Consider the following 115343-nt stretch of genomic DNA (forward strand, 5'->3'; position numbering starts at 1 on the left):
TCAAATTGGTTTTTTAGGTCTTCCTTCATAGGTACCTTCTCAGTATTTCCAAGACAAGTCTCGGCGGCTGGTATCGCCTGCATTCCTATGCAGGGAAACTCACGTACTTGGCATGGTCCGCCGTCCGATGCTACGGACGGCAAAAAACTCCCAAGGGAGCGCAAACTGCCCCTTGGGAGTTCCTGATGTTGTACTACTGGTAAAGGTTGATTTCCGAAATGGACCACCAATTAGAAGCGGCCGTATTAATTTTGATCGTTACATAGCGGCCGGTCTTGGTAATGAAGGTTTGGTCAATGGTAGGGCTTGTGTTGCTCCATACCGTTTTAACCGGGAACCCAAGGGTGGTCGGGTCGTCGGAAACATAGATGTAGTAGCCGCGCGGATAATTGGAATTTGTAGATTCCGTATTAAAGACGACACTGCTGACGGGCTTGGAGGAGCCCATGTCAATTCGGAAGTAATCGCCGTATTCCATAGATTTGCCGGTATTCCATTGTGTAGATATATTTCCGTCCACGGCCAAGCCCTCTGGATTGGAGGCTGATCTGGCGTTGGCCGTCACCGTCCATCCGGTTTTGGATATTTGGGAGGTATAGGCGTTAATTTCGGCAATCTCCCACCAAAAGGTGGAGGCTGTCGTAATGCGAAGGGTCACATATTTGCCGCTTGTTTCAGCAAAGCTGACATCTATGGTGGAGCCGGTATTGTTCGTAATGGTCTTAACCGGGTTGCCCAATATAGTCGGACTATCCGAAACGTAGATATTCACACCACGTGGGTAATTGTTGCTATCATTGCTGTTGAATTTGACCCGGGATACCTTCTCGGAGGTGGTGCCCAGGTACAGCTGGAATTGATCCCCTGCATCCATACCCTTACCGGAGAACCAAGCGGTAGCAGTATTTCCGTCGATTGCATTGGAAGCCGGACTCGTCGATTGGCTGGCGCTTGCCGTAGCCGAGTTGCGGACTAAAACTGTGGATGCAGGCACAAATTCGTAAGCTCCCCGGTCAATACCGAGACCTTGGGGTCTAGCATTGCCCCGGTTGTCCGTGGTTGGGGCTTTGGAAGCGGTGCCAACATCAATAGCCGGTGAATTAGACAGAAGGCGGAAATCTCCACCAGCCGCATTCACAAATTTGGGATCACCCGTCTGGTTATAATTCGGGGTTGGCAGGGTAGCGCCAACCGTACCGTTGAAGATGTTCCAATTAAAGCGGACATTCGTCACTGCGATAACTTTGAACGCATCGTTCCCATAGCTGCTGGACTTCGTTATATTGTTATAGATATAAAAATCATCGCCTGAATTCACAACGATCTCAGGATATCTTTCCAGGGCAGTCGTGCCGTCCGCATAATACTTGCCATTCTGTTGGAGACCGTTGGAGTAGGATGTATTATTAATTAAGTCTACAAAGCGGCTTGAGTAGACATTTAATCCGGCGCCCCCATTGTTATAGGAGACATTGTTGGAAAGCATTGTCCGCCCTAAATAAGCAGGCTTGCCATCAGAAGCATGTTTGTTGGAATCAATAATGATTCCATTCCCGTCCGAAATGTAATTTGCTAACGGCTTGGATGGGTTTGTAGCATGGTATTCGAGCTTTAGTTCTTGGTCCGCCCAGCCAATCTCGGATTTGTTATTGTAAGTAACATTATTTCTGATAAAGTTTTTGTAATTAACGGTACCGGTATCGGAATTATAGTTAGACTGCGACAATAAGCTGATGGCACTAGTTGCAAAAAAGCCTCTGCTCGATGTGTTGTATATAGTATTGTTGTCTATCGTTAAGTAATCCCCGGTAGTTGCTGCTACGCCGGGTCCCGGCATGTCATGGATCAAATTGTTGCGGATAGTGATATGATGCGGAATCTGGGTACTACCCTTAGTTTGTTCAATCGCGATGGCATTGTTGTTGATATATGCATAGCTGCCCCAAGTTATACAGCTGTTAGTGGGAGCACAGTTGGGATCATTTGTGTAGTTTTGCTTGCGGGCTTGCTCCTTATATTGGTTCTTCAGATTTTGGGACTCTGTAAGTGTAATATTTGCTACGTCCCCGTAAATTTCCAGGCCTTCTATCACAACATCAGAAACGGATTCGATACGGATGACTGACCAGGTATTATCTGCTTTTAGAGCCCGGAGTACGGGATAATGACCCGGGTAGGCCTTCAGTGTGATCCCCGATTTAGTGCCCGTAAATCTTGCTACATATTGGCCCGCTCCAGCAGGACGGTATGTACCGTTCATGACATAAATCGTGTCTCCAGAGCCTGCCGTGTTAATCGCTTTCTGGATGGTCTGGAATGCTTTCTGTGGTGACGAACCGTCATTGAGCGTATTCGTATCACTCCCGTTGGGACTCACATGATAGGTCGCTGCAGATGCTTCCACAACAGCGCAAACGCTTACAATGATACTCAGAAATAACACAGACCAAAAAATTTTGAGCATTTGGTGAATTCGTTCCATTAATTACTACCTCCATTCAAGTTGTGATCTTTCTCATTCTTACCGATCTACAATGTTGCTTGAATTGCTTTAATGTACCAGACACTTGTCCCACTCCTTTTTTTTTCAAGTGATACCGATTCATTCATGTAAGTATATTTATGTAAATACTTTCCCGCACTAAGACTTTTTTGTAATAAGGTAAAATACCCCTTACAAAATACGCTTTAGTATCCATATATACGAATTATTGTTAAGAGGAAAAAGCCTATGATAACTTCAAACCGAGCATCATAGGCCTTCTATTTAATTGTTGCTTTAATGGCGTGTTTCGTCGGCTTCCCTGCATACCTTGTAGTAGCAATACAGCAGCCATGCATGGGCGTGCGCGCAGAAGGCCTGGAATGGATCCTTAAGCCATCCCTTATATAAGCCCTCGCGGTTAAAAAGACTCGACTCCAGGACATCCGCAAAGGTCCAGTGTCCTAACCAATAGTCCGGATAATTCTCTGCGAACCGGTGGAAGCTCAGCTTCTTCAGCAGTTTAACCGCTTCCGCTTTGTCAAAGCTGGCAATCCCTATGATCAGGGGACCTTGATGGGAGAACCAAATACCTCCGTCCTCCGCGTTGCCGCTTCCCCATAATGGAACCTCCCTTGTACGGGCTCCGTGCTTCTCCATATCCAGAACTCTGGTCTTGATTTCATGGTAGAGCTGCTTCTTTCTCTCCAAAGGGAAGCTCTCCACCTGCAGCAGAAAAGGCTGGGGCTCGATGCAAAGTGTATCCATCCCAAATTTCAGCATCGGCTCGTCATCTTCGCATAAATAACAGCGAGGCGAGAACGTTCTCCCTTCCATATCAGCCATATAGGCAGCATAGATTTCGTCATAATATTCCCCTGCTTGTTCGATCAAATCTTCCAGAATAGAAGTTGGCCCGGCTAAGGCGGCATATTCTTTTAATTCTCTTATAAAGGCCGGAAGGACAGACAAAGCCATAGCCGTATTTAAGTGGGATTGTGCAAAACCGCTATAGATATTGGGAGAGTACGGATGAAAGAAGCTGTCACTCCAGTCTGAATTCAGCATTTTGATCAAGCCGTGCCTGCCCCGTCCTACTACATCCCGAAGATATATGAAATGCTTAACCAATAGGTTGATAACCGTTTCCGACCTTCCGTTTTCGACGGGGTAGTAGTAAACCCTCTCATCCAGGAAGGCATATTCACCCGTTATCCTCAAATATTCGGCAACTGCCATAAACATGTAAATCTGCTCGTCACTTTCCATATAAACACCGGGATCACTATACCCGAACCCGATATTTTGCCGCTTGATCTCCCCATCCGTTGATGAATGCATCATCGCATAGCGGATACTGGATTTCGCCAGCTTCGGATTCGTATACATGAGAGGCAAAGCATGCTGAAGATGGTCCCGATTGGAAGCATTCTCACCAAGATGATAAGCATAAACCGTGCCTTGGGGAATGTAGGTTTCTCTAAAGTATTGGCTGTAGGTTGCCATTGCTTCGAGTGTATATGCGTTCCATAACATCTCGCACCGTAGAACCGGATCTGACTCATCCTCCAAGCATGGAAGCGCTTGACGCCACAAGTGGGCATAGGCTCCTGTCAGCTCTCCTTGAAACTGGGACTTAGAATCGGTAAGCATATCTTCAATTTGTTCCTGGATGGATTCTTCCGCTCTATCAAAATTCCATCCAACGATGAATTGGATCGTTCTCTGCTCTCCCGGATTCAGAGTCGTTTCAAAATCTGCACACAGCAGATCGCCAAGGTCTGTTTTCCGTGCCGCAGTCCCGCTGACTACTTCAGAGGAGGATATGGCTTTTATGAATAATACCGGAGGTGCAATGTCATGTGTATAGCTCTCCCCGGTCCGCTCTGGAAAAAAAAGCAACTTCAGCGGCTCGCATGAAATATCCGCCTTCACGATTTGTTGTTCCTGATCCACATGAACACGGTTACGGTATTGCACCCTCCGTTCAGGAATGACGGCATCCTGATCATTCATCATCATGTAATGAGAAAGGATTTCTTCTGAATATTGAACCGTTAGAGGTGAAGCTCCGTTATTCTGAAGCGTGACTTGGATCAGGAAAGACGGATTTCCAGTATGAAGCTCCATTGAGGGCTTGGCCGAAATCAGCTTGGTTACGTCCAGATGTTCGGCTAATGTATATTGATAACACGCATAACCAACCCCAAAGCTTTGTTTCTTTATGATTTGGGCAAGATCATCCCCGCCAACCAGACAATAGCAACTAGTTTCCCTGGCGCTCATCTTATTCTCACCTTCAGAGATACGCACCGAACTTTGATTCCAGCCTTTATTATGGCCTGCATGATTCAGCCTTGCCCAACCCCGTTCGCCAGTAACCAGCTCGTAAGCCCCGCTTGCATGAGCAAATAATGTTGCGCGGTAATTTCCCAATAAAAATGTGGGATCATCAGGAAGTCCGGCATCGACCCCAGCCTTATCCTTGGCGTAAAAAGGATACCCGCCTGTGTATTGATAAACAGGGAATTGATTGTGGTCCCAATCCCAGTAACCGACTCTGCTCAAACCAAACACGACCCTTCATTCGAATATGATATGACAACTTGGAAGATGTTTCTCAGTCTAACATTATACGATTGTACGAACAAACGCAAGTGAGATTTAAACCCTGAAAAACAAAACATAATGTGCAAATTTTCTCGCTTTTATTCTTGACATTCTTCTAATTAAGTATAATATTACGATTGTACGTACAAACAAACAATTTAGGAGTGATGATCCTTGAAATACGTTCGGACAGTCCTTGGGGATGTGCCTGCACAGGAGCTCGGAGTGGTATATTCCCATGAACATTTGATTATCGAGGGCGGCTTGGGAGTGATGAAGAAGCCGGATTTACGCCTCAACAGCATTGAGCATGCCGTAAGAGAAGTTGAGGATTGCAAAGCTTACGGCGCCCGAACCTTTGTAGATTGTATGCCGCTGGACAGTGGGCGCAACCCTCAGGCTCTTGTCGAAATTGCCAACCGGACCGGAACGCATATTATCGCTGCAACCGGCTTCCACAAACCCATGTACTATGATGACCTCCACTGGATCTACCACTATTCCGTCGAACAGATTGCACAGTTGTTAATCGATGAATGCGAAATCGGAATGGACCGCCATAGTTATAATGGCCCCCTTGTTGAACGGAACCAAGCAAAGGCCGGTTTCATCAAAGGTGCATCTGATTATAACTTTATTTCTAAAGTCTCACAAAAGCTATTCGAGGCAGCCGCCATCGCCCACAAGGCTACAGGAATCCCTATCCTTACGCACACCGAACACGGTACTTGCGGTCTGGAACAAATCGAACTGCTGTCCAAGCTGGGCGTTTCTCCGGAGAACGTCATTATCTGCCACATGGATCGCAATCCTGATCTCTATCTGCATAAGGAGCTGGCATCTACAGGCTGCTACATGGAGTATGACAATGCATCACGTATCAAGTATCACCCGGACCAGAGCATCGTGCAGCTTATATTGGAAATGATTGATGCCGGTTATGGCAACCAACTGCTCCTTGGCACTGATTTTGCCTTGCGTTCCTATTGGAAGGCCTACGGCGGAGGGCCAGGTATGTCCTATTTACTACAATCCTTCGTACCACGCTTAATCCAGGAGGGCGCTCCGAAGGATACCATCGACCGGCTTCTTATGAGCAATCCTCAAAAAGCCTATTCCATCAGTAAGGAGACGTAAATCACATGGATAAGAAGGTAGTTTTCATTGTAGGTGGAACAAGCGGGATCGGACTCAGTACAGCGGAGCTTTTCGTCAAGCAAGGCAACATCGTCATTGCCACCGGCCGCAGTGGACCAAAGATGGAAGAAGCGCTTGTTTACCTGCGGCAATTTCAACAAGATGACAACCAGGTTCGCGTTGTTTCGGCCGATGCTGCCGATCGAAATGCCATGGAGGCTGTCTTCCAGGATATCGATAACCGTTACGGAAGGTTGGATGTACTTGTTCATGTTGCTGGTATCAGCGGACGTAAGTATGGTGACGGTGTACTGGATGAATGCACTGATGAAGGCTGGGAAGTGATCATGGCAAACAACCTGAAAAGTGTCTACCTCTCAAACCAGTTGGCTTTGCAGCGGATGAAGGCCCAGAACAGCGGCAATATTGTCAACATTTCTTCCATACTGGGATTAGTGGGAACAAGAGAACACTTCACCACCCACGCCTATGCTGCAAGCCGCGGTGCTGTCATTCAGCTTACCCGTTCTGCCGCTGTCTATTACTCCAAATATAATATCCGCATGAATGTGGTCTGTCCCGGACTTCTGGATACCCCCATGTCCCAACGGGCTGTAAAGGACGAAGTCATTCTCGATGCGCTGACCTATCTTCAGCCGCTGTCCCCTCATGTCGGATATCCGGAGGATGTGGCGGAAGCCGTTATCTTCCTGGCTTCGGATTCAGCCAAATTTATTACGGGAGTCGTCTTACCGGTAGATGGCGGTTGGACGGCCCAATAGGAGGCACTATGGAGAAAAAGAAACTTTCCATAGCCATTGGAGTCGATGTCGGAGGCACGAACCTGAAGGTGGCAGCCCTTCGGGAGGACGACCATATACTTTTCACTACAGAAGCACCAACCTTAGCCGCAGACGGGAAGGATGCGGTTCTCGATCGGATAAGCCTGCTGATACAGACCGCCGTAATGGCTGTTGCTGAGCCCCCCGTTGCCATTGGTCTCACGGTCCCCGGCGTCGTACAGCCAGACACTGGCATTGTAGAGTACCTGCCGAATTTCCCTGACCAATGGAAGCAGTTTCCTCTGAAACAACATATGGAGGCCCATTGGAATCTACCCGTCACTGTGTTGAATGATGCCCGGGCAGCCGCCTACTGTGAACTTCGATTAGGTGCAGGCCGTGGCTGGAAGCACTTTATCTATATAACCCTTGGTACGGGGGTCGGGGGAGCCGTAATTGCTGACGGAAATCTGTTGCTCGGCAGCCGGGGAGTAGCAGGTGAGGTCGGGCATCAGACGGTCATACCGGATGGAGTGCGCTGCGGGTGCGGAAGATCCGGTTGTTTGGAGACCGTTGCCAGCGGACCTGCCATTGCCTCCGCAGCCATCCGCTATTTGAAGCAAGGACTGCCTACCATGATGCATGAGCTAACCGCAGGCAATCTCAATCTGGTTACTCCACTATTGGTAAGCAAAGCAGCTGAACGAGGGGATTCAGCAGCCAATCTGATTCTCAAAGATACCGCCATGCATACGGCAGGAGCGATCTTGAATCTTGTGGCGGCACTGAATCCCGAGGCTGTTGTTATAGGAGGTGGCGTAGCGGCTTCGGAGCTTTTGATCCGGTATATCCGCGAATCCGTTGAAGAGCGGCAAACCCTCTTCCCCTCCCATCTGGGAGACATCACCATTGTGAGAGCCCAATTCGAGCATATGGCTGGAGCAGCAGGCGCCGCCTCGTGGGCTCTAAACCAAGTGCTTTCACAAAAAATAAGATGAGAAAGAAGGAATTATAGTGGAAACTCATACCCATAACGAATTGGAAACCGATTATATCTCGGGAGTCCGTAAAATAGTCGACCGTATCGAGAAGGAACAGATGCCTGCAATCCTGAAAGCAGCCGATATTTGCGTCAACAGCATTGCAAATCGCAATGTCGTTCATTTGTTCGGAAGCGGGCACTCCCGCATGGCAGTTGAGGAAATGTATCCGCGCTATGGAAGTTTCCCCGGCTTTCATCCGATGGTCGAGCTAAGCCTAACGAACCACCATCAAGTGGTAGGGAGCAACGGTCAGCGCCAAGCCATGTATTTGGAGAACGTTGAGGGATTCGGCAAAGTAATCGCCGAAAATTTTCATTATGGCAAACATGACAGCATGATGTTGTTTTCCCATAGTGGAACCAGCAACGTGGTCATCGATTTAGCCTTTGAGATGAAGAGCCGTGACATTCCAGTGATTGCCGTCACTTCTGTCGGCCACAGCCAGCTAAGCGATTCCAAACACAGCTCCGGCAAGAAGCTGTACGAATTGGCTGACATCGTTATTGATAACGGTGCAGTACCCGGCGATGCCATGGTCAAGGTGGAAAATCTTAATACTCCTGTTGGCCCCGGTTCTACCATCGGCAACACTCTCATTGTCAATTTAATCAAGTGTGAGGTTGCCCGCAGACTTACTGCAATGGGGTTACCTCCTAAAGTGCTTACCAGCGCCATATTTGTCGGGAAAGAGGAATCCGCAAAGCTGTTCCATGATTCGTACGAGGAGTATTGGTCTTCTACGAGATATCTGTGATAAGCTAGTTTTAAAAACGGTTGGGGTGCAAAATGAAGGAACGGATCAATCGCGATATACCAGTCCCACTCTACTATCAGATCTCGAATCTACTGGAAGAACGAATTCTGGAGGGAATAGCAAAGCCCGGTGATTACTTCGGCACGGAGCAGGAGTTTCAGGAGCTCTTCGAAGTAAGCCGGGCAACGATACGCAAAGCCTTGGAGCGTCTGGAGACGGACGAGCTTATATACAGAATTACCGGCAAAGGCATTTTTGTGGCTCCACGCAAGTTAAAGGTTGAGCTCCCTCAGCTCCTTAGCTTCACAGAGGAAATGAAGCTGAAGGGAATGACACCCGGCACTGTCCTGGTCGGTGCTGATTGGGTGGAGCCTCCCTCCACTGCAATACAGGAGCTTTGTCTGTCTCCCGGATCACAAGCACTGGTTATCCGGCGGGTTCGCTCAGGAGATGGGATCCCTATAGTGTACTCCGAGTGCTACCTGTCTCCTGAAAGTGGACTGACTCCTGATGAGGACTACTCCGGCTCCTTATACAACCTTTTGGAGAGCCGGACCGGACGCAGCGTGGATATCGCACGGCACAGGATCGAAGCAACCCTTGCCGCGGGCAGCGTTGCCGAACATCTTGCCACTCCGGTAGGGTTTCCCCTGATAAAATTTGGGCGCGTAGCCTTTGACACTAATGGGGCCCCCCTCTTATACGAAATCGGTTATTGCAGAGGGGATCATTACTCCTACGAAATTATGCTGAAACGAAATAAAGAAAGTCCTTAGAAAAGGAGATGAGCCATTTGAATAGAAAGGTTTCAAATGTGGATGTGCTCGTTCTGGGCGGTGGAGCTGCAGGTTTCGCTGCCGCACTTGCCGCCAGACGGAATGGATGTTCGGTTACGCTGATCGAATCACAGAACTGTATTGGTGGTTCAAGGACCGCTACCGGTGTGGATACCTTTTACGGTTTTTATACGCCTGGTGACTCACCGCGACGGATTGTCGGAGGTATCCCTTGGGAGGTTGCGAACCGGCTGGTGGAAGTGAACGGATGCTTCGAACGACCGAACACCTACGGAGCCGGTACCGGCATCACCTATGATGTAGAGAAACTCAAGGTTATTTATGAGTCCATGTTGATTGAAGCAGGCGTAACCCTCCTCTATCATACTTATGCCAGTGTAGTGGAGATGGAGGATGGGACGATCAAAGGTGTTGCTATAGCCAATAAAGGCGGACTCACTACCATTTACGCCAAATATTATATCGACGCCACAGGCGACGGCGATATTGCGGCGCGTGCGGGTGCTCCCTTCGAGCTTGGGAGTCCTGAAGAGCTCCAATCCTTGACAACCATCTTCTTCATGGCTAATGTCGATGTGGACAAAGCTAAAATGACAAGCCATAAGGCACTTGCAAAGCTTATGAAAGAAGCCAATCAAAGCGGTCAATACAACCTCCCCCGTGAGGATGGTTCGTGGCATGCGACTCCGAATCCGGGTGTTATTCAAACCAACATGGTTCGTGTGACAGGAGTGGATGCTACGGACCCGTTTGCCCTGACTATGGCAGAGATCGAAGGCCGGAAGCAAACCCAGGAATACGTTCGTTTCCTCAATAATTGTGTACCCGGCTACGAGAATGCATTTCTTGTCTCCACCAGTCAACATATTGGAGTAAGGGAAACACGCCGTATACGTGGTGCATATACCTTAACGGAAGAAGATGTGGTCCAAGGGGCTAAATTTGACGACGCCATTGCATGCTGCGGTGCTCCTGTTGAGGATCATTATGCAGGTAGCGGTACCCGTTGGGCTTATGTACAAGGTGACGGCGTATACCATATCCCTTTCCGCTCCCTGGTCCCTCAGAAAGTAAGCAATCTTCTTGTAGCGGGAAGATGTCTCTCCGCTACGCACGGCGCGCAAGCCTCCGCACGCAACTCCGCCCAATGTATGGCCATGGGCCAAGCGGTCGGAACTGCTTCAGCGCTTGCCTGCAAAACAAACTCCAATATAAGTGAATTGGACATCTTCCAATTGAAAAACTTGCTCCTGGAGCAAGGTGTGATTCTATAAAAAGCAATGGGGATGTCCCAAAAATGGATTTCCCATGAATGAGATAGTCCTGCTTTTCGGAAAAACCTAAAAAAGACAGCAGAGCAGCGATTCTCCCATTACTGGAGAATCGCTGCTCTGCATTTTCGGTCATTGGTGACTTGCTTCTAAATCTTACCTTAACTCATTTGTAATTTTATAATAGTTGCATCATTAGGAAGCAAAGTGCCTGTATAAGCGCCCTGTTCTTTTTTAAGAATCCCACCGTATAACGTCTCAATTATGGTCCATCCTTCATTAACCTTTAAGCTTAATCCCTTAGGTTCCGGTGTATAGTTAATCAGCACGACAATTGCTGAATGCTCGTCCTGTAAATGCTCCGTAATGCCCACATTAGGTTCATCTACTGAGATGATCCGGCGGCTTCTAAGCTCACCCGAGATGGCTTCATATACTTTCCAGTAAGGATGCTCCTCAGGTTTATAGCTTGTTCCGGGTTGTTGTGTCATCGACATTTCAACAGGGAGGGCACAGAAATAGACCGTACCTTGTCCGTAAGATGCTTTGGTTAACACTGGATTTCCATCTGGCTCTGCGGCCAGTACCTCTGCGCGGTCATTACGGAACTCTAGCTTAAATGTACCGGGTAGCTTTAATTCGGTAGCACCGTCAACGCCACCAAGAATGGCAACTGCCCCGCTCTCTCTGCGACTGCGATTCTGGACCGTAAGTCCGGTAACCTCTGCGAAATTGAGCATGTACCCGTCATTTGAAGAGAGATACAGTGTTGCACCCTCGTAAACCTTGCGGAGCAACTGCTCCCAACGCTGCTTACCAACCCCAAGAACCCCCGTTACACATGGTAACATATAGAAGCTCGCATCCGGTAAAGTTTGCTCCTCATAGCGGAATTCAATATCAAAGCCGGCTTGCTTCGACAGCATAAAAGCACCAAGAGCAGTAGCCCAGTGATCCTGCTGGCTGTTAAGAATACACACACCTTCAACAGATCTTGCCGGCAGCTTGTCGAAAGGGAGCTCTTGAATAATGTTCTTTATTCTTCCCAGCTCGCGAAGCACCGGTTTGACTCGGCCTTCTTCGGTCATAAGCCCCAACTCGCCTTCACAGGCTACCCAGTCATAGGGTGCATGATTCAGCTTGGTTTGATCATTTGCACACCACCAAAGTAAGCCATCAAGTCCATGTGCCCACTGAGATAACATGCTTGTCCTTGCAAATGCTGCGCCTACCTCTTCACTGCAAACCATCGGTCCCATCGTGCCCATTTCCTCTGCAAAACACGGCTTTTCACCAATCTGTCCATAAAAAAGACTTTCAACGGTAGCATGAATGGTGGGACGAATCGTCGTCAGCGGATCAAAATCCATATATTCTGTCCAGAATGGATAGGGATGTGTGGTCAAAATGTCTGTAAGTTCACCTTGATCCTGCATCGTCCAAATCCCTGTTGGAGACAGACTATGCATGCCTGAGATTATCGGTCTGCTGGCATCACTGGCTTTAATTGCATCCCCTATTGCTGCTGTCCACACAAATGCATCTTCTCTGCTATTCACTTCCCCCATTACATTGCATTCATTTCCTAAATCCCAGGCAATAATAGCTTCAGAGGACTTCATTTCCTTAATGAAGTACTTAACAAACCTAATTTGCCAACGGATGGAATCATGATCGGTGAGGATGGGTTTGCCGCGCAGCGCAGGAGGCACGAAAAGGCGCCCGCTCATCCATCCGGTAATTAACCCTACAATAATCTTCAAGCCGTACTTATCGGCAATTTCTGTAAACTCCTGAAATCGGGCCATCATCAGTTTGGACATACCGGCACGGCCTGCCTCATCAGCAGGAAGTCTCTCTTCCCCAAACCGATAGCCGAACTGTTGGCCCATCCCTGTATACATATTTTCAATCGGCTGAAAATCCGGCCATAGCGGAAAAGCACGAATGACCTCAATTCCCGCCTCAGACAGTCTTTTCAAATCCAGATCAACCTGCTCCGGCCGCCAATCCGACCACATCGCCGTACCCGCATGCGAAGCCCAGTAGTTGCAGCCTACGAAAAACTTGCTCGAAAGTTGTAATAATTCATTCTGCCCCATTTATATATCGCCACCTATTTCCGTATTTGAGATGATAAAAGTACACTCTCAGCTTACAAAAGATAGGGTTTCTGTTCTATAATGATGTTATTAAATAATATAACGATTCTACTTTTTTATATAAAAGGAGATCCACTTATGAAGCCCTATTTTGAACAAAATAAGAATCAAAGCGGCAGTCAGGATATTGACCGACCTTACTATGTAGGACTTCAAGCTACGGATCAAGAAGGGTACCATATTCCTCCCCACTGGCATTATCATATGGAGATTATACATATGGCTTATGGCAGCGCAGAGGTGAGAATAGGAAGCAATGCCTATGAAGCTAAGCAGGGAGATTTGATCCTAATTCAACCGTGTGAGGTTCATACCGTTACTATCCCGACCCATACCCCTTCACTTCATTACGTGATTGGCTTTAACCCTGAACTGCTGCGCCCCATGCCGCAGTTGGCATTCAATATTGGGTATATGCTTCCATACGCAGCATCCTTTACAGCTGGGCAGAAGTTAATCTCATCCGAATTAAAAGTTACAGAAATGCTTCATTCCCTTATTGAAGAAATGTATACCGAATATCAGACTAAGGCTCCCGGGTTCGAGTTGGCTGTCACTGCAAATATTTATAGGCTGATCGTATGGCTTCTACGTCAACAGCAGAATACACTAGAGGCTGAAACACTTTCAGTGGAAGATTCCGGGATCCTTGAGAAGTTCCATAAAACATTGATTTATCTAAATGAAAACTGTCATGAAGAGATTTCTGCAGCAGAGGTCGCCAAACTCAGTATGATGAGCTACAGCAGATTTGCAAGCCTATTCAAACGTTTGATGAATACTTCATTAACTCCATATGTAATGTTTCTCCGCATAAGAAAAGCCGAGCAACTGCTGCTCGACTCTTCAAAAAGTATAACCGAAATTGCAATAGAGACAGGTTTTAACTCCTCAAGCTACTTTATAAAGCATTTTAAACGCGCCAAAGGCATCTCACCAAGACAATATCGTAAAAACTTACTTCTTCCACCATCCTAATGAACTTACATGGAGCTATATTTTTTTAAAGCTTTGTAATAATTCGACAGGTTATTGAATCCACTTTCCAAAGCAATCTCAGTGATCGGCTTATTCGTTGTGTTCAGCATTTCCATAGCATGGTTTACTCTCAGACGAATCAGGTATTCTTTAAAAGAAAGCCCTAACGTTTTACTGAAGAAGGTGGAGAAGTAACTAATGCTCATGCATGCTTTGGAGGCAGCTTCCGCCAGGCGAAGGTCGCGGATATAGTTAGCGTTTATAAATTCAATCGTTGAGTTTAACCTCTCTAATTGACCTTGCTTAATGTGCAGATCTTCAATAGCCTTGCTCTCATCCTGAAAGGATCTGACCAGAATACTAATTAATTGAAGCAGCTTGGCCTTAAGCATCAGACGGTAACCGCTCTGTTTGTTCTCATACTCCTCCGTTATTTCCAGCAATAAATTAAAAATTGCAATTGTACCAGAATGACCACGAGGGAGTTTATTGCTGAAATTAGTGCTATTCTCTGAGAATATGGATAGATACTGATAATCAAACATATTATTTTCTCCAGACCAAATCAGCGAGGGAGAAAAAACAATAACAGGCTGGATCATATTTTCAGGGGGAAACACTTCCCAATAGTGAGGCTCCATGGAGTTGAACAGAATGACGTCCCCAGATTCCATCATATGTTTCTTACCATTTACTACATAACAACCCCGGCCTTGTTTTACATACGAAATTTCGATGCATTCATGATAATGGTATGTTGGCGTTTCAGACTGAAACGGCTCTATGACAGAATGTTCAATTTTAAAAGGGAATGTTGCATCCAATTTGATATGTTCCTTAATGATCCGCATAATTCACCCTGCTTATAAGTCATTTAACTAAAGATAAACAAATGATAGCATACATCAAATAATTTGACATGAATATCAAAGAAAAGTTGAAGCTTGAACCCATACTGCTTGGTATATTGGGTCTATTAGCAACCCGTTTACACGGGTACCAAGAGGAGAATGATGGATGCGTTGTAAATCAGATATGGAGTTTTCTAATTATGCTTCTTGGAGTAACGACAAATTGATCCTAGACAATGGGATCGTGAGACGGGTTATCAGCCTTCCTTCTCCGCAAGGGAAGTTTGTAACGACTTCTTACCAGCCAGTAAAAGGAGAGTTTCAGTTTTTTCTTGGCTCCAATACGGATTTCCAGTTTGAAGTGAGTGGCGTAGTCTATTCAGGAGATAATGATTGGACTTTTCTTGAGATTACTTCTATTCAGGATGATTTCGAGGGAGATGGTGCGGCAGTTAGTTTGATAAGCTCCGATCAAAAGCTTCAAATTACTTTAAAATTCCTAATGTATCCCCATTTGCCGGTTATTCGTAAAAGTCTTGTGGTAAAAAACCGATCTAATGATGATATAACGCTGGAATCAGTGGATGTTGAAAAATTCAACACTATTGACTATTTCCCTTCTACGTTCAGCTGGATTTACAGTGATTACGGGCGTCGAAAATGTATTGGACCCTATGAAGGCAACAGGCAAGACAGCCTAATTGTGGTTCACAATCCAGACTGGGAATCAGGTATCGTTCTCGGTAATGAAGCATCGGGCGTCATGAAACGAAGCTCGGTATTTTGGCAGGCCCCTGAAATAACCTGTGGATTGACCCATAAGAATGCAGAGTTCCCTTTTAGAATGTGGATTCAACCGGATGAGCATTTTGAAACACCACAGGTTTTTACCATGGTGTACAACAACGAAAAGTCCCCAGATACCATTCTGAACACGGCAGTTCCAGATTTTGTTCGGAAACATATGGGGATACGCTTGTCAGAGATGGATTATAAACCGACATTTGTCTACAACACTTGGAATCCATTCTTGGACGATATTAATGAGCAACTTATTCTAGAGCTCGCTGATGCCGCCGCTGCCGCCGGGATCAAAGAGTTTATCATTGATGATGGGTGGCAGGATGTTTGGGGGGACTGGAAAATCAATACCACTAAATTCCCGAGAGGATTGAAGCCTGTCTTTGATTATATCAAATCCTTAGGCATGATCCCCGGTTTGTGGGTAAGCGTAGGCAGCGCCTCATCAAAAAGCAAAGTGTTTCAAGAACATCCTGATTGGTTTGTAAAGGACAAGCATGGCGATTATGCAAACCTTCATATTGATGATGATGTTATGGATATACGTTCTGCCTGTTTCTCTACAGAGTGGAAAAACCATATTAAAGCTATTTTGCTTGACCTAGTCCTAGAACACGGATTGGAATATTTGAAGCTTGATTTCGCCGTGGTTACCAGCCCCTATCGATTCAATTCGGAAGACGCCGGCTGCTACGCTGCCAACCACACCGGGCATCGGGATCGACTGGAATCGTTGTATGTAAATTACGAACATATGTGGGAGCTCTTTGACGACCTTCATAAGGCCAAACCTAATTTGTTCATCGACTGTACATTCGAGACAATGGGCGGATTGCAGCTTATTGACTACGCGATGTTGAAACATGCAGAGGGTAGCTGGCTATCCAATTTTGAGGGCAATCTCGGTGAGAAAACAGACCTGCGAATTCGGAATATGGCATGGTGGCGATCTCCGGCTATGCCCGCAACTGCTTTGGTGATTGGAAATCCAGAGATGCAGGATGAAGGCTGGGAAATGCACATTAAATCCATTGCCGGAGCTTTACCTATCATGCTGGGCGACCCAAGAAAATTGTCTGATACGGATCTGAAAACATATCGGTTTTATTCGGATTGGCTCCAATCCATGGAAAACCAGTACGGTGTGATGAATTACAGACAGGATTTGCCCGGGTTTGGGGAGCCGATGGAAGGTAGCTGGGATGGTTTTCAACGAATAAATACGGAGACACAAAGCGGCGGCATCATTGGAGTATTTCGACATGGAGCAATCGAAACCACTAGAACCATTACAGTTCACTATCTACAACCGCTCAAAACCTATGCGGTTAAATCTATGCACAATCAGATTATCGTTACTCTAACAGGTGATGAATTACGAACCAAAGGATTTGAACTGGCTCTGAATGAGGCTTATTCAGGAGAACTCTTTGAAATCGCTGAAATAAAGGGATGAGGTGAATGAAATGGAAACTTTACTAAGCTTCATAGCCGCTACCCTAACAACCGTTTCGTTCATTCCTCAAGCGATCAAGGTCATACGAACCCGTAATACAAAGGGTATTTCTTTCGGCATGTATCTAATATTAACCGCAGGGCAGCTTTTGTGGAGTGTCTATGGAATTATCACTAATCAAATGGCTATTGTAATTGCCAATCTGATTACATTTGCCTTAGCCATTATTATTTTGATATATACGTATAATGATCTTAAACAAAACAGAACTTAAGAAGTTACTGTTCCAGTGGGACGGCCCCACTGTATTTGAGTCGGATTGACTTGTGCACTTGGTGTGGACGCTCCGCGAACGGACCGTTGCTCCAATCGCTGTGCTCTCCAGATTTTATTTATTTCCCTAAGCGGTAAAAATTCGGAGAGCAAGGCGACCGCTACCGCTTTTCCGCAATCAGTCCGTCCTCTCCGCTGTTTATGCGAAAAAAGTTTCTCTAATTCTTCTAAAATCAAAAATGGATCCGGAAGAAGACATTCCAAATCGCCAAAACGCTACTTGAGAATATTCCCTTCATATGGCTAGCCGGTAGACAACGTCCAGATTTCCGCACTCTTAATCGATTCCGTTTTCCTGCTTCGAGGTTGTTAAAAAGTGATTCTCGAAGTCGGGGGGCTTTCGCTTGCTCATAATCTGCTGAAGCAAGCAACCACGGATCAAAAACAAAACGAGCCAGTCTCCAATAACTCGGAGACTGGCTCGTTTTTTAGCTTTTAAGGCTTTGAAGAGCAAAAGGTGGCTATCTCATTCGTAAAATATAGCTACTTTTGAGACAGCCCCTGCCGTTTTATATATCATTTGCGGCGGTGCCTATTGTTGTACCAAATGAACCTCGACTCCGGCATCATGCAGCGGTTTAAGGGATTCTTCAGTAGCTTCAGAATCTGTGATCAGGATATCAATTTCATTGATTGCAAATGTCGTTAGTAATGAAATATGACCAAATTTGGCAGAGTCAAGCAGCATCACTTTACGCTGAGCGGATTTTGCCATAGAGAGCTTCACTTGTCGTTCCAGGGGATTGGGGTCCGTGAAGCCTTGTAACGGTGTGAATCCACTGGCAGAGAAAAAAGCATATTGCGCATGAATTTGGGAAAAGAACCGTTCCGCAACTTCTCCTACGAACGTATTCGACATTTCTCTCAGGATACCACCACAGCCCAAAACAGTGCTGGTAGAAACAATGCTTTTAAGAGACGCTAGTGTATTCAATCCATTCGTAGCAACGGTTAAATTATATAAATGGGGAAGGTAATCCGCCATGGCGGTTACCGTTGTCCCTCCTTCCATAATGATTACTCCGTTGTCTTTTACAAAATGCGAAACGGCATAACCGGCCAGTAATTCCTTGATCGCCTGCCGTGAAGTTTTTTTCTCTTCAAAGGCTGGTTCATTCTGTCTGGATGAAGCAACTGAAACCGCTCCCCCATGCGTTCGCTGAAGATATCCTTCTTCCTCCAGCTGCTTTAAGTCTCGACGCACAGTCATTTCAGAAACGTTCAATATCTCGCTGAGCACCGGTATGGAACAGCTGCCTTTTTTTGATATATAATTTATCAACGCATGCCTTCGTTCCAACGGTAACATGATTAACACTCCATTCTCAGGTAAGGCTCATACAAAAATATAACATAAGGTGGCTGAAAGCGGCAATTCATTCAAAACTCTAATAGAACAAGCTAGCCACTTATTGTTTCACGAAAACCGGTTCTCCGTTCTTTTCCATGACCCGTATGCTAAAGCCATCTTTCTGAATAGATTCATAATCATGTCCCGCGTCAGAAGGCCAGCACGCTCCCACCACGAGACTTGAAGACCCTGTATTTACAAGTCGATGGGCGATATGCCCCGCGATAAAATGTAAGCTTCCTGGGAACACCTTCTCCACCCGGCAAACCCTGGCTTCGTCCATAAGTAGGAGGAGGCCTTCTCCGGAAATTCCCCAGTAATACTCGGCGCGGTTCCGTTTCTGGTGAAAATGTCCCTTAGTCATAAAATATTCATCCCCTACCTTACCCGGATGTACATGACTTACCCCAAAGAACAGCCCCCCTTCCACCTCGCCGCACGAATCGTGCATTTCCACCTCATACACATGTTGATCTGGGTTCATCCTTAAACGTTCTTCTTCATTTAAAAATACATTGGACAAATCACCAAGGGACCGTCTAGATCGGGATACATGATCACCCGTCAGTTTGCCTTGGAGAGAATCAAATAAGGCCGTTTTTTGCAGCATGCTATTAATCTCCTTTAGAACGAATGATAGATTATGGCGTAAAATGCTTCCATACTACAGCTGCTAACTGAGGGTTGGAAACCCATAGAAACCGATCGGGATCCTGCTCAAACTGCCGATAAATAGAAATGCCTTTCTGAATGCCCAGCTTCTCATAATCTTCGGGTCGCTTAATCATAAGATCCCGATAGTCGTAGCTGGCATTCTGTGACCAGATCAGTTCATTAGTAGAATTCAAGAGCGGATACCAAGCAAGCCCTTGGTGTTCACGCACCTTCTGATACTCAAACCCGTATTCGCGGTCACACCATGCGCCGAACGTTAATGGCACCTCTGGATTACCACTGATAGTAGCATGTGCCCAATTCGGGGGAACAACAACCACTTCGCCGGGTTCGGCGACTACGGCAAAGCAGCGGCCCGGATCATCTTCTGCCTTCTCTTGCATATAGATGATCGCGCGTCCGGACCAAATTTCATAAAGCTCCGGCGGTGACCATCCACTGTGCACTGAAACTTTGTGTACATGACCTTGGCTGCGGATGGGCTCATCGCCCAGTCTGCCGGAAGCATAAGTAACAGCACCAAACAAAAGCATCCGGCGTTCCAATTCCGTTTTATGCTCTTTCTTGCCAACGTCCATAGCAATGGCGTATACAGTCTCAGGCCCGCTGCATTCCGGGTTTTGCAAGCTGCTTCTAATCTGCTCCAATGAACGGCATTCTACTTCCGGTCCAAATACATCGCCGCCATACCGAAAACCAAGCGGATTATTCAGCGGTTGAATATCAAAACCAGGATCAAACATAGTCAATGTCTATTCCCTCCTCTATTAAATGGGACAGTCCCAGAAGCACCGAACTATCTGGGTTTTCCGCTACAATAAACCGTACTTTCCCCCATGGCGTCCATGCCTGCTCATGCACCCGCCGGACCAGTTCAGGCAATACAATATCCTTCGCCTTCATTAGTCCCCCACTGAGAATCACCACATCTGGGTCATATGCGTGCACCAAATTGACAATTCCGCTACTCCAATGTTTGTATAGATGCTGCATGGCCGAAAGGGCGAGCATATCTCCTGATTGACTGGCGTCAATGACTTGGCGATAACCGATGTTACTTTCAATGGCTAAGAGGCTGTTTGCATATCCCTGCTGATTCTTAAGCCAGCCTTGAAGTGACCAGTGACTGGCCTCCGCCTCTAAACAACCCACACCGCCGCAACTGCAACGCGACCCATTGACATCCGTCACAAAGTGTCCCCCAAGAATGCCTGCCTGGAAATGCCTTCCGCGGATGATCTTTCCGTTCATTAGGGCTGCTGTGCCAATACCGGTTCCGAATATCATCAATACCGCATTGCTTTCGCCATGTGCGGTTCCGTAAACGGTTTCGCCTAGTAGGGCGGCTCTTGCATCGTTCTCCATAACGATAGGCAGACCAAAGGCTTCTTCCACCCAAGCACCAAACGCGAACCCAACGGCATCCGCGTACTTTTCATTGATCGAAAGCAATGAAAGATGCTGCGGATCAACCAATCCCGGAAGTCCAATGCCGACACCCGAGCAATTCCCAAGTGCCAGCCCCTCCTGTTCAAGCAGGTCCATAACTGCAGCTTGCACATCAGGAAGTCGGGGAATTATACCGGCTCCCGAATGGGCGGGAAGTAAGGTCTGGTTCAACACTTTCCCTTGTCGAATTAATCCAATCTTTATATTTGTACCCCCAAAGTCCAGTGCAATCGCAGCCTTGTTAAGGTTAATTTCTGACATAGGCTTTGACGGTCGCATGCCGCTCTCCTTCACTGGATAACCCAGGCTTTATGGTATACCTGCCTACAGAGGCCGGGATGATGAAGGTCTCAGCGTATCTAATGGTGAAAGGTTCAAATTCTCCTGTGGGGCTCTCAACAATCGCCTCGGCTCCTTCCACAAGATTCAGCATATGGAAGCAGTCTTCCGTGGTATGCTCTACGGGGCCTGTAAACCAATGTCTGCGTGTCTCGATGAACTCCAATGGATGGAGCCCCGTCCGTTCTTCTGTCCAAGTCTCATTCTCTGTTAAGGTATCCATCTGGGAAACCAGATTTTCATCGATCCATGGAGTCGTGCGTTCCCAGGCGATATTATTCTTACCATGTTCCAGATGCACCGGGCGTGGTTTTCCGTCCAGCCCCAGCCGGTCCCAGTCCCAAAGCTTGAAGGTGAAAATATAAGGCGTCGCACTGATCTCGAGCACCATGGCATCCGATCCCGAACAATGTATCGTACCGGCAGGAATTAGGAAATGATCATGTTTGCGGGCGGGATATACATTTATATATTTCTCTGCGGGAAAAGTATACTTTTCTTCCTGAGCCCGCCTCAAATCGGCAATCATTGCATCTTGGTCAATGCCCTCTTTTAAGCCCAAGTATACTTCTGCGCCTGGCTTTGCATCTAGAATGTAATAGCTTTCGTCTTGTGTGTAAGGCATTCCAAACTGTTCCCGGATATAATCCGTCGTTGGATGAACCTGAAGACTCAAATTTTGTCCGCCGATCGTATCAAGAAAGTCAAAGCGGATTGGGAATTCCGCCCCGAACCGCGCATACACCCTCTCTCCAAGCAGCGCCTTAGACTCGAAGAAAACCAAATTTATGGCCGGTGTATCAATCTTGGCCTTTCCAAAGTCCAGATGAAGACTGTTCTCTTCTGGAACGCCATCAAAACCCCAGGCATAGGGATGCTCCTTCGGCTCTAGCTCGATTTGAGATTCAAGCCATTGTCCGCCCCATACTCCGGGATCAAAGTAAGGCACCATGCGGAATGGTCTGCGTACAGTCTGGCGGAGTCCGTCAAAATAGGCCCTGGAGCTTATTAGCTTAGGTTCATTCGGAATAATGGTATCCAGATAGAAGTGAAAGCGGTCAGCCTGCTTCCGTTTCAATCGATCCGCAGCTCGCCATTCAATGAAATATCCGCGTTTATATTTGCGAAGAATGTCCTCTTCCTGATTATCCGCCAGCCAGTTGCCAAATTCTTTGGAACGGAAGCGCAACTGTGCCTCCCATCGGGTCATATCCGCGTAAATAACAATGTCTCCATCAGCAATAAGAGAAGCTCCCGTACCGATCACGATAACAATACTTTCATTACTCTGTTTAACCTCATCCTGAAGAACTTCCAGCTTCTCTGAGTTGTAAAAGTCCTGTATATGGAAAGGAGCCATATAACCGAACACCCGGTCATCTGTTAAATACCGGTCGATCATATTGGATACATCTTCTTTGTCTTTCGCCGCCCGTTCGGCGTGAACGATGGCTGCGCTTCCCAACCGGGATAGTCCGCTCAGAATCTCCTTCTGTCGCACACCTGGATAACATTCAATAACAATAACAGTCTTCTCTCTGTCTGACTGTCTTGCGACCAATGCATCGGCGATCTCTTGATATCCCACCCAAACCTCTTGCTCCCAACCGGATACGGGAATTGAAGGATACTTGTCGTAAAGCTTTGTCATGTTTATTTCCCCCCTGGGAGACGGCTGCTATGAATGATATCCGTCATTCCTCTATGCCATTCGATATCACGCCACATCCCCTTAAATTGAGGTCCACAAAAGTTACTTGTGGCTATAGCAAACCATCTTCCCTTGCTCGCTGCTCGTTTGACCCCAAGTTCGCATAACTCCATAATCCAGTCCCAGTTTAAAAGAGGCCAGTCCTTATAATCCACGATTCCCCAGCACTCGGTGGTCACAAGCGGCTTGCCAGACAGCTCTGACCAACGTGCAGCAGCATCGATCCCTTCATACATACGCTCTTGCCAGTATTCAGGCTTGCTACGGTATAACTTCTCTGCGTGAAGCACCATGTTGTCGTAACCCACGTATGAGAATCGTTCATATCCATAGCCTACTTTCTGATAGAACTCACTCCACTGAGCCATCCAGATATGAGGTTCAAGAATATCCATAAATGAAACATCCTGCTGATCTACTGTGTCAAATTCTGAACATACAGAAAAGCAATAGTCATATTGCGGGTACCGTGATTTTACTGTTTCAATGGATTTCTTCATAAAATCGGTAACCTCTGGTGTAGCCCGGAGTACCTCTTGCGTAGGGTCTTTCCCTAAGGATTGGGCTAGCCAAGGGCACCAGCTACTCATCGGAAATTCATTACACAAGTCTACATATAGGATGCTATCTTCCAAATTCTCTTCCTCGATCACATTTAGAACCGATATCCACATTTGTGCCAGATTATCCGCATTTTTTATATTCATCCGATGATTGTCTACGTCCTCACGGAACCATGTGGACAGCGCTACAAAAATCCCCTTATCCCGGCAGGCAGCAATAAAATTCACAAAATTCTCACGCAGGCTGCTGATCTTGGTAAGACTGGGAGCCCCCCAATCCTGTACACTCCATTCGGGCTTAAGTGTCCACTCCCTTTCTGGACCCACTGACATCAAATGGGGGTAGGCGTCAATTCGTACCGCATCGTAGCCCCGGTCTTTCAATTCGTCTAATATCTGGTTCCAATCCTCGTAACCTGCCCCAGGCCATTTTCGTTCAAGCCAAGAGAAATCCCACATTGTAATCGCTAAAGGATGCTCAAGCTTCATTCTCATTATTTCCGCTCCCTTATTCTGTAGAGATTATAATAAAATTTATTTAGTATTTCACAATATAATATAACATAAGTTATCATAAGTTAACAATTATTAATTAAATAAATAACAGATAACAACAAAATATAACATCCATCTCATAAAATACAGTAGAGACTTTCCTTTACACTTCATTAACTCCATATTCTCCACGATGACTTTATCCATTCCAGCACACCATTATTTTCTTAATCCTTAATAACGAGACAAAAGTGGAGGCACCATCGCCTCCACTTCCTACACCACATTATGGTTATCTAACATTGTAGAATTCGTGATACAGCTTCAAGAGCGTTGGCTTCGAGTAGAGCCCAAGCGGACAAGCTGTTCAAGCCAACCCTGCACTACCCCCTCGTCCGCATGGTCAATTCCGGGGAGTTCCTCTTGCTTCCCGATGCGGGCGGCCTTGTCCCGGCCCATATTGTGGTAAGGCATCAGGTTAATTTCATGCAGATTCGGGTACTTTCGATCCAGCTCCGCGATGGCACTCAGATGCTCCTCTCCGTCATTGACACCCGGAATAAGCGGACATCTCAGCAGCACAGAAGCCCCCTGTCGATAGAGATAATCCAGATTGGACAAGATCGGATCTTGGCTCACTCCAGTGAGCGTCCGGTGTTGTGCCGGATCCGACACCTTGTAATCGTACAAGAAAAGATCCACATAGGGCATGATGTCCGCAAAACGCTCCCGGGGCGCATAGCCGCTGGTATCCAGGCAGACATGAATGCCGTTCATCTTAGCTGTCCGGCAGAGCTCCAGCGTCCATTCGAAGGAGGACATGGGCTCGCCGCCCGACACGGTCAAACCTCCGCCGGACCTGTCGTAATAGGCGTGGTCAGCCATCACCTCTGCCATCACCTCCTCCACCGTCCGAAGAGTGCCGTAGATCTTGACGGCCTGACGCGGACATTGGTGTTCAGGGGAATCGAAGCCCGGGTGTCGGTCATGCCGGATCTGTTCCCCCTCCAGCTTTACCCCAAAGGGACACTGTGTCCCCTCGGCCAGACATTCCCGGCACTTGTCATAGTCGAACGACAGCTCCGAGTGGTAAGCCTGCGATTCGGGATTATGGCACCATAAGCAGCGCAACGGACAGCCCTTCACGAACACGGTGGTTCGGATCCCCGGGCCATCATGCAAGGCGAAGCGCTGGATATCGAATACTATGGCCTTCAAGCTCGTTCTGTCCGCCATTCTTAAGCCCTCCTTTCGTGCGTTCCCACCCATATATTGTTACCTCTATTGTAATTCACTCCTCCATTCGGGTCTTATGGTGAGACCGGAAGGATTACGCATCATTACGGCTGTAAACTTAGGTCAACTTATACTTTCTTATATTGCCAAAAAACCTCCTGAAGAACGGGAGGTCTCCACGAGGCTGAATAACTTATAACGTTTGCTTCCACTCTTCAAAACGCTGCTTAAACCGGTTCATCATCCACAGATTAATCTCCCACAAATCCCCCACCGGCTCCCGGGTGAACGGGATGCTATGCTGATAACCGGGAGGCCCGAACTCCGGTGTGAAGCTCACGACCGAAGCCCCGGCTTCCAAACGCAGCTTGCAGATGCGGATCCAATAATCCAGAAAGACCTCCACCTCTCGAGCATACTCGGGCGCCCGGGGGTCCGGCACCTGAGGTCCTTCCTCATAACCGACCCGTCCATGAATATGAACCGCACGGCTCATAGCCAGCTTCACATCCGCCTGCTCCGGATCCGGCAGACGCTCCATGACCACGCACCAATGGCTGAAATCCGCACCTACCTTCAGCTCGTGCAGCTGCCGAAGCACGGCAGCCGTCTGCCAAGGCGTAAAGAAGGCCCTCCCCCGGTGGGTCTCGTGGACAATCGGAATGCCGATTTCCGATTCCAGCTCTAACGCCGCCTCGAAGAAGCGGATCTGCTCCTCAAACGGCATATCGTCGGTAGCGCTGTGTGAATTAATAAGCACCGGCTCCAGCTTGGCTGCCCTGTAGACCTGCTCCCGGAAGGAGGATCGATGATCCCGCTCCCCCCTGGTCACCACCTGTGCGATATACTGCAGGTGGTGGATCCTAAGCTGCCGATGAAACAGCTTATCGTCCCCAGCCTCCCGTGGCGGCGTATATTCGACACCGCAGAACCCGGCGGCCTTGATTGCCTCAAGCCTATCCTGCCATTCTCCGTCCCATTCCCACAAGGACTTGTAGCACCTGAGCTCCAAGCCAGCGTCTCTATGCTTAGACATTGACGAAGTGGTTCCCGGCCAGATTCTCACCGCGTGCCAACCAAATCTTGAAAGGATCGCCGTTTACATCCAGGCTGGTGATCTTGATATCTGTAGAGAAATATCTCATGGTATAGCCGCATCGCCGGTATGGACTATTGTTTGCTTCCGCTCCGTGTATAATTCGGGAGTCATGCAGGGAGCATTGACCCGGCTCTAGTACAAAAGATACCGCTTGAGACTCATCCACATTTTTGATTTGACTCCCGAAGGTATGGACCTGACTGTCCACCGCCTCATATTCCGAGAAGCCGTTCTTGTGCGTTCCGGGAATAACTCGCATACACCCGTTCTCCTGATTGCTGCGGTCGAGAGCCAGCCAAACCGTAGTAATATAATCAAAATGGTCGGCCCGGCCCTTCCAGTAAGCGGAATCCTCATGCCAAGGTGTGGCGCGACCTACATAAGGGTCCTTGCAGATGAAGTGGCTGGAGAAAAGTCCGATGTTAGGTCCGATGAAGGGCTCCACCAGATCCAGCACTTCCTTGGATAGCAGAAACTCCAGCAGCCGTTCATCACGGAAGTGGGGGGTATCCAGCTCGTCGGACAGCTTCGAGCCCTTCGCTGCCAGCTGCTCTTCGAAGATTTGATTCAAGAGGCTCATTTTCTCCTGGGAGAACAGCTGTTGTTTCGGGAGAAAATAGCCATTCTCGTGATAAAACTTGACCTGACTCTCATTTGCTTGTACGCTCATTTACGTTTCCTCCCATGTTTGATGTGATATTTCTCACACCAATAGCGTACCATAGCCTTGCTGCTCACTACTTATGGTGCCTTTGGACAAATACAACTTATTTTCGGTTCAGCGAAAAATTCGCTGTCCTCTTGCAATAGGATCAACTAGAATAAAGGAGAGCGTAGAAATCAGCAGAGGAGCAAAGCAATGCAACCGAATCCGGAACGTCTGACAAACGATCAATTTTTCACCTTGGCAGGTAACATTCAGATTCTGAAGGACCGGCGGGATACTCCATATCCTCTTCACTGGCATGAATTCTTTGAGCTTACCATTGTCACAGCCGGTCATGGTTACAACAGAGTAAACGGGAAGCTTCTACCAATGGAAGCTGGTTCCGTATTTCTCCTGACCCCGGCGGATTTCCATGAAATTAAGCCTGTCAGCGGGCAAGGGATGGAGCTTTACAATATCATCTTCTCCGAAGCGGCCATTAGCAAGGAAGTACATGAAGCGCTCTTTGCCCATGTAACACTCCACCATGCCTGGTTTAATCCGGAAGAGACCCCGCGTCTCTTCGGTTATTCGGAGATCCTGTGGCAAGAGTCCCTTGAGAAATCTCTGTCTCAAGGCCTGGTTATGAAGAATCTACTAGAGCTGCTGCTTCTCACCCTCCTGCGCCAAACGAGTGCCCATCGAAGCACTCCGCCTGCGGAGTTGGCAGAGCCCTCGACGCAGCGAACCTCCGTTCAGCAAGCACTGGTCTATATCCACCACCATTACCGGGAGTCGATCACGCTGACGGATGCCGCAAAGCAGGCCCAGTTATCCCCCAACTACTTCAGCGAGGTGTTCCGCAAGATCGTCGGCATGCCGTTCCAATTGTATGTGCAGAGCCTCCGCCTGGAATTCGCCTATAATCTGCTTCAGGCGTCGGACCTCTCCGTCACCGAGGTGTGCTTCACTTCCGGCTTCAATACCTTGACCCACTTCGAGCGAGTCTTTAAGCAGCGGTACGGGCAGACACCCCGCACCACCAGCCGGAAGCGGGGCGCTTCGTAACTTTATTCTAACGACACATTACCCCAATGCGCTTTTCAAGCATCGTAAACTTCGCTCATTTGGATGTGGAATACGTAAGGATCTATATCTGCGTTATTTCTTTCGCGGTTCAATAATAGACGAAGAACCGTTATCTGAGTTTCATCAGGTAACGGTTCTTTTTCATAAACTGAGTTCAACTCAGAATTTTAAATCCCCTTGGTTCAATGGTGTGATCCCCATACTTGTAGGGTTTATCCCCGAAGTTGACCACAACCAGTTTGCCGGAGGAGAATTGGGAAAGCAGCCCGTCATAGCAGATTTGCTGAAGCCATGGGCATACCTTGTTATAGCTCTCGACGAAGGTTGTCTCGTATTTCTCCCATAGCTCTTGATCGATGCTCCAGATGGGGGCGGTGATCCGGATGATAGTACTATACTGAAAGCCTTTAGCCGTGCAAGGTCCGGCTAAGAATCTCAAGCTGTACTTCCCGCTTTAATTCCACGAAACGTGCGCTGAAGCCCCCAACCCTGACGAAGATATGGGAATATTTCTCCGGCTCTACCATGGCCTGCTCCAGTTCATTCCGGTTCACTACCGTAATCATGGCTTGGGTTCCGCCCTTCTGGAAGTAGGTATCCAGAAGGGTACGGACAATAGTGGCCCCTCCTTTGAATAAATCCGGGGAGAACTTCAGATTATGAACGGCCCCTGCATGGATCGAAGGTGTAAGCTTGGACATGGAATTCAGTGCTGCGGTAATGCCATTCTTGTCTCTTCCTCCTACAGGAGCGTTGCCGTTGCCCATAGGCTCCCTGGATTTTCTTCCATCGGCCGAGGCAGCTGTCCAACCGCCCATATCTGTATTGGCGCTATTATTAATAACCACGACAAGATAAGAAGCAAGGCCGACCCTGCTGCTCTGCGACCGGGCTGACAGACAAACGTGCTTGTGCACTTCTTCCGCCATACTGTCTGCCAAATGATCATCGTTGCCGTATTTCGCACAATTCAGGAGCTGAATCCGCTCCGCGTCATAACCTTGGAAATCGGCATCCAGCATCTGGACTAATTGAGGGAGAGTCCAACTTTGACGGTCATATACCATGGTCTTAATGGCTGTCAAGCTGTCCGCAGTGTTCATATTTCCATAGCTCTCCAGGGTTCCTCCCAAATACTTGATTCCACCGGAGAAAATGCCTTTATTACGCTCCACACAGGAATCATAGAGCATGCTCAGGTATAGGTACGGGCTGTTTTCTCCCGCAATTTTATATTCCAGTGCTTCCTGCTCCGCCATGGCGGCAACAAAGAAGTCCACTTGTTTCTTATATGCCTCCAGCAGCTCCTCGAAAGTTCGAAAGTCCTCTGCGTTGCCCAGCGCTAAGCCCATCCGCTCGCCGGAAATCGGATCCACCCCGTTGTGAAGGGTGATTTCCAGTGCCTTGAGAAGGTTGATCACACCGCTTGGTGTCCCATAGCTCCGGTGCTCCAGCACATACTCTCCGCAACCGTACGGCACATATTGCTCCGCCTCTTCACGGCTAACCCCGAAAGCCTCCTGAACGGAAGGAACATTTACTTCATCGTTATACAAAATCGGATAGGTTCGCCCTTCGCTCAGCACCTGTAAGCCCTTGTCGAACAAGCGGGAGTCCATACCCTCGTAGCACCTGAGGGACAACTGGGGTTCAATTTCCTTAACCAGTCGTGTAGCTTCGAGAGCCATCATGGCGAACCGATCCGCATTCTCCGGATTCCGTCTGCCGACACCGCCGATGATCACCCTACTGTCCCACGTAGTCACTCGGTCGGCAATAAGCTGCCAGAAGGAGCAAAGGAGCATCTGACCTTCCGCTTCATTCAATCTGCCGGAGTCCAGATCCTGATTGAGGAAATCACCCAGGTATACGTCCATACGGCCATAATTGCGAATGTCAGCAAGCAGGGAATACAGCCATATTAGCTGGATAGCCTCTCTCAGAGTAGAGGGACGGTTGTCCTGGATCGCCTTCAGCACCCTGATCATAGAGATCATACGCTCTTGCTCCCGTGGATCGAATTCTTGCTCGGTCATTCCCTGAAGCTCTACCGCATAATATTCGCAAGAATCCACCAGCAGGTCCAGGCAAATCAGCATGCCTTCATACAAGGAGGTTTCGCCGCCTGTTGCCTGTACCTTACGGATATTCTCCCGGATTTCTTCTTTCATGCCGGGAACCCCTAATTGCGCCAATTTTCCGAAATCCAGGTTGGCACCGCCCATCCGGTATAAGGGAAACGCTACGCCTGGCTCTTTATTGAACAAGTCATCATAGGGAAACAACTTTTTGAGCTCCGGGGAATAAGCCTGACGCACCTTCTCCGCGGTTTGCTCCTGCTCCCAGAATGCAAGCAGACCGGCTGCCTCTTGAGTCCCGATCTCCTCTAATTGAGAGGCATTGCGGAAATAGCCCAGACCAACTGCAACCTGCGGGGAGAAGCCGACCGCCCTGTATTCTTTTCGACCCGCAAACCAATCACCAGAACGCACCGGCTCGAATACGGCAGGGTATTGTGCCCTCAAACATAAAGCCTCCCGGATTGCGGCGGGTTGATGCTGATTTTCTTTATATACCTCGGTAAAATGGAGCTCTACCTGCAAATTATTGTCGATACCCATAATGTCACGGTCCCTTCACTTACTGGATATCTATATTGTACCGCCAAGTAGATGCAACGTCTTATGGTGAAGACGGATGGATTACGCTTCATTACGGTTCGGTAAGGGAGTCACACCTTCTGAGTACCGTACTAACGGCAAAAGAAAACGGTTGGACATGGGTACATTTCCCCTGCATTCAACCGTTTTCTTTCCTCTTCAAAAAGTATATAACTGAAATTGCAATTACAGCCCCTTCTCTACATTGCTACGAACGATAGCAAAGAACCAACTTTCCGGCAAAAGCTTTCTAAGGGGCAGTAGCCAATTCGCTGGAGAACCTACGGGGTAACGAAGCTTCTTCGAACCATCCGTTGCCGCCTTGTAGATGGCCTTAGCCACCACTTCAGGTGACTCCCCGTTGGTTCCAGAACTTTGAGTGTTATTGAAAACGGTCTTTAAGTAATGCTGATATTCCTCTAGATTCTCATCATTAATCATGTCTTGAGATCTGGAATAGAAGTCTGTTTTAATGACACCGGGTTCAACGATCTTTACTTTTATCCCCAGATTCCTGAGTTCATAATGAAGAGATTCCGAGAAGCCTTCGACTGCCCATTTCGAACTGTGGTACAAGCTGTATAACGGGAAAGTAACTTTACCCCCAATGGATGCCACATTAATGATCGTACCCCTTTTATTTTTTCGAAAATGAGGCAGCATCTGTGCGGTGACATTCATCAGCCCGAATACATTAGTATCAAACTGCCGGTGGATTTGCTCAGGCGTAAAGGCTTCAAAGATCCCAACTGATCCATATCCGGCGTTATTTATTAACACATCAATCTGACCAAAATGAACAATGGCTTCACGAATAGCTGCCTCTATACTGTTCGAATCCGTAACATCCAGCTGTAAAAGCTTAAGGTTAGCACCCGTTAGCACTTTTTCTTTGTCTGGTGTTCTCATGGTTGCCGCTACATTCCAGCCCTGCTGTAAAAATAGTTGCGCTGCTGCTCTGCCAATTCCTGATGATGCTCCGGTAATAAAAACGGTTTTATTCATAGTTAATTTCCCTCCAATATTTTTATAAGTTTAAACACACGAACCAATAGTGTAATAAAAATCGTTGTTACTAATGAACAACGATTCCTAGCAGTTAGTTTCAACTGTGTGTATTAAATTCTTTAACTGTTCTACTGCTGCATCCAAGGATAATGAGTAGTAACGCTGTGTTCCAATTTGTTTCACCGTTACGAATTCGCTATCACGGAGTACCTTTAGGTGATGGGAAATTGCCGGTCTAGACAGCACAGAATGCTCTGTAATTTCATTAACCGTCAACTCATCATGCTCCGCCAGCAAGAGGATAATGTCTTGTCTAGCTAGGTCACCCATCGCCTGAAATAGCGGAATACATGAACGGAATGACTCTATAGCCTTCTCTCCCATAGCTTTTGAACTCCTTATGTTTATGTGTTTAAACATAAAAAAACAAAATCATAAAAGAATGTCAACACTCAATTTGTTATACAAGAAGAAACGGCTTTGCCGTCCTTAATGGGAGCCTATGCTTCCGAAGCAGCGATACTCCGTATCGCTTTCAGGTATCCGTTTCTCGTAGAAATATAAGCAAAGTATACTGAAAACTTATACTTTCTTATATTTTAAAGCTAAAACGCCGCAATCTCATAGAAATTGCGGCGTTTTTTTAAAATAGAAACCGTGGTTATGGGAATATCACTTTAGCCTAAGAGTTTGGATTCAGCTTCTTGAACACTTTATAGCTTCGAGATGCACATTCAGAAATAGGAATCGGATGAAATCCATTGACTTCTGCATATAGCGTATCATTCAGAGGTGCAGTCCAAGAGCTTGGTATCGCTTCGGCTCCCAGCATAGCTCCCATAATAGAGCCGACTGTAGCGCCGTTGCAATCCGTATCCCATCCGCCGAGTACCGATGTTGTGACTGCTTTTTCAAAATCACCTTGACCGAAGATTATTGAAGCCGCGACTAAAGCCGCATTGTTGTTAGTATGAACCGGATTATAATGCTTGAAGGCTTCCCAAATCCGGTCAACCAGCTCCACTTGATCCTTTGTGCTGCGTGCAATTGCTACTGCTTCCCTTACATCCTTAGCCAATCTACTATTCGCAGGAATCTCGCTTAAGCCGATTTCTACGATACGCTCTGGATTACTCTCCGAGAATGCTGCAGCGATCATAGCCGCTATGAACATTTCTCCATATATACCGTTCTTGACATGGGAGAAGGAGGCATCCCGCCATGCCAGTTCAGCAGCCAGCTCCGGGTTCCCTGCTGCGCCGTATGCGAATCCATCTGCACGAATTTGGGCGCCAATCCATTCCCGATAAGGGTTCAAGTAGGTACGGACCCAATCCTTCTGCTCTTGCCAGTCTGTATTCCGTTTCTTCTGCAAGAAATTCTGTTCATGTGATGTTATTTGGGCAAAGTTTAAGTAGGCCTGTGTCTCCGCTGTACAAACCTGATAATAAGGCAAAATCCTGTGCCATAACATACCAACATCCCATGAATCCCAATCTAGTCCCTTTTCTTCCAGCATAATAAGACCCAGAACCGTGTACCGAATATCATCGTCGCTCTCCATATAGCTGATATTTTCACGAAGGCTTTTAGGGGTCCACTTCGCGATTTCCAGGCCAACTTCCTTTTGGGCACGGGATTGTGCAGGCACATAAGTCGTAATAGGCCATGCATCTGCACCTTGGAACCAAAGCAGAACATTTTTCCAGCCTGGATTACCGAAGTCACCCATCATATATTCGGGCTGCTCAAGAGGTTTGCCAAGAGCACACCCCACACTGCGCCCAAGCCATGCTCCATAGAACTTGTCCTGCCAAGCGGCCTCGGAATGTTTCGTATGCAGCACTCTTGGACCTTCTGGACGCTCCTTGCGAATGTCCTTTAGCTCTGATGGTTCCGTAAACGGGAAATCCGATTGAATCGGCAGTTGCATCAATTCCTCATATATTGCCATCAACTTTAGACGCTCGTTGCCTGCCGCCTCAATTTTTTCTTCGAATCCCTCAGTATTGCAACCTTCTTCATTTCGCTGAATAACCTCTAGTTTCAGCAAATTATACAAACTATCCCATCCTGCCATGATCTGCACCTCAACCTTGTTTTTTTATATTTATTATAGAACTAAGGTTGGTTGTCAGGCTTCTCAAATCCCTTTGAATATTCTCAAATATTGCGAAAAGTTTGATATTGCTGACGGTATTCAATGGGAGTCACCCCTATGACAGACCCAAATAAGCGGTAGAATGTCGAAACGCTTTGAAACCCGCTTGAGAAGCATACCTCCGTGATATCCAGGTTGGTATCAAGGAGTAAACGCTTGGACTCGTTCAATCGGAGCTGCAGGAGGCAATCCTTGAAATGGCGCCCGGTTGCTTCTAGAAATACATGACTGGCACGTGAGGAGCTTACTCCCAGATATTTGGCGACATCCTGAAGGGATAAGGGCTCCATATAATGTTCCTTGATGTAATCCATCAGTTTCCGGTAATCCCTGATGGTACGTGTCAGCTTTTGCCAATCCTTCTGTTGCAACTGAATCGAACGGTTCCGAAGCAGCAGGGTACAAATCTGCAGCATTGCGGCTTTTACCATACTGGAGTACCCCTCTTGTTTATTGAAAAGCTCGGATTGTACCCGTTCAATAAGCTGCCTCAGCTCTGCGGCTATGGGCTCACTAGATGGAATTCGGTTCTGATAAAGTCCGTTAGAATAACAGAAGGGAATTAAGAGCCTTTCGTCCTCCATAAGCAGCAATCCGGAATCGAAATACAGAAAGATGTAAGTACTAGGGTCGTCTTCATCCGACGAGGCAATATGCATCTCTGAATGGTTAACTATGAATACATCCCCAACCTGAACCGGGTACGTTTTTTCTCCGAAATGAAACCATCCCTTTCCAGAAATGCAACAGCCTATCTCTAGACTGGAATGATAATGCAATGGCTGTATGAATGTGTGGGGTGACCAAATAAAAGCATTCACGGGTATTTCATGCTCATACTGTATGTTCAATTGCTCTCCTTCAGTCATGCGCTACCCCTCCTATATCCATTAATCATAGAGTAGCATACTCCTGAGCATAACCATATCGTGTAAAAGGTTAAGCATTTTCTTCATGTTCAATCCTCCTACCGTTCGGTATATTGTTCCCATATATGAATAGAGAGGAATGGAATGTTGTGGTTTGGACACAGAACAGTAATCCTTTGAACTATTTATGGCTATCCTCTGTAGTAGCCATGTTGCCTTTAGCTTTCTTTACTTGGGCTCTGATCGTCAAGAAGTTTCCTTCCTGGAAAGCAGGGCTTTATACGTTGTTTATCGTTATTGCCTTGGCATTAGCGGTTAATGGAATGCCTGCCTCAAAGGTGGTTATGGCTTCCGCAAGCGGCGCGATTTACGGACTTTTTCCAATCATGTGGATCGTGCTGCCTTCAGTCTTTTTGTATAAATTAACCGTCGCTTCCGGGCAGTTTAATACGATTAGGCACTCGATATCCTTACTGACAGAGGACCCGAGGCTTCAGGCACTGCTAGTTGCTTTCGCCTTCGGTAGTTTTCTTGAAGGAGCAGCAGGATTTGGGACTCCAGTGGCTATAGGTGCCTCCATATTGGTGGGCCTTGGCTTTCGTCCCCTCCAAGCGGCGATAGCTTGTCTGATTGCTAATGTAGCATCCGTTGCCTATGGCGGCTTAGGTGTACCTGTCATAGCACTAGAAGGCACGACAGGTATTTCCGCAACAACTATTGCGGGAACTATAGCTTGGCTGCTGCCCGTTGTTTCACTGGTTGTCCCTTATTATATGGTCGTTCTACTCTCAGGTTTCAAAAAAGCTAATGAAATCTTGCCTGCCATCCTGGTGGTAACACTATCCTACACCGCCACACAGACTTTAACGGCAATGTATATGGGACCTCAGCTTCCCGATATTCTGGCAGCATTTGCTGCTGCAATCTGCTTGACGATCTTTATACGACTGAACAGAAAGAGCTCCCGATATGCTTCTCTATATGGGGTTGAGAGTGCTGCCTCTGTGGAAGACTTAGCAGACCGTCCGTCGGCTCCGCAGATTATAAAAGCGTGGTCTCCCTATCTGCTGATGACATTTTTCGTCTTAATTTGGGGTATACCGACTATTAAGGAAGCACTTATTGGTGCTTATTCGGGTACAAACCCATTACTGAATGCACTGAATACAGTTGGGGCATTTTTCAGCTTCAAAATTCACGTACCCTTCTTGCACGAGCAAATCATGAGCCAAGGCAAGCTATTACCGATTTGGTGGAAATTGGAGCTTCTCGGAGCGGGTGGAACGGCAATTCTTTTAACGGCTTTACTAACCAAGTGGATCTTTGGCATGTCCTGGATGATGTGGTTGAAAACCGGCCGTCAGACCCTCTACGAGCTGCGATATACCATTTTGGCTATTGTAACGATCAGCGCTTTTTCCTATTTGGCCAATTATTCAGGTATGATCCATTCCATCGGCAGTTTGTTAGCACAAAGCAGAGAATTCTTTCCAGCGGTATCTCCTCTTATCGGCTGGGTCGGAGTGTTTATAACCGGATCGGATACATCCGCCAATGTCCTGTTTGGCCAGCTTCAGGCGATCACCGCTACAGGAGTGGGCATGGATCCTTCCCTTGCATTAGCGGCCAATACCGTTGGAGGAGGAACAGCTAAAATGCTTTCTCCCCAATCCATTGCTCTTGCAGTTGCGGCTGTCGGGCTTAGCGGGAAGGAGTCGGAACTGCTGAAGAAAGCTTTTAAACACAGTCTGTTCCTGCTCGCTTTGGTTTCAGTATTAACTTGGGTGTATTCATGGTAATGAACAACCTGCAAAAAACTCTTATTGCAGGAAAGCTAGCACAACTCTAGGATGATAAAAGGGTCTATTAAATAAGGAGTTGATTGTGATCAATAAGTTTAATGCTAGCTTTGAAGATTGTTATGTTGTGTTGGAAGGCCAGTATCTGAAAATAGGAAACCAATCCCTCGAAAGAGTCTGGAATATCACGGAAGGTATTCCCACCGTGGTTTCTCTGAAAAATAAGGTAACGAACAAAGAATGGCTGACAACAGAGGATACCCACGATTGGTTATCAAATGTTAATCAGAAATATGCATTCTTTAACTCTTCCTTTATCAATGGGGACAAGCTAAGCCTAAGTGTTGAAGCCGATACAGATGATGATTGTGGTGTTGCGAAGAAACATCTTAAAGTACAGGTAAGTATTGAATATTCCGAATGCATAATTAAATGGATACACATAGTTTATCCAGGATCACCGATATTAAGATCATTTATTAACGTAACGCTCAAGGAGGGTGTAATCCTACCTGAACGCATAGAGCAAACAGAGGACGTCCCGGCTCAAAGAGCGTATTTTAAAGAGCTTACCGATGATTATCAGGACAGTTATCCCTTGGAGCCTAATCACTGTGGTTGGAAAAGTGTTGAATTTATTGATGTGACGGACGACTTTGACAACTTGGTGTTTACCAAGGAAGGACTCTTTAACAGACGAGAGCATAGATTTGTTCAAGGAAACCTGTTGGTTGTACATGACCACTTGTCTAAAGAGGGGTTGACCTTAATAAAGGAAGGGCCTACTCCGCATGATTATCTCGGGGATGTTGATAGTGATTATTTCATCAAAGGAATGAATGTATTTACTACAGGCTGGGGTTTTGGTGAGAACGACTTGAATACACACCAAACACTTACCTCTTATGGCAGCACCGTTTTATTGTGGAGTGGGAATGAGGAAGATGCTCTGTCTGCTCTTAATGAATACCATAATGCAATTCATATCTTTAATCCTGAGAAGGACGCTTTCATCATGTCCAATACTTGGGGTGATCAATCTTCTGACGGGAGACTCAGTGAGGAATTCCTGCTGGATGAACTTGAGGTGGCTGCAAGAACGGGAGTTACCTTTTATCAGATCGATGACGGGTGGCAAAATGGTACAACTGCTAATTCAGTTCTTCCAGGCGGGGCATGGGGCAAAGGATATTATAAGCATAATCCTGATTTCTGGACGGTCAATAACAAGAGATTCCCCAATGGACTCGAGCCGATCATCGCTTCCGCTAAGGAAAAAGGAATTAAAATGGGATTGTGGTTCTCTCCAGACTCTATCAATGACTTCGAAAATCGGGAAAAAGATAGCAGTGTATTGATTGATCTTCACAATAAATACGGTATCGCTGCTTTTAAAATGGACGGTATTGAATTCACATCCAAAGCAGGCGAGGAGAATCTTACTAAGCTGCTAAGAAGAGTAATCCACTTTACCGATAGCAAAGTATTCTTCAATATGGACGTGACGGCCGGCATTAGAAGCGGTTATTATGGACAATTACAATATGGTTCTCTATTTCTTGAGAACAGGTTTACAGGTAAATTTGGCGAATGGCCTAACTACTTCCCTCACTGTACTTTGAGAAATATCTGGATGTTGTCACGTTATTATCCTTCTTATCGCTTACAAGCCGAATTCCTAAATGTAAAAAGAAATGTCGAGCTGTATCAAGGGGATGTATTAGCTCCGTCCGCTTGCGGCATAGAATATTCTTTTGCCATTACTATGTTCGCCAACCCACTAGCTTGGATGGAACAGACCGGTTTGGATGAGGAGTCCATTCGTATTCTTGGGGAGATTATTCCTAAATACAAAGAATTTCAAAGCGATATACTGGGAGGCCATGTACTACCTATCGGTGATGAGCCCAATGGAACGACCTGGACGGGATTCCAATCGATTACCTCTGATAACGGCGGGTATTTATTAGTAGTCAAGGAATACAATACCAACCCTCAACACCGATATAAACTATGGAACCTCAGTGATAAGACAATACATCTGGAGAGCATATTGGGATCCGGGGTGCAAGAAACGGTAAGTGTAGACAATGAAGGATATGCAACCTTCCAAATGGATGGAAAGTTTAAATATGCGTTATATAAATATACGACCAGGTAGTTTTTTGATAGACGGGGTATTAGTTACTCCAACATAATGGAGAAAAGGGGCTGTCCCATAAGTAGAATTACCTACGAATGGGACAGTTCTTTTTTTTGGAGTCAGATAGACGGTTGTGCTTGTGAGGACGCTCCGCGAACGGACCGTTGCTACAATCGCTGTTGTGTCCAGATTTTATTTATTCCCCTTAGCGGTGAAAATCCGGACACAAAGGCGACCGCTACCGCTTTTCCGCAATCAGTCCGTCCTCTCCACTATTTTCAGCGGGAACCTTTCTAAAATCGTTTTTAAATATATAGCAAAAAGAAATCGCTTCCGTTCCCAGCGGATGATAGATGTCCTCGAAACCGGCCTTACGTTACCGAAATCAGGCAAGGGAGCTATTGCGAAGCGAGGAAGGATATGCGCTTGCGGTTCGAAGAATGACAGAACCGGAAAGTGTGTTTGAGCAACTGAAGAACAACCGGGGATTCCACTTTTGAGACAGCCCCTTTTGCTTTTTTTACGCTATCTTCTGTTCAAATATCATGCAAAATCACTTCATCAACCACTTCCGAATTAACAACTCGGATGCCCCTTTATAGAATAGATCATGCACCCCGGAACTTAAATTAATAGGGATGTCTCTATATCGTTGAAGCAGAACTCGTTTTTGAGTTTCTTGATGAACGAATGGTAATACCTCTCTAAGTATCTCTTCCTTCTCTCCACCAATAAATACAGCCTGCGGATCCATTAGATTAACCAGTATAGATACTACCTTCCCTAGCGAGCTCCCAATAACTTCCGCCGGGTTTTCCTGATTCATAAGCTCCCGTTCAATCCCCGAGTTGGAGAGAACCCCCTCTACACAACCCGAATTCCCACAATAACATTCATAATCTGAATGACCGAGCGGGATATGAGCAATCTCTCCAGCAAAACCTCTAACCCCATGGAAGATGGACCCGGAATGAGACAAGATCCCAAGCCCTAAGCCCTCTCCAATGTATAAAAACAAGACGTTATCGTACCTTTGGCTCTCGCCTTGCATCGATACAGCTAGCGCAGCTAGGTTGGCATCATTCTCTATATATACGGGTAAATTAATCTGATTGCTGATTACCGTTGCAAGATTGTAGTTATCCAGAATAGGAAGAGTGCTATTAACCACGCCTCCAGTTTGTTTATCATACAAACCCGGTATCACTAATGTAGCACCCAGTAGTTGTTCGTGATTGATCTCAGCTTGTTGAAGTAGTTCATGAAATCCCTTCACACAAACAGATACTAAATCCTGTATGTTACTATGGCTCAGATAAGAAATTCTTTCTTCTATTAGAGGCTTGTTGTGTAAATCAATGAGCAACAGCCTCACTTCGTTCTTATACGTGAAATCAATACAAAAGCTAATTCGAGCATTCACATTAAGAGCTAGGAGTTCGGATGGGCGTCCACCGGATTGTGCACTTTTCAACCCGGTGATGAAAATATTCTCATCTATTAATTCGTTACATAAATTTGAAGCTGTAGCAAAGCTTAGGTTTAGTTCTTTAGCAATTTCAGCCTTCGAAATAATCTCTCGGGAGCGAAGAAGATCAACGATTCTCATTTTGTTAAAAAGCCTTAATTCCCTAGTATTACTCACTTCTCTACGATTAGTTACACTTTGTGAGGTAGTTCTTGGCATCCCTTGCAGCTCCTACTAAAGCAAAATTTTGCTTTATTGAATTTGTTATTATAAGTAATATAACAAATCCGGGTTATTCTGTCTAAGGATTGATTAGTTATTTAATAATTCATTAATATCGTTCCACTGAACATGAAAACCTGTATCACGTGAGATCACAGTTGCCGCTACTGCATTCCCCAGTCCAACACATTTAGGTATTTCCCAACCCATGGATAACCCATAAATGAAGCCTGCATTATAAGAGTCACCAGCGCCTACGGTATCTCTTACCTGGACTTTATATCCCTTTGTATCTACATTCCTATCTGTATCTTTATAAATGCTACCACCGCCACCTCTTTTGACGACTATCCCCTTTCTACATAAGGCTGCTAAAATATCTAATGCTTTATTAGGATCATCTTCATTTGTAATGGCACTTGCTTCAATCTCATTTGGGAGAAAATAGTCTACAAAAGGTAATAAATTTGTGATATCATCTCTCGTTTTCTGATCCCATCCATGTATCGGCCATCCGGTATCGAATAAGGTTATCATTCCAAGTTCAGTTGCTTTCTTAAATATCTTCCTGGCATCAATATTAGGGGATAGAAGAAAGTATCCAGTGAGTAAAATGAATTTGCAATTCTGGGCATTTGATAAATACTGAATGACTTCCTCGCAGGTCGTCTCAAACATTGAGCCCGGATAAGTCACAAAGAGCCTTTCACCGTCACTGCGATTCAAGGATAGCGACATACCCGTTCCTTTTTCACCTGTTTTTAAGCCATCTACATTTACTCCAGCTTTCCGGAGAGTTTCCTTTAACTCTTGGCCACGCTGATCATTACCAAGGGTGGAGACCATATGCGTCTCCATTCCTAAAGATGCCAGAACGAGTGCTGAATTCGCTGCACAGCCTCCAAGTCTTTCTTCATATGATTCTACGGTTGTCTCTGTGCCCCACTCGGGAATCCTATCGATTGATTTCATTAATACGTCTATGTTGGCATTGCCAACAATACAAACGCCTTCACCTTTATCATTAATGGACATAGAATCCCCTCTCCATCATTGCTTATCTTGCACAACATTCCTTATTCTTTATGAGTCACTTTCGTAATCCACTTGAACCCGCTTATCCCAAATCGCTCGGCTAAGGAATTTGCTGCCATTTGCACAGGATATATATCAACTAAAGTTGAGAAATACTCATCTAACTTCACTTGCGCTCCCCGACTCCTTACATATCCAGCATCGTGGGCAATTCTAGCAATCCCTTCCTCAATTACAATGACCTTAGCCCCACAATTAACCAACTCTTCTACAAAAGAATGAGCAAATTCACTTGTTGCGCCCTGTGATGCAAACACAAATATCAACGTTTCATCGGTCACTGTCTCCAGAGGTCCGTGTCGAAATTGGGCTGCTTCCATACATTCTGCCGGAACCTTTACCAACTCTTTAAAGGTCAGGGCTCCCTGTAAGGCCGAAGCTACAGCAGGCCCCCTGCCAATCAGATATACAGCATTTGCTGCTTGAACCCATTCTGTGACTTGGCCCCAATCGATAGAGGCTAAATTCGTATCTAATTCACTGATTTTACTTGAAGCGGCCTGAATAGAGGCAATGGCAAGGTCGGGACTCAGCCCCGCTAATGAACCACATAACAACAACGTGACAGCAAGGGCTGCAGTATAAGTCTTACTTGAGGTTGTAGACTCATCACCAGCAAATAGAGGAAATACTAGACTTGACCCTCTAGCTAATGTACTCGCAGGATCATTTGTAATTCCTATAACTTCGACTGTAGGGGGAAGCTGCTGTAATATTTCTTTAATTTCTATACTTTCTCCAGACTGCGATATAAGAACCAGCAGAGATTGATCTAGCATCGTCTTCATTCCATAGTGAAGCAATTCTGAGGCTTCCACATAAATCGCTTGAATGCCAAGTGACCATAAATAGTTACCTGCTAGTCTAGAGGCTGCATATGAACTTCCCATTCCGCTAAAAATCACCCGACCTGCATAACGTTCGGCAAGATTTTTGCTTGATCTTAGCAACTCTCTGCCCTCCTCCGTTGAATAATAGGAAGCCACTTGTTGTAATACATAAGGTTGCTCTAACATATCATCGCTAAATTTTCTCAAATTCCTCATCCCTTCTTTAATTATTGTCGACTTACTATAAGTATTATAATATCATTCCGAGCCAAGACCAGCTATAACACCGGTCACTACTTGAAAATAACTACCTCAATATATATAGGGTCAAAATCTCAAATGGCTGAAGCTCTAGAACTATTTTACCATCAATAAAACTTAAAGCATCCTCTGTCTTTTCTTCCCTCAGATTCGATTTCCAAGCTTGCTTGGCTCCCTTTACCCATAACTCAGCTTTAGTTGTAATCCCCGCAGATTCATACACACGTATCAACATCCCATCGGTACCTGTCTCCGGTGTTTTCACAGCAGAGAGGACAACATTGCTTGGCGATAGACTCATCCATGAGGTAATAGCAGCTTGTTCCGGTATTTCCTGGTGATACACCATACTTGTTAGTTTCTCATTAGTTTCTTGTGCAAGTTGGAGTACACTTGCATCCGACCAAGTTCCTGAATATGGAACAATAACAAAATCAAAGGAGTGATTGCCATGTTGGGAGGAAGTCTTATCAATAACCATGCCCGCATATTCGGTTTGGGGAGCACGAAGTATAGTAGTTGACATTGTACCACTACTCACTTCCACTCCAGCGGCCCCCGTATTAATTAAAGCAATACCATGGTGTTGATCTTCAATCGCAACAAAGCGATGAGCAGGCCATTCTCCTTGTGCTGTCCCACGAACACGATATGATTTACGGTGTACAGTTCCAAATGGAATTTCATAGATACCTATACTGCTATCAAGCTTAGTCGGGAGGTTGAACCGGAGACGGCTTCCCTCTCCTTGCCAATTTAAATTAAATTTCACATCCAAAGCGGGTTTTCCTTGTATCAATTCAAACTCTGCTTCCCAAGTTAGAAATCCCTTTGCACCAACCTCAGGTAACTCAGGAAATTCACCTTTCAAAACAAGCCGTTGCCCAAGTAAAGTTGCTTCGTACTGTGTAATTTCGATAGTGCTGATATTGGCAGGAATAGGTTCTCCTACGAGCTCTTCGATCTGAAAACTGCCTTTATCACGCTGTACTGAAAGAAGGTCTCCAACATTTTCTATCAAAGTTGTACCCGTTTCCTTCCAAACCAATCGCTTGATCATATATTTCGAATCGCATTCCAGTCTTATATACTCATTCTCAATCATTCCTTCATCGACCTTTATACCACGCTCTTCATCTGTAACTCCATATTCAAGGGTAAGAATACTTGAACCCATGGGTGGAGTCTCCGCTAGCAGTCTCAATTGACCCTCCTTGAGATCAAACGGAACTATTGTTCCATTGGATAATACCTGCTTCACCCCAGTTAATTGCTTATCCAGTGGAATAACCACTACATCCCTACGTTTCCAAGGTAGACTGTTGAACACTTGTATAGCGCTCTTACCTGTAAGCGTGGTTGTTCTCGAACGCGGTTGATAAAGGGCTCTACGAATAACATCTTGTGCAATTTTTTCTACGCTGTCTAAACTCTTCATCAGTCCAGTGAATACTTCGGTCGGGTGTGAGCCCGTGAATACATCATGAAACTGAATGTAAGCCAACTCCCACCAAGCTTCATCCAGATGCTCCTGCCATTGGGTCATTTGTGTGAGCGATGCCCATTTCTCAGCTTGCAGTACTTTCGTCTCGACTTCTCGATTACGTAGGCGAATCGCAATCCGCTGGGAGAATGTCCCGGTGAATTCAGGATTCAAATCACCATTAATTACAGGCCAACTTGTATTCGTTGCTTCTAAAGCATCAAAAAATTTACTATAAGTAGAATATTGCCATAGCCCATCTTGTCCATAGGCATTCCCCTGTTTCACGTGATAATCCGGGCGAAGAGTAATTAACATCTCATTTTCTGTCTGAGCTGTAATAAGAATCGGACCTTCACCCTCATGTTTTGCAGCTTTTTCAAAAAGCTTATCCACATCATTCCAATCATTTACAAAACCCCAATATAACTGACCATGCTTAACATAGGGTGAATAGACATCCATCCCCACGATCAGAAGTTCAGTACCATCAATACCCTTAGAAATAAATACATCATCATTTATTTGCCCACCGAATCGATTCGCCATTAATCGGCTATAGCCGAATTGCTTAAGGATTTGCGGAATTTGCGCGTTAATGCCAAAGGTATCTATAAGCCAAGGGGTTTCGACGTTTACCCCTAAATTCTCCTCTACCCATCTTAAGCCGATAAGTTGGTTGCGTACAAAGCACTCTCCGTTAGGGAAGTTGGTCTCCAAGGTAGACGCCATACCTCCAACCATCTCTATACGACCTGCTTGAACATAATGCTTTACTCTGGCCAGCAGATCAGGGCGGCGTTCTTTCAATAATCTATAATGTGCCGCTTGTTCTATCGTGTAGGTGAATGTGGGGTGAGAATCTAACATATCCAACACTTTAATCAAGAAGGAATCGAACACCTCTTCCATTTCGTACCTAGTCTTTTTCCATGCTAAATCGATATGAGTATTACCGACAACCCAATATTTTTGCTTAGTCATAAAAGTCTCCCTCATCCTTATAAATTTGTAATGAACAGCATGTTATCCCTTAACCGCACCAACCATAACACCTTTGACAAAATATTTTTGTAAGAATGGATAAACCATAATAATAGGAATTGTTGTAACCATAGTCATAGCTGCTTTAAGTACTTGAGGAGTCAAATACTGAACTCTATCGGCGGACTTCATAGTAGCAATTTGATTCGTTTGCTGTTCCATTAACATTTTCGATAATAGACTCATTAACGTATTCAGATTAACATTTCTAGTATATAAAACGGTATCCAACCAACTATTCCAATTCCATACCGCGTTATATAGAGCTATTGTAGCGATTACAGGTGTAGACAGAGGAAGAATGATACGGAAGAACATCCTATACTCACTTGCACCGTCAATCATTGAAGCCTCAGTTAAGGAGGGAGGGATTGCATTAAAGAATGTCCGCATGATGATTACGTTGTACGCCCAGACCAAATTCGGAATAATATAAACCCAGAAGGTGTCCGTCAATCCAATATTTTTGTACAATAAATAGGTAGGTATAATCCCGGCATTAATGTACATGGGTAAAAGGAATAAAATCAAATAGAAATTGTGACCTATTAACTTCTCCTTCGTAAGACAGTAGGCAACCAAGCTAGTACATATCAAAGCGGATAAAGTTCCTACGATTGTTCGTGATACGGAGACAAAAATGGCATGGTAGAGTGTAGGATCATCAAAAATAATTTTGTAGTTTTCCAATGTGAATTTGCGGGGCCAAACTGTGATACCTCCCCTTAATGCATCAACCCCCTGGTTAAACGATAAGGCCATAATGTATAAGAAAGGATAAAGAACACTAATGGAGAATAAGACCATAAATATATAGAGACCCACTAAGAAAACTCGATCCATTCCCGTAGATTTCTCAAAGTTTGATTGCATAGAGATTGCCTCCTCTCACCATAGTCCTTGACCTACCATTTTCTTAGTAATCTTATTTACGAAAATGATTAGCATAATACTTACACCCGATTGGAATACACCCACAGCCGTTGCATAAGAATATTCCCCTGCGTGAAGACCTCGCTTATACACATAAGTATTTATTACCTCCGCATAGTCCATGACCAGTGGGTTATACATTAATAATTGTTGCTCAAAACCACCTTGCAAAAGGTATCCAGAGTTCAAAATTAATAAGATAGCTATAGTAGGTGTAATGGCTGGTAATGTAATATGCCACATTCGTCTGAAACGCCCAGCTCCATCCACATAGGAAGCCTCATAGGTTTCCTGAGGAATTCCAGCGATAGCAGCCAGATATATAATGGCGCTCCAGCCAATGGTTTTCCAAACCCCTTGAATCGTTATGATGATCCAGAATAAATTCCCCTGTTCCAGAAATGGAATACCCTCGTTGATGATTCCTAGTGAAATTAACCACTGATTAATAGAACCCGTTCTACTCAATAATTGTGTGAATAACGTTGCAGTAACCGCCATAGAGATGAAATAGGGTAGGTAGGATATCGATTGAATGATGTTCTTTATATATTTATTGAAGATCTCATTCAACAAGATCGCAAATACAACAGCTGCAATGGTCCCGAAGATTAGACCCATAAGACTCATAGCCAGCGTATTTCTAAGGATTGTAAGCGTAAATTTATTATCGAAGAAACTAATGAAATGTTTAAATCCAACCCATGGACTGCCTATAAATCCCTGAGCAATTGTATAATCCTTAAATGCAATAATGTTTCCTAGAATGGGTACATAATAGATAACTATGGCCCACAATGCCATGGGAATCATGATTAGCTGAAGTTGTTTTTGCTGTTTAAATCGTTTCCATCTCATCGCCTGAGCTCCTTTCATTATTTTTGTAGAAGAACCCCCAATAACATTGAGGGTTCTGGGGTCTTCTCCTTTGTAGAATTAAGATTACTTATCTGCTTCTACGGTATTTAATTTCTCCGGATCTTTATTCAATGCCTCGGCAAGTTTGAGCCAATTTTCTTCCAGAGCTGTGCTTAATTCATCTAACCCATCTGATTTCATCTGTTGAGTTGCTTTTCCCCATTCTTTCTCACTTGCTTCCGCATTCGGAGCTACGATGGCCTTAATCATTCGGTCTTTGATATAACCATTAATCTTGATTAAAGCTTCGAAGGCCTCTGGATGATTCTCTTTCTTCAAATCACCAGCTCCAGATACAATTTGTGTATAAGAGAATTGCTGCCAGTCCTTATTGTTGTAACCTACCCATTTGTCATCTTCGAATACTTTTTGAGCATTGATATCGTTGGCATTCCCGTCCTTATCCACTCCAGCCAAACTCGGGAATATGTTAAACCAACCACCGACACCATATTTTTTAATAACATTGGTATCCCAGCTCGCATAGCCCTTGGCAACTTCATCAATGGGTACATTTTTGCCCTCTACTTTGTTATAAGTCACACCCTCAACACCTGCATTTACTAGTAAACTTCCTTCTTCTGTAGAAAGGTAATCAAACAATCTCATCACGGCTTCTACCTTCTCTGACTTTTTCGAAACCATGATAGAGGGCCCTCCGATACCCCAATACCCATTAGCAAAGATAGACTTTACTTCAGGATTATCAATTAAATAAAACATAACCATTCTTTTCTCATCATTACCTTCTGACAATGCAGCCTGTGACTCACTCAATCCAGAGACATTGCCTAAAGCGCTAAATACCTCTCCATTAGATAAAAGCGCTTCATTCTCTTCTTGCTTAAACGTTGCAAACCCTTTCGGGATATAATCACCAGTGTACAACCGATTTAGAAAGGATATGGCCTTTTTTGTATACGGATTATCATATAGGAAGTAGCCTTTTCCATTCTCAAATACAGTATTTTGTCGACTTTGTACCCCCGTACTCATTATCATTGTTTTGTAAGCATCCTCCCCCTCTATAAGGACAGGTGCCATTTTCGGATAAGTATCCTTTACTTGATCAAGTAGACTCATATACTCATCTACAGTAATGAAGGAGTCACCCTCGTTATTCCTACCCAGTTTGTCATATCCAAGTTCCTTCAAGATATCGTATCTCATATAAAGTGTATTAATCTGCAGATTTAATGCGTATTTCGTCGGAGCATTCCAGTTCCAGTTACCTAGTGCATATATCTTTCCGTCATCTTCTCTCCAGTTATCGAAAAACGGACTAAGATTCTTTTTAATGTTGGGTCCATATTGTTCAATTAATTCATCGAGCGGTTGTACATAACCACCCGAGATCAGTCTTGTCTTGCGATCATCATAGGCAACGACAATGTCCGGCAATTCATCAGCAGCCATCATCATATTAAGCTCTGCGTCGGCATCTTCGGACTTGAGTGTAGTGACATTAACAGTAATACCCGTTCTTTTTGTTATTTCCTTCGCAATGGGGTCTGTCCATGAGGGATCAACAATGCTCGAAGGCCAAGATTCTGCTAGGTACATCGTCACTGATTCTTCCTTCGCACCGCTACTTTTTTCTTCATTCACAGACTTATTTTGCTTATTTCCACTACAGCCTGAGAGAGTAATTACGGACAACATAACAAAGATTAGAATTAATAATGCCTTCTTCCTCATTTTAACGCCCCCTCTTAATCTTTTAGCAAAAGAATCTGAATTCTGACGGGCTCAACACGTTAAAGTTACCTTCCAAAGTTACACCTCAGGCACCCCCTCCTTAAAGCGCTTTCATTACTGAATACAAGTACTTTTTACATTCTAGACTTGAGACTGTTTGATGGTACTCATGAGTTTCTCCACTTTAATAACCTTTTCATTTAATAACCAACTAATTATAAGTCTTATATTAACTGCCTTCAGATTATCATATGTCTCTTTATATTGTCAATTGCCACGTAATATATAAGAAAAACCGAGACATTAAAATGTCTCGGTTACTATGGAACTCCACTGCGAGTAATGCTTTGATACTGCTATTATGAACGGTCTTGAAGATTATAAATACGGTACACTAATACGGCTAGTTCTGCTCTTAAAGAGTAGGCTTTCGGATTTAGATTCTTTCCATCCCCCTGCACAATCCCATTCTTCATTAGTGTGGCCACACTGTCCAAAGCGTAATTTGACACTTGGCTGCTATCACTGAAGGCACTTAAATCTGCTGCCGTACCAGTCACCGGTAACACTTTACCCGCCACCTTAATAGCTCTTGCAGCCAGTACCATCATTTCCTCTCTAGTGATAGATTGTACAGGATTGAATTTATTTCCATTACCATTCGCTATACCCAAAGCCTTCGCTATCCCTACTTCACTATAGTAATAGCTACCGATATTAACATCTTCAAAGTTTGAGCTCACTTCCGCCTCCAAGCTCAGTGCACGCACTAGGAGGATAATGAATTCTGCCCTTGTGATTTTTTCACCTGGTGCAAACATAGTATCGCTCGAACCCTTAATAATTCCTTTAGAGACCAGAATTTCAATCGGTTCTTTGGCCCAGGCAAAGCGCCCTAGATCCTTGAAACTCTGTACCTCATAACCAACGGCGTATAGACTGAAATGACGGGTTATAAAAGTGACCTTACCCGTTGTGGAATTATACTTTCCAGTTGGTATTTTAACAACATTACCTGCTCCATCGATATACCAGATCGCAATATGCTCTGGTTTCTTTAACTCTTCTGCTGTCGGTTGATAATCAAAGGATACGGTAACCGGAGCCTGGTTGTTTCTCCACTCTATCCGTTTGCCGTCAATCAGAACAGACAATTCAAGTACCGGTTTGTCGCCCAGTTTCTCTTTAAGTTGTTGGTTTAGGCTGGAGATATCTGCACTGGTTATGCTTATATCTACTTTGGAGGCACCTGCCAGATCCTTTTCTTTAAGAAAATTGCCGGGCAGGGTGATGTCCGCAAATTCCGTCTTAATTTCTATTTCTTGCTTGGTAGATCCGTTGCTGTTCTTGAAAAAATCAGCTGGCAGACTTTGCACATAAGTTAGTGCTCCTTCAACCTCTTTTAATTGTAAAATCGCTTTATTTTTTGAAAACTCATCACCCTGAGCTTGAGTAAATAAATTCTGAAGTGTTATTAAGTCAAGGTCTGCCTTAGCCGTTGTACCACTCAACGTTGGAATTAATTGAGCTGTTGCACCTACACTAACTGGTGGTTTCGGGCCGTTTCCATTTCCATTTCCATTCCCGTTACCGTTACCATTCCCGGCGGGTTCTACAGTTACAGTAGCAATAGCCTTTAAATCAGTGTTGCCAACCGCACCGGTTATGGTAATAGTACCTGCTGTTGCATAACTTCTAGGATTAATTGCACTCCATACTACCTTCACATTAGAAGTGGAATTATCACTATATACTACCGTAACCACTGTAGGTAAGACAGGAGCAGTTCCCGCTTTAGTACTAACCGAAACAGGATTGATACTTGTTATAGTGGGAGCTTCCTTCGATGTTACTGTTACATTAGCCATCGCCAATATGTCAGTACCATATACAGCTCCACTTACCGTAAAGCTTCCTGCACTTGCATAACTGCTAGAATTAATTTCATTCCATTTCACGTTTACACTAGAAGTCGTATTATTACTATATACTGCAGTAACCACGGAAGGGAGCGAAGGTGCAGTTCCAACTTTAGTACTCACCTCTACAGGGTTAAAGCTGCTAATAGTAGGGACAACTCCCGCACCAACAAAGGTTACATTTCCAAACCATTGAGTAGAAGCATGGGAATTAAACCGTTGGTTACTCCACATGGTTGCATTATCCCGAATACCATCAAAGTTGCTATCATCACTGGCGCCTGCATCGAACCCAATGACTGTTCCAATAGAACCGGTTAAAGTTCTTAGAGGGAGTGCGGCTTCAATAACATAGCCACCATCTACGATCCTGGCCTCTGATGTAAAGCTACTTGCTGAGGCATTTTTACCAGCGCTTCTAAAGTTCAGATAATTCACACGGTAATGACTATCGTCTGCTTGATAGGAAGTTGAATCCGCATTGTTTTCATCAATGAAAAATTCCATTGAATCATGCTCAAACAAATTACCACCTGAAGCATTCAAATTGGCATCCTTAACTTCTGCTAAGACATACAAATTCTTTTCATCCCATAGCAAACGTACGGTTGCCTCTGGTGCCATTTTTGTCGGATCACTGATCTTAAGCGCCTGAAAGCTCTGTGTTGTTGACCAGATATCGTCTATTTCCCCATCTATTACAGCTACACCTTTGGATGCATTCGCCTCCAAGATTTTGTCAGCGGGTGCAGGAATGAATTGCACTGCATCCTCAACTAAGTAATTTGCATTGCTATAATTGGTTTCGTATGCCCCGATATCTACCCGTGAATGTGCACCAGAACCTGAATATGGACGAGCATTACCTTCTAAGTCTTTCATTATTGCTTGTACACTATTTAATACAAAGTCACGGGTACCATAATCGATAGCAGGTGAATCTGACCCGAGACGGAAGTCATAAACAGAATCTGTCACGGACACAAATTTAGGGTCTAGGACTCTTTCATTTTGCCCTAGGAACCGGGTTTCGCCGCCGTATAGATTATATGCAAAAAGGTTATTCCAACCACTGTTTAGATTCGCATATTCACCAGCCTCATCCCTTGCAATAGAGATGTTATTAAGGAAGACCGAATTGTCACTGGCCTGAGCATCCATATTCGGATACTTTAAATTTGGACTTTTACTATTTTTATAAATCGTATTGTTGATAACATAGACATTATTGCTTCTATAAGCGTGTATTCCACCGCCGCCGTTGTTATAAACAATATTATTGAATACTAGTTTTCTTCCGTTATAATTGTCATCCACATCAAAGATAATTCCATTTCCATCTGAATACCCTTTGGTTCTTTCCCATTTGACCTTGGTTTCATTATCATAAACTCTGTTGTTGCTTACAATAATTTTGTAATCTGTTGTATTCTTATCAAATTCCCAATCATTGATAAAACTGATACCGCTAGTTGCGTACATAGTGTACCAGCTATTGGAGTGAATTTCATTGTTGTCAACGGTGATATAATCCCCGGAGCCGCCAGCGCCTCCACCTGCCATATGATGGATTAGGTTATTCTTCACCGTGATATGATGACCATTAAAGCTAAGCCCATTGGTATTGGTCAGTGCATATCTATTCCATAGAGATCCGCCAGCTATCTTATGTTCGTAATTAGCTTCACCCTGTGCCAATGTTAGACTTAAGTTAGTTCCTTCGATCTCTATACCCTCGAATACGATGTAGTTGGCTTCAATCTGAACCATGTCCCACACCCCTTCTACGTTCGGGGTAAGAAGCAGCTTCGGTTTATTAAGTGGATCATAGGCCTTGTAAGTAATATTATGAATGACTCCGTTCTTATCTACACCTCCAGAGCGATTAATGAGAACAAAATCATTCGCGTTTGCTAATGGAGAATATACACCCGGCATGATATTTACCGTATCCCCTGGATTGGTTACACTTGCAGCTTTATTGATCGTCTTGAACGGAGCTTCTGTGGATTTACCATCATTTGTGTCAAGACCGGTCGGGCTTACAAAATAATCTACCGGCGCACCAATATACGGCTGTTCAATGAATAGTTTCCCTGGATTGGGATTGATCATCGGAGCAGTACCTGCAGAGTTTGATCCGGACAGTTGGATATCATCAACCAGTATTTTGCTTTCCAGACGAGGGCCTTCCTTTGCTTCTAAGTAGAAGCCTTTCAGTCCACCTGTATAGGCATCAAGTTGCATAGGCTCACTGTTCACGATCTTGGTACCATCCAGATACATGTCATAGCTATTGGTATCCAGATGGAACACCAGCTTGACCTTATAGACTGCATCCAAGCTCCATGGCGCTCTTTCTGCTAGGGCTCCACCTGTTGTATTGTTCGAACGTGCGTAGATTTTTCCGTCCATTCCAAAGGCAAAGATAGTACTCTCTAATCCACCTGCGCTAATTAGCTTGAAGATGTAGTTTGCATTGTCATCTTTAAGCATAAAGCTGGATTCGAGTGTATAGCTCTTCATAGACACTGGAGTTATCCATCTCGAATGGAAAGGAAAACCAATGACGCTTAGTTTGGCTGCCGGGGATGTAACTTCAGCCCAACGGGAATCTCCGGCATTTACGATCTTAACTGTATTAGTGGAAGTACTCTTAATTGCAGATCCACTAATCAGTGGTGAATTTAAAGTTGTGTCTGTAGCAGTGTTGCGAATTACGGGATCTACATCGTTAGTCTCAAAGTTGGTGCTTCTGAAGCTTTGATCCCCAACTTCAATAGATTTCTCGGGTACAATTTCAAACCGATCGATTACTGGAGTGGCATTCGCACCGATTCGCTCAATCTTCAGGGTATTGATCCCTTCGTTTAAGGTTATCCCTGCTAGTTCCTCATACTTCCAATTGGACCATGTAGTTGTAGACAGGCCCTTGGCATCTTGAACACGGACATCATTTACCGTTACGGCATAAGGTCGAGCTGAATTACCCAAGCTATACCTTACTTTAATGGTGTATTGTCCAGTACTTGGAACTACTACGTTGTTATACAGCATATAACCAGTGGCACCCGCAGCGATACTAACATACCCAGTTCCCGAAAAGCCGGGTGCAGTTCCAACGTTGGCCGCGATGGCTACATTTAAATGAGCTGCTCCTGCGCCTGTCTCCGCTTCGAAGATCGTCTCATAGGGGATCACTTCAAGGAGATCCACTGAAGGACCATCATTGCTTTCAGAAGCTAACTTAATCGAATTGCTTCCTGAATTTAGAAGGACTACAGCAGTTAGCGTACTCCAGACTGGTGTCCCTCCAACTCCTGTTGCTTCTCCATTAAAAGTCATATATTTCTGACCGTTCACAAATAAACTGACCGGTTTAGGAGTTGCAGCATTCATATTATTGTATTTGATATTTAAAATATAATTTCCGTAAGTGGCTGCTTGAACAGTTGTCCATGTAATACTTGCAGAATTGGCCTTGGAGCCTAAGTCGGCATATTCTATGCCCTCTAATGTCTTAACCTCGGCATCTACCAGTGTTGCATCTTCAGCCTCATACTTCGTTTCGCCTGCAGCGTAAGCCTTAGTGCCAGGCACAATTGGTGCAAGAAATCCGGTTATCACTAATGATAACATCAACAATAGTAGTCCAATCTTCTTCAAATTGTTCTTCCTCCCTCAATTATGGCCTTTGGTTAACTTCCAATCTCTTGCAAGTGATGTTACTATTTTCACCACCCTTCAAGTCATGGCATAGTTGGCCCTTTCGTGTGAAGCGTTTACATTAAGCTAAGACAGAATACCAATGACGTTAATCCTATTCCACAATAACCCTATATTAAGCATAGCTTTCCTGCATTAAGACTTATTTGGGTTTACGAAATCAACCGATTATGATTGGAGAATAAGGCCTTCCCATCAGAAAATCATGACTGTTGCATGCCATTGACCCAAAAAGCAGAGCAGCGAATCTCCAGTAACGGGAACTCGCTGCTCTGCTCTCATTTATATACTCTTTTCAAATACGACTAACTCATTCGATGGAATGGAATTTCGTAGTTGACATTATGCAGTCTGATTTTGCAGAAAGCCTGATCTGCGCCGCTAACTACTTCCAGATATTCTAGTTGTTCTCGCTGAAACTCACTGCGGTAAGGGAGAATGACCGAGGCATATCTCCTGATCCCGGATGTATCACCAAGATCTGACATCACAATTCGGGTGGATGGTCTGAGATGATCCATCCTGTCTGAAATGTTCGCCTTCTGCTCTTCGCCAGATAGTGATGCTCCGGTTGTCCAGATAGCTACGTTCACCTCATTGCCCTGAGTGTATGCAATTTGCCGATCTTGATCCCAGTCAGCTTTAAGCGCATCCAGGTGCCAGTTCAACTGAATAGTATCCTGTTCTATAAGGCCTGAAACTTCGTCCAGCACCAGCAAAAATTTATCTGTAAACAGAACCAGGTCCCTGCGATGAACAGCGGGTTCGTAATTATAATGAACTGCCGATGTCCGAATCCAATCTCCGCCATCGACAACATTCTCAATATCCCCCGGCTTTTGTGGACCATACTCCCATGAAGACAGGTATTCGAAAGGATCCTTCCCGTTGATCGTTAAGGTATTATGCCAAGCCGCTGACTTGAATTTGCGGCGTTCCTCTTGCCACCAGTAATTGTAACGTCCGGGATCTACCACTAGCGGCCGTCCCCATGCCGTGAAATCAAAGGAAGAAGGGTCAATATGCGCATGTCCGTTATATACAGGAGACCGACATACAAAAAATACACTTAGTGCTTTCTTCGACCAATCGGAACGCAGTGAAACCTGATGAAGTTCTTTATCCCAGAAGGTACGGGGAAGATCTTCATTAGCTCTTCTTACGGGGTCACTTAAGTTGTCCGATAACTCTATCAAGTTCAATAACTCAGGATGATCAAATAAGTGGGAGGTCAGAGTATTACGAAACTCTTCCACTCCCATCAAAGATTGGAGAAGACGCGCCGGTTGCTGTTCCCCCAGATAGAGAGCTCCCAGTGAGATCGTTATCGCTGCATGGTAATCTGCGCTGGAATCTCCCCAAGGCACAACTTGGCCGGTGGGTCTGCAAGTCTGAATGCAATAATGCATGGCGTGGCGGAATTTCTCCACAAAGGTATCCGATAAAGTAAGACCGTTCTGACGAGCTAGCAAAACAACCTTCCCCATATGAACAGAGGTGAAATTGTGGTAACTCGGGCAACCTTCGAGCTGACCTCCCTGACTTGAGAATTGAGAAAGCATACAACGCTCCAGTTCCTGCAGAGCGAATTGGCTCCACTCCGCTGATTCCTCAAGCTCCGTAAAATTCATTGCAAGCGAGAAGAGCCCCCACATCTCAGTCAAGTAATAATTATGATCTGCGTCGGGCCATAACTTTGGGCAAACCTCACGTAATATCCGGCCATGCTCGTATATGGATTTAAGAATCGTAGGCTTCACAGAATCCAGCATGCCAGGTATTTGTTCCATGATCCTGATTACGAACGGCCATATGTTGCCCATCCGTTCGCCCACTTCCAGTTGACGCCATGGATCTACAGAATTGTATAGCCGTTGAGCATCTTCAGTATTGGTCGTTAGTAACGGCGCCGGACAAGACTGAATCCAATCGAGAAGTTCGGTCAACACGCAATCGATATACTTTCTTTCATTCGTGAGGAGGTACGCTTGAGTCAAGATTAACCAATGATGCATCCGGTTCAGCATCCAGACATAACCGTTGTTATTGACCTTGTTATCATGCCAATCCGGCGGGCTTCCCACCAAGAGCCATTGTCCGCGTGTCCCTGACAGAATCTGTTTGCCCATTAGGGCCATGTCCGCAGCATACAGTGTTTCCTGTAGATAATCCTGAGAATGGCGACGGATATAATTGCTTACCTCTGTATACTCTGATATAGAAGATGCTCTCTTCATAGGTTCCATACTCCTTACGAAAGAGGATTTATTTCGTCAGAAATCTCTTTCAGAAGTTCTCCACCCTCTTCGAGCCGATAAACACTTCCTGTACCGTTATCCTTAATCACAAGTCCACCATCCGATTTAACTTCTACGGTGAGACCTCCATCCCTATTCGGTGATTCTACAAGATATACGTTGGGTGCATAATTAAAAATATGCCAGCCTGTAATATTATCAATAGCGTCCATAGCGAAGGCATACACCATTACATGCTCCTTCGCATATTCATTATTCTCATAGGTGACACGAAGCGCGCTGCCTTCCTTTCCTTGACCGTCCTGATTGGGCAGTGAGTGATAATAATCATGCATGAATCCCCAGGATAACTTCCGATCACAGGAAGAACTCACATTCCCTGAAAAGCTATCCATTAAGAAAAACTTAGTCGCTGCTCCACCCCGCCGGAGAACGATCTTCGTATCGGAGTAAAGATTTGTTTGTAATTTACTGTCTCGATTATTTAACATGAAGTGCGTTTGCGTCTTCACGGGTACATCCGTAGTAATCCTGTCAATAATCATCATGACATTTGGAAATGACGTTACCCATGTCCGCTCCGCTTTTAAAATGGAGGGTCCGTATAACGCCTCAAGATCGGAACGTACAACGGTTATTCCATCCTTACTGCTAACCACTTCCCGTTTAACTAAAGATTCTTGGGGATTCCAGAAGTTCACTCCCTCAATCGTTTGCTGTACCAAGGGATCCTTCTGACCTTCCACTTGAAAAGTCCATGTGTTATGGGAAAAAGTTGCAATAGATTTCGCTTGGGTTTCCAATCGATAGCAAGCATGACCCGGATCGATGAAGAAACGTTCATTATGATGAGCTAGTATAAAAGAACCTTGATCCATATGATTATGACTGGTTACATTAAGCACATCATAGCCGGCCTGCATTCCCATTACCGTTCCATTATTCTGCCAGCCGTCTCGAATGATGACGTTCCCTGCCTCGAATTCCTGCGATAGCGGAAGTCCTGCTGCTTCAGGAGACAATGGTGCCGCCGCCTCGGCATAATGGAGCAAGCTCATGAACTGAAAGGAGTTAATGAAGCCAAAGGTTGCTAATTCATTTCTTTCTAATTCTAGAACAGAATACGTTTCCTCAAACAACCATCGAGCCAATCCAGCCAACTGTGGGGATTCTTCCTTAGCGCGTTTGGCCACCTGTAAAAGAAGATTGGCACTCGGACGGAAAATGGCTGCTGAATCTCCAAAGTTGAGGGAGCGTGGCATAATCTTCTCTTCGGAGGTTCCAAGTGGTTTCATGTACATCAAGGAGTGAACAGCCCATGGAATACAACGGGCGTAACACATCAAATCCGTTTGCTTAGCCAGTTCTGGATCATAACGGGTTAGCATTTCCTGAAAATTGCTCAGGTGGTGAGCGGCATAATTCCAATATTGAAGGGATTCGCCATAACTATCGGCATTAAACATACGGAAGGCCGTCTGATAATGAGCAATGGCTTCCAACACTGCCTCACGGTCATCCAGAAGTATGGATGAGGTTCCGAAACCGTTCAACAGTACCATAAACCAATTGCTTAAATTACCCCTCTTAGAAGACATATTGTCTAATGAAAGTTTACATGGTGCCTGGCATTCGTCTTTTATCTTTTCAAAGATAAGTGCTCTCTCAGATTCTGAGAACAGTTCGGGGCACAGCCCGTAGGCTTCAGCAACTGCCATTCCTACATGAGTAGTTTCAAGAACCCCATACTGAGGAACCGCACGTCCACGAAATGAAGGACCATGCCAATCTGTGCCCGGTCTATTTATAATCTCATGCACATTATGCTTTAGCCACTCCCCGACACGCTCGTCGCGGTTAATGGCATAGACAAAAGCTGCGTCACTGATCCGTTCCCAGGCCAAGTGCCACCATTCTATGGTATCTCCTGGCTGTACCAGCTTAAGAGTACCCGTTTGCTTCTCAACACGCTGTACTAGACACTGCCATAATTGATCCAGCTTATCTCCTGTTGCAATATGATCCCTTATCGTTTGAATCTCTTCTTGTGCAAGCCATACCATATGGGTACATCTCCTTGTATTCATAGAGTAATTAATCTCTGTTCAATTCACTGATTCCGTTAGCATAAGCTTCTGTAAAAGCCAGTATGAAAGGACCAAAGCTGTGATGCTCGTTCCGGTATGGCAAGGGGAGTGTAACATAGGCTTTGACGGTCCCCTTTTCATCACCTTCACCAGGGCATAGATTTCCCGGACAGCTTAGCTCTGTAGAGAAATCAGGATTTACGCAATGTTGATATAACCCGGAAATACCCTTTTGAAAGGGTACAGTATACCTATCCTTATCCAAGATCCCCAACCGAAGACCTACACCATACCCATATAGAATAATTGCTGTACCTGATGATTCCTCATATGAATATTCGAAGGGAATTTCCTGACGCCATAAGCCTCTCTTGCTCTGGTGAGGAAGAATAGCATCCGATAGATCCTTGAAATAGGTTTCTGCTTTCTCTCTGTGCGGAGAGCCTTCGGGTAAATACTGCACCAGTTCCGTTAATGCAAGATATCCCCAACCGTTTCCTCGGCTCCAATGATCTTCAGAGTACCGGCCCGGCCCCAGAAAGTTTTTGCATTGGTGCAGTAGCCCATTAGAGGGGTTGATGAATTCATCAATCATCAGAAATGTTTGCTTAGCCGCTTCATCTATATATCGGTTATCCTTTAGGCTAACACCTGCAAATAAAAGATACGGCGTAACGGCCATCGCCACATCAATCCAGATTAGATCCGCATCCCCGGAGCCCGGCATTTTTATAATTCCCTTTCGATCCCGCGGTGCCGTGAGCAGCTCCTCAGCATATTCCCTCACCTGATCCTCAGTCCCCGGCATTAGACCTACCATTAATGCAAAAGCCTTGGCCAACCCGCCAATTCGATAGCTGGGGAAATTATAATGGGGGTGCTCCATTCCATCAGGGAAACGGTTCAGAATCGTTCGGCAACGGTCTTGCAGCTTGGCGTTATCACCTGATTGGGCAGTCCGGACAAGTGCGTATATAGCAAGCAAACCGTAATAATGCTTCACTTCCTCCACACTTTCATAAGTATCATACAGCTTTTCGGCGACAGTTAAACTGTTCATATGAATACACTCCTTTTGTCCAAAATAAAGTCAGTTCGTGCATATGAGTTATCCCTAACGGGAGAAGGACAGAAGCAGCCTGTTACGCTGTTTTCTGCCCTTTGTTATATTCTTTCTTGTCTATCGTTATCTTGCCAACCAGCCACCATCAACAGCTAATGTATATCCATTTACATATTGAGCTGCATCGGATGCCAGGAAGACTACGGGCCCAGCTAGATCACCCGGCATTCCCCAACGTCCAGAAGGAATCCGTTCCAAAATGGCTTTGTCCCGCGCTTCATCCGCACGAATCTGAGCTGTATTATTGGTATCCATATAACCTGGAGCAATGGCGTTGACGTTGATATTATGCTTCGCCCACTCATTGGCCATCAAGCGAGTAATACCCATCACTCCGCTCTTGGAAGCGGTATACGAAGGTACCCGAATCCCCCCTTGGAAAGAAAGCATGGACGCAATATTAATGATCTTCCCGCCATTACCCTGGCTGATGAATTGCTTCGCAGCGGCTTGACAGAAGAAGAATACAGACTTCACATTAATATCCATAACATCGTCCCAATCCTGCTCTGTGAAGTCTATGGAATCCGCTCGGCGAATAATGCCTGCATTGTTGACCAAAATATCAAGTCTTCCAAATGCTTCAACCGTTTGTGCAATAATCCCGTTGATAGGTTCTGTAGTCATTAGATTGGCTTTAATTCCAACAAAGCGTCTTCCCAAAGCCTTAATTTCCGCCTCTGTTTCAGGCATGTCCACATAGTCGACACCAACGACATCCGCACCCGCTTGGGCCAATCCGAGAGCCATACCTTTGCCAAGTCCAGTGCTGGCACCGGTTACGATCGCTACTTTACCTTTTAGATTGAAATTTTCAAGAATCATGAGCGTATTCCTCCTATATCTTCTATTAATAAGTTGTTGTTTATTTTATAGGGCAAAAAAGGATTCAAATGCAATATCATGAAATACAACGCGAGTATCCCGGGTCAAAACGAACAGCATGACATCCACTACGTCAGAAGCTTTCAGGAATTTTTCCCTAGGAACCTGGCGATCTCCCCAAAAAGCAGTGTCTGCTCCGCCTGGATTCAAGGTGGTCACGCGGATGTTCTGGTCCTTCACCTGCATAGCAAGACCCTGGGAGAACATATTAACTGCGGCCTTAGCCGTGCAATACATTGGGGCTCCTGGGTTAGCCCGTTTGGCGGCCATAGAACCGATATTGATAATATGGGCTCCATCTTCCTTATTGGCCATCGGGATGAAGTGCTTGCAACAAAGGAATGTACCCTTCACATTTACATCCATGGTTACGTCATATTGCTCTTCTGCCATGGCCTCTACCTTAGCAGGAATGGACAGTCCAGCCAGATTGACTAGAATATCTGCTTGCCCGTAAGTTTTTTGCGCCAGTTGAAATACAGCTTTTACTTCTTCTTCGTTAGTAACATCCAACTTCGCAACAGTTACAGAAACCTCTTTGGCTTCATATTCTGTCTTCATTTGATTCAACATTTCGGTGTCGTTGGAAGCCAATACCAACTTCACACCTTGGGAGGCAAGTTCCGAAGTCAATATCGTACCCATACCTCCAGTTGCTCCTATAATAACTGCTACTTTATTCTGCAAGGATCTCAATTTGCACTACCCCTTTCATGGATTAGTAAGTTAATAGGATTTTGCCCAGGTTCTCACCACGAATCATCTTTTGGATGGCTTCTTCAGCCTTTTCTACAGGCATCGTGTCGCTAATAATTCTCTCCAGATCATACTGCTTAGATTCTACGATCTCTTCCAACATCCGAACCGTGCGAGTAAAGTCTTGGAAGGTATACACTCGGCTGCCGACAAGAGTTAGTTCCTTGAAAATCGTCTTCAGCACATCCGCCTCTGGACGTTTGTGGGGAAACCCGACGAATACAACAGTACCACGAATGGCGCACAAATCCGTTGCGCTAATCAATCCCGCCTGCGAACCCGATACCTCGAACACTACATCATAGCCTGCTTCTTCGGTAATCTCAGCGGATAGGGCTGCAACATCCTCATGACTTGGATTAATAGCCTCGAATCCAAAGGACTTGATTATCTCAATACGAGCTTCATTAAGTTCCGTGAACACTACCCGGTCCGCTCCGCAACGTTTTGCTACAATACCGATCACCATACCAATAGGTCCACCGCCAATAATAAGGACCTTGTCTCCTGCCTTCGTTCCACCGCGCTGATTCACATGGAACCCTACTGCGAAGGGCTCAGTCAATGCTGCTATCCGATCTGACATAGAGTCCTTCAGCTTAATGACCTTGGCAGCCGGAGCCTTCACATAATCAGCAAATCCACCATCCGTATGGATGCCGAGCAACTTCAACGACCGGCACACATGCCAGTTGCCTTCTTGGCAAGCAGCGCACTCCCCACAGCTGATAAGTGGTTCTACAACTACACGATCACCAATCTTAAGATCTGAACGCTTGGAAGAATTGATTTTCTCTACAACCCCGGTGAACTCATGTCCCAGAATGACAGGAGTTTTGGCCGATGGATGTTTTCCCTTATATATGGTCACATCTGAGCCGCATACGCCTGCGTATTTCACTTTAATAAGAATTTCCTCTTCACCTAATACGGGTACGGGTACATCCTTAACTTCAATATGCTCCCAATCAGTAAGAACTGCTGCTTTCATCGTTTTCTCTCCTCCTGTTTTAGACCCATGATTAGAAATAACCGCCACGTTTCACAACTTCCGTAGGTGTCAAACCGTCTACAATCATTTGCTTAATCTCTTTCTCATTTTCCTTAATGTACTCTGACTTAAGCAGTACATCGTAGGCCAGATTCCGTGGAATTACGATAACGCCATCAATATCGCCCAGGATCACATCACCCGGGTAAACGAACACATCACCCAGCTTCACTGGCATCTGCCAGCCAATCATCCGAAAGCGTCCCAACATACCGTTTGAGGTTCTGTATTTGCAGAATACCGGAAAATTCTGTTCTAAGACTTTATCTGTATCACGTACCCCGCCATCCACGATTGCACCTCTGCAACCCCGACGTTTAGAGGCCATCGTCATGATCTCTCCCCACTGGGCAGATTCATCGTCGCCGCTTGTATCCCAAATGCAGATCGAATCCTCATTCAGTTCTTCCAGCATCTTTGCCCGTTGCTCCATCTCACTGGTCAGCGTCAAATTCTTTGAGCCTTTGACCGTAAATGCGATCCCCGCTACCTTCATGTCTTCTCGGAGCGGAAGAATTTCTTTAGGCATCGTCTGGTATACATATCCCAATTCTCTTAGAACATCATTAACTGCAGAGGTGAACACCTGTTCATAACGATCGCATAACTCTTTCTCCGAGATAGGCAGCTTTACAATTTCATGCTGCTCCCGTGATGCTGTAAATTCATCCAAATTCATAGCAATGCCTCCATGTCGATTTATAATAGATTGATTTCTCTTATTAAAATCATAAGCGGAGTAAGCCTTTTCATCCATGCACGTAATAAGGTTTGTTTTATCCGATTCGCTTATATTCATACGTCAGTAGGGAATGTTATAATAAGCAATAATGATAAGTTGAAGTGAGGTGTTATTGGTTTATGTATGATTTCGTTGTATCGGATATCAGCTATGTACTTGAGCGCCAGCCTGATCCCTCCTGGCGAACCGGAGAAATTCGCAATCGGACTCACCATATCCTGGCCATCAATAAAAGCGGTAAAGCCCTTTATAATATTGAAGGAACCAATCACATGATTACAAAGGGGGATCTGCTCTACTTCCCGAAGGGATTAGCCCACTCCGGAATCAGTGATACGGATGATCCTTGGGGCTTTTATATGGTAGCTTTCGATCTGGAGAGCCCTTCCGGGGAAACTGGATTTCCCTCTTATTATTCCGGTGTCATTCATTCTTCTTTCTATCATAAAATTGTAGAGTTGTTCCAAGCGCTGGGACCGGCATGGACCGGTAAGAAGCCCGGCCATTTACTGTATTGCCGCAGCATAGTCATGGAAATTCTGTACCACATGATTCGGGCTCGAACCTTCTCTCTACCCAACTCTCCCCATACACCAGCTATTGAGAACATCATCAATCTGATGCAGGAAAATTACAGTCTTCATTATAATGTGCAGGAGTTGGCGGCATTGGCCGGACTAAGCCCCTCACACTTTCGATTAGTATTTAAGAAAGTGACGGGCCAGTCTATATTGGATTACCAAAACCAGATTAAGCTCGGTAAAGCTAAGGATTTGCTATTAAGCGGAGAATGTAACGTGACAGAAGCCGCATCACAGACCGGATTCGGTAATGTGTATTACTTCAGTCGATTATTTAAACAGGTTATGGGCTTTAATCCGTCTCATTATTTGAGGAAGTAACATACGCAAAAAAAGGTTAGTGGGCATAAGCCCACTAACCTTTTTACATACTACAAGATTTTATATAAAATTATTTAGCGCCAAACAATTCTTTGTAGCTGGCTTCTCTTTCAACAAGGATCTTGTTAAGATTAGCATCTTTTTTCATTGTTTCAACTAACTTGTCCCAAGATTCGATAGGTTCTTTACCCATGATAACTTTGATCTTCATGTCTTGAATTTTCTTACCAATTTCCGGCCCTACCTTAGTATCCGTTTCGGAACTAACTCCACTATTGTTGATATACACACCATTTTCAATACGTTCAGCAATGACCTTCTTGTCACGCTCGAAATATGCTGTCGGATATCCAGGAGCTGGTACAATACGGCTGTAAGGATCTACATTCGTCCAGATATTGCTTAATGCTTTACCTGCCAATTTCGTAAACTCTTCATTTACTACTTTAACGCCGTCTGTCTCTGTAAAGTGAACATCTTTCAGTCCAAAGTTCGCAAGTTCCATACCTTCAGGAGTAGCGCCATAGTCAAAGAACTCAAGAATTTTCTTCACCTTTTCTTCCGGTACTTTCTTGGAAATCAAGTAATTTCCGAAGAAACCGCCTTCTTTAATAGCATACTTTTCTCCAGTTGCAGGGCTAACTAAGGTTGGTACATGTTCAAGGGCTGCATCTGGAGCTATCGTTGACAGTGTTTGAAGGATTTCACCTAACACTTTAGAATCCATCGCACTAGGCATCATTCCTAATTTGCCCTGCTTCATCATATCAATGACTTGTGTGCTCTCCATGATGGCAAAGTCAGGTGCCATAACTCCCTCTTTGTACGCTTTTTGAAGCCATAAGATTGCATCACGAGTAGCAGGCTCAAAATCTTTAACTTTTGTAGGCTCACCAGGTAAATTAACATAAAAACCGTTATATCCATTAAATACATCTTCCACAAACTCAAGCTTATCCATCCAGCCTTCTGCGACACTCGAACTAAAGCCATAAGTGTCTTTCTTGCCGTTGCCATCCGGGTCTTGCTCAGTGAAGGCTTTAAGAACGGTATACAATTCATCCATAGTTGTAGGCATTTCTAAACCTAACTTTGTAAGCCAATCCTGACGTAACATTGGGAATGGAGCACCTCCAACGAGCGGACGAGGGCGAGGCAAACCATAAACTTTACCGTCAACCTTGGAGTTATCAATACTTTCTTTTGGATATGTTTTTGCAATGTTTGGATAGTCCTTCAAAAACGGAGTCAAGTCCCAAAAGGCTCCACTATCAATAGCGTTCAGAACAGCAGCATCGTAAATCCATGTGGTTAAAAGAACATCAGGAATTTGTCCTGAAGCCAACATGACCTGAAACTTATCTCCATAGTTATTAGAAGGCACATAGGTTATGTCCAATTTGGTGTTTGTACGTTTCTCCATCTCAAGTTCAATTGCATTGTCATTAGCCGGAGCTTCTGCACCATAGTTAATCGTTGATAGACTAATCTTTGTCGGCTCTTTTACAGAATTCTCTGCAGCAGGTTTTGATGCTTCTGGTGTTGTCTCCTCATTATTACCGCCACAACCAGCAAGCGCACCAGTCAATAATACCGTTGAAGACAGAGCTAACGTAAATAATTTCTTTTTCATTTCTTTTCATCCCCTTCTTCTCTTCTAATATAATTAGCAATCTATGTGATAATCATCCCTTAACAGAGCCAAGCATAACACCCTTGGCAAAATGCTTCTGCAGGAATGGGTACACTATAAGAATAGGAACCGTGGCAATAATTACAGCTGCCATCTTGATGGTCTGCGGCGGAACTTGTTGTCCGGCTTCAGCTCCAGCTGTAGGGTCCCCAATGCCTGTCTCTGACATGACCAGCATGCCTTGCAACAAAACTTGCAGCGGTCGTTTGTCAGGATCTGAAATATACAGAAGTGCATTAAAGAATGTATTCCAATATCCAACTGCAAAAAATAATCCGAATGCAGCCAAAGCTGGCAGCGATAGAGGCAATATGATCTGGAAGAATATTCTGAGATCATTAGCCCCATCAATATGTGCGGATTCTTCTAGGCTTTCAGGAATACCATCGAAGAAGGTCTTGAGCAGCAAAGCATTCCAACCACTGAGCAATCCGGGCAGGATTATAGACCATAGACTATCCATGAGGCCAAGTTCCCTTATAACCAAGTAATTCGGAATAATACCAGGGCTGAACAATATCGTAATCAACAGCGCAATCATCAACACCTTGTGCCCGAACAATCTTTTTCTCGAGATCATATAAGCAAATGCAGCAGATACCATCAGACTAAGTGCAGTTCCGAAGATAGCCAGATAGGCGCTGACTCCAAGTGATCGAATAAATGTTTTGGTGGAAAAAATGTACTCATAAGCTGATAACGTAAATGTTTCTGGAAAAAGGATAAAGCTTTTACTTGCTGCTTCTATCGGATCCGCAAACGAGTTAATAAGAACATAATAGAAGGGAAATAATGAGATAAGGCCGATTATAGTTAGTAAAATAACGTTTATGTTAGCAAAAATTCTCTCCCCTAGCGATTCTCGCATAGTTGACACTCCTTTTGATTTTATTCTTTTATATTTTTATTTTATTAATAGAAACCTGATCCTCCAGCCTTCTTAACCATCTTATTAGATAAGATGACAAGCAGGAGCCCGATCGCCGACTTGAACAATCCTACAGCAGTGGTATAGCTGAACTGAGACTGCTTCACACCTACACGATAGATATAAGTATCAAATACATCGGATACACTTGATACAGCTGAATTCTGTAATAGGAAGACTTGTTCGAAGCCAACATCCATAATGTGTCCGAGCTTCAGAATAAGCAGAATAATAATAACATTCTGGATTGCAGGGATCGTAATACTCCACATTTGCTGAATTCGATTGGCTCCATCGATCCGTGCGGCTTCATACAACTGAGGATCCACATTGGCCATCGCTGCTAGAAAGATTACTGTCCCCCAACCTGCTTCCTTCCATATACTCTGGCCCGTGAGGAAGCCCCAGAAATATTCAGGTGTCGTTAACCATTCAATTCGATCAAAACCCAACGAGATCAGAACGTTATTGACTAGTCCTTCTCCAGTAGAAAACATTGTAAAGGTAAGACCGGCAATGATTACCCATGACAGAAAGTGAGGAAGATATACAATCGATTGAATCGTCCGCTTAAACACTTCGTTCCGAACCTCATTCAACATTAAGGATAATATAATTGGAACAGGAAAGAAGAAAACAAGACTAAGCAAATTAATGGCTAGCGTATTTCTTAATAACATGAAGAAATCCGGATTATTGAAGAACAAGGTGAAATTTTCAAAACCAACCCATTCACTCTTTAAAAACCCTAGAAATGGGGAATAATCTTGAAACGCGATCAGTACACCCCACATCGGTGTATACTTAAAGATAATCATACATAACAACCCTGGTAAGCCCAGCAGATATAAATATCTATCACGCTTTAGCTTGTTCCAAACTTTGTTCTGTCGTTGAATGGGCTTCTTCGCTTGGAAATTTGCTACTTTCATATTATTTGTAGTGCTCATATGCATCTCCCTCACTTTTATCCGAGTACTGTGCTCGGTTGTCTATGGCCTGACTATATAACATGGTTCCCTTTCCTGCACTAAGACTTATTTGGATGATGTAGTGCGTAAGAAATGCCGTAGATTCAGGCTTTTGTAACCCTTTACAAAAAACTCTCAAGTACAGAAAACCCTCTACATACTGATTAACTATTGCAGCAAGAATTAATGGAGTATATATTTATACCTGAAAGTGCCGATCTGAATTCGAATTCCCCTAGGAAGGTGAGAACAAGCTGAAACTTAATACTGGGAAATATACCAAACACATTAGTAGTTCCAAAATTCACTCGTCTTTCTTTAGAAAAAGTCTCGTAATTGTTTTGCTGATCACCTGTTTGCCCACAGCTCTTATTGGCTTAAGTCTTTACTTTATTGGCGTAAACCAAATTGAATCTGAAGTGAGCAAGACACACCAGGCAAGACTGAATCAAGTGTCTAGACAAATGGATGAACAGTTGTCCCAAATGGAAATAAGAATGTCAAATTGGGTTTTCAATCCTATGTTTGGGTCAAAGCTCAAACATATTAATTTCAGTCAGGAAGTTGATTTCACCAGAGATCTGCTTAAGACATTATTAGTTATGCAGGAAACAAACCCACTCATTGCGGAAGTCTATTTGTATATAGATGACAATAAAACGCTAATAAGCAGCTCGCGCGGCGTGAATAGAATCCAGGAGCCTTCAGATACTTCATATTCTGGTTTTCGAAAATTAATGGAAACCAATCAGAATTTCTTCTGGACTAAATCACTATTTATACCGGGAATATCCGATAATCCGTTACTTCATACAGAACTTAAGTACAATCTGATTCACAAACTGCCCAGTGATTCATCAGATAAATATGGGGTTCTTGTGGTTCGGTTGGATGAAGCCAAAGTGAAATTATTGTTCAGTGAGATCGAAGATTCCGAGGCAACCCTTTTACTCGATCATGAAGGAGATATATTAAGCAGAGGAGACCAAAAGTCACCCCATAAAGCCTTTCTGGAGGAATCCGTTCGTAATAAGGTATTTGCCCACTGGAAGGATCAAAAACAAGAAACATTTCCGACCAGATTGGAGAATAAAAATTATTCGATCTCTTACTACACATTCTCCAGGCTAGATACGAACTGGATTTTCGCAACTGCTTATGATGTTTCAAATGTACTCCGACCCGTAATCGTCATGTCTCGTGTGATTATGATAATAAGTGTAAGCGGCCTCTTAACTGCGATCATTCTATCTTGGCTCGCTTCTCAGAGGTTATATCAACCTATAGCCCGATTAATTGGTGCTATATCAAATGGTAAACTGCAACGCGGGATGGAGAATGGTGATGAGCTAAGATTTATTGAGAAGGAATGGAACAATTTATCACGGGAGAGCCAAATCTTACAGACTCGGGTCGAAGAACAACTTCCTACCCTTCGAGAAGGGTTCATGCTGCAGCTGGTTCAGGGTCGCCTCTATTATTTATCTGATAATGAACTTAAATCCAGATTGTCATATTACGGTTGGAAGACGGTTGACCAACAATTCACAGTCATTCTGTTGCAGTTAAACGGATTGATGAATGTAGGAGGGAAATTTACTGAGGAGGATGAGCAACTAGTCACCTTTGCGGCCGCTAATATTGTAGATGAACTTACCGACATACGCTTAGAGCAGACCTATGTTATTAATTTTCAGGACTCGACCGTAGGCATCATTATAGGAATGCCATTAGATTTACCAGTTTCTACAATTAAGAAGGAATTAACTCAACTTTCTGAGGAGATCATTTCTATATTGGACAACATCCTTAAACTTCAAGTAACGGTGTGTATGGGTCCTCTCAGCCCGATTCTTGGACGAGTCCCAAAAATGATTGAAGAAGCGCGTCACACTCTTAAATTTCGTAAGCTGATCGAAGATAACCAGATCATTGATATGGATTCGCTATTAGTTACAGGCGATTTTACTTTTGTATATCCTTTTGAGATAGAGAAAGAACTGATCTATGCTATCCGATTGGGACAACGTGAAGAAGCTTTTAGCAGAGCTGAAGATTTCGTAGCTGAATTAGAAAAAAATGTAGGTGTACAGCATTTCGTTCAGCAAGCTATGGCGCAATTGGTTGGTAATATTAACAACGCCCTGCTTCAAGCAGGATTCAATGTCTACAGCATCTATAAAGGCCAGAACATATATGGGGAGATTCAGCAGCTTAGACAAACACAGGAAATGCTGAAATGGTTCAAGAATATGATCATTACTCCTTATTTAACTGAAATGAATGAGACTTACAATTCGCAAATGACACAAGTCGTAGAGAAGGTAGTCCGCCTAGTTGATGATAGATACATGACGGACCTGTCATTAGAGGAATGTGCTGATTTGCTCGGAGTAAATGTCTCTTCCCTCAGCAAAACGTTCAAGCAAATTAAGGGAATTAATTATGTTGATTATGTAACTAATGTGCGTATCGAAGCCTCAAAAAAACTGTTAGAGGAAACGAATATGAAAATTAGCGAAATTGCAGAGAAGGTCGGTTATCAGCATTCCTGGTTTAATCGAGTATTTAAGAAGTCTGAAGGGGTTACACCGACTCAATACAGAGAAAATAAACAATAGAGCTTTGTTTTTACAGGAAAAGGCCGCCATTCGATTAGTTGAATGGTGGCCTTTTTTCTTTATTATATAGATTGAACTAAAGATTTTTAGTATAAAGGATTAGTCGCACTGCGGTGAATGTTTGGACTTCCGGCCGCTGTTGTCTACAGATTTCTTTGAATCATACCGCTCTTCGCGGTAGAAATCCGTAGACAAAGGCGATCGCTAACGCTCCTACAGTTCCAAAATCCCCCTTCGCCACTCCGTTCCCTTTTCTCTAATTTTAAAGTTCATTTTATATAGTTTAAAATTCTAACCGCGAATGGAACCCTCCTATTCTTGGGTAGCCAACTAAGCCTCTATCTGTTTGTTCTGCTCGATGAGTGCAATTCGCTGCTGAACACAAGCAAATGATCGCGCAGCATCCTCAGGCGTATTCATTACGTAATCTAATAGTTGCTCAATTGTTGTTGTAGCTACATGACATCGTGTATCTGAGGATGCGTAATATATGAATACATCGCCATTGTCCTTAGCCACAATACCATTGCAGAATAAGACATTGGATACATCTCCAATTCGTTCTTCTCCCTCAGGTGCCATGAAATATCCACCCGGACGGTTTGTGATGAGCCATGGCTTATCGAGATCAGCCAGAAATGCGTAGAGCACATATCGTAATCCGGCTGCCGTATTTCTCACGCCATGCGCGATCGTCAACCAGCCCTTTTCGGTTTTAATGGGTGCAGGACCCATTCCATTCTTGGATTCCTTAATGGTATGGTATTGCTTCGGCTCGATTATGATTTCTTGTTCCAGAACCGCATTTATCATACTCTCACATAATCCCCAACCTATCCCACCTGCTAAGCCTACATCCATAAATCCATCGGAGGGTCTTGTATATAAAGCATATTTTCCATCCACAAATTCAGGGTGCAGCACAACATTACGTTGTTGGGCAGAAGACGTCTTCAAATCAGGCAACCGTTCCCAATTTAGAAGGTCATGTGTTCTAGCTATGCCACATTGGGCAATCGCACTGGATGTATCTCCTGCTGAGACATTAGGGTCTTTTCGCTCGGTACAAAACAAACCATAAATCCATCCATCCTCATGCTGAACTAACCTCATATCATATACATTCGTGTCCGGATCTTCTGTCTCAGGCATAACTAGTGGCTTATCCCAAAAAGTAAAGTTGTCTACCCCATTATCGCTTTCAGCAATGGCAAAAAATGATTTGCGGTCAATTCCCTCTAATCGGACAACCAGATGAATTTTACCATTGAATTCGATGGCCCCCGGATTCAGTGCGCAATTAATACCCAGTCTTTCTTGAAGAAATGGATTGGTTTCTCGATTGAAGTCGTAGCGCCAGGATAAAGGGACATGTTGACCTGTTATCACAGGATTCAGATATCGATCAACAATACCATTCCCAACACCGTTGATTTTATTTTGACGTTCTTTCAGCTCCTGATACTCATTTGTTAATCCTTTTAATCTTTTTTCAAATATATTTGCCATTGTAGTTATTCACTCCCGGTCTGATATATTTATACTAATTGATTGTCTTGATACTAATTATAATGTTATAATTGCTCATATTAAATGACTAATCATTTTATCTTTTAAACTTTTCAGTTATATATATATTAAAAATATGAAGTTGGAGCGAAGGCCAATGTCCTCGTCATTAAACACTTTATTAGTGGGTATTAATACACCGCATACCATCGATTTCACTATCGATCGACCCCATGGAGATAACTGTTTTGTCTTAATGTGTTTTTCCACACCGTTCTTTACACGGACCGTTAATGGTATTGAAATCGGGGAACCTGGAGACTGTCTTCTGCATGACCCTCTTTTCCCCCAATATCATGGCACCCTGTATGGAATGAAAGAAGGCTTTCGGAATGACTGGCTACACATAGAAGGTGATGAAATCAGGGAGCTTGCCAATCAATATGGTGTCAAACTCAATAGTCTTAATCGTACCGGGGAAAAACACTTTCTTTCAGCCTATTTTCGCGCTATTGAGGCAGAGCTCACCTTGAAGAGGCCTTACTGGGAACAAAAAATCGGAATTATTGTGCAGGACGTTATATGCGCGATCGGCAGACAGCAAAGGTTAATGATTGAGTTGGAGAAGTATACTCCTTCGGAGAGGGCTTTCAAAGGAAAATTTATCGATGCACGGGCGGAGATTCATGAACAATTCGCGGAGGATTGGACGGTACAACATATGGCAAATCTGGTCAGTTTAAGTGCAGAACGTTTCTCCGTGCTCTACCAGACTTTTTTCCATACTAGCCCTAAAGAGGATTTAATCTCAAAAAGACTTGAAGAAGCCAAGGTCCGTTTAATCAACAGCAATGATAGTGTCGAAAAAATTAGTCTGGAATGTGGCTTCAATAGTATCTATTACTTTTCAAGAATTTTTAAAAAACGGGTAGGCTGTCCCCCCGGCTATTACAGAAACAGGATGAATTAATAAAAAAAGAAACCTTACAGGCGATTTATCGCGTAAGGTTTCTTTCGTTTACAATATTGACTTAAAAAACATCCTTGCTCTCAAACCAGCCTTTCTTTACCAAGCCTTGGTACCAATAAAAGCTATCCTTAGGCGTACGCTCCAACGTCTTGAAGTCAATATGAACCAATCCAAAAGGCTTAGTATAACCGAAGGCCCATTCGAAGTTATCCATCATAGACCAACACATATACCCTTTAATATTAACGCCAGACTCAATGGCTCGATGAAGTTGAATCAAATGCTTACGGAGATAGAGGGTCCGCTTACGATCATCTACTCGGCCATCCTTTTTCTCTGCTTCGTAACAGGCACCATTCTCAGTAATCACTATTGGAATATCCCCATATTCTTCTTTAACCCATGTCAGCACATTAAAAAATCCCTCAGGGTATATATTCCACCCAAAATCTGTCTTCTCCATCTCCACGTCGACATAGTCCAACTCCAGTACTCCGTTGCCAGGTGCGGATCTTATAACGGTACTGGAATAATAATTTATACCAAGGATGTCTGTAGGTTGAGCGATGATCTCCATATCACCAGGCTGAACGGGAACATTATAACCCTTGTCCCGATAGTAGCTTAGTAATTCTTGCGGATACTCCCCTTTGAACACTGGATCTGTGAACCACATATTTAAGTACATATGTCTCCTGCGGGTAGCTGCTAAATCTTCTTCTTTGTTACTGTAGGGAATTTGCCACTCCGTATTAGGTGCAATTCCAATCTGACCCTCGCAACCTAATTCTCTAAACAGCTTCACTGTCCGTCCATGGGCAACAAGCAAGTGATGGGCAACATCCAGGGCAGCTTGCAAATCGGTCCATCCCGGTGCATGATGGCCTAGCTCATGAGATAAGAATGCGACACACCAGGGTTCATTAAAGGTAAGCCAGTTCTTAACTTTACCGCTTAGACGCTTGAATACCGTCTCCGTATAATGGACATACGCGTCAATAGTCTCTCTATTCGTCCAGCCACCATTATCCTGCAAGGCTTGAGGCAGATCCCAATGATAAAGGGTACACATCGGCTCAATACCATTTTCGAGCAGCTTGTCTACAAACTTTTCGTAGTAATCAAGTCCCTTTTTATTCTCCAAACCCGTTCCTTCAGGATAAACCCTTGGCCAAGCGATTGAGAAACGATACGATGTGATGCCCAGCTTTTTCATCAGTGCTATATCTTCTTCATATCGATTATAGCTGTCGCATGCGATATCTCCGTTATCCCCGTTCAACACTTTACCAGGAGTTTTGGAAAAGCTGTCCCAGATGGACATCCCTCTACCATCCTGATTGTATGCTCCTTCAACTTGGTACGATGCAGTTGCTGTACCCCACTTAAACCCTTTTGGAAACTGATAAATAGTCATGAATTGTTCCTCCTGCTGATTGATTCTATGAGTAATTATATTACTTTCCGTTTATATTAAAATGAATGATAACACTATGTTTTTATACTTTTTGCTTATTGCAGTTCCCTCTCTAAGGTCGCTACCATTTCTTGGTGAAGATTGTGTACCCGCTCCTTAGCAGCCAATGCTTTGCTCTTAGCGTCCGATAAATTTGTTACCAGGGTTAGAACCACAGGAACGATTCCTGATATCTCTTCCTCTACATCCATATCAAAAAGCCACTCCCCTAGGCCAATATCCTGCCACATGTAGCCCTTGCTGCTCTGCTCTTTCCAGCGGCACACGATTGCGGGAATTCCGTTACCTATACACATAATGGGTGAATGCATTTCGCTTCCAAAGAGTCCTGCTGAACGAACATATACACTTAATGCCTCATCTGTTAACCAAAATTGATCTCTCCACACCACATTCGGCAAAACATCAGCTGGGAGCTTATCATACAGCATTTCCTTAGTAATCTCCATCTGAGAGCAATCTTCAGGGCAAATAAGTACTTTTAATTTTGTATTTCTTACCACTTCGATAATCGCTTGTCTCAAGGGAGCATGATCATGCTCCTTCATCTTCTCATTAATTAAATGTCGTTCTTCATTAAAGGGTTGGTTCTTAATCTTCCAGAAGGGAGTGTATCTGAGTCTTGAGATGCAGCATACAAATTGCCCAACTTCCAAATGACTTTCTTCTAGGAATTTCTCCGCCCGCACATCATCTCTCAGATCAACGGCAAAGGCAGCATCAGGGCCAAAACTCATAATCGGGCTATGAATATGATCTTTTTTAGCTAGTTCAAGAGATACTGAGTCTCTGAAATATATAAATTTCGCTTGATTCAGCACTTTCTTCACTTCAGGCCAATCTGACTCTCCATACCCTCCATAGGTAATCCCAAATACTCCAAAGGACTTTCCTGTATGCTTCATATAGGCGGCAATATCCTCACAACCTACCAGTAAAGGGCCTGAGCCGTGCAGTAAGAATGTGCTCTTGTCCAATGCTGCTTGTAGTTCTAGATTGGTTGCTTTTCCTTCTTGCCCAATACGTCCCTGTACCGTCTGAAGTTTGGGAAATCTGTTGTTCAGCATATCCTTAACCTCATCTGTAAAGTCATCCGATGCCCAGAGGATAACTTCCACTTCAGGCATGTATTGCTCAAGCAGGGTTAAAACACCAGGGGTATGTGCTATATCCCCAATGTTGACCACCTGCCACGCAGAGCGAAGAATAATTGTTGTTGTTTTCACCATAATCACTCCTAGGACTGGTTCTATCTATTCTTTGTAGTGGCGAGTAGCTGACCCATTAGTCCCATGGTCATCTGTGAGAGGACTCGATATCCGCTTCGTTGCAGCGATTCCCCATTCTTGTTGCTCTGAGCAGTTCCGGTCATCAGACCATCTGGCGTTAAATAAAGTAGAAGCGACTTTACGGACAGATCCAAATCAGCTCCCCCTGTATAATCTGGAAGCCCGGTACGAATCGCAATCGCCGCAGCTGCCGCTATGGCTGCAGAGGCTGAGGTATCGATCCCGGTCTCAGGTTCGTCAAGAAAACAATTCCATAACCCCTGCTCGTTGCGGTAAGAGAATGCCCGGCGCAACGTTCGGGCAAATTCCTCCTCAATAATGAGCTCTTGTTCATAACTAAGCAGACCGTTCCGCTTGAATTCCTCCAGAGAACGAATGAGCCCAAGTAAATGCCAACCGTAAGCCCTGCCCCAATTCCCAAAGGTGCGTGATTCATCATCCATTCTTCTAAGAAACAGGATTTCTTCATGCCACAGCAAATCTCTTCGAAGCTGCAGCTGCTTATAGGCCATTTGAGCCAAGCGATGATCCCCCCGCTGACTTGCAATAACCGCAAGTGGATACGCTATGGTATAACTTCCTTCAGAAGACAGCATATCGCCGTCCTTAATAATTCCCATCTCGTCAGTATGGGCGAACATGAACTGAACGGCTTGCTCCACAAGGATATGAGAGGGTTCAAGCTTAGCCAATATGGCTATCGGAAGCGTTGATTCTATCCCATAGAATCGCCCATCTACTACATAGCTCTTCGGATCCTCGTAGGTAAGATCACCTTTTGCCGTAATATAGAGATCCAAATGTTTATGAATGGTGGCTATCTGTCCCATATCCATCAATCCGTCAAGCACGCACCCTTCCATCCATCCAAATTGTTGGATGCTGGCAAGAGTATTAAACCGTTCCCCGAAGGCATCTACCGCTAAGCCGCCGGAACCGTCCATTAAATGAGGCAATAATGTGGGCTCATCAAGACTGCCGTCTGTACCCTGTACAAAAAACCATAGAGGTGAATTACCTTGAAGCAAACGTAGACCGATGCCTTCCTTGAGCGCGGTGATAGCATCGTTTAAACTCATAGGCAGTTCAAAGATCTGAAAGACATGGGCAAATCGTATATCCAAGGTTCCCAGCACCCGCCCTGATTTCAGAGCAAATACTTCTACTATTTTGTTCTCACGTACATCAACGGCCACCGCAATTCGAAATCGAACATGATCCTTAACCAGAACGATAGATTCATCCCAATGGAGCGCGGTTATCTTCCCTTCACCTGGGACGACGGGGCTCGCAGACCAACCAAATGGAATTCTCATTCCATCCGGCAAACCTATCTCTGGCGCTGAGATTCGCTCTGCTAACTGATACAAGCCTTGACCTCCATAAAAAAGTATTTGAATTATTTTTAAATCATTTCTAAATCAACGAGGATATTATCTTGCTCTTTAACGATAATTCTATTATCTTTCACTTGAAGTACAGGTGTTCTATCATAGTTATCGCGGATATTCTCAATATCGTCTTGGACAAAAATAGCACTCGCAATCCAATGGGTTCCGATCTGCAGTTCTTTTCTAAGTGTAGGTATCATGGTTTTAGGATGCATTAAGTTAACATTCGGCTCGGGATGGAGCATTTCAGCCTTTAAATCTCCCAACAGGGACTTAATGCCGGTTCCCCCCCATGTAAGTAATGCAGCAATACTCCCCTTACTTGCATGAATGTCCATATTTTTGAATGATTTCATATTCTGCTCTGTAGGAATGGAAAAGCCACCCTCTGCGATATCCAGTTCCCTCTCCGTCTGAATCCGGTGAATACGAATATGCCACGGCAAGCCAGGGACTATCCATGAACGAACCTCCACATCTCTCCATGGTCTCCATAGGGAGTAGATCAAGTTGTCCTCAATCCTGAATTCCTCGCACTTACGTCTTGTCCGATATAAATTATCCTTCTCAGCCAAAGCCAGGTTGTTGTCATAAGCGCCCTGCTCCAGTCCAAAACTCCCCTTGGATACGCTGAAGCCAAGCAGATTGGAATAAGCAAACTTCCCATATTTCTCCGCACAATGTGCGGGTTCAAAACCTGCATGTTGCCCTGAGGTAAAGGCAACGACATGGTTATTTGCTGCTTCTCTGCAAACAATCATCCGGGCTTCTTTTTGAACGGATTTCGCTTCCAATTCAGGTAAAGGCAGTTCTTCTGCCAGCCAGAAAGGATGATCATCAGCAAGCGCTAAGGGTAAAAATGACTTCATAGCCCAATACGGTGAGCCTGGCGCATTATATCCTTCTGCCATCATTAAGTTCGGATAAGAATAACCAATGGTAAGGATCCCTTCCGGTGAGAACATAGGCTGTTCAAACCACCACCGGAGATTTCTCAAGAGAAGTCCTTTAATGACACCCCAAGGAAATGCCTCTACCCCTGCGAAGGCCAGTGCCCCCCAAAAACAACTCTGAGCAAATCGGTAAGTAAGGCTTCTACCGAAAGCCAAAGCGGCCCCATGCTTGCCAAACCAATAGATAAAGTCCTTTGCAAAAAGGGCTGCTCTTTCCTTATATACCCTGCTGCGTTCAGGATCTTCATTCTCCATCACTTGTGCATAAATCAAGCTGTAGAAGTGAAAGGCAAAGGGGATGTAATAGTCCATTTGCTCCGTATCCCCATCCTTGTACCAGCCGGTTGACAAATAAAACTCATCCAAACGGTTTAAATCCTGCTCAATCATCTCCTTGTCATACTCGCAGCCTACCTTTAACAAGGCCACATTAACTAGAACTCGGAAAAACCTCCAGTTGGTATCCACTGTTATCCGTTGATTGGTTTGTCCAATCCAGCTTGCAAGATTCGCTTTCTCTTGTTCATTCAGTTGTCCCCATGACTGCTCTGGTGCCAGAATAAGGGTCAATGCGATAGATGCAAGCTCTACCATCTTTTGGTCACAGTCTCCAATATTTTCCCAGTACTCTTCGTTCATCGGATCAGTGCCGCTACGGATTCCCTTGATATAGTTCTCCCAGTAATCCCACGTTCCTCCTCCGGCTAACAAAGGAGCTAATCCCCATAAAGGTCTCGCAAAGCCTTCGAACTTAGCGGTTTTTTGGCTCGTTCTAGAGGCGGTATTGCCAATATCCAGCAATGCACCTTGAGCACTATAATAAGGCTTCAAAGGATCACACAACTGTTTTACAGCTAGGCCCAAGTCATTTTTATTCAGTAAAGGGTTGGAAGCTATAGGCACGTTATTGTTTGTCATAAAATATCCCCCCTGTTCATTTGCAATTACCAGAATAATTTCCAATCTTTAATCAACCGAACTAATGCCTCAAAGTAATAGTAATCACCCCAAATATTACATTCATCGATGCCACTGTTATGAGGTTTGGCGTAAACGGCATGGAGCAATACACCGTTAGATTCCGGGACGTTTTTACTCGTGTATTGATCTGCAAGTGATTTTATAATTTGCATACTAACATTTTCATATATCTGTTTGTCCTTATCTGTAAGGGGAAGACTTTTGGATAACTCTAATAATCCACAGGCTGCAATAGCTGCGGAAGAACTGTCACGCTCTTCGGGCCCTGAAGTAAAGATCAGATCCCAATAGGCGATAGAATCATCCGGCAAACGATTAATATAATAGTTGGCGACTTTCTTCGCAAGATCAATCAGACCGGAATCTCCGGTATAATTATAGCTTAGCGGAAAACCGTAAATACCCCACGCTTGACCCCTTGCCCAGCAAGACTGATCTGAGAAGCCTTGTACGGTTTCACCGTATTTAGGCTGACCTGTATAAATATCCATGAAGAAGGTGTGATAGCTGGAGGCATCTTCTCTGATAATATACTTCTCAGCCATCTTCACATGACTAAAGGCTGCTTCGTAATATTTCTTATCGCCAGTTACTTCAGTGGCCCAGTAGAGCAGGGGTAGATTCATGCAGCAGTCAATAATCATACGTCCACCGTTAACTGGATCATCTTCGCCACCCCAAGCCTGGATAATTCCTGCCTTCTCGAAATACCTCTCCATCAGCAGATCCGCCGCTTTGATACCGATCTCCTTCGCAACTTCACTGTTAGTCAGCTTATAGGCTGCAACACTGGAGAGCGTATAGAGAAACCCTAGGTCATGAGTTCCTGTTGCTATCCGCTCTTCAACCCGCTCTTTGTAACTCTCCAATTGAATTTCTGCAACCTTGCGATATTTCATATCTCCGGTCACTTCATAGGCGAGCCATAGCATACCTGTCCAGAAAGAGGATGTCCATTCTATGTTGTCAATGGCTGGATACACGTTGTTTATACTGGCTGGAGCAGGGTATTTGTAAGTGAATGTCTCTAAATTCTGATCTACTTTTTTCAAAATATAAGCAATAGCTTCCTCGCAGAATTCCTTTGTTAACTCAGGTCGTTGTCCATATTTACTGATGTTTTGAATACCTTCATTTCGTATTTCCTTCATAATAAAGTTACCTCCAGTAAGGGTATAAGATACCCTAAGTATATACTTGAATTATAGCTTTCTACTTACTTCGTTTTGCGTTAAAATAACGTTAGGATGTCATCTTAGGGAGGCTTTTGCAATATGAAATCACATCTGAAGATGGGCTATAATTACAACGGGCTAAAAACATCTTTTGACTTTGCCTATCAAATAACGACGACTAAGAATAACTGGAATATATTTCACAGCCATGAGGGTATGGAGTTTCTTTATGTTCATGAAGGAAACGGACATGCTATCATTGATCAGAAAATAGTTGAAATAGGCCCCCGAACGCTGGTCTATTTCCAACCCTTTCAACTCCACGGCACCAAAGTATTTTTAGAACATTCTGCCGTTTATATTCGATCTATTTTATCCTTTGAGCCTTCAGAAGTAGAAACCTATTTGCAGCCGTTTCATGCTCTGAAGACATTCTTCCAACAAATCTGGAAGACCAAATTAGTTACACAAATAATTACTGAATTACCTATAGGAAATCCAATTGAGTCCCTTTATCGGCATTATAATCACATCCTGAACAACTGCTCTCCCAATGAGAAAGATGAAGAATTCTCTCTCCTTATCATTTCTTTTCTTCAATACGTTAAGACGGTGTGGCCTGAACAAATGCAGAATATGAATCAAGGCTCTTCCACCCATCAGACCTATATTGAAAGAATCATGACGTGGATTGAGGAAAATTATACGGTGGAATTTCAATTGGAGCTGCTGAGTAAAGAATTACATCTGTCGCAACATTACATCTCCCATCTGTTCCAGAACTCGACAGGAACAACAATTACACAATATTTAATTGCTCGGCGTATGCGTCAGGCGTGCTGGCTGCTTAAGAACAGCACTTTACCCATTCACCAAATCTGTCAACATGTAGGCCTGACCAATGTCTCTTACTTCTGCAAGAAATTTAAAGATTATACCGGAAGGACTCCTCTCAGCTATAGATCGGGTAAAGCCATCTAATCTTCATGCAAAAGCGTTTACAAGTCGGTCACCCTCGATGTGCATATTAACTAACAACAGGATGGTATCAAGATGTATAATTTATGTAATGTTAAAATCCCCCGTTTTCTTTTTACATCCTACTAAAAACGCTAGGTTAAGGGTTTATTGAATAAAAAAATAACGCGTGCTGGTTAGAATCAGCGCGCGTTGGCTACTTAGCCTTTAATGGTATTTGTAAGCACCCATATCCACTCTACCCGTAGTCACAGGTCTGTTGTATCCCTTAAATTCCTTGGTGGTACCGAAATTATTGTCTCCTGTCCATTCTCCCATCTGACAACTAGAGTGACAGATACCGTTGAAGAAGCCGTGATGACCGGTGCCTGTTCGGGAGTGTCTCTTTCATCGCACCGCAGATCTATAACTCCCTCTCTTCCGTATGGATAACTGGTGATACCGTGCTCCTCCAGAAGTCTGATATCCCATATCAGTTTAGAATTCGGCACATCGGGCTTCAAGCCGAAGACGAATTCAAAAAGCATTGCAATAGGTGAAAGTCCTGTCCATCCTACAAAATCGCCCTTTGAATGGTTCCCACGGGAAGCAAATTCAGGCGAATAGTTCTCCCAGAGGGTTCCTGTTTCACTAAAAACCCGGACTACATTTTCCAGATGTCGAGTGGAGAGTTCATGAGTCAAATTATTGTAACCCGACGTTTGAAGTCCCTTCAAGACCATATAATTAGTTGGCGCCCAAACTCCACCGCGCCAATATTCGCCTTCCTCACTGTAGCGTGGATGGTCAGCCGAGAGGGTTGGAATCGGGTGGGGACGGTTGAATTCCTTCTCATTCATGAGATGGGCAATGAAGCGTTCCTTATTGTGCTCTAAAATGACATCCGCAAGCAATGACCAATAGGCTCCAATGGACTTGACATAGTTTAGCTGACCGTCGCTCCATAGATCATAATAGAACGCACTCTCATCATCCCACATCTTTTGATTCACATGATTGGACAACGCTTTCACTTCATCTTCGAAGTCACGAAGCTCACTCACCCGGTCGATTTCCCGTCCCATCTTGAGGAGCAGCTTAGCGCTCAGAATTTGTTGAAGACATGTATCCAACCACGTCATATGCCCATGGGACCAACTTTCGTGGTAATTCTCCTTTAGCCTTGGCTGATTGTCCATTCCGCAGCCCCACCCGGTTGACCAATAGGTTCCATCCGGCCAAGTCCGGTACTGGCGCAGCCAACGATGGTAGGAAACCAACACAGGGAAAACCTGAGTCAATCGATCTTTATCTCCGAAGTTTTGATAATACTCCCATTCCGCCAAGGGAAGTATGTTCGGGCCCGTGCTCGAGGGGTCGTGGCGGTGAAAACGGTCTGTGCCGCTGCTCTCATCAATTTCTCTGCAGATAAATCCGTCCTTATGCTGTTTGGCATAAAAGTTGTCCAAGGTCCGTTGAAATTGAAACGCTCTCGATCCATAACGGGCGAATAGAAGAATAAAGCTGGAATCCCACATGAAGAGACAATTATTAAATGCTGTGTCAATGAAGTTGGAAACAAAACCACTATCCGGAGCTGGCTTGCGGAGATTACCAAAAGCTATTTCCCAGGCTTTCCAATAGCAATTGATAGTTTCCTCATGACCACTCCAGAAGGGGTGGGGAAGAACATCCTTCGCATTCTGGAACGTGGGAAGCTCCGTATCCTCCCTTTCAGCATTAATGAAACGGTTCTCTTCCTCCATGGGATCGGCAATATATAAACTATAATATTTTGTCTGCAAGGGTTTCTTTACGGTTGATAGGGAGTCCAATATTTCAATCAGCACCTCTCATAAGATAAATTAGTGATACAAGATGAGTTATAATATAATTATAACATTAGGATTTCATGATTTTCTCCCATTATTCTATATATTTATAACACTATTCTGGTAAAAGGATGTTGTTACAATGATCAAAGACAGAGGCTTAATCTTCGAAAAGCAGCTAGGCGTCTCCGACTTTCCTTTGAGGATTGCTTACACCGACTCCACACAAATCAAAAATTCTGATAGGGTTGTATACTTACATTGGCATAAGGAATTTGAATTAAGCTATATAATAGAAGGAAGCATGGTGATGGAGATTGACGCCAAGCCCATGTTGGTTCAAGCAGGAGACGTCATCATGATTAATCCGAATGAGATTCATAGCAGCTACTGCATAAACGATACAAACTGCCGTCTCTACGGAATTATCTTCAGCATGGATCTGCTTAGCAGCAGCCGTAAAGACGTTTGTCAGACCAAATATGTGGAACCCTTTCTTAGCGGGCTGTACAAGCTTCCAGCACTTATTCAAAATGAGCCGGGCTGGCAACTAAGTGTGGTCGAGAATGTCCGGATGATCATTCAAGCTTACCAAGTAAAAACAATGGGATATGAGCTTCGCATTAAGGCCGGTTTGTATACAATCCTATCGGAAATTATCTCCAATCAGGTATTTCTGACAACACCTCCTGCTGCTGCGATGGATCAAAATCATCTAGATATAGAAAGGCTCCAGAAATCGATTCAATACATGGAAACTCATTACACCAAGCGGATTTATATTGAGGAGATTGCGGCTGAATCAGGCCTCGGTGTCGAACGCTTTTACAAGTTTTTCAAGCGCTATACAGGGGAGACCCCGGTGAGCTATCTGAACCGGCACCGGATTCGGATAGCAATTAATTACCTATTGTACACGGATCAGTCCGTACTGGATATTGCCTATAAAACGGGGTTTGAGAACGTTAGCTACTTCATTAAAACCTTTAAGAAGCATACCGGTGTTACACCGGGGGAGATTCGAAAACAAGGATTAAAAGACGGTTTGGTATGATGTTGATACCAAATAAATTAATTTCAAATGGGACCTATTTGTTAAATAATAAAAGAGAAAGCCGGCACATTCGCAGACTTCCTCTTTTTAAGTAAACATAGTGTCGTTGTTTCTAATTGTTGGTTATTAAGATGGCGATTTTAACAATCCACCTATTATCTTTAATTGTCTTTCCCTTTCCTTTGTTGAGGCATCTAAGGAGTTATGTGTTAGAAGATTTGTTACCTTAATTGCGTAGTCACTGCTAACCATTGCATGGCCTCTCATATGTCCTGTTGCAATTGCTTGGGCAAATGAACGTGCAGAATATTTACTAACTTCAGATTTAGACTCTTTAGCCAATTCATTTACAATAAATCCAACTTTTCGTAAATCGAAGGCTCTAATACTTCCGTCTATTCGTATTTGTAAAGTCTCTAATCCCAAATTTATACGTGCGTCACCTTTTAAATGGTCATCAAGATAATCTAAGTATGAAATAGATACTTTTAAAGCCCATTGAGCAAGTAACTTCTGAGGCATGTTTTCAAGGGTCTCTTCGATTTTATTCCTTAAATCGGTGTTATCTATGATTTTTATTTTAGGGCCACTATGTTTAAATTCTGTTTGTTCCGCTCTTATTTTTTGCTCATGTTTATTCCATGCGTATTCTTCTAATTTCACCTAAAACCTCTCCTATTCCAAATTGTATAGAGGGGGATGGAAGGTTATAAACCCATGTGGCTCGATGACCTCTCCTTCGTAAATATATGACGTTTCTCCGAAGTTGACCACGGCACGTTTTCCAGATGAGAACTGGGTTTCTTGTATGGTATGATCCGCACTGATGAATCTATGAGATACCAGCTCGTCATAACAGATTTGCTGTAGCCAAGGGCAGATTTTATTGTAACTTTCTTGAAAGGTTACCTTAAAGCTAGCCCACCGCTCCTGATCGATGGACCACAGCGGAGCCGTTCCGTAAAGGATATTGAACAGATCCTTTTTCCACCAGATATCCGGGTTATGATGGTTGCCATCCTCCCAACGCCATGATGTCACGATGGCATCATGATAAACCAATTCGTATAAAGGAACCCGTGTATATTCATTAATTGAATACTTTAGGTAGGTATCGGTTGCGGTTCGCGTACCAAGCATGATTGAAGGTCTCGCGTTGTCCTTCCAGTCCCCGTAATAATAGATCGTACCTTTGTTAATAATGTTGGAACCATACCAAGTCCGCTGAAGAGTCATCATTCCATGGGCATACACACCATGTGATCCAGCAAAATCCGCTCCAAATTCAGCTCCTATAAAAGTGTTATATTTGTCCTCCAAAAGCTCATAGTTACTAAGAATGGCTTCCGCATATTGCTCCCGGGTCAGCCGATGCTCCGGGTGGTAGCATTCATAGAGACCATTGGCTTGATAAACATCCACAAAATAGGTTTCATGAGGATATTGGCTAACTTCTTTATCTACACGTTTGACCATCTCTGCTTGAATAGCCCCAGGGCAAACATAAGTTCCAAATTGATTGGAGTACTTGCCACCCTCCTTGGTCCGAGCGGTGACCTTTTCGAACAGGCCAGGGTATAGATTTCTTTTTAGAGGAATCTTATCGCTATTTGCGTAACCAGGATGGGAATCCGGGTGTATATCTGAAAAGAGTTCATAACCTCCCGTTCCGTAGCCCAGTTCTTTGAGCCTATCGTCGTAACCCTCTTCCGGATAAGGTAAGTGGTTGGCATTCCAAAGAATTAGTGCTTTATCAATTCCGGAATCCTTCAACTCTTGTGCAAAACTCACCTCACGTGCTTTGTCCCACACATAGATGTGTGCGGCTCCAAGAATCTTCGCAATAGCAGGAAATCGTTTCTCGTTCTCTTTCAGTGTAAGAACTTTATTTTTCGGCCAAATATACTTTCTATATCGTTTACATTGAGCAATGTATCCGCCTCGATCAAAGAAGATATACCGAACCTTACGGTCATAGCTAAATTCCCCCATCGAGCTAAGCCATACTGGTGAAAACGTAATTAACCCTTGCTCCCGCTCCAGTGAGATTGCAGCGTCAAACGGCGTCTCAAAAATGGCCATATATCCTGTTTCAAATCTGGAATCAGTTACCCCGACCCAGGCCATAGCCGGACCTCCACCACCGTAGAAGAATGGTTGTTCCTCCAGAAGGTAGAAGGTATCGTCCACAGGGAGCAGTAATCCCTGACTGTCCGTCTGTAGGAGGTAATGTTCTTTGTCAGGGGTCTGAAAAGACGCAGGAAATCTAATCTTTTCAAAAGAAAAACGGGGATCAGCTGTGAGAGTAACAAGCAGTTCCGATTGTTCCGTTAATTCAATGGTTGCTGTCATCGCGAAAGGGCCTTGTAAATCTAACCTCAGAAAATTCTCGTCCTGAGACACCTTCTCCACCGTCAATCCGCTATCTAAAGGCACCTGCTCCCAAACCTTGTTGGACCGTTTATCTTTCACACTTAGTATAAGACGATCTGGGTTGAACTTAACCTCGAGCTTGTCATCCGATATTGTCCATGCTTTCATTTGAAATCCCCCCGATTGGAAGTTTAAGATAAACTAATTATATTCCTGATAGTTGATCTTCAACGGACTCCCTAATGCGATAAAATAACGTTAGGTTGTCCTATTGGGGGAGGCTGTTAAGTCCTTCCTATTCACAATGTTTCCCTATACTTTCCAGGAATTATGCCCGTTAGCTTCTTAAAAACAGTTGTAAAATACGTAGCGTTCTCGAAGCCCACCATTTCAGCGATTTCAAACAGTTTTAGATCTGGTGATTTCATTAAGACTTTTGCTTTTTCTACCCGTACTTGGGTTAGATGCTCAATGATGGTCTCATTGTTCTCCTTCTTAAATATTTGGCACATATAGGTTGGACTAAGATAGACCTCCTCCGCGAGCAGCTGTATCGTAACATTCTCCATGTAATGCTGTTCAATGTAGGATTTAATCTTCTGGACAATTTTTTGGTTCTTCGAGTTATGCTTGTGAAAGAAAAAATCAGTCATGCCGCTTAACAGACTTGTAATATAAACCTGGAGATCTTCAATATCCCCGATTCCTTCAATCCGCTTTAGAATATCGTTAAGCGACATTCCAATAATGGTGTCAATGGATTCCTCCAACTTATGCACAGTGCGCGCCAGATGAAATACAAATTCTGCACATAAATTATGTACCTGTTCCACATTCATAATAGGCAATAAAACTTCCTTAAACATCTTCTCCGTAAGCTCCACTACACCTTTCGTATCACCTAACTTTAGCAGGGTGAAGAGCTGATTTTCGATTTGATAGATATAGCTATAATGTTCTTCAGTCTCGAGGTTTTGATCTACATCATCTGCAGTTACGACTGAACCTCTCCCCGAAAAAAAAGTGTATTGAATCGTAGATCTCGCTTCTTGATAAGAACGGCTAAGATGAAGGATGTTCGTGACTGGTGACCCCAAGCCGATAGAAACGGATACTTTAACGAACTTTTGGACGCATCTGATGATCTCTTCGCATAATATTATAGGCTTATTCCCGTGCACGGGGTTACCTTTGAACAGAATGACAAGCTCGTTTTCTAACGTATTCGCAAATGCCACTCCAGAATTTGCTACACTAAGAAGCTCACTAATTACATTATGGATAGCAAAAAAAAGAAGCTGCTTATTTTCTTCATTGTAAGCCTCAAGTGTCTTCTTGTAATCGTCAAGCTGGAGTAGACCTACCAACACGGCTTCACCTTTGGGGATGTCAATATTATAATAAGCAGCTTTCTCATAGGCTTCATTTTCGTTCGTAAAAAAACCGGATATTAATTGAACTAGCAGCCTTTCTCTAAGAGCAGGCATGCTATCCTGAAGCTGGAGCCGAAGACGCTCCATCACCTGAGCGCTATTACGTTCCATTTGGATGTGATTGGTCACCTTCTGTATGACCTCAATTAGTTCCGGTATTTTCACTGGTTTGAGCACATAGGCTTCCGCTTCAAGACTTAATGCAGCCTTAGCATACTCAAAATCCTGTACACCGCTAATTAAAATAACCCGTGTACTACTCTTGTCGTCCAGCAACCTTTGCGCTACTTCAAGCCCGTCCATCATAGGCATCCGTATATCAGTACAAAGGATATCTGGCTTAAGTTCCTTACATAATCGGTAGGCTTCCTTTCCGTTATCGGCTAGTCCAACAATTTCAATTCCGTGATCCTCCCAGGGAATGATCTGGCTGAGTCCTTCCCGAACAATATCTTCATCATCTGCGATAATCATGGTTAGCATTACATACCCTCCATCGTTTTTGTAGCTGGAATACATATGGTTGCGGTGAGTCCGGCTTCCTCGTTTGCCTGATAACTGAGCCCGAAATCGTCACCAAACCATTGCTTGATGCGTGCATTCACATTCCGAATGCCAAAGGAAGTATTAGTTTCATTGTCAGTAAGGAGCATGTCATTAATTTTGGCAACAATCTCATGATTACCTGATCCGTTATCAATCACCTTTATTAGAATTCGCCCGTTCTCGAGAGATCCTTGAATATGAATCTCCCCACGACCGTTGGATTGATCAAATCCATGAAGTATCGCATTCTCCACAAGCGGTTGCAGGAGCAGCTTTACGGTCAAGTAGGGGTACACTTCAGCAGGGACATGAATGTTATAGAATAATTTTTGGTTCATTTTTATTTTCTGAATGGTCAAATAGGCAATCACCTGGTTAAGCTCGTCCTCCAACTTGATAATACTGCGCCCTTTATTAAGGCTAAGTCGAAAGAAGTCTGATAAAGAAGTAACCATCTGACTGATGTCCCCAGCCTGATGCTTTAACGCCATCCAGTTAATCGAATCCAGTGTGTTATACAGAAAATGGGGATTAATCTGAGCCTGAAGAGCCTCAATCTCCGCTTTTTTCTTATTCACCTCCGAAACGTAGAGCTTGTCTATCAAATTCCGTGTTCTTTGAACCATCTGATTGAATCTTTGGAAGAGATAAGAGAACTCGTCATTTCGCTTGTACTCCATCGGCACACTGTATAAGTCTTCTTCCGCTTTTCCAATCAATTTGATAAATTTTCGAATCGGATTGGTGATACTATTCGACAGCAGGAAGGAGAGCAATAGCGTCAACAGCAGACTGACCAACATGACAAGAACCATTACCTTTCTAAACGATACTAGGGGCCCGTTCAAATCACTCATAGGTGAGAGCGTTACGATTTCCCAATCGAGCTCAGGTATTTTTTTACTCGCTACGAGCGTGGAAACCCCATTTATAGGCAGTACTGATGCAGTAAAATTCCCACCGTCTCCCAAAGCTAATGAATCCAAGTTCATTTTTCTCATAAATGTATCATTCTCCGCTATCCTATTGGAACCCACCATAACTTCTCTGTTCTTATTAAGCAGATACACGCTACTGTTAGATGAAGGCTTCATTGTCACTAGTGTTTCGTTGAAATCATTGATGCTAACGTCCGCTGTGAGAACACCCGCAAATGACAAAGATGGATCATCTAAACCGTAAATACGCTTTACGAAACGGATCGAGTAAGAGTCCTTGCTATCACCGTTCCGGTACAACCCGAGAACCTTATATTTCTCTTTATAGGGGATGGATTGAAACCAATCCTCGTTCTGAATGCTCTCTATAGTGAACACATTACCAATGAATGAAAATCGGCTATATTCAGAACGGTCCATCAGATAAAGCTTAAGCTGGAATTTTTTTCCCGTCCGCTCGTTCGTGCTATAATTTCCGAGCAGTGAATTTAATCGGGTCATCTCATCGATTAGTCCATAATCATCCGGGGGGGTACTGGAAGAAAGGACATCTTGAAGATCAGGATTTAAATATATGCTCGTGGTCGTATTATCAATTTCCTCCACGGACTTCGTTAGATTAAGTTCCATCATTGTCATATTGCGTTCGATTGAATTTTTCATATTATTATTTATAGTGGACGAGGAAGTGTTATATAGAGTAATAATAATGAGTGTGGAGGGCACTAATACCATGGATAGAAAGTAAGTGAGCAGTCTCGTTCTTATGCTAATATTATTTATGAGTACATGGAACACCGAACGAAATGACATAACGGTTCACTGCCTTTCGCAGAGAAATAGATTTCAAGCCCATTATAATTGCGGAGGATTAAAAATGAAACCTATAAATATTCGCTGGATTTCCTTTATGTGCTGCGTACTCATCCTAATTGCCGGTGGTTTACTAACTCACGAGCTTTGGCAGCAGAACGCTCCACTACGGAAAGTACCCTCGAAAGAAAACAATAAAGTAGTGCTTACGTTCGCTTATAACGGTGGCGTTTCGGACCAAGAAATGATATCGCTTATCGATCAATATAATCGGACGAATACGGATAGGGTTACCATTGAGCTTCAGGAAATTCCAAAAGATGAATATTCACGAATTTTAAATATGCAGATGATTGCCGGAACAGGACCGGACATATTAACAGTGAGTTCGGATTGGAAAAAGACTTACTTTTTAAAAAATTGGCTTGCAGATATATCGAAGGAACTGTATTCAGACGGTATGCCTGACTATAATGACTGGGCAATCGAATACGGGAGCTTCAATAAGGAGATATACAGCGTTCCGCATGCTTTCAACACAAGTAGACTCATTTATAATAAAAATTTGTTTCGGTCTGCGGGCATAGATCCGGAATCCCCGCCGACAACTTTGAATGAGCTCTCAAACATAGCGGTAAAGATCAGTAACAGTCAAATTGGTTTTCAGCGATATGGATTTGCCTGGCCGCTTGGGGATCAAGAAATTGGGTTCAAGAACAGTATGGAAGTTCCTCTAACCTATAGTGGGCTATCGGTTTTCGATTACGCCAAGGGTAAGTATGATTTGAATAGCTTCGGAACATGGTTTGAAAAAATGCTTGAGCTTAAAAACAACGGCGGTCTCCTTCCCGGTGAAATGTCTTTGAAATACAACTCTGCCTTAACACAATTCGCAAAAGGGAATGTCGGTATGATGTTTATTTCCAGTAGTGATGTGTATCATTTGGAGCATGAATTAGATATGCAGTTTGATTGGGGAGTCGCTTTCCCCCCAGCTCTTGACTCTGCTCATAAAGGAAAACATCCGCTTGTACTCCTTCCTGAGCCCATGATCGCAGTCAATAACGCTTCTCCGAATAAAACACAGGCGTTGAATTTCTGGAAGTACCTCGAAAGCACAGTTACACTTAGTGACTTATATGCAAAACAGGTAATTCTCCCTTATTCATCTACGATTCGTAATCAACCATTAGCTGTTGATATCGATCAGGGCTCGCACTTTCGTTTATTTTATCCAAATAAACATGAAGCTTTTTACCCTCCTGGGCCTTCAGTGCTGAATATGAAATTAAACCCCAATCAATCGATTTTTCTTAACGTGAAGTGGAACAACCGTTTCGAAGCCTATCTGGAGGCGGTTTCCGGTCGTATTCCCATTAAGAATGCACTTAGTCTGGAGACGAAACGATTAAATGTTCTTCTGCAATCCGAAATCAATGCGGGACATATTCTAATCGATTCCTTTATTTCAGGTAAATTCGAGTCTCCATTTATAGACTGATCCGAAAACGAGAGTTCCCGACTTTGGGAACTCTCGTTTTTTTTGATTTATAAGATCATAGAAAAATGATAGTAAAACATAAATCCTTTATTCTCTATTTTCTAATAATCCTTAGAATAAAGCTTACAACATAGAAAAAATAAAGGAGTGGGTGAAACATTATGGGAGCGGTCAAGATGCATATTAGGAATGTTATTAAATTCCGCGTATTGTTCCTGATGATGCTGCCAACATTGGCCATAGTCATCTTTAACAATTACTTGCCAATGTTCGGGGTAGTTTTAGCTTTTAAGAATTTTACGTTCAGCGACGGGATTTGGGGTAGCGCATGGGCCGGATTAAACAATTTTAAATACTTATTTCAAACGGATATCGCATGGCTTGCTACCAAAAATACAATTTCGTATAATTCTATATTCATAATTCTAAACAATGTATTTGCAGTAGGTTTAGCCATACTGCTGAATGAAATTCGAAATGGCCGCTTAAAAAGCGTCTTTCAAAGTACGATCCTGTTCCCGTACTTCTTATCATATGTAGCAGTCAGCTATGTATTGTACGCTTTTCTGGGAGAGTCCGGCTTTATAAACATGACCGTATTAAAAGGATTGGGAATCGACGCCGTTTCCTGGTACTCAGCTGCAGACAAATGGCACTTTATTCTCCCCTTAGTGAATACTTGGAAGAACGTCGGATATTTTGCCGTAGTATACCTTGCTGCAATTGTATCCATTGATCCGGAGTATTACGAAGCAGCCGTTATTGACGGTGCGTCGAAATGGAAACAGATTATGCATATTACGGTTCCAATGATGTTTCCTATTATTGTAATTATGACCTTGCTGCAGGTTAGCCGCATTTTCAATGCCGATTTTGGACTCTTTTATCAAGCGCCATTGAATTCAGGAGCCCTTCAAAATGCAACTGAAGTAATGGACACCTTCGTGTATCGGAACTTCCTGCTCAATGGTGATGTCGGTATGTCTAGTGCCGCGGGATTATATCAAGCCGTTGTAGGGTTCGTCCTCGTTCTTGTAGCAAATACAGTTGTACGTCGGATCAATAAAGAAAATGCACTTTTCTAGGAGGTGGACTTAATGACAGATCTTGCTAATCAAAAAATAAATCCTGTAATCACAAAAAAGAAAAATAATCGCCTAAAAGGACCTCAGTCCCTTTCTCCAGCAGCTTATTATTCACTTATCATTTTTTTGACACTGCTCAGTTTGGCTTGTGTGGTTCCACTTCTGCTAGTCATTATGACATCCTTAACGGATGAGGCATCGCTAACTGTATACGGTTATCAATTTATTCCTCAAAAATTCTCTCTTTACGCTTATAACTATTTATTAAATGATTTTGATAAAATTGCCCGAGGATATGGAATTTCTATCTTCGTAACAATAGTGGGTACAGTTTCAAGTCTCCTGCTGACTTCATTGTTTGCCTATCCGGTATCAAGATCTGATTTTCCTTACCGAAACCTGTTTGCGTTTATTGTCTTTTTCACTATGTTGTTTAACGGTGGACTGGTTCCCTGGTACTTGATTTATGTGAATGCCGGGCTCAAGGATACTATTTTCGCCTTAATTCTGCCGAGTCTCATTATTCCATTTAACCTGATTATTATGCGGACATTCTTCGCCAATACCATTCCACCAGCATTAGTTGAATCTGCTAAGATTGACGGTGCAAGCGAATGGCGGATCTATGCACAAATCATCATGCCTTTATCTTTGCCTGTATTAGCAACTGTCGGTCTCTTTCAAATGTTGATTTACTGGAATGATTGGTACACCAGCTTAATCTTCATCAGTTCCGAGAATTTAGTAAACGTACAGTATTTACTTTATCGGGTCATTAATAATATCAACTATTTAACCTCCGGTTTTGCTAATCAACAAGCTATAGACGGTGCACTCAAAACGTTGCCCGCTCAAACCGTCCGTATGGCGATGGCGGTCGTAGGTATTGGACCCATCATTATTGTTTATCCTTTCATTTCCAAGTATTTCGTAAAAGGCTTAACTGTCGGTTCTGTGAAAGGGTAAGAAACTTGGCTATTCCCTATAATTGGGTAGCATAAAGAAAAAACATAGGAGGGTTAAAGAATGTCGAACAAAAAAGCGATTTCTCGTATGATGACGCTGTCTCTTATCTTCGCATTGCTTCTTTCCGCTTGCGGAAAGAGCAACAATGTCAACAATGCAGATGGCAAGAACACAGCTTCAGAGGGAAATGCAACGAAAGAAACAAACACAGGCACTAATGCAACGGATGTATCGAAGCTTAAAACGAGAGAAATTTCCATCTATTTCGAAGGTCCCCCTACACAAAGAGATACAGAACTTGTCGAACAAGAAATAAATAAGATAACAACGGCTAAAATTAATGCAACCGTCAAAATTCACCACTTGGGATGGTCTGAATTCCCGCAAAAGATGAACCTTATGATGGCATCCGGCGAGCCTTTCGATTTGATGTTTACTGCAGGATGGGATAATTTTAACGGTAATGTTGCCAAAGGAGCTTTCGTACAGCTCGATGATCCGAAGAACAACCTGTTGGAAAATCAGGGAAAGGGGATTCTTGAAAATATTGACCCTCTTATGCTAAATGGGGGTAAAATAGCTGGTAAAATCTACGCCATTCCTACGCAAAAGGAAATTGCCTCCCAGCAAGGTATGTTTCTTCAAAAGGAACTTGTAGATAAATACAAGATTGACTTGGCTTCCATCAAAAAACTAGAAGATCTTGAACCTTATCTGCTTCAAGTTAAAAAGGATTCTCCGAACATTATTCCTATAATAGCCACTTCTAACTGGTTGGGAATTTTACCATATGAGATCGTTGGCTCTAAAGAAAGCCCAGGTCGTCTTCCGAATGACGGCAGCACTAAAGTTGTTAATGTCTTTGAAACGGAAGAAGCCAAGTCTTTGTTTAAGCTTATGGAAAAATGGTTTAAGCTCGGCTTGTTCCAAAAAGATCCTGCAACAAATACGGATCTAATGTCACAATCCAAGACAGGTTTAGTATTTACTCAACAAACCCAACTAAAACCAGGGGGAGACGCAGAATACAACATCGGGGTGGAGAAACCATTTGTTCAAGTTCCGCTAACAGAAATCCGTACCGCACCCGGCGACCTGAACAACTCCATGCTTGCGATCTCTAAAACTTCCAAAGATCCGGAACGCGCAATGATGTTCCTTAACTTGCTGCATACCGATAAAGATCTTGTGAATTTGATTGACTATGGTATTGAAGGTAAACACTATGTCAAAGTTTCAGGTAAAGAAAGTGTAATCAAATATCCAGACGGTGTTGAAGCAGCACAGAGCGGGTATGCCCCATCGAATGCTTGGCAGATCGGTAACCAGTTCCTCACCTACACCTTTGAACAGGAAGACCCTCAAAAGTGGGAAAAATTCAAAGAGTTTAATAAGGCAAGTACACCATCTGTATTGGTCGGCTTCGTTTACAACGCTGAGCCTGTTAAAAATGAGGAAGCTGCCATTGCAGCCATCTGGAAGAAGTATATTGATGCTTTATCTGCAGGTATTGTCGATACTACCGACTACTTGGATAAAATGAATAAAGAACTAAAAAAAGCCGGCATGGATAAAGTGCTGCAAGAAAAACAACGTCAAATCGATGAATTCCTGGCTACCAAAAAATAATCGTCCAATATCACTATTTACAGCTAACTCATTCTACTTATTTAGAAGCCTTAACCCAAAACAACCCGAGCTCGGCAGCCAGCCGATCCCGGGTTGTTTTTTAATAAAGCATTCGCATAACCCCTTTCAACAACAGGTATTTTTACAGCGGCGGATGTTCGGATTCCCCCCAGCCACAGGGCTGCTCACCAAGCACGAAATGTAGTTTTCCCACATTCAACAGCTCTTCATGTGTTACTAATGCTCGGTCAATAGCCGTTTATCTGTATCAGGGATTCAAACGGTTCGGCTCTCCGCCACCTTCCAGACTTCGGAAGCTAAAATCCCCTCCGTCGAAATTGCAGTAAGAATAAACGTCACTCAGCTTCAATTATGGAAATTGAGAACGACGTTTTTTACGGGCATAATCATAGGTTTTGCCGTCCTTTAAGGGACGGTATCCGTTTCTATTCACAAGATCATAAAAAAATGATAGAAAAACATAAATCCTTTATTCACTATTTTCTAAAAATCTTTAATATTAAGATTATTACAGAAAAAAATAAAGGAGTTGGGTGAGCCATTATAGGAGCGGTCAAACTGCATTGAACGGTTATCATTTCCCCTCAAAAGTTTCTGTATACGTTTACAATTATTAAATTCTAATTCCACTTATTTTCCAGTTACCCTTGCTTGTATTAGCGACAATCGGTCTCTTTGAAATGTTGATTGATCTACTAAATTTGGCTATTCCCTTAACATTGGGTAGCATAGATATAACACACATTGGAGGGTTAAAGAATGAAGAACAGAAAAGCGATTTTCCATATTATTACACTGTCTCTTGCCTTCTCAATGCTGCTTTCAGCTTGCGGGAACAGCAACAATGGCAGCAAGACTGAAGGCAACAACCCAGCTCCAGAGGGAAATACAACGAAAGAAACTAATGCAGGCACCAATGCAACGGATGTATCGAAGCTGGAAGCTAGAGAAATATCCATCTACTTCGAAGGGCCTCCTGCACAAAAAGACACTCAGCTTGTCGAGGAAGCAATAAATAAGATAACAAAGGCTAAGATTAATGCAACAGTTAAGATCCATCACTTGGGATGGGCTGAATTCCCGCAGAAGATGAACCTTATGATGGCATCGGGCGAACCTTTCGACCTGATGTTTACTGCAGGATGGGATAACTTTACCGGTAATGTAGCCAAAGGGGCCTTCATTCAGCTGGATGATCCGAATAACAACCTGCTGGAATCATACGGAAAAGGAATTCTTGAAACTATGGATCCTGTTTTACTAAATGGCGGTAAGCTTGGCGGTAAAACCTATGCCATACCTACGCAAAAGGAAATAGCATCCCAGTGGGGCATGCTTCTTCAAAAAGAACTTGTTGATAAATATAAAATTGATCTAACTTCCATCAAGAAGTTAGAAGATCTCGAACCTTATCTACTTCAGGTAAAAAAGGATTATCCAAATATCATACCAATTATTGCTACAAAAAACTGGTTATACAATTTACCGTATGAAATCGTTGGTTCACAAGAAAGTCCAGGTCGCCTGCCCACCGATGGCAGCACTAAAATAGTCAATATTTTTGAGACAGAAGAAGCCAAGTCTCAATACATGCTTATGGAAAAATGGTTTAAGCTCGGTTTGTTCCAGAAAGACCCTGCAACCAATACGGATCTGGGAGCGCAATCCAAAACAGGCCTGGTATTTGCTCAACAAGCTCAATTGAAACCAGGAGGAGATGCGGAATACAGCATTGGAATGGCGAAACCATTCGTTCAATCGGCACAAACAGAGCCCCGTACATCACCTGGCGACTTGAATAACTCTATGCTCGCGATTTCGAAGACATCCAAAGATCCGGAACGTGCAATGATGTTTCTGAACTTGCTGCATACTGATAAAGAGATTGTGAATTTGATTGACTATGGCATTGAAGGTAAGCACTATGTCAAGGTTCCCGGTAAAGAAACGGTTATCAAATATCCAGACGGTGTTGAAGCATCACAGAACGGATATGCCCCGGCTAATGCTTGGCAAATCGGGAACCAGTTCCTCACCAACACCTTCGAGCAAGAGGATCCTCAGAAGTGGGAAAAATTCAAAGACTTTAACCATTCAAGTACGCCTTCTGTATTGGTTGGCTTCGTCTACAACGCTGAGCCTGTTAAGAATGAGGAAGCGGCAATTGCTGCCATTTGGAAGAAGTATGTCGATGCTTTAGGTGCTGGTATTGTTGATTCTACCGACTACCTGGATAAAATGAATAAAGAACTTAAAAAAGCCGGCATGGATAAAGTGCTGCAAGAAAAACAACGTCAAATCGATGAATTCCTGGCTACCAAAAAATAAGCGTCTAATAACACCATTTATAGCCAACTCAATCCATTCATTTAGAAGTTTAACCAAAAACAACCCGAGCGCGGCAACCAGCCGTTCCGGGTTGTTTTTTAAATATATGTAGACTTTACGAATGCAATACGATACCCCCGAGCGTCTCCGGTTGATCCCCAACTCCTTCGCCATCTCCCGCTGCGTCCTCTCTTCCCCGCCTAGTTTCCAGGCCAAATCGTCCAACCACAACTTCATTACCATTTTCGATAAACCCATTGAGCCGTTATAAACTGCTCTCCGTTGATTGGAGAATCCTCCATGTTTCAGAAGACTTTGTCCATTTACCGATTGAATTGTAAGCGTATAATAATGGGTATAAGCGAGTGTAATTAATACAGAAGTAGCGAAAAATAAGCGTTTATTGGATATTCGAAGCGGGAGGGAATAGGATATGAGTCAAAGAGAATATGTACCGAGTCTGATTATAGGGGCCTCCATGTTGGGGCTGGGCCTCGCTTTAGGTAGGGACGGTAATGCGGTGGTTCTAGAGGGTGGCAACGCGGTAGGCAGCGAGTTTATTCGCAGCTTCAAACTAAGCGAAGCCGCGTATTCGCCGGTAACAGCTATAGGCAAGAAGGTGCAGGAGGACTGTGTCAGCCGTAACGTCGTCGATGCGGAAGGCAGACTGCATCTGGCCGGCTTCATGCCCTTTATGATCAAGCAGCTTACAGATGCTAAGCTTGATGTAAGAATGCAGACCGCCGTAGTGGATGTGAAGCAACAAGACGGTAAATTCGAAGTAACCTATTACGACGCCTCCGGTCTGCGGACTCTTATAGCGGACGAATTGATCGATACGACCCCTCTATGCGTGACTAAGCCCGGGGTTGGCCATCTAAAGTACAAGAACCTGAACATGATGCTGCAAGGACTATCAAGGCAGGAAGCTGCAGCCGGACTGGAGGGTTTCTCAATCCGGTTAGGCAGGTTCGAGGCGGAGACCGTTCTCCAGTTTCCTATAGAGCCCGGTGACGGATGGGTCGAAGCAAGAAACAAACTGTTCCAATTCTGGCTGAACCGCCCGGCGGCATTGCAGTCCTGTGCCTTCGTCACCCATGCGGATGACTTCGAAATGGGTTATAACTCGGAGCAAGTATCGATCCAGCCCGGCTGGGAGTGGCGGCCTTCCGCTTATTACAATCATCCGCTCGAAGCTTTGGAGCATGGATACCGTTTGGGAAAAGGAGGCTACTAATCATGTATATTCGAGAAAAAAAAGCTGGCGTCAGAGTGTCCTCCCCTGCTTCGGCAGCGTTCGGAGATCACTATGATGTAATCGTCATCGGTCTGGGAACTGCAGGCTCCATGGCTGCAATTACTGCTGCAAGAAGAGGATTGAAGGTTCTGGGCATCGAACGCCTCAACAGTATGGGCGGGACAGGGACCATCGGTGGTGTAGTGGGTTATTATTATGGGAACCGCGGGGGAATTTTCGAAGAGATAGACAGTCAGGTTATTTCCTATCAGAAGCAAGAAGACTTCGTTCGGTTCCAAGGTGTACACGGCGAAATCAAGAACTGGGTCCTGGACAGCAATGCCGTCCAGGCAGGTGTGGAAATCCGCTATGAATCATTCGTAATCGGGGTCTATCTGGACGGTACCTCCGTTAAGGGCGTCCGTTGGGTATCCCCGGAAGGGATTCACGATACCTCGGCTAAGGTTGTTATCGATTGTACCGGCAATGCGGAGGTTGCAGAACTGGCCGGGGTCGCTTTTGACATGGGCAGGGAATTGGACGGCAAGTGCCAACCCTTCTCCAATGTGCTGATGAAATCCTACCCGAACGGATCAGTAGGGAACTTCTATACGGATTCCGGTTATATCGATATTGACGACCCGGATAGTGTGAACCAGGCGATCTTCGAATCGAACCTACTGGGAACGCATTTACAGGAGTGTTACAACGAAGAATCGGTTGTTCTCAAGGTCTGTCCCCTGCTTGGACTCCGCGAGACCCGTCGGATCGTAGGTGAGGATCAGGTTACCTTTGGGGATGTGCTTGCGGACCACTTGACGCGGGAGCCTATCTTTTTCGGCTTCTCCAACCTGGATAACCATGGCAAGGATATGGCCTTCGAAAGCGATAACCAACAGGACTGGCTGGTTGCCGCAAGCCTGTTCGGGCCCAATATGAATGTTCCGATCCCCAAGGGCACCTTGATTCCCAAAGGGTACGACGGCATACTGGTTGCCGGACGCTGTCTCTCCGTGGATCATGATATTGCCTCCGCCATCAGACAGAAGCGTGATATGCAAAAAAGCGGTGAGGCTGCCGCTAGCATGGCTTACTTATCCATCCATCAGAATGTACAACTTAAGAAGGTTCCGTATGGCTTGCTTCGGGCCATGCTTGAGGAAAGCAAGTGCCTGCGCGCTGTAGAGCGTACGGAAATTCGCGAGATTACGCCACAGGAGGACCATGAACAGGCTCCAATTCCGGCCACCAAGTGGCTGACGGATACTCAAGCCATTCGGGAGGCGCTCAACACCGACAAACCAGGTATTGCCATATGGTCGGCCAAGAGACTCGGGGAACCTATCGCCTATGCCTTGGAGGAATGGATGAACCAGCAGGAACACCCCCTGCTCCGGAAGAACAGCGCGCTGGCGCTTGGGCTGATGGGCCGGACCAAGTGCGTACCTGTACTTCGGGAGATCGTGTATGCACGGGATTTGTACCTTCCGCGCACGAGCAGGAAGTACAACCAGCCGCACCTATTCGCCGCCATTTATTTGCTGGGACGATTGAAGGATACGGAGATTATGCCCGAGCTGCTCCGGTTCATCCGGGAAGACACCTTCATGGAGACCTTGGAGACGGACAGCAGCAATGATGAGTTTATCTACGACCGTAAGGAGCTGTACTTCCAGTTCTTTTCCTTCTCCATGATGGCTGCATTCCGGATCGCGGAAGCTCATCCTGAATGGAGACAGCAGTTGGCGGAGGTTATGGGCAGCAGGCTGGCTGATCCGGGGCTCGAGCTGATCATTACGCTGAAGACCCATATCCGTGAGGCCAACGGTTTCCTGAAGAAAAAGATGAATGCACGTGTGGAATCCATATATAATCGGCTTATAAGCAACTGGAGCTGATGATAGCCGGAATGGCGCTTATTAGGGTATGCGTAAGCGCCATTCTTGTTTCAGTTCCTTGCAGCGGGGGAGGGTCCGAGTTGGATCAGGATTTCATGAACCGATTGATACCCCGGATTCACGATATTGTGTTCCGGGACGAGCAGCATTGGCGTGATAACGCCTATCAGGTTGAAATTCCCACCACCCGGATGTGCAATCTGGGTCTAGCAGTGGGAGGAACAGGTAAGCTAGCAGTGAACGGTGAGGAGTATGAACTTCGCCGCGGTTGCTTCTATCATATCTCGCCCCCACGTAGCAGGATGAGGTTTATATCCGACAGGGATAATCCCTTATTGTATATCGCTGTTCATTTCGACTACAGGCTGGTCCATTGGGAAGGAACGGAGCTTGCTTCCAAGGAGGCTGACACCGCCATCCCCCTGCCCCATGTTCTTCAGTTGGAGGCCGAAGCAGATGCCGAGGAGCAATTCCGTAAGCTGTACTCCTTGTGGAACGGGAAGCAGCCCGGATAAGAATGGCGCTCCCGGAACTTGCTACTGGAGCTGCTGGACGGGATCGAGAGCAGGCATGCGACTCAGTCTTTAGCCGTGCGGAGAGCCGAGGAGGCGGTCCGAAGAGCGATGGAACATGTGCATACGCAGTACAGGCAGCCTGCCGACAGATATGAGATGGCGAGGATCTGCTCGATGTCCGTCAGTTATTTTTCGCTGCTGTTCAAGAAAATCACGGGTTACAGCTATGTCAATTACGTGCAGAAGACCCGGGTGGACCACGCCAAGGCGCTTCTGCGGAACGGATTCGCCCCCATTTCAGAGATTGCTGATAAGGTGGGTTATTCGGATCCGCTGTACTTCTCCAAGCTGTTCTCGCGAGAGGTTGGAATGTCTCCGAGAGAGTACAGACGGGGATAGCGGCTGTTGGGTAGAATCTCATACGAGGAGGATGTAAAATGACAACCATAGTGGTTTTAGACGGATATACCTTGAATCCAGGGGATTTAAACTGGGAGAACTTCAAGGAGCTTGGAGATGTGAAGATTTATGACAGGACGCTCCCGGAGGAGATCATTGCACGGGCAGAGCAAGCAGATATAGTATTGACCAACAAAACGGTGCTGTCTGCCGAGACCATAAACAAGCTGCCAAATTTGAAATATATCGGGGTGCTGGCCACAGGCTATAATGTAGTGGATACGGAGGCTGCCCGGGAGCGGGATATACCGGTAACGAACATCCCCACTTACGGCACGCAATCCGTTGCCCAGTTCGTATTTGCCTTGCTGCTAGAGCTCTGCCATCGGGTGCAGCGGCACGGCGATTCGGTTCATGAGGGTGAGTGGAGCCAATGTCCCGACTTCTGCTATACGAAGTCGCCACTGGTGGAGCTGGACGGCAAGACCATGGGAATTATCGGGGCTGGCAGAATCGGATTGCAGACCGCCCATATTGCCAGAGCCTTCGGCATGCGAGTCTTGGCCGTGGACGATGGCGGGAAATCAGGCATCTCGGACGGGGTCGAATGGACAGACCTGACGACTCTGCTGAAGGAATCCGATGTGATAAGCCTGCATTGCCCTCTTCTGGAGGACACTAGGCGGATCATCCGGGCGGAGCGCCTTGCGCTGATGAAGCCTAACTGCTTCTTAATCAATACGTCCCGAGGCCCGCTGATCGACGAGGCAGACCTGGCGGAAGCCCTGCATAAGGGGACGATTGGAGGCGCTGCTCTAGACGTACTGGCAGTTGAGCCGCCGACGGCGGATAACCCGCTGCTCCATGCGCCGAACTGCATAATCACGCCACACATTGCATGGGCTACCAAGGAAGCCCGTTCCCGCCTGATGGATATTGCTTACGACAACGTGCGCGGGTTCTTATCAGGGACCTCCGTGAATGTGGTAAACCGCTAATTGCACAACAAACCCCCACTCTATTTATAGGTGGGGGTTTGTTTTGTTGAACATTCTCGCTATCCCTGATTCCGATATCTGTAAGGGCTGGTATCGCCCGCTCTATTTTAATACGATGGTCTGATTAAGACTAGACTGCTCTGTATTCTGCTTGGTTAGGCGTTTAAAGAAAAAAGTCGCCTTCTCCGTCAGGTTGCCGCTTTTCCAATATTCGGCCGCTTCGGCTTGTACCTGAATCAGGATCACATTAGGGTCATCATAGCTGGTCTGAAGAATCGTATCGTACCCTGCACTCCACAATTCTTTTTTCTTGCCCAAATCCTCTACGAACTTGGCCGTTCCTCGGATGGAAACATAGGATTTATCAGCGTATACGATGTTAACCCTCGGATCATGAAGGAGTTCCTCGAACTTGCTGGTATCCTTCTTGGTTAGGAACCATAAATCTCCGTTGAACTCAATTTCCTGTGTCTTCATGGGGCGGGATACCAATCCTTCGGCCGAAACCGTCGTGAACATCGCTGTATCGATGCCCTTGATCAGCTCTTTAACCGTCTCGACAGCTTCCTTGTGACTGTTGTTCAAATCGGACATGCTTATCGCCTCTTTCTTCCGGGATATGGGATAGGTTGTCCAAATGCATACCAATTATTAATCATAAGTCGCAAAGAAGCAGGAGAAATCTCACCAATATGTATGGGTTATTCTAATGATTTACGACTCTTTTTGTCACGGTACATGGCATGGTCCGTGGCCCGGACCAGTCCTTCGGCTGTATCTCCATCATTGGGATACAGCCCGATACCTATACTGGTTCTCACTTCAATCTCATAGTGGGAATAGGTCATCGGCGTTCTCAGGGTCTCACGAATTCGCGCGGCACGCTCCTCCGCTTCGCCCAATTGAGCTACACCGGGCAATAACAGAACGAATTCATCGCCTCCCAAGCGGTATGCGCTTTCATCGATAACGGCCATTTCCCCGATCTTCTTCGCCATGTGCTGCAGAGCACTGTCTCCTGCCTGATGGCCATATGTATCATTGATATTTTTGAAGTCATCCAAATCCAACGATAATAATGCAAATTGCTGCTTCTTGTCCATTAAGGCCTCCAGATCCCTCTGGAATGATACCCGGTTGAGCAGCCCGGTCAATCCGTCATGATAGGCCAGATAGGAGATTCTCTCCTCCGATTGTTTGGCAACAGTAATATCGCGAATAATAAGAAACTGCATGAGGTCATATTCAACATCCAGGTTGTCGGAATTCAGGGCTAGGACCATGCTGTCGCCGTTGAGGCGTTTACACCGGATTTCCATAAAACTCGGCTTATTCCCGTTATGCGCCATTTGGACCAGATAGTCGGAGATCCTTTCCTTATCCTCCGGATGAAACATAGAGGCTAAGGGTTGACCCCTGACTTCCCCATTCTTTGCACCCAGCAGATTTAAGGCGGCTGTGTTAGCTTCCGTTACGATTCCTTTTTTATTCAAAAGCAAGATAGCATCGGGTATAAGCTGGAATAATTTGAGAAACCGCTCTTCATAGGTGGGGAATGAGGAGTACTTCAGAATCGAAATTCGAATGGATAACGCCAAAAACAGGATACCGAACGGACTGATTGATCGAATGTATTCGTAAAACTTAGCCTCTAGTATACCGACCGTAATAAACCATGCTATTGATAATAATAGGCCTTTCAGCCAAACGCGGACCTTTTTAAATTCCGTTTCATTTTTACTCCTAAACCACGCTAGCATGATGATTTCAACTGTGTAATAGGCCAAGTTCAAAACGACAAAGATGGAGAAGCCTAAGCCTGTTTGCTGGGAACCCGTTTGACCGAATACGGATAATTCTTGGTACATCCAACCATTCAGGGGAATGGTTAGCATGAATAGGCCCATAGGCACATAGCTAACGGCCATCAAGAGTGTCTTCGAATATCTTTCAAATTTATTGGTGATAAGAAACACTTGATGCATTCCGATCATCATACTAAGACATAGGATCGGGTATTCAATATATAAGACGACTCCCTTGAACAGAGCGGCATCCGGATTCGACGTGTTCTTCCATAGTTCGATGCTGAACCAGACGGACGTCAACAGAAGCATGGCCGAACTTAGCCGGTGCAATAGGTTCAACCGATTCTTAAAATGGATTTCCAAAGCCATATAAAGTAAGAAAAAGGCCGGCACTCCATAGAGGATTGTTAAAATTAATAGTGTGAGCATGTTGAGACCCCCGCCCGCTCTGAATAAAAGTATCCTTCATGAAACCACCGATACATCGGTAATTCAAGTGGTTAAACCTATAATTCGACAAAAAACTACTTATACCTGCCAAAACTGAAATCACAATCACCACTCCCCCCTGACTGTTACCTGAGGTATCAGACATCTCCTTATGGGATACTCTTCTCAAAAGCGTACAACCTTTGATACAATGACCCTACTAACCTTGTAGAGGATGTTCTATTTTACCGTACCGGAGGGTTGCGAGGAATAGGGACATCCTTTCTCTATGCGTGGACAAGATACGAAAGAATGGCAGGTGAAGGAATAATGAGAATACGCAATTTTCGTTGGAAAGACCAGAAAATTCAAGTCAGGTTTTTCATCACCTATCTGTTACTCGCCATCCTCCCCCTGATCATCCTTGCTTCTTCCGTGTACCTTACCCTTCAGAGAGACAGCGAGAGAAAAGCTCAGGAGGACTTTCTCGTAGTTACCAAACAAATCGATCAGAGCGTTGAGAAATACCTGCGGCTGATCGATCGAATGACCATAATTCCTTTTGGCGAAACGGCCTTATATCAGATTCTGAGCAAAACTCCACAGAACGATGCCGGTTCCCTTACGCTTCAGAATGAAAAAGAACTGCATAACTACTTCATGGGTCTACAAAGTCTCCAAGAAGGAATTCGGGCTATCTATATGATGTCGAAAGAGGACAATGTATACGGTTACTCAGCAGGCCGAGCGGTATATCCCGTTAATAAGGTAAAAAAAGAAGCCTGGTATCAACAGGTGATCGAACGGGAAGGCGGTTTGGTCAATTCCGGACTCCGGGATGAGAGTCAATTTTTCAGTCCAGTCATCTCCGATCAGGTCATCACCTTTGCCCGCTATGTAACGAGTGTAATCACAGGAGAGAAAATCGGTGTGTTTGCCATCGATGTGGACCCATCCGTCTTCACATATACGATTGAAAAGGTTAATAAGGGAAACGTAGTGATTATGGACCAGTATCAGAATATCCTGTATTCTCAGCAGCCTCCCGGTTCAGAGAAGGAGCTGATGCTGGCGGAAGGCAAAGCAGCCAGTGATGAATCAGTATTTTTCCAATGGAAAAAAGATGGTAAACGCTGGATAGGTGTCAACCATGTTTCTTCCTATACAGGCTGGAGCACCACCTACTACATCACATCGGATGAATTGTTCAGCGATCTGAATCGTATTTTCCGATTTACCATCTATGTCATTCTCGCCCTTCTTCTGTTGTCCATCGTTCTTGCCGGCGTTGTTTCCCGCAGTGTTGCCCAGCCCATTAAACTGCTGTCAAGGCACATGAATTTGCTTCGAAGCGGTAACTTCAACATTTCCCTTCCCTTTCAAGGAAAGGATGAAATTGGATTCCTCACCCATTCGTTTAATTCGATGGTTTACGAGCTGAAGAATCTGCTGGAACGGATTTCTGAAGAGGAAAAACTGAAGCGTAAAGCCGAAACAGACGCTCTACTGGCTCAAATGAATCCCCATTTTATGTACAATACGCTCAGTGCAATCCGGATGATGGCCATGATGCAGAATGCTCAGGAGATCTCGCATGCTTTGGAGACATTCATGCAGCTGATGCGTTATTCTACTCAAAGCTACAAGAATAAAGTGAAAATGAAGGAAGAAATCCAGTTTGTTGATAATTACGTATCGCTGCTGGAAATGCGTTATATGAGACCTATTCCCGTCAAATACAACATAGCGCCCGAACATGAAGATTACGAGCTATTGCCTTTCCTTATCCAGCCGATTATGGAGAATGCAGTGTTCCATGGCATGAATCAGGGAGACTCTACGTTCTCCATTGAGATCCGCACCGCCTACGATGAGTTCTCGGGGCAGTTTCAGATTACCATCCAGGATACCGGAGCCGGGATATCTCCGGAACGGCTCCCTACACTGCTTACCCGTGCGAACCCTGTATTGCAAGGAACCCAAGGATTGGGAACAGCGCTCATCAATGTGAACAACCGGCTGAAGCTGGAGTACGGTGAAGCGTACGGCTTCTCGATCACAAGCAGCATGGGGGAAGGTACAATTGTCAATCTATGTTTCCCGGGAAACAAAGGAGGAAATGATGGGATATGAGGAATCTTATGGTCGTTGAAGATGAAACCCTGATTCGCATGGGCTTAAAGGTCATGTTTGACTGGGAGAGTCTCGGCATTCACTGGGCTGCGGAAGCTGGCAACGGGAAAGAAGCGTTGGAAATGATGGAGCGTGAAGCTATCGATATCGTCTTTACAGATATTAGGATGCCCGTGATGGACGGACTTGAGCTAATGAAGGCCTGCAAAGACAAGTATCCGGATGTTAAGTTTGTCATCCTAAGCAGCTATACGGATTATGAATATACCCGGGAAGCGGTCCGGCTAGGGGCCTTTGACTATATTGTCAAAACGTCCATCAACAAGCAGGAGCTGGAGACTCTGCTCACCCGTCTGCTTCAATCCCTGCCGGAGCGGCAGCAATCCCAGCTTGCTCCAGTTTCGCGGCTGGAGCTGAAATCGTATTGCCTCGAAAACATGCTGATGCATGAGGGTGTTAAACCGTCATCCGTAGACAAGCAAATTTTCCAGATCCCCTTCTGGAATGGAAATACCCACGTGTTCATCGCCTCACTCAAAGGGAAGGAGCTGGATGATAACGGATGGATTCGCTCTCTGCATGTCATTATCTCCGAGCATATTCGGCAGATGGGTCGCAGTGATACAGCCTTGTATAAGAACGGGGCAGTCCTCCTCTTCATGTGCTCTCTCACCTATTCGGACGAGGAGATTCGAAGGGTTCAAGAGGAACTGGAATGGAAAATTACTCGTTTCTTGGACACACAACCCGATATCATCAAGCTGGGCGGAAAGTATGAATGGTCCAAAATCCGCCGGCAAATCAATGAGCATCTCGTTCACTTCGGTAACGATGGCATTCCTGCCTCTACAACACTTATTAAGGCACAAGAATATATAAGACAGAACTATCACTTAAGCATAGGCTTGGAGCAGGCTGCCGAAGCTGCAAAGGTAACTCCCAATTATTTAAGTCGGCTGTTTAAGCAGGAGACCGGGCAATCCTTTATCCGCTATATCGGCAATCTCAAGCTGGAGAAGGCCAAGCAGCTCCTTCTGGAGGGGACTGCCGTTTCCAAGGTTGGAGAAGAGATCGGATACCCGAATCCCAGGTACTTCTCCAAGTGGTTCAAAATATTAACCGGCATGACTCCAATCGAATTCAAAACTTCCAATAAGCAGGATCGATGAGATGAAGTGCCCTCTTCTTTTTTGTGGGTTAAAAAAGTGAAGTTTAGCATTACAAGGTGGAGATATGTGACCTTGCACTTATATTGATCGGTTGTTGAAAGTGCTTACATTTTGTAATCTGAAAGCGTAAACAAAAAACTACAGAACGTATAGGGGGGAAAGAAAAACAATGAAAAATCGAAAATGGCTGAACGGGGCATTTGCATTAACACTGTCTCTCAGTCTCTTGGCCGGCTGCGGAAGCAACTCAAGTAGCAACACCGGTGCGGAGAGCTCTTCCCAACCAAGCGGGGCTGACAAAAAGGTGACCCTTCGCTGGATGGCATTCAACCCTGAGAACAAGCAGCTCCTGGACAAGTTCAATAAGGAAAACCCTAATATTACCATTCAATACGAACAGGTCGAATCTGCCAACTTCAACACGACGGCTCTTTCCAGACTGGCTGCCAAAGCGGATCTTGATATTGTAACTTTGCGTGCCAACCAGAATGAATTCGGTGTTGCCGCCAAGACGAATGCCTTGATGGACATCGGCGGCTCCGCCTTCCTCGATAACCTGAATTCCGTATCCATTGAGAATGGACAATACAATGGCAAGCAGCTGGGTTATACCTTCGGGCAGTATGCTATCGGGGCATTTTACAACAAAGACCTGTTCAAGGCTAATGGGATCACCACCCTACCCACCAACTATGAAGAATTCCTTGCTGTCTGTGAGAAGTTGAAAGCGGGAGGAGTTGCTCCTCTGGTTGCCTCCCTGAAGGACGGCTGGACACTTCTTTATTACTTTAATCCACAAGGAAGCATGCTAGAAGCAAACAAACCCGGCACCTTCGACAAACTCAGCAAAGGAGAAGCGAAATGGGCTGATGCAGGCTACTCCGAATTGTTCAGCATCCCTCTCGAGCTTGCCAAGAAGGGCTATCTATTGGAAGGAACCGGCGGGGCTGGTTATGATCAAGGCGTTCAAGCCTTCCAAAGCAAGCAGGCAGCCATGTGGTTGATGGGCAGTTGGGCTCTGGATAAATTCCCAAACGATTTCAAGGATTTTGAGGTAGGTGTATTCCCTATCCCCTTCAACAAAAAGGGCGAGGAATTGAAGGTTCCGATTGTCAGTGATAACGTACTAAGCGGCATTGAGTGGACCAAACATCCTAATGAAGTGAAGAAATTCCTGGAATTTATGGCCCAGCCGGAAAACGCCAAAATCGTATCTATGGAGCAAAAGATCTTCAGTACGGTGAAAGACGGAACGGTTGACTTCCATCCAATGGCGCCATTGTGGAATCCTCTGTTTAAGTTAGGGGTACCTGATATGGTCACGAAGCTTACACCGGGGGTTTACAACGAGCTCTCATCACAGCTTCAAATGCTGCTTCTCGGCGAAGGCCAACCGAGTGATTCCGCTCAGGCTCTTCAGAAGGCGCAGGACACAGATAATAAGACTAAATAAACCGACAGTAAAGAGGGTGCCGCGAGCCGTCGCCCTCTTTACTTGTCTCCAGGAGTGATATGTGATGAGAAGAAAGTGGAGGGACCTTCCTGCCTTTCTCCTGTTTGTTCTTCCGGCAATGATCATCTTTATGGCCTTTTATGCCTACCCGATTCTCAAAGGCTTTGTGTACGCATTTACGGATTGGAACTCTTTTTTGGACACGCCAAGCTTTGTGGGCTTTAGCAATTTCCGGGAGCTGGCCAGCGACGAATGGGTTCGAACCGCCATGAAAAACAATCTTATTCTAACCGTTGTCGTTGTCATCATGCAAAATGCCTTTGCCGTTATTTTCGCCGTCATTCTGAATCAAAAGCTTAAAGGCATGGAAATTTTCCGGGCGGTCATCTTCCTCCCTGTCCTTCTAAGCACGGCAGTCATCAGTTATATATGGAGCTACATGTATTCGCCCCTGTCAGGCGTGATCGGTCCGTTTATGAGCTCAATCGGGCTTGATCATCTATCTAAGGTGGATTGGCTCGGCGACCCCAAATATTCCATGTTGTCCATTAGCGCCGTGTTGATATGGGAGTATACCGGCTATTCCATGGTGATTTATCTTGCAGGGCTCAAAACGATCCCTTCCGACCTCTACGAAGCGGGAGAAATTGACGGCGCAGGACGCTGGACACAATTCCGGCGTATTACCCTCCCTTTATTGGCGCCTTCTATTACAATTAATAGCGTGATTGCCGTCATTGGCTGCCTGAAGCAGTTCGACCAGGTCTATCTGTTGACGGGCGGCGGTCCGGCCCATAAGACGGAAACCTTCGGCACCCTGATCTATAATATTGCCTTCCAGTCTCAACGGCTTGGCTACGGGACATCCATCGCATTGGTTATGACAATCGGTATTTGCATCATATCCGCGGTTCAGTATGCCATTCTGTCCCGCAGGGAGGTGCACTACTAATGAAGAAGAACAATCTTCTGATCAAACTTGCAACCTATGTGGTCCTGCTGGCAGCCTCTTGGGCGATTCTCGCCCCCCTGAGCATCATGTTATTCAGTTCATTGAAGTCCAAGAAGGATTTGTTGGAAAACCCTACTGGATTGCCGTCTGAATGGATATTCTCCAATTATGCGGCAGCATGGGAAAAAGGCAACATGATTCGAAATTCCTTTAACAGCATAATCGTGACGGGATTCTCTGTAGCGATCGTTGTCGTTTTCGGTTCGCTTGCAGCTTATGCTATCACCCGCATCAAAGTAGGAAGCATTGCGGGTTGGACCTTATCCGCCTTCATGCTGGGACTGATTCTTCCGGCAAGCGCCGGGTTGATCCCCTTGTTTACCCAGATTCATAACATGGGGTTATTTGACACCAGAACGGGACTCATTCTCATTTATTCGGCTCAATGCATGTCTATGACGGTGTTCATCTTCTCCAAATTCTTCATAACTATTCCTTCCGAGATTGAAGAATCTGCACGGATGGACGGACTAAATCATTGGAAAACCTTTTGGATCATTATTGTTCCCCTTGTTCTCCCGGCTACCGTTACCGTCATCATCATCAATACGCTGTCTGTTTGGAACGACTTCTTCAACGCTTTAGTATTCCTGAGCACCCCTGAAAAGCAGACACTTCCGCTCGGATTGATTGCCTTCAAGGGACAGTTCAGCACGGACTGGTCTCAACTGTTTGCAGCTTCTATTATAATAGCATTCCCTATCTTGCTGCTCTATCTCTTCCTGCAGCGATATTTGATTGACGGCCTTACCGCCGGATCAGTCAAAGGGTAACGATATTAAGTTGACTGACCCTCTAGAGCATGTGGGCTGCAGCTGGTTTAAGCTCTCTATGATCCAACTAAACACAAGAAAGCCGGATCGGCTGCTGTACGCGGCACGTTCCGGCTTTTTCCATGTTTATTTATTTCCTACCTTCGGTCGGAAGTATAAAAGATTATACAGAACCAGATGTTAGACAGAAGATAAGACCCTGTCAGGGGGTACCAGACTCTCGAATCAAGGCAACTCCCTCGTTGCAATCCAGGACCATCTCCCCGTCGTTACCGACCTCGACGGGTAGACCCGACCAATAATCGTGATAGATGCCGGGCTTAGCAATAAGCCGCATCGGCTTCCCGCCCCTGTCGGATCTTGATTCGGCAACAATCACGCTTAAGGTCCCTCCGCGTTCGCCTTCTACGTGCAGAGCGAACGCCGTTCCCAGGCCTGCAGCCGGTTGCACGTAAGGTGCTAATTCCTTGGCCAAGGTATGGAGTATCCCATCCACAACGGCAGTGGCTGAGGGTTCATGAACCAACGAGGGGCCTAGAAGTCCATTTACGTATATGATCTTGCCCCGACCATACGGACGCTCATGGATTAACGGCTGTCCATCCTTTTGGAATCGGAATTCCCTCCACGGCTTCCAGCCGGCATCCGGTTGGAACCGAACCTCAGCACGAGCTGCAATTAGTTGGCCTAGCTTCATATGCAGCATCGCGATATCATAGCCTTCGTAGTTGGACTGAAGTCCCTCCGACTGCATGCCTATTCGGCTCGCTATACCACCAGGCCATGGACGATGAAGCCTGGCATTATAATCCTTGCGACCAGACGTCGCGTCCAAAACAAGCGTCCCCCCCGCTTCCACGAAGGATAGAATACGGTCTGCTCCTGCATCGTCCCAAGCTACCAGATGAGTGATAAAGATCAACCCACCCTGGCTCCCCTCTTCCAACGGAAGGTCCTCGAGTCTTGTCATAACGGCCGGAATCCCATACTGAAGCCACTTGGCATTAATCAAAGCCGCTCCGTTGGCTCCGTCCTGAAGCATCCGCCCCTTGACAGGAGGCAAGCCCATGCTCTCCACCCATTCCAACGCCTGTGAACGGACGTCATACAAGACCCGGACCTGCGGGGCCACCGGCTTCCATGAGCCCATATCCGCATGGATTCTGCGGAGAGTATCCTTAACCCTCCCCAGCATTCTGCTTCTGGGTGATGGCTCGTCCATATCTGTCAACAGCCCCCAATCACCCGCCTCAAAATCCATACTGCGGACATTTAAGCACCATCCCGTCACGGATTCCGCTCCTGCAGCCAAGCCAGATAAGAAGAACCTGGCAATTTCATCCGGAGAAGCCTCACAAGGACGATTTGATGAAGCCAGTGTATTCCCTGTCTGAACCTCCGTAACCTCCACTCTCTTCACGGAAGGTGTGGCTGCTTGCTTCAGCACCCCGGCGGCAATCAGGCCAGGGAACACCTGTCTCTCGGTGTATGTGAAGTTCCAAGCCGGATGATAAGAGGCTCCCATGATCTCGACCACTTTGCCCATTTCATTCAGATCCATGCCCCCATGTGCCTGATTATCCAGAAAAGGCATAGGATTGACACAGGTCTCCGTCCGGGTGTCGTGCTCTCTGACTCTATCCTTAATCCAAGCGATTTCCTTGCATAGCCAATGGCACCGGGATTTCCAGTCCTCCAACCAGGGACCATAGCTATTCCAATGGCTTCCCTTGTGCTCTTCTCTTGGTATATCCTCCGGGAACGGCACTTCCCCGAAGCTGGAGTAGCCAGTTCTCCAGCGTTTATTTAAACCTTCAATTTCATGGGAATAAGCGCCAGCGAGCCAATCCTGCCAATGCTTCAAGGATTCCTCCGTACGATCGCCCCCCCCTGTAGGCTCGTTCCACAGAATCCACTGCCCCAAGGCGGGATGCTCCCGGTAGCGGACGACGCAGCGAGTAATATATTCCTTCATAGGCTCCCTCTGTTCCGGCAGAAGGAATCCCGTATGCGAGTGCAGCATGGAGGGCGTGCCGATATGCCAGGGACCCGAATTTGCAGTCAATGTCGCCTTAATTTGGATTCCGTATTTAGCGGCTGCATTAAAGGCATAGTCGAATACGTTGAAGTCCCAGACCCCCGGCTTCTCTTCGATCCATGGCCACATGAGGAAGAGGCGCACCCAACCAAGACCTGACATATGAGCAGCCTCAAACAACCGCCCAACCCGCTCTTCCGTATCATCCGGCTCCAGCCACACCTGACAGCCCAAGCGGCTTCTTGCCCATAAATCACTTTCATCGCGATTCAACATTAGTTCCCCTCCAATTGTTATAATTATAAGAGTATTTTAACTTGTTCCTCCAAACTATTGTTATAATATAAAGACAATTAGTTATAAAATTCGGCCATACTGAAAGGGATGTATTCGAATGACTAGCCTCTACGAATTTCAAATGGCCGATGTACGGCTAAATCAGTCAGCGGTTAACCTAGCTCTGGAGCCGCAGTTCCGAGTCCATTATTGGGGTATTGCACCGAGGCATCAATCGAATCGAATTCACAAACACTCGTTCTACGAGATTTGCTATGTCCTCGAGGGCGCAGGGACGTATCTGGAGAACGGAGAAGAATTCCCCTTTGAATCTGAGACAATGATTCTCTCAAGGCCGGGTATTCCGCACCAGATTATCAATACGCCGGGAACCTATCTTATTTATGTTGGATTTGAACCCCTATTTCCCGGCAGCTCGGTTCACGAATTGGCACCCGTCCGGAAGATGTCCTTATCCTCTTCTGTTATCCAGCTATGGCTTGCTCTCCTTCATCTTGCCGAATCCATAGAGCCGGACAACCAACTGCTATGCCAGTTCTCCATGCAATTCCTTCAGGGGTTATGCGGGCCTTGGGACAGATATGCCGAGCATAAATCCAGAAGCAGGAGCCGTCTCCATCCCTCCGCTCTGATCCAACGGATGGAAGCCTATGTGGTGGACAATCTGGAACAAGCAATTTTAGTAGAAGACGCTGCCTTGCATCTCCATCTGTCTGTCCGGCAGCTATCCCGGATTCTCCGAAAGGAGATTGGAAGAACATTCTCCCAATTTGTCAATAAGCATCGACTTGACCGGGCTGCCCATTTACTGCGCACAACCTCACTTTCCATCAAACATATTGCGGACTTGACCGGATTCCAGACGGCTCAGTACTTCACTCTGGTGTTTACCCGGGGGATGGGAATTTCGCCCTCCCAATTCCGTAAGCTCTCCGGGAACCATATCCATTGAGGCTTAACTGCTCCGGTCCGCGTAGCATTTGTACGCCGCAGTTCGATCTGTGAGCTTAAGAGATAATACGTTATCAAACATGCAATTATCGGCAGGTTTGTTTATCGGTACAGAGAAAAAGACTGCAGCATGAAGCGGCTTGTGAAGCCGCTCAGCTCAGTCTTATGGTACAAGCAACAATAAGGGGTGTTCCAAACCAGTGAGGCCGATAGAGATTAGATCCTCCATATCCTCACCGGTGTTATCGAATTTTTTGAGGTTATGGACATGATGTTCACCACTGCATAAGGTCTTTAATTTGAACAGTCAGTTTTCCAGCCGCTTTGCTATGTGTGGCTTGGGATGGATGAAAGTCGGCCGCGTATCCATCTGCTGCCAGCTGCATGTCAAACTTCATTGCTGTAATATTGCTATCGCCAGTTTCCAGTGTATATTGCTTTACTGCTTGTTCGACAAAAGGATACAGTCTATCTCCCATGATTCCCAGTGTACACAGAATTAAGCTAAGGGGATTGTTGAGCCTGACCATTTTTAGAAATTCAACATACTTCTGGGCATATTCCGTTTGCTTGCCGATATCCTCTTTCGTGTATGAATCATCGTTCGTTCCGAGATTAATGACAATGAGATCAGGCACAAACTTAGTA

At 44.8% G+C, this 115343-nt stretch carries 85 protein-coding genes (1 of these 85 only partly in view); 33 read left to right on the forward strand and 52 right to left on the reverse strand.

Annotated elements, in window-relative coordinates; translation table 11 throughout:
* Window positions 1-193 precede the first annotated feature (193 nt).
* Both PWYN_RS27800 and PWYN_RS04425 read right to left on the reverse strand, forming a co-directional pair.
* Window positions 194-2482, reverse strand: coding sequence for a discoidin domain-containing protein (locus PWYN_RS27800; RefSeq protein ID WP_052087741.1), 2289 nt, complete (start codon window positions 2480-2482; stop codon window positions 194-196).
* A 297-nt stretch (window positions 2483-2779) separates the two neighbouring features.
* Complete coding sequence (locus PWYN_RS04425) at window positions 2780-5050, reverse strand: GH36-type glycosyl hydrolase domain-containing protein (RefSeq protein ID WP_036648948.1); 2271 nt, start codon at window positions 5048-5050, stop codon at window positions 2780-2782.
* A 216-nt stretch (window positions 5051-5266) separates the two neighbouring features.
* Here PWYN_RS04425 and PWYN_RS04430 point away from each other — a divergent pair, with 216 nt between their 5' ends.
* The 6 genes from PWYN_RS04430 to PWYN_RS04455 are packed head-to-tail and all read left to right on the forward strand — an operon-like array spanning window position 5267 to window position 10879.
* Complete coding sequence (locus PWYN_RS04430) at window positions 5267-6229, forward strand: phosphotriesterase family protein (protein WP_036648949.1); 963 nt, start codon at window positions 5267-5269, stop codon at window positions 6227-6229.
* Between the two features lie 5 nt (window positions 6230-6234).
* Complete coding sequence (locus PWYN_RS04435; protein ID WP_036648950.1) at window positions 6235-7011, forward strand: SDR family NAD(P)-dependent oxidoreductase; 777 nt, start codon at window positions 6235-6237, stop codon at window positions 7009-7011.
* A gap of 8 nt (window positions 7012-7019) precedes the next feature.
* On the forward strand, window positions 7020-8009 hold the full coding sequence (locus tag PWYN_RS04440; RefSeq protein WP_036648951.1) for an ROK family protein: 990 nt from the start codon (window positions 7020-7022) through the stop codon (window positions 8007-8009).
* Window positions 8010-8025: 16 nt separating this feature from the next.
* Window positions 8026-8808 (forward strand): sugar isomerase domain-containing protein, encoded by a 783-nt coding sequence (locus PWYN_RS04445; RefSeq protein WP_036648952.1) that lies wholly within the window; start codon window positions 8026-8028, stop codon window positions 8806-8808.
* A gap of 32 nt (window positions 8809-8840) precedes the next feature.
* Window positions 8841-9584, forward strand: coding sequence for a GntR family transcriptional regulator (locus PWYN_RS04450; protein ID WP_036648953.1), 744 nt, complete (start codon window positions 8841-8843; stop codon window positions 9582-9584).
* Window positions 9585-9601: 17 nt separating this feature from the next.
* The gene (locus PWYN_RS04455; protein WP_169744086.1) at window positions 9602-10879 is read left to right on the forward strand and encodes an FAD-dependent oxidoreductase; all 1278 of its coding nucleotides are present in this window, start codon (window positions 9602-9604) and stop codon (window positions 10877-10879) included.
* 158 nt (window positions 10880-11037) lie between these two features.
* Here the strand turns inward: PWYN_RS04455 and PWYN_RS04460 are convergent, their stop codons facing one another.
* A complete protein-coding gene (locus tag PWYN_RS04460; protein WP_036648955.1) occupies window positions 11038-12978 on the reverse strand; it encodes a glycoside hydrolase 5 family protein in 1941 nt (646 codons plus the stop codon).
* A 138-nt stretch (window positions 12979-13116) separates the two neighbouring features.
* Here PWYN_RS04460 and PWYN_RS04465 point away from each other — a divergent pair, with 138 nt between their 5' ends.
* Window positions 13117-14016: an AraC family transcriptional regulator gene (locus tag PWYN_RS04465; protein WP_036648957.1), complete on the forward strand. Its 900-nt coding sequence runs from the start codon at window positions 13117-13119 to the stop codon at window positions 14014-14016.
* 5 nt (window positions 14017-14021) lie between these two features.
* Here PWYN_RS04465 and PWYN_RS04470 read toward each other — a convergent pair whose 3' ends face one another.
* Entirely contained in the window at window positions 14022-14867 is an 846-nt protein-coding gene (locus tag PWYN_RS04470) for an AraC family transcriptional regulator (RefSeq protein WP_036648958.1), read from the reverse strand.
* Between the two features lie 166 nt (window positions 14868-15033).
* On the opposite strand from PWYN_RS04470, the gene PWYN_RS04475 reads away from it, so the two are divergent.
* Complete coding sequence (locus tag PWYN_RS04475) at window positions 15034-17124, forward strand: glycoside hydrolase family 36 protein (RefSeq protein ID WP_052087742.1); 2091 nt, start codon at window positions 15034-15036, stop codon at window positions 17122-17124.
* 10 nt (window positions 17125-17134) lie between these two features.
* A complete protein-coding gene (locus tag PWYN_RS04480) occupies window positions 17135-17398 on the forward strand; it encodes a SemiSWEET transporter (protein ID WP_052087976.1) in 264 nt (87 codons plus the stop codon).
* A gap of 591 nt (window positions 17399-17989) precedes the next feature.
* Here the strand turns inward: PWYN_RS04480 and PWYN_RS04485 are convergent.
* The 9 genes from PWYN_RS04485 to PWYN_RS04525 all read right to left on the reverse strand — a co-directional run bounded on the left by PWYN_RS04485 (window position 17990) and on the right by PWYN_RS04525 (window position 27045).
* On the reverse strand, window positions 17990-18766 hold the full coding sequence (locus PWYN_RS04485) for a DeoR/GlpR family DNA-binding transcription regulator (protein ID WP_036648961.1): 777 nt from the start codon (window positions 18764-18766) through the stop codon (window positions 17990-17992).
* Between the two features lie 100 nt (window positions 18767-18866).
* Window positions 18867-19418, reverse strand: a complete 552-nt coding sequence (locus PWYN_RS04490; protein WP_036648962.1) for a glucose-6-phosphate isomerase family protein — start codon at window positions 19416-19418, stop codon at window positions 18867-18869.
* A 31-nt stretch (window positions 19419-19449) separates the two neighbouring features.
* Window positions 19450-20226, reverse strand: a complete 777-nt coding sequence (locus tag PWYN_RS04495) for a glucose-6-phosphate isomerase family protein (RefSeq protein ID WP_036653217.1) — start codon at window positions 20224-20226, stop codon at window positions 19450-19452.
* Entirely contained in the window at window positions 20219-21211 is a 993-nt protein-coding gene (locus PWYN_RS04500; protein WP_084146588.1) for an ROK family protein, read from the reverse strand. Before PWYN_RS04500 ends, PWYN_RS04495 begins: the two co-directional genes overlap by 8 nt.
* Window positions 21180-22922: a class I mannose-6-phosphate isomerase gene (locus tag PWYN_RS04505; protein WP_036648967.1), complete on the reverse strand. Its 1743-nt coding sequence runs from the start codon at window positions 22920-22922 to the stop codon at window positions 21180-21182. The genes PWYN_RS04500 and PWYN_RS04505 overlap by 32 nt, the downstream gene beginning before the upstream one ends.
* Before the next feature lie 2 nt (window positions 22923-22924).
* Window positions 22925-24040, reverse strand: a complete 1116-nt coding sequence (locus PWYN_RS04510) for a cellulase-like family protein (protein ID WP_036648968.1) — start codon at window positions 24038-24040, stop codon at window positions 22925-22927.
* Between the two features lie 324 nt (window positions 24041-24364).
* A complete protein-coding gene (locus tag PWYN_RS04515) occupies window positions 24365-25309 on the reverse strand; it encodes a glycyl-radical enzyme activating protein (protein WP_084146589.1) in 945 nt (314 codons plus the stop codon).
* Between the two features lie 160 nt (window positions 25310-25469).
* Window positions 25470-26264 carry a sugar phosphate isomerase/epimerase family protein gene (locus PWYN_RS04520; protein WP_240479679.1) on the reverse strand — a complete coding sequence of 265 codons (795 nt, stop codon included), beginning with the start codon at window positions 26262-26264 and terminating at the stop codon, window positions 25470-25472.
* A gap of 40 nt (window positions 26265-26304) precedes the next feature.
* Complete coding sequence (locus tag PWYN_RS04525) at window positions 26305-27045, reverse strand: phytanoyl-CoA dioxygenase family protein (protein ID WP_036648975.1); 741 nt, start codon at window positions 27043-27045, stop codon at window positions 26305-26307.
* Window positions 27046-27234: 189 nt separating this feature from the next.
* On the opposite strand from PWYN_RS04525, the gene PWYN_RS04530 reads away from it, so the two are divergent.
* Window positions 27235-28089 carry a helix-turn-helix transcriptional regulator gene (locus PWYN_RS04530; protein ID WP_052087743.1) on the forward strand — a complete coding sequence of 285 codons (855 nt, stop codon included), beginning with the start codon at window positions 27235-27237 and terminating at the stop codon, window positions 28087-28089.
* A 175-nt stretch (window positions 28090-28264) separates the two neighbouring features.
* On the opposite strand, the gene PWYN_RS04535 is transcribed toward PWYN_RS04530, so the two are convergent.
* From PWYN_RS04535 to PWYN_RS04560, 6 genes are all read right to left on the reverse strand, one after another.
* On the reverse strand, window positions 28265-28549 hold the full coding sequence (locus PWYN_RS04535; protein WP_036648977.1) for a hypothetical protein: 285 nt from the start codon (window positions 28547-28549) through the stop codon (window positions 28265-28267).
* On the reverse strand, window positions 28518-30731 hold the full coding sequence (locus tag PWYN_RS04540; RefSeq protein WP_036648979.1) for a pyruvate formate lyase family protein: 2214 nt from the start codon (window positions 30729-30731) through the stop codon (window positions 28518-28520). Before PWYN_RS04540 ends, PWYN_RS04535 begins: the two co-directional genes overlap by 32 nt.
* A 225-nt stretch (window positions 30732-30956) precedes the next feature.
* Window positions 30957-31775, reverse strand: a complete 819-nt coding sequence (locus PWYN_RS04545) for an SDR family oxidoreductase (protein ID WP_036648981.1) — start codon at window positions 31773-31775, stop codon at window positions 30957-30959.
* Window positions 31776-31862: 87 nt separating this feature from the next.
* Window positions 31863-32162: an ArsR/SmtB family transcription factor gene (locus PWYN_RS04550; protein WP_036648983.1), complete on the reverse strand. Its 300-nt coding sequence runs from the start codon at window positions 32160-32162 to the stop codon at window positions 31863-31865.
* A gap of 298 nt (window positions 32163-32460) precedes the next feature.
* Window positions 32461-33858: an ADP-ribosylglycohydrolase family protein gene (locus tag PWYN_RS04555; RefSeq protein WP_036648985.1), complete on the reverse strand. Its 1398-nt coding sequence runs from the start codon at window positions 33856-33858 to the stop codon at window positions 32461-32463.
* Between the two features lie 83 nt (window positions 33859-33941).
* On the reverse strand, window positions 33942-34808 hold the full coding sequence (locus PWYN_RS04560) for an AraC family transcriptional regulator (RefSeq protein WP_036648987.1): 867 nt from the start codon (window positions 34806-34808) through the stop codon (window positions 33942-33944).
* 149 nt (window positions 34809-34957) lie between these two features.
* Here PWYN_RS04560 and PWYN_RS04565 point away from each other — a divergent pair, with 149 nt between their 5' ends.
* Both PWYN_RS04565 and PWYN_RS04570 read left to right on the forward strand, forming a co-directional pair.
* Window positions 34958-36607, forward strand: a complete 1650-nt coding sequence (locus tag PWYN_RS04565; RefSeq protein WP_036648989.1) for an L-lactate permease — start codon at window positions 34958-34960, stop codon at window positions 36605-36607.
* Between the two features lie 85 nt (window positions 36608-36692).
* Window positions 36693-38768, forward strand: a complete 2076-nt coding sequence (locus PWYN_RS04570) for an alpha-galactosidase (protein WP_240479680.1) — start codon at window positions 36693-36695, stop codon at window positions 38766-38768.
* A 535-nt stretch (window positions 38769-39303) separates the two neighbouring features.
* Here PWYN_RS04570 and PWYN_RS04575 read toward each other — a convergent pair.
* From PWYN_RS04575 to PWYN_RS04650, 15 genes are all read right to left on the reverse strand, one after another.
* On the reverse strand, window positions 39304-40437 hold the full coding sequence (locus PWYN_RS04575) for an ROK family protein (protein ID WP_036648992.1): 1134 nt from the start codon (window positions 40435-40437) through the stop codon (window positions 39304-39306).
* 93 nt (window positions 40438-40530) lie between these two features.
* Window positions 40531-41475: a carbohydrate kinase family protein gene (locus PWYN_RS04580; protein WP_240479681.1), complete on the reverse strand. Its 945-nt coding sequence runs from the start codon at window positions 41473-41475 to the stop codon at window positions 40531-40533.
* Window positions 41476-41516: 41 nt separating this feature from the next.
* On the reverse strand, window positions 41517-42572 hold the full coding sequence (locus PWYN_RS04585; protein ID WP_036648993.1) for an SIS domain-containing protein: 1056 nt from the start codon (window positions 42570-42572) through the stop codon (window positions 41517-41519).
* Window positions 42573-42672: 100 nt separating this feature from the next.
* Entirely contained in the window at window positions 42673-45093 is a 2421-nt protein-coding gene (locus tag PWYN_RS04590) for a glycoside hydrolase family 38 N-terminal domain-containing protein (protein WP_036648995.1), read from the reverse strand.
* A 42-nt stretch (window positions 45094-45135) separates the two neighbouring features.
* Window positions 45136-46026, reverse strand: a complete 891-nt coding sequence (locus PWYN_RS04595; protein ID WP_036648998.1) for a carbohydrate ABC transporter permease — start codon at window positions 46024-46026, stop codon at window positions 45136-45138.
* 15 nt (window positions 46027-46041) lie between these two features.
* Window positions 46042-46944: an ABC transporter permease gene (locus tag PWYN_RS04600; protein ID WP_052087744.1), complete on the reverse strand. Its 903-nt coding sequence runs from the start codon at window positions 46942-46944 to the stop codon at window positions 46042-46044.
* Window positions 46945-47028: 84 nt separating this feature from the next.
* On the reverse strand, window positions 47029-48702 hold the full coding sequence (locus PWYN_RS04605; protein ID WP_036649001.1) for an extracellular solute-binding protein: 1674 nt from the start codon (window positions 48700-48702) through the stop codon (window positions 47029-47031).
* A gap of 359 nt (window positions 48703-49061) precedes the next feature.
* Window positions 49062-54287, reverse strand: a complete 5226-nt coding sequence (locus PWYN_RS04615; protein WP_052087745.1) for a sugar-binding protein — start codon at window positions 54285-54287, stop codon at window positions 49062-49064.
* A gap of 365 nt (window positions 54288-54652) precedes the next feature.
* Entirely contained in the window at window positions 54653-56584 is a 1932-nt protein-coding gene (locus PWYN_RS04620; protein ID WP_036649003.1) for an alginate lyase family protein, read from the reverse strand.
* A gap of 14 nt (window positions 56585-56598) precedes the next feature.
* Window positions 56599-58668, reverse strand: a complete 2070-nt coding sequence (locus PWYN_RS27805; RefSeq protein WP_052087746.1) for a heparinase II/III domain-containing protein — start codon at window positions 58666-58668, stop codon at window positions 56599-56601.
* Window positions 58669-58699: 31 nt separating this feature from the next.
* The gene (locus PWYN_RS04630; protein WP_052087747.1) at window positions 58700-59752 is read right to left on the reverse strand and encodes a glycoside hydrolase family 88 protein; all 1053 of its coding nucleotides are present in this window, start codon (window positions 59750-59752) and stop codon (window positions 58700-58702) included.
* Window positions 59753-59878: 126 nt separating this feature from the next.
* A complete protein-coding gene (gene kduD, locus PWYN_RS04635) occupies window positions 59879-60640 on the reverse strand; it encodes a 2-dehydro-3-deoxy-D-gluconate 5-dehydrogenase KduD (protein WP_036649005.1) in 762 nt (253 codons plus the stop codon).
* Window positions 60641-60685: 45 nt separating this feature from the next.
* The gene (locus PWYN_RS04640) at window positions 60686-61396 is read right to left on the reverse strand and encodes an SDR family oxidoreductase (RefSeq protein WP_052087748.1); all 711 of its coding nucleotides are present in this window, start codon (window positions 61394-61396) and stop codon (window positions 60686-60688) included.
* 22 nt (window positions 61397-61418) lie between these two features.
* Window positions 61419-62447: a zinc-dependent alcohol dehydrogenase gene (locus PWYN_RS04645; protein ID WP_036649007.1), complete on the reverse strand. Its 1029-nt coding sequence runs from the start codon at window positions 62445-62447 to the stop codon at window positions 61419-61421.
* Window positions 62448-62478: 31 nt separating this feature from the next.
* Window positions 62479-63186 (reverse strand): RraA family protein, encoded by a 708-nt coding sequence (locus PWYN_RS04650; protein ID WP_052087749.1) that lies wholly within the window; start codon window positions 63184-63186, stop codon window positions 62479-62481.
* A gap of 182 nt (window positions 63187-63368) precedes the next feature.
* On the opposite strand from PWYN_RS04650, the gene PWYN_RS04655 reads away from it, so the two are divergent.
* Window positions 63369-64151: an AraC family transcriptional regulator gene (locus tag PWYN_RS04655; protein WP_036649009.1), complete on the forward strand. Its 783-nt coding sequence runs from the start codon at window positions 63369-63371 to the stop codon at window positions 64149-64151.
* A 70-nt stretch (window positions 64152-64221) separates the two neighbouring features.
* Here PWYN_RS04655 and PWYN_RS04660 read toward each other — a convergent pair whose 3' ends face one another.
* The 3 genes from PWYN_RS04660 to PWYN_RS04670 are packed head-to-tail and all read right to left on the reverse strand — an operon-like array spanning window position 64222 to window position 67704.
* Complete coding sequence (locus tag PWYN_RS04660) at window positions 64222-65784, reverse strand: extracellular solute-binding protein (RefSeq protein ID WP_036649010.1); 1563 nt, start codon at window positions 65782-65784, stop codon at window positions 64222-64224.
* A 52-nt stretch (window positions 65785-65836) separates the two neighbouring features.
* A complete protein-coding gene (locus PWYN_RS04665; RefSeq protein WP_036649012.1) occupies window positions 65837-66712 on the reverse strand; it encodes a carbohydrate ABC transporter permease in 876 nt (291 codons plus the stop codon).
* Between the two features lie 44 nt (window positions 66713-66756).
* Window positions 66757-67704 carry an ABC transporter permease gene (locus PWYN_RS04670; RefSeq protein WP_036653245.1) on the reverse strand — a complete coding sequence of 316 codons (948 nt, stop codon included), beginning with the start codon at window positions 67702-67704 and terminating at the stop codon, window positions 66757-66759.
* 536 nt (window positions 67705-68240) lie between these two features.
* On the opposite strand from PWYN_RS04670, the gene PWYN_RS04675 reads away from it, so the two are divergent.
* Window positions 68241-70364 carry a response regulator transcription factor gene (locus PWYN_RS04675; protein WP_240479682.1) on the forward strand — a complete coding sequence of 708 codons (2124 nt, stop codon included), beginning with the start codon at window positions 68241-68243 and terminating at the stop codon, window positions 70362-70364.
* A 330-nt stretch (window positions 70365-70694) separates the two neighbouring features.
* On the opposite strand, the gene PWYN_RS04680 is transcribed toward PWYN_RS04675, so the two are convergent.
* Entirely contained in the window at window positions 70695-71873 is a 1179-nt protein-coding gene (locus PWYN_RS04680) for a glycoside hydrolase family 130 protein (RefSeq protein ID WP_036649018.1), read from the reverse strand.
* A 157-nt stretch (window positions 71874-72030) separates the two neighbouring features.
* Here PWYN_RS04680 and PWYN_RS27810 point away from each other — a divergent pair, with 157 nt between their 5' ends.
* Window positions 72031-72843: an AraC family transcriptional regulator gene (locus tag PWYN_RS27810; protein WP_169744087.1), complete on the forward strand. Its 813-nt coding sequence runs from the start codon at window positions 72031-72033 to the stop codon at window positions 72841-72843.
* Between the two features lie 61 nt (window positions 72844-72904).
* Here the strand turns inward: PWYN_RS27810 and PWYN_RS04690 are convergent, their stop codons facing one another.
* The 5 genes from PWYN_RS04690 to PWYN_RS04710 all read right to left on the reverse strand — a co-directional run bounded on the left by PWYN_RS04690 (window position 72905) and on the right by PWYN_RS04710 (window position 80085).
* A complete protein-coding gene (locus tag PWYN_RS04690) occupies window positions 72905-74260 on the reverse strand; it encodes a GH1 family beta-glucosidase (RefSeq protein WP_036649020.1) in 1356 nt (451 codons plus the stop codon).
* Between the two features lie 95 nt (window positions 74261-74355).
* On the reverse strand, window positions 74356-75546 hold the full coding sequence (locus tag PWYN_RS04695; RefSeq protein ID WP_205622734.1) for a polysaccharide pyruvyl transferase family protein: 1191 nt from the start codon (window positions 75544-75546) through the stop codon (window positions 74356-74358).
* A 23-nt stretch (window positions 75547-75569) separates the two neighbouring features.
* Window positions 75570-76979 carry a glycoside hydrolase family 88 protein gene (locus PWYN_RS04700; RefSeq protein WP_036649023.1) on the reverse strand — a complete coding sequence of 470 codons (1410 nt, stop codon included), beginning with the start codon at window positions 76977-76979 and terminating at the stop codon, window positions 75570-75572.
* A gap of 35 nt (window positions 76980-77014) precedes the next feature.
* On the reverse strand, window positions 77015-78871 hold the full coding sequence (locus tag PWYN_RS04705; RefSeq protein WP_036649025.1) for a DUF2264 domain-containing protein: 1857 nt from the start codon (window positions 78869-78871) through the stop codon (window positions 77015-77017).
* A 26-nt stretch (window positions 78872-78897) separates the two neighbouring features.
* Window positions 78898-80085, reverse strand: coding sequence for a glycoside hydrolase family 88 protein (locus PWYN_RS04710; RefSeq protein ID WP_036649026.1), 1188 nt, complete (start codon window positions 80083-80085; stop codon window positions 78898-78900).
* A gap of 123 nt (window positions 80086-80208) precedes the next feature.
* Between PWYN_RS04710 and PWYN_RS04715 the strand changes: the two genes are divergently transcribed.
* Window positions 80209-81090, forward strand: a complete 882-nt coding sequence (locus tag PWYN_RS04715) for an AraC family transcriptional regulator (protein ID WP_036649028.1) — start codon at window positions 80209-80211, stop codon at window positions 81088-81090.
* A gap of 245 nt (window positions 81091-81335) precedes the next feature.
* On the opposite strand, the gene PWYN_RS04720 is transcribed toward PWYN_RS04715, so the two are convergent.
* Window positions 81336-82901: an MGH1-like glycoside hydrolase domain-containing protein gene (locus PWYN_RS04720; protein ID WP_157261085.1), complete on the reverse strand. Its 1566-nt coding sequence runs from the start codon at window positions 82899-82901 to the stop codon at window positions 81336-81338.
* A 139-nt stretch (window positions 82902-83040) separates the two neighbouring features.
* Between PWYN_RS04720 and PWYN_RS27815 the strand changes: the two genes are divergently transcribed.
* Window positions 83041-83952, forward strand: a complete 912-nt coding sequence (locus PWYN_RS27815; protein WP_052087754.1) for an AraC family transcriptional regulator — start codon at window positions 83041-83043, stop codon at window positions 83950-83952.
* A 126-nt stretch (window positions 83953-84078) separates the two neighbouring features.
* Here the strand turns inward: PWYN_RS27815 and PWYN_RS04730 are convergent, their stop codons facing one another.
* The 4 genes from PWYN_RS04730 to PWYN_RS04745 form a co-directional block, all read right to left on the reverse strand.
* Window positions 84079-84615, reverse strand: a complete 537-nt coding sequence (locus PWYN_RS04730) for a putative immunity protein (RefSeq protein ID WP_036649030.1) — start codon at window positions 84613-84615, stop codon at window positions 84079-84081.
* A 12-nt stretch (window positions 84616-84627) separates the two neighbouring features.
* Window positions 84628-86493: a glycoside hydrolase gene (locus tag PWYN_RS04735; RefSeq protein ID WP_036649032.1), complete on the reverse strand. Its 1866-nt coding sequence runs from the start codon at window positions 86491-86493 to the stop codon at window positions 84628-84630.
* A gap of 131 nt (window positions 86494-86624) precedes the next feature.
* A complete protein-coding gene (locus PWYN_RS04740; protein ID WP_036649034.1) occupies window positions 86625-88241 on the reverse strand; it encodes a response regulator in 1617 nt (538 codons plus the stop codon).
* Window positions 88241-90055 carry a sensor histidine kinase gene (locus PWYN_RS04745; RefSeq protein ID WP_084146594.1) on the reverse strand — a complete coding sequence of 605 codons (1815 nt, stop codon included), beginning with the start codon at window positions 90053-90055 and terminating at the stop codon, window positions 88241-88243. The genes PWYN_RS04740 and PWYN_RS04745 overlap by 1 nt, the downstream gene beginning before the upstream one ends.
* Window positions 90056-90119: 64 nt before the next feature.
* Here PWYN_RS04745 and PWYN_RS04750 point away from each other — a divergent pair, with 64 nt between their 5' ends.
* From PWYN_RS04750 to PWYN_RS04790, 10 genes are all read left to right on the forward strand, one after another.
* On the forward strand, window positions 90120-91556 hold the full coding sequence (locus tag PWYN_RS04750) for an ABC transporter substrate-binding protein (RefSeq protein ID WP_036649038.1): 1437 nt from the start codon (window positions 90120-90122) through the stop codon (window positions 91554-91556).
* Window positions 91557-91732: 176 nt separating this feature from the next.
* Entirely contained in the window at window positions 91733-92641 is a 909-nt protein-coding gene (locus tag PWYN_RS04755) for an ABC transporter permease (RefSeq protein WP_240479683.1), read from the forward strand.
* Between the two features lie 12 nt (window positions 92642-92653).
* A complete protein-coding gene (locus PWYN_RS04760; RefSeq protein WP_084146596.1) occupies window positions 92654-93607 on the forward strand; it encodes a carbohydrate ABC transporter permease in 954 nt (317 codons plus the stop codon).
* Window positions 93608-93667: 60 nt separating this feature from the next.
* Window positions 93668-95236, forward strand: a complete 1569-nt coding sequence (locus PWYN_RS04765; RefSeq protein ID WP_036649039.1) for an extracellular solute-binding protein — start codon at window positions 93668-93670, stop codon at window positions 95234-95236.
* 780 nt (window positions 95237-96016) lie between these two features.
* Window positions 96017-97585 carry an extracellular solute-binding protein gene (locus tag PWYN_RS04770; protein WP_036649041.1) on the forward strand — a complete coding sequence of 523 codons (1569 nt, stop codon included), beginning with the start codon at window positions 96017-96019 and terminating at the stop codon, window positions 97583-97585.
* Between the two features lie 433 nt (window positions 97586-98018).
* Window positions 98019-98822, forward strand: a complete 804-nt coding sequence (locus PWYN_RS04775; protein WP_036649042.1) for a hypothetical protein — start codon at window positions 98019-98021, stop codon at window positions 98820-98822.
* Window positions 98823-98824: 2 nt separating this feature from the next.
* Window positions 98825-100720 carry an FAD-dependent oxidoreductase gene (locus PWYN_RS04780; protein ID WP_036649044.1) on the forward strand — a complete coding sequence of 632 codons (1896 nt, stop codon included), beginning with the start codon at window positions 98825-98827 and terminating at the stop codon, window positions 100718-100720.
* A gap of 80 nt (window positions 100721-100800) precedes the next feature.
* A complete protein-coding gene (locus PWYN_RS29885; RefSeq protein WP_240479684.1) occupies window positions 100801-101235 on the forward strand; it encodes an AraC family ligand binding domain-containing protein in 435 nt (144 codons plus the stop codon).
* A 108-nt stretch (window positions 101236-101343) separates the two neighbouring features.
* The gene (locus PWYN_RS29890) at window positions 101344-101634 is read left to right on the forward strand and encodes a helix-turn-helix domain-containing protein (protein WP_240479685.1); all 291 of its coding nucleotides are present in this window, start codon (window positions 101344-101346) and stop codon (window positions 101632-101634) included.
* A 38-nt stretch (window positions 101635-101672) separates the two neighbouring features.
* Entirely contained in the window at window positions 101673-102632 is a 960-nt protein-coding gene (locus PWYN_RS04790; protein WP_036649046.1) for a D-2-hydroxyacid dehydrogenase, read from the forward strand.
* Window positions 102633-102734: 102 nt separating this feature from the next.
* On the opposite strand, the gene PWYN_RS04795 is transcribed toward PWYN_RS04790, so the two are convergent.
* Complete coding sequence (locus tag PWYN_RS04795; protein WP_036649047.1) at window positions 102735-103226, reverse strand: pyridoxamine 5'-phosphate oxidase family protein; 492 nt, start codon at window positions 103224-103226, stop codon at window positions 102735-102737.
* 107 nt (window positions 103227-103333) lie between these two features.
* Window positions 103334-104869: a sensor domain-containing diguanylate cyclase gene (locus PWYN_RS04800; RefSeq protein WP_036649049.1), complete on the reverse strand. Its 1536-nt coding sequence runs from the start codon at window positions 104867-104869 to the stop codon at window positions 103334-103336.
* A gap of 330 nt (window positions 104870-105199) precedes the next feature.
* On the opposite strand from PWYN_RS04800, the gene PWYN_RS04805 reads away from it, so the two are divergent.
* The 5 genes from PWYN_RS04805 (at window position 105200) to PWYN_RS04825 (ending at window position 111409) form a co-directional block, all read left to right on the forward strand.
* Entirely contained in the window at window positions 105200-107002 is a 1803-nt protein-coding gene (locus PWYN_RS04805) for a sensor histidine kinase (RefSeq protein WP_036649052.1), read from the forward strand.
* On the forward strand, window positions 106999-108171 hold the full coding sequence (locus tag PWYN_RS04810; RefSeq protein WP_036649053.1) for a response regulator transcription factor: 1173 nt from the start codon (window positions 106999-107001) through the stop codon (window positions 108169-108171). Before PWYN_RS04805 ends, PWYN_RS04810 begins: the two co-directional genes overlap by 4 nt.
* A 169-nt stretch (window positions 108172-108340) precedes the next feature.
* A complete protein-coding gene (locus tag PWYN_RS04815; protein WP_036649055.1) occupies window positions 108341-109624 on the forward strand; it encodes an ABC transporter substrate-binding protein in 1284 nt (427 codons plus the stop codon).
* A gap of 64 nt (window positions 109625-109688) precedes the next feature.
* Entirely contained in the window at window positions 109689-110576 is an 888-nt protein-coding gene (locus PWYN_RS04820) for a carbohydrate ABC transporter permease (protein ID WP_052087756.1), read from the forward strand.
* The gene (locus PWYN_RS04825) at window positions 110576-111409 is read left to right on the forward strand and encodes a carbohydrate ABC transporter permease (RefSeq protein WP_036649057.1); all 834 of its coding nucleotides are present in this window, start codon (window positions 110576-110578) and stop codon (window positions 111407-111409) included. The genes PWYN_RS04820 and PWYN_RS04825 overlap by 1 nt, the downstream gene beginning before the upstream one ends.
* A 202-nt stretch (window positions 111410-111611) precedes the next feature.
* Here PWYN_RS04825 and PWYN_RS04830 read toward each other — a convergent pair whose 3' ends face one another.
* Entirely contained in the window at window positions 111612-113723 is a 2112-nt protein-coding gene (locus PWYN_RS04830) for a beta-galactosidase (protein ID WP_036649059.1), read from the reverse strand.
* A gap of 118 nt (window positions 113724-113841) precedes the next feature.
* Here PWYN_RS04830 and PWYN_RS04835 point away from each other — a divergent pair, with 118 nt between their 5' ends.
* Window positions 113842-114696, forward strand: coding sequence for an AraC family transcriptional regulator (locus PWYN_RS04835; RefSeq protein ID WP_036649061.1), 855 nt, complete (start codon window positions 113842-113844; stop codon window positions 114694-114696).
* A 274-nt stretch (window positions 114697-114970) separates the two neighbouring features.
* On the opposite strand, the gene PWYN_RS04840 is transcribed toward PWYN_RS04835, so the two are convergent.
* On the reverse strand, window positions 114971-115343 hold the 3' portion of the coding sequence (locus PWYN_RS04840) for an SGNH/GDSL hydrolase family protein (protein WP_036649063.1). 695 nt of this gene lie beyond the right edge of the window; only the last 373 of its 1068 coding nucleotides appear in the window; its start codon lies off the right edge, out of view; it ends in the stop codon at window positions 114971-114973.

Source organism: Paenibacillus wynnii (assembly GCF_000757885.1).
Taxonomy (GTDB): domain Bacteria; phylum Bacillota; class Bacilli; order Paenibacillales; family Paenibacillaceae; genus Paenibacillus_AQ; species Paenibacillus_AQ wynnii.

Excerpts from the sequence above, each read along its gene's own strand:
- PWYN_RS04820 (WP_052087756.1), top strand. The coding sequence starts at position 109,689 with ATGAGAAGAAAGTGGAGGGACCTTCCTGCCTTTCTCCTGTTTGTTCTT.
- PWYN_RS04440 (WP_036648951.1), top strand. The coding sequence starts at position 7,020 with ATGGAGAAAAAGAAACTTTCCATAGCCATTGGAGTCGATGTCGGAGGC.
- PWYN_RS04560 (WP_036648987.1), bottom strand. The coding sequence starts at position 34,808 with ATGACTGAAGGAGAGCAATTGAACATACAGTATGAGCATGAAATACCC.
- PWYN_RS04670 (WP_036653245.1), bottom strand. The coding sequence starts at position 67,704 with ATGAAAGTAGCAAATTTCCAAGCGAAGAAGCCCATTCAACGACAGAAC.
- PWYN_RS04830 (WP_036649059.1), bottom strand. The coding sequence starts at position 113,723 with ATGTTGAATCGCGATGAAAGTGATTTATGGGCAAGAAGCCGCTTGGGC.
- PWYN_RS04680 (WP_036649018.1), bottom strand. The coding sequence starts at position 71,873 with ATGGCAAATATATTTGAAAAAAGATTAAAAGGATTAACAAATGAGTAT.
- PWYN_RS04745 (WP_084146594.1), bottom strand. The coding sequence starts at position 90,055 with ATGTCATTTCGTTCGGTGTTCCATGTACTCATAAATAATATTAGCATA.
- PWYN_RS04450 (WP_036648953.1), top strand. The coding sequence starts at position 8,841 with ATGAAGGAACGGATCAATCGCGATATACCAGTCCCACTCTACTATCAG.
- PWYN_RS04500 (WP_084146588.1), bottom strand. The coding sequence starts at position 21,211 with ATGCGACCGTCAAAGCCTATGTCAGAAATTAACCTTAACAAGGCTGCG.
- PWYN_RS27800 (WP_052087741.1), bottom strand. The coding sequence starts at position 2,482 with ATGGAACGAATTCACCAAATGCTCAAAATTTTTTGGTCTGTGTTATTT.
- PWYN_RS04435 (WP_036648950.1), top strand. The coding sequence starts at position 6,235 with ATGGATAAGAAGGTAGTTTTCATTGTAGGTGGAACAAGCGGGATCGGA.
- PWYN_RS04525 (WP_036648975.1), bottom strand. The coding sequence starts at position 27,045 with ATGAGCGTACAAGCAAATGAGAGTCAGGTCAAGTTTTATCACGAGAAT.
- PWYN_RS04475 (WP_052087742.1), top strand. The coding sequence starts at position 15,034 with ATGCGTTGTAAATCAGATATGGAGTTTTCTAATTATGCTTCTTGGAGT.
- PWYN_RS04575 (WP_036648992.1), bottom strand. The coding sequence starts at position 40,437 with ATGCCAAGAACTACCTCACAAAGTGTAACTAATCGTAGAGAAGTGAGT.
- PWYN_RS04755 (WP_240479683.1), top strand. The coding sequence starts at position 91,733 with ATGCATATTAGGAATGTTATTAAATTCCGCGTATTGTTCCTGATGATG.
- PWYN_RS04460 (WP_036648955.1), bottom strand. The coding sequence starts at position 12,978 with ATGGGGCAGAATGAATTATTACAACTTTCGAGCAAGTTTTTCGTAGGC.
- PWYN_RS04750 (WP_036649038.1), top strand. The coding sequence starts at position 90,120 with ATGAAACCTATAAATATTCGCTGGATTTCCTTTATGTGCTGCGTACTC.
- PWYN_RS04620 (WP_036649003.1), bottom strand. The coding sequence starts at position 56,584 with ATGAAGAGAGCATCTTCTATATCAGAGTATACAGAGGTAAGCAATTAT.
- PWYN_RS27815 (WP_052087754.1), top strand. The coding sequence starts at position 83,041 with ATGATCAAAGACAGAGGCTTAATCTTCGAAAAGCAGCTAGGCGTCTCC.
- PWYN_RS04650 (WP_052087749.1), bottom strand. The coding sequence starts at position 63,186 with ATGAATTTGGATGAATTTACAGCATCACGGGAGCAGCATGAAATTGTA.
- PWYN_RS04660 (WP_036649010.1), bottom strand. The coding sequence starts at position 65,784 with ATGAAAAAGAAATTATTTACGTTAGCTCTGTCTTCAACGGTATTATTG.
- PWYN_RS04780 (WP_036649044.1), top strand. The coding sequence starts at position 98,825 with ATGTATATTCGAGAAAAAAAAGCTGGCGTCAGAGTGTCCTCCCCTGCT.
- PWYN_RS04465 (WP_036648957.1), top strand. The coding sequence starts at position 13,117 with ATGAAGCCCTATTTTGAACAAAATAAGAATCAAAGCGGCAGTCAGGAT.
- PWYN_RS04675 (WP_240479682.1), top strand. The coding sequence starts at position 68,241 with ATGTCAAATTGGGTTTTCAATCCTATGTTTGGGTCAAAGCTCAAACAT.
- PWYN_RS04835 (WP_036649061.1), top strand. The coding sequence starts at position 113,842 with ATGACTAGCCTCTACGAATTTCAAATGGCCGATGTACGGCTAAATCAG.
- PWYN_RS27810 (WP_169744087.1), top strand. The coding sequence starts at position 72,031 with ATGTCCTCGTCATTAAACACTTTATTAGTGGGTATTAATACACCGCAT.
- PWYN_RS04715 (WP_036649028.1), top strand. The coding sequence starts at position 80,209 with ATGAAATCACATCTGAAGATGGGCTATAATTACAACGGGCTAAAAACA.
- PWYN_RS04655 (WP_036649009.1), top strand. The coding sequence starts at position 63,369 with ATGTATGATTTCGTTGTATCGGATATCAGCTATGTACTTGAGCGCCAG.
- PWYN_RS04705 (WP_036649025.1), bottom strand. The coding sequence starts at position 78,871 with ATGACAAACAATAACGTGCCTATAGCTTCCAACCCTTTACTGAATAAA.
- PWYN_RS04710 (WP_036649026.1), bottom strand. The coding sequence starts at position 80,085 with ATGAAGGAAATACGAAATGAAGGTATTCAAAACATCAGTAAATATGGA.
- PWYN_RS04630 (WP_052087747.1), bottom strand. The coding sequence starts at position 59,752 with ATGAACAGTTTAACTGTCGCCGAAAAGCTGTATGATACTTATGAAAGT.
- PWYN_RS04540 (WP_036648979.1), bottom strand. The coding sequence starts at position 30,731 with ATGGGTATCGACAATAATTTGCAGGTAGAGCTCCATTTTACCGAGGTA.
- PWYN_RS04815 (WP_036649055.1), top strand. The coding sequence starts at position 108,341 with ATGAAAAATCGAAAATGGCTGAACGGGGCATTTGCATTAACACTGTCT.
- PWYN_RS29890 (WP_240479685.1), top strand. The coding sequence starts at position 101,344 with ATGGAACATGTGCATACGCAGTACAGGCAGCCTGCCGACAGATATGAG.
- PWYN_RS04550 (WP_036648983.1), bottom strand. The coding sequence starts at position 32,162 with ATGGGAGAGAAGGCTATAGAGTCATTCCGTTCATGTATTCCGCTATTT.
- PWYN_RS04515 (WP_084146589.1), bottom strand. The coding sequence starts at position 25,309 with ATGGGTGGGAACGCACGAAAGGAGGGCTTAAGAATGGCGGACAGAACG.
- PWYN_RS04580 (WP_240479681.1), bottom strand. The coding sequence starts at position 41,475 with ATGTCCATTAATGATAAAGGTGAAGGCGTTTGTATTGTTGGCAATGCC.
- PWYN_RS04510 (WP_036648968.1), bottom strand. The coding sequence starts at position 24,040 with ATGAGAATGAAGCTTGAGCATCCTTTAGCGATTACAATGTGGGATTTC.
- PWYN_RS04530 (WP_052087743.1), top strand. The coding sequence starts at position 27,235 with ATGCAACCGAATCCGGAACGTCTGACAAACGATCAATTTTTCACCTTG.
- PWYN_RS04490 (WP_036648962.1), bottom strand. The coding sequence starts at position 19,418 with ATGCTGCAAAAAACGGCCTTATTTGATTCTCTCCAAGGCAAACTGACG.
- PWYN_RS04775 (WP_036649042.1), top strand. The coding sequence starts at position 98,019 with ATGAGTCAAAGAGAATATGTACCGAGTCTGATTATAGGGGCCTCCATG.
- PWYN_RS04645 (WP_036649007.1), bottom strand. The coding sequence starts at position 62,447 with ATGAAAGCAGCAGTTCTTACTGATTGGGAGCATATTGAAGTTAAGGAT.
- PWYN_RS04485 (WP_036648961.1), bottom strand. The coding sequence starts at position 18,766 with ATGTTACCGTTGGAACGAAGGCATGCGTTGATAAATTATATATCAAAA.
- PWYN_RS04740 (WP_036649034.1), bottom strand. The coding sequence starts at position 88,241 with ATGCTAACCATGATTATCGCAGATGATGAAGATATTGTTCGGGAAGGA.
- PWYN_RS04495 (WP_036653217.1), bottom strand. The coding sequence starts at position 20,226 with ATGTTTGATCCTGGTTTTGATATTCAACCGCTGAATAATCCGCTTGGT.
- PWYN_RS04800 (WP_036649049.1), bottom strand. The coding sequence starts at position 104,869 with ATGCTCACACTATTAATTTTAACAATCCTCTATGGAGTGCCGGCCTTT.
- PWYN_RS04760 (WP_084146596.1), top strand. The coding sequence starts at position 92,654 with ATGACAGATCTTGCTAATCAAAAAATAAATCCTGTAATCACAAAAAAG.
- PWYN_RS04600 (WP_052087744.1), bottom strand. The coding sequence starts at position 46,944 with ATGAGATGGAAACGATTTAAACAGCAAAAACAACTTCAGCTAATCATG.
- PWYN_RS04505 (WP_036648967.1), bottom strand. The coding sequence starts at position 22,922 with ATGACAAAGCTTTACGACAAGTATCCTTCAATTCCCGTATCCGGTTGG.
- PWYN_RS04480 (WP_052087976.1), top strand. The coding sequence starts at position 17,135 with ATGGAAACTTTACTAAGCTTCATAGCCGCTACCCTAACAACCGTTTCG.
- PWYN_RS04765 (WP_036649039.1), top strand. The coding sequence starts at position 93,668 with ATGTCGAACAAAAAAGCGATTTCTCGTATGATGACGCTGTCTCTTATC.
- PWYN_RS04795 (WP_036649047.1), bottom strand. The coding sequence starts at position 103,226 with ATGTCCGATTTGAACAACAGTCACAAGGAAGCTGTCGAGACGGTTAAA.
- PWYN_RS04805 (WP_036649052.1), top strand. The coding sequence starts at position 105,200 with ATGAGAATACGCAATTTTCGTTGGAAAGACCAGAAAATTCAAGTCAGG.
- PWYN_RS04690 (WP_036649020.1), bottom strand. The coding sequence starts at position 74,260 with ATGACTATTTATCAGTTTCCAAAAGGGTTTAAGTGGGGTACAGCAACT.
- PWYN_RS04790 (WP_036649046.1), top strand. The coding sequence starts at position 101,673 with ATGACAACCATAGTGGTTTTAGACGGATATACCTTGAATCCAGGGGAT.
- PWYN_RS04545 (WP_036648981.1), bottom strand. The coding sequence starts at position 31,775 with ATGAATAAAACCGTTTTTATTACCGGAGCATCATCAGGAATTGGCAGA.
- PWYN_RS04470 (WP_036648958.1), bottom strand. The coding sequence starts at position 14,867 with ATGCGGATCATTAAGGAACATATCAAATTGGATGCAACATTCCCTTTT.
- PWYN_RS27805 (WP_052087746.1), bottom strand. The coding sequence starts at position 58,668 with ATGGTATGGCTTGCACAAGAAGAGATTCAAACGATAAGGGATCATATT.
- PWYN_RS04665 (WP_036649012.1), bottom strand. The coding sequence starts at position 66,712 with ATGCGAGAATCGCTAGGGGAGAGAATTTTTGCTAACATAAACGTTATT.
- PWYN_RS04590 (WP_036648995.1), bottom strand. The coding sequence starts at position 45,093 with ATGACTAAGCAAAAATATTGGGTTGTCGGTAATACTCATATCGATTTA.
- kduD (WP_036649005.1), bottom strand. The coding sequence starts at position 60,640 with ATGATTCTTGAAAATTTCAATCTAAAAGGTAAAGTAGCGATCGTAACC.
- PWYN_RS04770 (WP_036649041.1), top strand. The coding sequence starts at position 96,017 with ATGAAGAACAGAAAAGCGATTTTCCATATTATTACACTGTCTCTTGCC.
- PWYN_RS04825 (WP_036649057.1), top strand. The coding sequence starts at position 110,576 with ATGAAGAAGAACAATCTTCTGATCAAACTTGCAACCTATGTGGTCCTG.
- PWYN_RS04595 (WP_036648998.1), bottom strand. The coding sequence starts at position 46,026 with ATGCAATCAAACTTTGAGAAATCTACGGGAATGGATCGAGTTTTCTTA.
- PWYN_RS04810 (WP_036649053.1), top strand. The coding sequence starts at position 106,999 with ATGAGGAATCTTATGGTCGTTGAAGATGAAACCCTGATTCGCATGGGC.
- PWYN_RS04605 (WP_036649001.1), bottom strand. The coding sequence starts at position 48,702 with ATGAGGAAGAAGGCATTATTAATTCTAATCTTTGTTATGTTGTCCGTA.
- PWYN_RS04555 (WP_036648985.1), bottom strand. The coding sequence starts at position 33,858 with ATGGCAGGATGGGATAGTTTGTATAATTTGCTGAAACTAGAGGTTATT.
- PWYN_RS04735 (WP_036649032.1), bottom strand. The coding sequence starts at position 86,493 with ATGAAAGCATGGACAATATCGGATGACAAGCTCGAGGTTAAGTTCAAC.